A 107137-nucleotide genomic window follows, 5' to 3' on the forward strand; every position below is an offset into this window, starting at 1 on the left:
ACAAGTGAGAATGCCGGTATGAGTAACGAAAAGATCAGTGAGAATCTGATCCGCCGAAAGCCTAAGGGTTCCTGAGGAAGGTTCGTCCGCTCAGGGTAAGTCGGGACCTAAGGCGAGGCCGAAAGGCGTAGTCGAAGGACAACAGGTAGAAATTCCTGTACCACCGTAATCCGTTATGAGCGATGGGGTGACGCAGTAGGGTAGTGACGCGAGCTGATGGATGCTCGTCCAAGCAGTGAGGCTGGTGTGTAGGCAAATCCGCACACCGTAAGGCTAGGCTGTGATGGGGAGGGAAAATTTACAGTACCGAAGGTCATGATCTCACACTGCCAAGAAAAGCCTCTAGCCAGGAGAAGGTGCCCGTACCGCAAACCGACACAGGTAGGCGAGAAGAGAATTCTAAGGCGCGCGGAAGAACTCTCGTTAAGGAACTCGGCAAAATGACCCCGTAACTTCGGGAGAAGGGGTGCCTCGGTAGGGTGAATAGCCCGAGGGGGCCGCAGTGAAAAGGCCCAAGCGACTGTTTAGCAAAAACACAGGTCTGTGCGAAGCCGCAAGGCGAAGTATACGGGCTGACGCCTGCCCGGTGCTGGAAGGTTAAGGGGAGCGGTTAGGGGGAAACCCCGAAGCTGTGAACCGAAGCCCCAGTAAACGGCGGCCGTAACTATAACGGTCCTAAGGTAGCGAAATTCCTTGTCAGGTAAATTCTGACCCGCACGAATGGCGTAACGACTTGGGCGCTGTCTCAACGAGAGATCCGGTGAAATTTTAATACCTGTGAAGATGCAGGTTACCCGCGACAAGACGGAAAGACCCCATGGAGCTTTACTGCAGCTTGATATTGGACTTTGATACGATTTGTACAGGATAGGTGGGAGCCTAGGAAGCCGGAGCGCCAGCTTCGGTGGAGGCGCCGTTGGGATACCACCCTGATCGTATCGGAGTTCTAACCTGGTACCGTGAACCGGTACGGGGACAGTGTCAGGTGGGCAGTTTGACTGGGGCGGTCGCCTCCTAAAGAGTAACGGAGGCGCCCCAAGGTTCCCTCAGAATGGTTGGAAATCATTCGAAGAGTGCAAAGGCAAAAGGGAGCTTGACTGCGAGACTGACAAGTCGAGCAGGGACGAAAGTCGGGCTTAGTGATCCGGTGGTACCGCATGGAAGGGCCATCGCTCAACGGATAAAAGCTACCCTGGGGATAACAGGCTTATCTCCCCCAAGAGTCCACATCGACGGGGAGGTTTGGCACCTCGATGTCGGCTCATCGCATCCTGGGGCTGAAGTAGGTCCCAAGGGTTGGGCTGTTCGCCCATTAAAGCGGTACGCGAGCTGGGTTCAGAACGTCGTGAGACAGTTCGGTCCCTATCTGTCGTGGGCGTAGGAAATTTGAGAGGAGCTGTCCTTAGTACGAGAGGACCGGGATGGACGCACCGCTGGTGCACCAGTTGTTCCGCCAGGAGCACAGCTGGGTAGCTAAGTGCGGACGGGATAAGCGCTGAAAGCATCTAAGCGTGAAGCCCCCCTCAAGATGAGATTTCCCAGTATGTAAGACCCCTTGAAGACGACAAGGTTGATAGGCCTGAGGTGGAAGTGCAGCAATGCATGGAGCTGACAGGTACTAATCGGTCGAGGGCTTATCCAAAAAACTCTAAAATGCAGTTGAGTTTCGTATCCAGTTTTCAGGTGATCAAGCGCCTGAGTGAGAAAGGTTTGATCTTTTCTCGCAGCGTTTTTTAGCTGCATGCCTGTTCTAAGGTATGATCTTTTGCTGAAGCGGAAAGCGTGGAAGTAAAAGCAGCGCAAAAATCATGTTTGGTGGCAATGGCGGAGGGGTTCCACTCGTTCCCATCCCGAACACGACCGTTAAGCCCTCCAGCGCCGATGGTACTTGGACCGAAGGGTCCTGGGAGAGTAGGACGCTGCCAAGCAATGTTCCCCGATAGCTCAGTCGGTAGAGCACTCGACTGTTAATCGAGTTGTCACAGGTTCGAGTCCTGTTCGGGGAGTCTATCCTGGAAGAAAGGTCATATGCTTTGCATATTTCCTTCTCTTCCAGGGAATCCAACTCTTTGGAGAGGTGTCCGAGTTGGCCGAAGGAGCACGATTGGAAATCGTGTAGGCGTCACAAGCGTCTCGAGGGTTCGAATCCCTCTCTCTCCGCCAGCAAGGACTTGAATATGGCCCGTTGGTCAAGGGGTTAAGACACCTCCCTTTCACGGAGGTAACAGGGGTTCGAATCCCCTACGGGTCACCATCTCTTTTTCTTAGTCAACCCAGATTTGGAGGCTTAGCTCAGCTGGGAGAGCATCTGCCTTACAAGCAGAGGGTCGGGGGTTCGATCCCCTCAGCCTCCACCATAACTTCTTTATTACTGACGCGGGGTGGAGCAGCCCGGTAGCTCGTCGGGCTCATAACCCGAAGGCCGCAGGTTCAAATCCTGCCCCCGCAATTATCCTCTTCCAGAGGATGGCATTATTCTCGTGTGGAGCCGTGGTGTAGAGGCCTAACATGCCTGCCTGTCACGCAGGAGATCGCGGGTTCGAATCCCGTCGGCTCCGCCATTTAACTTCTTTGTTTTGTACGAGCCATTAGCTCAGTTGGTAGAGCACCTGACTTTTAATCAGGGTGTCGAAGGTTCGAGTCCTTCATGGCTCACCAGTTTCATATTTGATTATGCGGACGTGGCTCAGCGGTAGAGCATCGCCTTGCCAAGGCGAGGGTCGCGGGTTCGATTCCCGTCGTCCGCTCCATAATCATACGCGCCCTTAGCTCAGCTGGATAGAGCGTTTGACTACGAATCAAAAGGTCAGGAGTTCGAATCTCTTAGGGCGCGTTCCCTTTGCCGGTGTGGCGGAATTGGCAGACGCGCGCGACTCAAAATCGTGAGGGAAACCGTGGGGGTTCGAGTCCCTTCACCGGCATCAAACAAGCAGATTTGTTAAATCACGGATCGTGATTTATTAAATCTGCTTTTTTTTGTTACAACGTGAGATGATCTTAAGTTTAATAATTACAATACCAAATGACACCGAAGAGCTCAGGAGGAAACGATACAAAAGTTACATGGTTAAGCCGTTTACTTTTGAATATACAAATGGAATACAAATGAAAAGAAATTTGGTTTCTTCAGTAATCGGCGGAGATAGCCAGGAACCAGAAGTTGTAGCAGGAAATTATAAATGAGACTATCTTTAGTTTTAAGAAGGAGGGCATGAAAAAGAAGGAATCCAGCGAGTAATAAGAAGGAGTTAGGATTTAAAAGGATATATTTCCTATTGATGTAATAATGCTTGACAAAAAATATTGAAATCAAGTTAAATACACTATATAATATGTATAAAATTACAATATTTACCTTATTGTTAATGGTAATCCCTCCATCATGAGTACCACATTTACTTCTTTTACAATAGTGCAGCCAACCCAGTTACCCCCTCTCTTCTTCGACATTTAATTTGAAGTTTCTGTCTTGCGCCGATGTTGTAAGATGTTAGCTTTAATGTGCCGGCCGGATCAATAATAGGGATGTTTAATGGTGATAACGGGGCAGGCAAATCAACGACATTCAAAGTAATCAAAGTCAAGGAAAGATTGGAGTCGTTTTTGATCCAATGAATCTGCCAGCTCACCTTACAATAAGGCACAGATAAATAACGTTTTTAATTACCTATGAGGAGGATCGCTTGCTCCCCGTAAGCAACGTCATACAGGCGTACGCATTTTTCAAAGGATACGAGATGAACATCCATTTCCAGGCGGACAACGCAGAATTTCCGCTTCAAACAAGCATTGTTTAGAATGAGCGTAGGAAAGGTGCAAGTCGAAGTGTTTATATATTGAATGGTTTGATTAATGAAGCAGATATTGATGTTCAATAATGACTGATTGTATCAAGAATACCAGAAGGGTTGTATCTGATATCTGGTATCTTGCTGCAATAAATAAGAGTCGATTTCCATACTGCTTTTGGAGGAGCGATGGAAATCAACTCTGTACGCTCTTTGCTATGTTCAAAGCAAACAGCCTAGATTATAAGATAAAAAATGTTTTGTACATAGTTGATAGAGTAGGCTTTTAGAGAGGAGGAGGGATTTAGTCTAAATAGATAGATTGAGAATTTCTTGTAGGGTTAGATGTGCTGTTTTTAATTGGAATGAAAAACTTTTAAAGAGGTGAAAAACAGTGATCTCAAAAAAGATGAAAGCATTAACTGTATTTAGTCTTTTGGCATCTTTATTATTACTTAGTCTTAATTCAGGTGTTTATGCAGCGGAAACGAATCTTTCAAAAAGAACATTAGATGAAATTTCTGCTGTTTATGACTCCCTACCAAAGAATTTGAAACAAAAAAAGGCCAATCTTATTGATGAGAACATTATGATTTATGATGAAAGCGGCCGAATTAAAAATGAAATCCATTCTGACGGACGAATTTACGATATTCAATGGGACAATGATAGAATTATTCAAGTTACTGACACAGCAGGGTATAAAACAGTTTACGACTATTCTAAGAATGGACAAGTTGTCGAGAATATTTTTTATAACAATCAACTGCAGACATCTTACTTTCGGGAGAAAGAGCTGTATCAAATAAATCTTGGAAAATTCAGCAATGCAGAAGCAACTTTGAAAGATGAAATAGCTAAACAATATTCCCAAGGGCTAGTTGACAGTTCCACTGTTAATAGGCTTGAGAATAGTTCTGTTACTCCTTTTGCAGTTGTCGATTATTATGTTGCCGGCAAAAGGATGAATTCACTATTATCCTCAAGTGATTTTCTTTATAACAATGACGACGCAATGACTGAAAGTGAAATTCAGAGTTTTCTTACAAGTAAAAATTCTGTTTTGAGGAATAGCATTAAGATTTATGCTATCAATTCTAGTGGTAATGCTTATGATACTGGTAGAACAGTAAAACCTTCAAAGGTTATTAGTGATGCAGCAAAGAATGCGGGTATTAATCCTCGAGTGATACTGGTTACCCTACAGAAAGAAAGCAGTCTAGTTACCAGTACAGATACTAACGTTAATAGAAGAGCATTTCATTACGCTATGGGCTATGGAGCGACGGATAGTGGAGATATTACCACGTACACCGGTTTTGATAAGCAGGTCGAACTTGCCAGTGCGTGGATGTATGATAAGTGGCTGCATGATTCCAAGCTAGATGTGTTTTTGACTGTTAATGGCGGTGTATCAAAAACATCTGGTGGTGTGACTTATGCTGGGAAAATACAGGTGGACACTTTTCCAGCATGGGTATTGTATACGTATACTCCACATGTAATTGACTATTCTTTATTACCGACAATAGGTGGCGGAAACTATTTATTCCTGAAAGTCTTCGAAGGCTGGTGGAATAGTTGGTATGATTGAATATGAATAAAGAAAAAACACATGCGAGAGGATTTTTTATAATAAATGAAAAAAATTTTAATTGTTATTGTAAGTTGTCTGATTTTAATAGGCGTACTTTATTATATCAACTCTGATCAAAAGCGAGGACAAGAAGATCTTCAAGCATTATTCAACAGGTGGGATAGAGGAGAAGTAGAGGATTCAGAGAAAACAAAGATCATGAACACACTAGCCGATAGATTAAGGGAAAATCCACAGTTTTCTATTAAAGAGATAGAAGAAATATCAAAATTTTTTTCATTTTTTGAAGCTGATTCCTTAAAAGTAATTCAGTACATTGAAAATCCGGAGTTTTACGGCTCCAGTGGTAGGGAAAGTTTTCACATTGTGGTCTATAACGATCTGGTCGAGATCATCGACAGTCGAGGGAGTATGCGGATTGAAGATATAAAAAGGCGGGACGAACACCTTTATTATGTTTATGCCACTGATTATAGAATTACGAATATAACAGGTATCCACGTATTTAAGATTGAGATCGAGGATGGACAAACCCTAGACTGGAGTTCTTTGATTAATAAAGAAAGGTTGACTGACAATTTTCAATATGATGAAGCAAGTGAAGTATTATATTGAGTGTTTTGCATAATTCCGTTTCAGAGAAGAAGCGATAGCATATTCACTGTCGTTAAGGGGTAATTTTCGAAAATGGTATTATATGGATGAAGAAAAGGGCAGACTTGCAGAATTTTAGAACAGCTCGTTTTTTAAGCGGCAGCCCGTTTTGAATGATGAGAAACGGCGAGCGCAGATGCAAGCAGAACAATGGCATTCAAATACTGGTGAGTTGTGACTTTCTGAATGCCCCGGACATGTGCGGCGTCTGCCGTCAAATAGGTTTTCAATCGGGAGTTGCAGCGTTCTACGCTGGTTCGTTCATTGTAAAGTTCCTTCCAACGCTTTGTATCCCGATGAGGGATGCTGTATCGCCGGAGATCATCCTTCGCATTTACTTTGACGACCATTCCATAGTTTGAAGACGAGCAGGCAGCCATGCCAAGCGGACAGTCGACTTTACCCGTGGCATGCGGGCAGCGAAATTTATGCATATCGCCGTCAACTCCCCAGTATGTCATCGCATAACCCATGGAACAGCACGGTGTTCCGTTCGAGGTCATGCCAGCAGGCGGTTCCTTCTCCCCCCGAAGATTAAGGGGAATGATGGCTTGTGCCTTGACGTTGCGGGCGGCCTCATAAACTTTCATTTGGTCGTAGCCCGCATCGAGTATGAAAAATCGTGTGCTCGTCCTGGACGCTGTTTTCTCGATCAGGCCCGGCGCCATTTCTCCATCATTGACATGCGCCGGCGTTACTTCCAAGGCGATCGGCAATTCACTTTTCGTATCGACCGCCAGATGAATTTTGTAACCAAACCATGTGATTTTATTGCCGAAGGAATCAATTTTTGCGCCCCAGTTCGCATTACCCGTTTGCTCGCTTTTGCGTTTGGGCTGCTTTTTCTCGTAAGCGCGGAGAGCGGCGCTGTCTATGGCGACGTTACTGCCTTCTATGATACCTTCCTGCTGACAGCGTGTGACCAAATCCTCAAAAAGCCGTTTTGCCAAGTCCTTTCTCGTCAGTTCTGAGAAAACTCGGCTTAATGTGGATATGGAAGGAGCTTCTCGATCCAGCGGAAGACCACACTGATAACGAAACCGGAGATCCGTATCCAAACGCTTATGCAACCCTGAAAAGGTACTTATTCCTTCAAGCGGCGCAGCCAAGAGTGCTCGTAGAATACCTTGTCTGCAGTATCCCTCAGCGCCTCGGGGTGAACGGCTTCTCAGTTCCTTGGCATACGGTCTCAGATCGAGAGAACTGAAGAAGATCGGCAATCTCTCCTTGGGTTGAATTTTTAAAAGTTCTTCGAAGGAAAACAGACATTCTTGGAGAATATACAAAGTGACTTCCTCCATCCTTGAGGTTTTTGGGTTTGGTCACTTGAAAACTTCTCCAAGTTGGGGTGAAGTCCCTTTTTTATGTCCGAAAATCCTTACGGCTCAAGGCCTCAGATTACTGCAAAACGCTCATATTATCACGATGGACACATCTATTATAAAGAAATAAGGGACAATGGGAATGAAGTTTTGATTACAGCAGCTGATACCGACTACTTATTACAATTGGGTGATGATGGTCTTTATTATATACCACCCGAATAACGCTTATAAGGTATCGGTTCCATCCGACTCGCAAGAAGTGACTGTACGTCTGAAGGGGAATAGATAATAACGAATAAAATCGAATATTAATGCTTGACTTGTATGTCGAAGTCGCTATAATAGAAAGAGTGGCCCGATTTTTTAGAAATCGGTAAATCACTTGATAACGGGACGTAGCTCAGCTTGGTAGAGCACCTGGTTTGGGACCAGGGGGTCGCATGTTCGAATCGTGTCGTCCCGATCTATGGAGCAGTCATCTTAACGGATGGCTGCTTTTTTGATGCTTACGAAAGGCAGCCGTTGTTTTTGAGAACTGAATAAAGGCTTCCACTATCGGTCAAAATAGAGACAAAAGTCCGATAGAAGGGGATAACCGTGAATATCTTCCAAATCAAAAAACATCTGAAAAAGCGATGGAGAAGATGGAGACGCGCCATATGGACCGCCAGCGCCTTGGCTCTGATTGCGGTTATGGCCTGGATGGGGCTTCCATTATCCGATCAAATGGAGAAGTTGATGGCTCGTGAACCGATGGCGATCGAAACCCTTGGCATGTGGCAAGAAGCTGCTCCGGATGCCGATAACGAATGGTTATCGGAGCTGGAAGAGGGGAAATCGAGAATCGTCCATCTGACGAAAATATATACCTGTGGAGAAGAAAGCAGTGTTCTCGGCATTATGACCCCAAATGAAATCGCTGAGTTGATGAAGGATCACCCGACATGGAAAGGCAGACTTGGCGCCGGGGGCGACGTATGGATCGAAGAGAGGATCGACGGTCTTTCCGAAGACTGCAAAACGCAAGGATACATCGGCTTGGACAAGGATGGCAACTTGACGTTATTTGACGGTCCACCGAAGAAGGAGAAGGCGGTTCGTACTTTTTTTCAGATTGACGTGGAAATGATGGAGAGCGCCTTGCCGGCAGAAGTCATCCAGCAGCTGCGGCAAGGAATTCGTATTCAGGATGTGGAGGAATACAATAGTGTATTGTCCACCTTCAGCGATTTTGCAATTGAGCCGTCGGAGAGAGTGATGCAGCAGGAGGAACAGCCATAAAGCAGCTCGTTGCACGCTTTCGTTCACCGAAAGATGGATTGGATCAACCAGAAGAGGGAGTTCTCATAAGTTATCGTAGATAACGGAGGGACATCCCTCTTTTTATTTTGCCTGCATGAATTACACTTTTTTCACCTGCAAATAAGTTTTTCCTCAATCTTGACCGATCTTTTGCTATAATAAAGTGAATACATATGTTCGCTTTATGTAGGACAGGGCTCCATCCGAGGATCATGGGGGAGTTATAGCAACGATAGGGAGAGATGAGCCTTGCGGATACTTGGAATTGACCCTGGCATTGCGATTGTCGGGTTCGGATTTATTGATAAACAAGGCAATAAGGTTACGCCGGTGCAGTATGGCTGCATTCAAACTGAAGCCCATACGCCGGAGGAAGAACGGCTTATGCATGTTTATGAGGCGATGGTTCAGTTGATTGACAAATATAAGCCGGATGCGGTGGCGTTCGAGAAGCTGTTTTTCAATCGGAACGTGACGACGGCGATGTCGGTCAGTCAAGCGAGGGGCGTGTTGGTGCTTGCTGCGGCGCAGAAGGGGCTTCCGATTGCGGAATACACCCCGATGCAGGTGAAGCAGGCAGTCGTCGGTTACGGGAAAGCGGAGAAACGCCAGGTGCAGGAGATGACGCGCATGTTCCTGAAGCTCCAGGCGATTCCGAAGCCCGACGACGTGGCGGATGCATTATCCGTGGCAATCTGCCATGCACATTCGTATACTTTAAAATCTAAAATAAACGAGGTATTGCGTTCATGATTGATTTTTTACGGGGCCAGATTGCCCATTTGGAAACAGAGTACGTCGTCTTGGATGTACAAGGGGTAGGGTACCGGGTATTTTGTCCGAATCCTTATGCTTTTGCAGCCAAAGGACAAGAGACGGTGACGATCTACACCCATCACCATGTGCGTGAAGATGCGATTCTGTTGTTTGGATTCCCCACTCGTGAGGAGCAGAAGCTGTTCCGCAAGCTGATTGAGGTATCCGGGATCGGCCCGCGTGTCGCGCTGGGGATTTTGAGCGGTGGAAATCCGGATCATGTTGTGGCGGCAATTCACCAGGAGAACATCTCCTTCTTGACCAAGCTGCCGGGGATTGGGAAGAAGACGGCGCAGCGGATGATTTTGGATCTGAAGGACAAGTTGGAGGGCGTTGGCGGCACGTTGTTTGATCCAGTGCCTGCGGATGCCGGCGAGATCTTGGGAGATGGCGGTAATCCGGGATGGCCGGAGGCCCGCGAAGGCCTAAAAGCGCTGGGGTATACCGAAGCAGAGTTGGACAAGGTATGGCATCGCCTGAAGGACGATGTCGGGCCGGACGAGGCGGTGGATTCCGTCATGAAGAAGGCGCTCAAGCTGCTGTACGCCGGCTGAGGATGAGGACAGGAAGGGGAGCGTAGCGCATGATGGAGGACCGGATCATCTCCGCGAATTTAATGATGGAAGATCAGGCGGTGGAGTTAAGCCTGCGGCCGCGTTATTTGGCGGAGTATATCGGACAGAACCAGATCAAGGAAAACTTAAAAATATACATTGAAGCAGCGAAAATGCGCAAGGAAGCGCTGGATCACGTGCTGCTCTATGGACCGCCGGGGCTCGGCAAAACAACGCTGGCGAATATCATTGCCAACGAGCTAGGTGTGAACCTGCGTACGACCTCTGGGCCTGCGATTGAACGGCCGGGGGATTTGGCTGCGCTGCTGACCAATCTGCAGGAAGGCGACGTCTTGTTTATCGACGAGATTCACCGGCTGCATCGGACGGTGGAGGAAGTGCTGTATCCAGCGATGGAGGATTTTGCGCTGGATATTATGATCGGCAAGGGGCCAAGTGCGCGGTCGGTTCGACTGGACTTGCCGCCCTTTACGCTTGTAGGCGCAACGACGCGGGCAGGGCTCTTGTCGGCGCCGTTGCGCGACCGCTTTGGCGTCGTCAGCCGGCTCGAGTTCTATAACATCGATGAGCTTAGCTATATCGTATCGCGAGGCGCGGATATTTTCGGCATCGAAATGATTGGGGATGCGGCGACGGAAATCGCCCTTCGTTCGCGGGGAACGCCGCGGATTGCAAATCGCTTGTTGAAGCGCGTGCGCGACTATGCGCAGGTGCGGGGCGATGGCATGATTACCACAGAAATTGCCAAAGAAGCGCTGAAAATGCTGCAGGTTGATCCTATGGGGCTGGATTTGATCGACCATAAAATGCTGCGGGCAATGATTACGAGCTTCCGCGGCGGGCCTGTCGGCCTGGACACGATCGCTGCGACCATCGGCGAGGAGAGTCAGACGATCGAGGATGTATATGAGCCTTACCTGCTGCAGATTGGATTTCTGCAGCGGACGCCGCGCGGACGGGTGGTTACGCCGGCAGCGTATCAGCATTTAGGTCTGCCGATGCCGGAGACACCTTAAGACCTCAGTGAATTTGGCTCGAAGGCACCATGAAGGGAGAGAAGCAAGGTTGAAACGTACAACACGAACGAAGCGGTCATTTTCGTTAGCCCGATGGGGAAAAGGCATGATTGCGGGCTTGCTGTTAGCTGGGGCTTATCAGTTGCCGGCAGCAGCTGATGATTCAGATACATCCCTTGTCCGCGTAGCTATGTACCTGGACTTGGGCAGCACCTATAAATCGACTACTCCGGCCGTTACTTTAAAAACGGCAGCTGCGGCAGAGGTCATCCTGGCAGGCAGTACAGGGCCGGAGTCTTGGCTCCAGTTGGGAGCGGGGGCTACAACGAGATTTAGCGTCAGCGGTTATAAGGTCAAAGCGTTGGAATCTGCGGATTGGGCAACGGTTGCTGCTGCGGTTAAGAAGCTGCAGGCTACATCTGATCGGCCGGTGGCTTATGCGGTAAATCAAGCGGGAAGCACAATCTACCGCGTGTATACAGGCCCTTACGTCAGTGCGGCAGAAGCGCAAAAAGCAGCAGATCGGGTCAGCCAAACGTTGTCTGCATCCTTAAAAGGCGCTAAAGCCGAAGCACGCGGCCCGCTGTACGTCTCCGCTGGTTCGTTTGCCAGCCAGGCGGAAGCCGAGAGCCTTCGCCAAACGATTTCCGTTCAGCATGCGGAGGCCGTTGTGGCGATGACCAGCCCGGGACAGTATGCGGTATGGGTTGGCGGCGTGGCAAGTGCCTCTGAGCAGTCCGCACTCCAAACCGAGATGTCCGGACTGTATCCGGGGCTTTCTTTAGCGCCGGTGAATGAGCATGTCCCTGCATTACTCCTGCACCGGGACGTAACGTTGAATTTGGAGGCGCCTGCCAGCGTGGATCATTATGAGTTAAGCGGAGAAGGCGCCATATTGACAGTTCGGGATAACGGCAATTCGCCGATCCAGGTGGTGGAGCGTTCGGGACGCAGCTACCGCGGGGATTTTGAGATTAGTAAAGTGAACGGTCAACTGGCGCTTGTCAACGAGGTGCCGTTAGAGCAATATCTGTATTCCGTTGTCGCCGGGGAAGTACCATCGTCTTGGCCGCAGGAAGCGTTGAAGGCTCAAGCGGTTGCGGCGCGCAGCTATGCGCTGTATAATGCAGGGCTTAATAAGTTTAAAGTAGCTGGACTGGTGGATACGACACTAAGCCAGGTCTACAACGGGACAGAGAAAGAGGTCGCCAGCATCGTTCAAGCAGTAAATGCTACGGCGGGAGAAGTGCTGGTATCGTCAAACGGACAAATTGTCGAAGGCATCTTTGCATCCAACAGCGGCGGGGTGACCGCGGATTCGGTTGAGGTTTGGGGGAATGTGAACCCGATCTACGCCAGCGTACCCAGCGATGGAGATGAATCGGCACAAGCTTCATTAAAATCGTGGTACCATGTGCTCCTGTCGAGCGGGGTCACAGGATATGTCCGTGAAGATAATACCGTCGTCAACGGGTCGAATCCTGCAGGGTTGCAGAAGCTGACGGTGACGACCAGCAATGTACTGGTCCGGAAGCTGCCGCTCATTCAATCGGATGTAGAGCCCTTGGCGAAGCTGAATCCAGGCGACCAGGCTATCGTGTTGGACAAGGTGCCTGAATCCAGCTCCTATGCATGGATTCGCGGACCATATACCTCCGATGAACTGGTGAAGTCTCTAAAGGGGAAAACGACCTCCGACGTCCCTTCCTCGATATCCAATCTGGAGGTCAGCCAGCGGGGCCCATCCGGACGCGTGACCCAAGTTACAGCCAACGGACAGCCATTGAACGTCAAATATGCGGACACGTATCGCTCTGCTCTGAATGGCTTGCCCAGCACCTTGTTTGATATCGTGCAAACGGGACGTTATACTGTACAAGGTGCGGGAGGAACGACAGGTACCGGCACCGCGACGTCCACAACGACGATTCAGTCGGCATCGGGCAAGACGCCAGCCAGCGGCAAGCTGGTGGTGATGAGCGGCGATCGAACCGCCCGTGTGGTGGACACGTCGAATCAATTCGTCTTCGTGGGACGCGGCACTGGCCATGGCTTGGGACTTTCCCAATGGGGAGCCAAAGGATTGGCCGACGCTGGGTATGATTACCGGCAAATCTTGCAACACTACTATCAAAATGTGTCTATCGTTAAGGAATGAGAATATACCGATGAATGTAGATCTATACGACTTCGAGCTTCCAGAGGAGCTCATCGCTCAGACCCCACTAGCTGATCGCACCGCTTCGCGCTTGCTGACGCTAAATAAACAGACCGGTGAAATCCGGCATCACAAGTTTTCCGAAATATTGGATTACTTGCAGCCAGGCGATACGCTGGTGCTGAATGATACGCGGGTGATCCCTGCCCGGTTGTTTGGAACAAAAGAAGGGACTGGTGCCAAAGCCGAAGTGCTGCTGCTCAAAAACTTGGGCGAAGATCGCTGGGAAGCCTTGGTCAAACCCGGCAAGAAATTAAAGACCGGGGCGGTGATCGTGTTCGGGGACGAACTGAGAGCCACCGTTGAGTCCGAGGGAGACATGGGGGAACGCGTGCTTCGGTTCGCCTATGAAGGGATTTTTAACGAAATTTTGGATCGCTTGGGGCAAATGCCGTTACCTCCTTACATTAAGGAGAAGCTGGATGATCGCGAACGTTATCAGACAGTGTATTCCAAGCATGAGGGTTCGGCCGCCGCACCAACGGCGGGCTTGCATTTCACCGAAGAACTGCTGGAGCAGGTGCGGGCAAAAGGGGTGACGATCGCCTTCGTCACTTTGCACGTCGGGCTGGGCACGTTCCGGCCGATGTCGGTGGACCGGGTTGAGGATCATGTCATGCACGAAGAATATTATGTGCTGCCGCAGGAAACGGCTGACATCTTAAATGAAACGAAAGCGAGAGGCGGCAGGGTCATTGCCGTCGGGACCACCTCGGCCCGAACGCTGGAGACGGTAGCGAAGCAATGTGAGGGCGGACCGATCGTCAAGAGCAGCGGCTGGACAGGGATCTTTATTTATCCCGGATACCAGTTTGGACTGGTTGATGCGTTGCTTACGAACTTCCATCTTCCGAAATCGACGCTGGTGATGCTGGTCAGTGCGCTGGCAGGACGCGAGCGGATCCTTAAGGCTTATCAGGAAGCGATCGACTTGAAGTACCGTTTCTTCAGCTTTGGCGACGCCATGTTTATTTACTAAACGTATTTTTATTTGAGTAGAGGACGGTTGATCAGATTGGCAGCAGCAATTACGTATGAACATATCAAAACCTGCAAGCAGTCCGGAGCCCGGTTAGGGCGTGTGCATACCCCGCACGGCTCGTTCGAAACCCCGATCTTTATGCCGGTGGGTACGCAGGCAACGGTAAAAACGATGAGTCCAGAAGAACTGAAGGAGATGGATGCGAAGATCATCTTAAGCAACACGTACCATCTCTTCCTGCGTCCGGGACATGAGATTATTCGTGAGGCAGGCGGACTGCATAAATTTATGAATTGGGACCGTGCGATTTTGACAGACAGCGGCGGGTTTCAAGTGTTCTCGCTGAGTGAAATGCGCAAAATCACGGAGGAAGGCGTGCATTTCCGCTCCCACCTGAATGGTGACAAACTATTCCTGTCTCCGGAAGTTGCTATGGAAATTCAAAACGCACTCGGCTCGGACATTATGATGGCGTTTGATGAATGCCCGCCGTATCCGGCGGATTATGAATATGTGAAAAATTCGCTGGAGCGTACGACCCGCTGGGCAGAACGCTGCTTGAAGAGCCATGCTCGTCCACAGGATCAAGGGCTGTTTGCCATCGTTCAAGGCGGCATGTACGAGGACCTGCGCAAGCAAAGCGCTCGTGATTTGACTTCCCTAGATTTTCCGGGGTATGCTATTGGTGGACTGAGTGTAGGCGAGCCTAAGCCGCTCATGTACGAGGTGCTGGAATATACCGTTCCGCTGCTGCCGGCAGACAAGCCCCGTTATTTGATGGGCGTCGGGTCTCCGGATGCCTTAATTGAAGGAGCGATTCGCGGCATCGACATGTTCGATTGCGTGTTGCCGACACGCATTGCGCGTAACGGAACGACGATGACCAGCCAAGGCCGTTTAGTCGTACGCAATGCTCAGTATGCCAACGATTTCGGACCGCTGGATCCCGAGTGTGACTGCTATACCTGCCGAAATTATTCCAGGGCGTATCTCCGCCACCTGATCAAAGCCGACGAGACGTTTGGGTTGCGATTAACTACATACCATAATCTGCATTTCCTTATCAATTTGATGGGTAAAGTGCGTCAGGCGATTATGGAAGATCGGTTGTTGAGTTTCCGGGATGAATTTTTTGAGCAGTACGGTCTGTTTGGCAATGACAAAGGATTTTAAGCAAAGTTTCAGTTTGATATTGGAAAGGGGGAAATCACATGTTCTTTCAGTATGCCGCGCAACAAACATCTGGAGGTAATCCGCTAATCTCCATGATCATTCCGTTTGTTATTATGATCGCCGTTTTCTACTTTTTATTGATTCGTCCGCAGAAGAAGAAGCAACAGCAACGGAACTCGATGCTGAGCGCTTTGAAGAAAGGCGATAAGATCGTTACGATTGGCGGATTGCATGGAACGATTATGGAGCTGACTGACGATACGGTCGTGCTTCGCGTGAATGACGTCACCAAGCTGACGTTTGATCGCAGCGCGATCAGCCACACCATTAAAGAGTCGGAAGGTTAATCTCATAACAGACAAACACAATAAGAAAGAAGAGCCTGTTTTTTGCAGGCTCTTTTTTTATGGTCGCTAACCGCGGTCAGTGTTACTTGGAATGTACGTCGATAGACGTTTTAGTGATGGACTGATGCGGCTTAAGGTTGCCAAATCGCGTGGAATTCGCTAAACGGTTGCCCCAAACAAGTCCGAGGGTGGAAGCCAAAACAGCCAATACCAGCCCCCCAAGCATATCTGTGAACCAATGAATCCCCATATAAAAGATAGAAAACACGATAATCGAGGAACAAATGGAAGCAAACCAGCCCCAGCGCCGGTTTCCTGAACGAATCGCCAATATTGCCATCGAGACGGAGACCGAGGTGTGCAGGCTAGGAAAGCAGTTATCCAGACCGGACAAGGGGCGATACACCTGTTCGAAGTTGGGGAAAACCTCCAGCATATAAAAATCAGCTCCCGACGGAGGATAAGACCATACTTCATTCACCGGGAACAGTAAATAAAACGGGATCGCTGCCAAATAATTGAGGATCACGGTGCAACAAGTGGCATACAGAAACGGCAGACGATCATCGGACGCATAGATCCCGAGCGATGCAAGAATTAATGCCTGCAGGATGACCAAATAAAAGAAAGCCAAGATTGCAGTTACAGCCGTTGAATGAAACAGACTTTGAAACGTTGAAACGAAATGTCCCTCCATACGGAATACCCACGGCGTGAAATCGTGATGAAAGGGAAGATGATCTTCTAGGATCAGTTCAAACTTATTGATCAGCAATACGCCTACCGTGAGCAGCAGGAGCCAAAGCAAATGTTTGGATTTAATCAATTGTTGGAGAAGAGAAGTAACGGCATGCCATGGCGAGCGAAGCGTGTTTACCCAGACGATGATGATGACGGAAATCCCGGTTAGCCATGAAATGCCGGACATGGAATGATACATCGTGCAAGAACGACCTCCTCATGATGATGTCGATAGACTTAAGTCCAACTTACCATGAATGGAGGCCGCTCGTAAAACTTTAGGTTACTTGCGGCCAAGATTTACGCCAATCATGCCGCCGATAGCACCGATGACAAACCCAGGCAGGATATATGCCCATTCCCGGAGCCCTAGTGATGTATCCAGAGCCAAGAAGCTGATCAACAGCAAGATGAGCACATACAATGCTCCGGTTAGTGCGCCTTGATACCATCCTTTCTGTTTGGCACGTTTGCCGGAGACAATCCCCGCGAACAAGACGGCAACGGCATGCACCAGATACGTGTACATCGACAGTTCCAACTCTTCAACCATTTCACCTTGTAACAATAAAGAGAGAATCAATGCGCCGATCATCATCCATAAAAATCCATACCACAACCCGGCAACGGTGGGCTGGGACATACGCATCCCGAAAATTCGGCGGATCAAATGCATTGTGGTCAGCCTCCTGTTTTTCATGTCTTCGACAGACGTTTTACCACATTTTATGGTCAAGCTAACTCGGATAGACCAACTTGGCCTAATTGAGTGAGGAAGATTCATGTAAACCTCCCGGATTTTAACCGGATCTCTTTCGCATGGAACGGGAGGTCGGCGGTCAGAATACCAATACCATGTTTTGTGCGAACTTGTAACCTGAAGGAGGGATTGGCGTGGTCGAGCATGTGGCAAACCATGTTTTCCGAACCGTCCTGATGTATTTTTTGGTATTCGGAGTCATGCGGATCATGGGAAAAAGAGAAATCGGCGAGCTGTCAATCTTCGATTTGGTCATCTCGATTATGATCGCAGAGATCGCCGTTTTTGCCTTGGAAGATATAGAGCGACCGCTCTATGACGGAGTCATACCGATGTTGACCCTGCTATTAATTCAGATCGTTATCGCCATGCTGTCGCTTCGATTCCGGAAGTTAAGGCTGTGGTTTGACGGCGAACCTAGTGTCATCATTCAAAACGGGCAAATCAACCGAAAAGAAATGAAACGCCAGCGTTACAACTTAGATGACTTAATGATGCAGCTGCGTTCGCAGCAAATCGACAGCGTAGCCGATGTCGAGTTTGCCGTGCTGGAAACGAGCGGGCAGCTGAGTGTGATTCCTAAAGAAAAATCTGGAGGAGGGGGAGGGCAGCCTTCCAAGAAGAAGGATGCTGACCTCTCTGCCAAAATCAAGTATGAAGCTCTTCCGCTGCCGCTCATTATGGATGGCAAGGTGAACGACGAGAACTTGCGTAAAATCGGGAAGACCCGCTTTTGGTTGAAAAATCAGATCCAAATGAAGGGGTTAATGGATTTCAAGCAGGTGTTCTTTTGCAGTATCGATCATAATGGAAAGCTGTATATCAATGCGATGGACGAAAAACCATGACCTCCGTTACTTCCGGAACCATTTACCTAGGATAGGGAGCCGTTTCAGGTCATGGAGATCAAACAATCCCATGATGGCAGCAAGAGCTAAATACAGCAATCCGGATAGAGAGGCTGCCACCAAGAACTGCCAGCCCATTTGCGAGCTTAGGATGAGGTTTTTATATAAATAGTCTGCGGCGGCGGCCATAATGATCATCGCTGCTCCAACCTTGAGGATATCCAGGTAAGGCATCCGATACCGCAGTGATTTAGATACACCAACCGCATGCATAACCGTCACGATAATAAAGTTGATAATAATGGCGATGATGGCCCCGTAGATCCCTAGTGTTGGGTTCGAAGCGAGATAGAAGATTAAGGTGATTTTGATGATGGCCCCAACCAGCGTGTTGATCAGTGCGCGCCCCGGCTTATCCAGCGCTTGCAGCGTGGCCTGCAGCGGCGTTTGGATATACAGCAGGAGGGCGAAGGGGGCCATGATTTTGAGCATGCCTCCGATCGTAGCATCGTTGTACACCAGGCGGCAGATCGGGTCTGCCAACACGAACATAATCGCGGCGAACGGAGCGCCGGTGACCAGCGCCAGCCGTAAGGATTGATGGAGCCGCAGGTGGATCGTCCTCATGTCACCGCGGGCTTGCGCTTCTGCCAGCGAAGGGACAAGCGAGACGGCGAGTGATGAAGTTAACGCTCCTGGCAACAGTAACAGCGGGATGATCATACCTTGCAATGCTCCATATTGGGAGGTTGCGACGCCAACGGCTACGCCGGCGATAGCCAGGCTGCGTGCTGTCGTAATCGACTCCAGCAAGTAGGAGAGCGAACCGACCAGGCGGCTGCCGGTCACCGGAATGGCGATGCGCAGAACTCGGCGCAAGGTGGCGCGGAACGGATAGGCGGAGAAATCAGAGGTGTCCTTGTTCGGGCTCACAGCACTGTCAGGGCTTCCTGCGAGATCACCGGGAGGTGAGCCTCCCTGCCGCTCCCGTCGCTTCAACCGATGATACTGCCAGAGGAGAACCCCCATTCCAACGACCTCGCCGGCAACAACGCCAAGCATGGCTCCTGCAGCCGCATAGGCGATGCCCAGCGGGAGCATGAGATAGGAGAACCAGAGGACGCCTATGATCCGGGCGACCGTTTCCATGATGGACGACACCGCCGAGGGAATCATATCCTGCTTCCCTTGGAAATATCCGCGGAAGACCGAAGAGACCGCGACGATGATGATCATCGGGCTCATCGCGATAAAGGTGTGGTAGACACGGGCGTCGGTCAGAATATAGCGGGTCACCCATGGCGCACCAAACAAGCAGAGGAACGTAAACAGAAAGCCGGCTGCCGTCGTAAATACCAAGCTTGTCCGCAAAATCGACACCGAACGTCCCGGTTGACCCGAGGATTCGGCTTCAGCCACCAGCTTGGCTACAGCAAGCGGTATGCCGCCGGTAATAATTGTTACGATCACGAGAAAAAAAGGATAACCGAGCTGATACAGCCCTACGCCTTCGGCCCCGATCACACGGGGCAACATGATGCGCGGAATGAAGCCCAGGAGGCGGTTTACGATCCCAGCCACAAGCAGGATCATCGTACCTTGGATAAAGGTTTGCTTATTCAATCGAAACTCCACTCCCCCGGCAGCACTTTGGTAACTTCTACATACGCGAAGTCGATAGAAATCCGCTGCCTTATAAACTCGTAAGCGAGGCGTACAACCTCTCACTTCATGGATATGACAGACCTGTCCCGGTTCATGACTTGTCTTTTTCGCAAGATTCGAAAACCGAACAACTCGAGCAAGCAGGATTCGAAGATTTAGGGTAGAATGTAATAAGACGGGTTTTCGAAGGAGGCTGGAAGTATGGCTGAAGAGCAAATGACGGACCAACAATTAAATGAGGCAATCGAAAGCTTGTGCCGCAGCAAGGCCGAGGAGTTCCGGCTGATCGGGTACGAGCATGTGACCGGACCTGACATTTGGGAATGTATCAGCCATAAATACGAGAAGGGGGGAATCCCTCCCTTGTACCAACTGGTGAATGACATTCTTTCTCTGAAAGCAACCCAGTTTATGAACTATATGACGATGTCCGCCTTTCGGGGATCCCGTTTGGATTAAATGGGATCTTTTTTTCGTGCCGGTCGTTTATCGAATTGACAAATTTAGATAAATTGACTGGTTTTTCGGCCATCGCTATAATAGGAATATTGAGAATTTGAAAGGGGAAAGAAGTACGGGATGAAAAGAATTATCGCATTCATAACCGTCGTGGTTGTCTCGTTTGGCATCATGGCTTGGACAACCCCCGACCTATTAAAGAACGTACGTCTCGGCCTTGATCTGAAAGGCGGCTTTGAGATTCTATATGAAGCCAGTCCGCTGGAAGGCGGAGGTCAGGTCACGAAGGAATCCTTAATCCAAACGGCCAAGAGCCTGGAGGACCGGGCGAACAAGCTGGGGACCAGCGAGCCGGAAGTTACGACAGAAGGCACGAACCGGATCCGCTTGAAGGTGGCCGGCGTTACCGATGAAGAAACGGTGCGCAAGACAATGAAGGAGCCTGCTTCGCTGACGTTCCGCAGTAAGGACGGCACGGAAAAGAACGCAGACGAGTACAACAAGATCGAAATGATCGGAACCGATTTCGCGGAAAATGGTGCCAAGCTGGAGTTCACACAGATGAATGAACCCGTTGTCAGCATTAAAGTGAAGAACAAAGAAAAATTTGCTGAAGTCACCAAACGTTTGCTTGGACAACCCCTGGCAATTTACATGAACGATGAGCTGGTCTCAGATCCGATCGTTCAAGCCGTATTGACTGACGGGTCTGCACAAATCAGCGTAGGCGGCGATTTGGAGAAGGCGAAAGAACTGCGCGATAAGATTAATCTTGGCGCGCTTCCGTTGAAGCTGACGGAGAAATATTCGCAAAGCGTTGGGGCAACGCTCGGGAAGCAATCGCTGAATCAGACGATTGAAGCCGGCTTAATTGGCTCTCTCTTCATTCTGCTGTTCATGGTCGGTATGTACCGTGTGCCTGGGCTGATTGCCTCGTTTACTCTGATTGTGCATACCTGGCTGCTCATTCTGGTGTTTGTATGGGCAGATTTTACGTTAACTCTCCCAGGGATTGCGGCAATTATTCTCGGGATTGGGATGGCGGTTGACGCCAACATTATTACCAATGAACGGATTCATGAGGAAATACGGGCCGGCAAGAGTATCATGTCTGCGGTCAAAGCTGGGGACAAGCATTCCCTTCGTACCGTTCTTGATTCGCAGATCACGACGATTATCGTTGCGGCCGTTATGTATGCGTATGGTACGGGGGCCGTTAAAGGCTTCGCCTTGGTGCTCATCGTGGAAATCGTACTGAGTATCGCCACGAATATCTATCTCGCCCGTTTCCTGCTGAACCTGCTGCTCAAGGCCGGCAAGCTGTTGAAACCGAAGTACTTCGGTGTGAAGGAGCGTGACATTCGTGAGCTTTAAGAAGAACTTAGATTATATACACCTGAGTAAATACTTCTACACCCTTTCAATCGTCTTGACGATTGCCGGGCTCATTTGCTTGGCGTTCTTCGGTTTGAACTATAGCGTAGATTTCAAAGCAGGGTCCAATGTGGACATTTCTCTGTCCAAGCCATTGACGGCTGATCAAGTTCGCCCGATCCTGAAAAATATGGGAATCGAAGAGGATGAGGCAACCATCAGTCCAGGACAGGACCGGATGAATATCCGGTTTACGCAAGTATTAAGCGAAGAAAATGATGCGAAGCTGAGAACGGAAATTACGAAATTAGACGACAAGGCTTCGTTTGAAGTGAATACGGTGGATCCGGAAATGGCGAAAGAACTTGCCCGCAATGCAATTTATGCCGTATTGATCTCCTGTATCGGGATTATTATTTACGTTGGCATCCGGTTTGAATGGCGGTTTGCTGTTGCGGCGATCATCGCGTTGCTGCACGATGCATTTATGGTTATTTCCGTCTTCTCGATCTTCCGGCTTGAGGTTGACTTGACCTTTATCGTCGCTGTACTCACGATTATCGGTTATTCGATTAACGATACGATCGTTATCTTTGACCGGATTCGCGAAAATCTGCGATTTGCTAAAACGAAAACTCGTCAGGACCTGATCAATCTGGTGAACCTGAGTGTATCGCAAACGATTATGCGTTCCTTGTATACCGCGTTAACGGTGTTCGTAGCGGCCTTCTTCCTCTTCCTTTTGGGCGGAGAGTCGATTCGGATGTTCTCGCTTGCGATGGTCATCGGCTTGTTGTTCGGGGCATATTCGTCCATCTTTATCGCAAGCCCGCTCTGGTTCCTGCTCAAGAGTAAGCAAAAGCATAAACCGGCTAAAGCTTCCTGAACGGCCGAAATGTCTGATTGAAGCACCCATTCACTTGTTGAATTAAGCTAAAGCCGCGTCTTCTGACGCGGCTTTCGTAACTTGTCCGTTTTTACGTGCATCAGGAGGGGGATTATGACACGAGAACAAGCTGTAGTTCCAGCACCTGCTACATGGCCCGGGATCGCTGGGGATCTTGTCCTGGCCGTGTTTTTGGGGACGGTTGGTCTGCTGTATAGCAGCCTTGCCTTGCTGGCCGGGGCATTATATGCCGCCTACGATGTTGCTGTTGGCGTGGCTGCAAGATTGTCTGTTCCGGGCAAAAGGCGAATACGGCTGGCCGGTTCTTCCGCAAACCTTGCGACGCCTGAGCCGTTGCCGGCGATTTTCTTCTCCGTTTTTTTGCTGATGGGCACCGTGCAACTGTGGATTGCGGCCATCACTGACATGGTTGAAGGCGACGCTACTCCACCGGAGACTTTTGTTTTGGCAGCTGTACTCCTATCGATGGCTTTGCGCGAAACGTTGTTTCAAGTTAAGCTTCGTCTGACTCGTAGGAGGTCTGATCAAGAGTTGCAGCAGATGGTCGAGAAACACCGTCATGCCTTGTTCTCATCTGTAGTTGTTCTCGCGGGTGTGTTTGGAGCGATGGCAGGGCAAGCCTGGGAGGTGCCTGTCCTGGCGTATCTTGATCCAGTTGCTGCAATTCTGGTCGCTCTGCATGTTATGCTTCAAGTCTATCGGCTAGTAAGAAGCTCCATCTATGGACCAGTTCGTACGGAGGTACGCGAAGAGGATGCGTCGACCTTTATCGAGACGGTTCAGCGGGTGCACGGGGTAATTACAGTAGATGATTTGAAAGCGCAGGAGAATGGACATTATGTGACCGTGACCGCCAAGATTAGCGTGAATCCTAAGCTTACGGTGATGGAAGCCAACGATATCGCCAACCGGGCCAAAATGCTGCTGCTCAACCGTTTCTCCCATGTCACTGACGTTCGGATCCAAGTCGGGCCATACGAGGCGGGGTATCCTTATAAGAGCAATACCGATGCTGATAGTGATTTGCCGAACTTGCTGCAGTAAGCTGGCCCTGACCGACAGGAAGAAAGAAGGTGACGTTATTGCTTCATGCCAAATATCGCTGGACACAGCTTCCCCATGACGAAGAGGCGGCCAGTCGACTGGCCGGCCAGTTGAATATTTCCCCTTTGCTGGCGTCGTTGCTGGTAAAGCGGGAGATGGAAAGCCCTGAGAAGGCAGAGCTCTTCTTAAGAGGAACCCTTGCGGATCAACACGATCCCATGCTGCTCAGCGGCATGAAAGATGCCGTTCCGCGTATTCGCCTAGCGGTGGAGAACGGGGAGCGAATTTTGATTTATGGGGATTATGATGCCGATGGGGTGTCATCGACGACGCTAATGATCTACCTGATGAGGCATCTCGGTGCTACATATGACTTCTACATTCCGCATCGAACGAAAGAGGGATATGGACTACATATTCCAGTGCTGGAGCATTACCATAAGAAGGGCTTTACGCTGATCGTAACGGTAGATACGGGGATCAGCGCCGTTGAACAGGTGGCCTATGCCAATTCGGTTGGTATGGACGTCATCGTCACTGACCACCACGAACCGCCGGCTGTTTTACCAGAAGCGTATGCTCTAATTAACCCCAAGCTGCCATACTGCACGTATCCGTTTAAAGGATTGGCCGGGGTAGGGGTGGCGTACAAGCTGGCCCAAGCGCTCTTGGGGAAGGACACCCCTGTTGCATGGACCGAGCTGGCCGCGTTGGGGACGATTGCCGACCTGATGCCTCTGACCGGAGAGAACCGGATGATCGTCAAGTCCGGTCTGGCCTCGATGGAGCGCTCGGCATTTCCAGGCATGACGGCATTGCTCGGAACTTCCGGCTGGTCCAGCGGGGAGGTGACTTCAACGGCGGTGGCCTTCGGACTGGCACCGCGGATTAATGCCAGCGGCCGCATGAGCCACGCCAACCGTGCCGTTGCCTTGTTGACAGCGGAGGACATGGAAGAAGCCGAGGCGATCGCCGAGGAACTGGATGTGCTGAACAAGGAGCGCCAAATGCTGGTGGAGGATATGGTGCAGGAGGCGCTGCAACAGTTGGAAAGCCAGGAGCAGTCAGAAGGGCTGCCTGATGTGATCGTGGTGGCTGGCGAAGGCTGGAATGCCGGCGTTGTAGGGATTGTCGCCTCTAAATTGCTGGAACGGTATTATCGCCCGACGATCGTGCTTGGAATAAATCCGGAGACCGGCGAATGCAAAGGCTCTGCCCGATCGATTCCTGGCTTTGATATTTATGAAGCATTAACCGATTGCGCTGACCTGCTGGACCACTTTGGCGGACACCCATCCGCTGCAGGGATGTCTCTCAGCCGAGAGCGGTTGGAGGAATTTGGCCGGAGGCTGAATGCATTTGCCGCTGGGCGGCTCACGCCGGAGCATTTTGTACCGGTGTTGGAGACCGATTTGAGTTGCTCCTTAAAAGACATTACACTGCAAGCAATCGAGCAACTACAGCAATTGGCTCCATTTGGCATGGCCAACAGCTGTCCCAGGCTGCTGCTTCGCGGCCTGAAGCTGCTGGAATGCCGTCAGATGGGCAAAGATGGCAAGCACTTGAAGCTGATACTTGGCCAAAACGGCAAAACCGTAGAAGCGGTCGCTTTTGGCAAAGGTGAATTGGCCCCGCTGCTGTCAGAGGAAGCGCGTATCGATATCGTTGCGGAAGCCAGTGTTAACGAGTGGAATGGTTCGCGTAAGCCGCAGCTGATGATCCAGGATTTGGCGGTGTCTCATCTGCAGGTGTTTGACTACCGCGGCTCCCGGAATCCTTCACAGCTGCTCGAAGAGCTTCGACGGAAGCTGGATAAGCTGCCCGCCTGCGGTTCAGGAGCGTTGGCAGTTGTCGTAAATGAAGGTTCCGCATTTTTCCATACCCTTGATTTGAAGGAGACCCCGATTTGGGTATATGATAAGAACGTTGGCGTGCGTGCTGGGAACGAACTCGCGCAAACCGCCGGGCTTCACGCTGCGTCGACCTTGTTTGTCCTGGAGCTTCCGGATGCACCGGAGAGCTGGACCGGGATGGTATCCGCTTTTACCGGTTTGGAGCGCATCTATATGCTGCATTCACTGCGTGCTCCTCAAGAGCGCATTGAGCCGCCTTCTCGCGATCATTTCAAGCTCGTGTACAGCTTGATCTATCGGGGAGCTGGCCAAGGGCTTCCTGAGGAAGAACTGGTGGCGGCTTTAGTGAAGCGTACCGGTTGGTCAAAGCGGATGGTTGAGATGGCGCTTGGTGTATTCGAGGAGCTAGGATTTATTATTCGGACATCCGGGATGATTCGGATCCATCCGTCTCCTTCCAAGCAGGCCTTGGAAACGTCAAGCCGTTACCGGGAGCTGGGACTGCTGGCTGAAATCGAACAGATGCTGCAGTACGGCCGGGTGCCGGAAATTACTGAATGGATGCTAACCCATATTCAGGGAGCCTCATAAATGTTTTGATTTGAAACTTAAGAATGATTCGCACGCATTTGAACTAGGAGGAGATTGGTTTGGATTTTAAAGAGTACATCCGGGTGATTCCTGATTTCCCGCAACCTGGCATTAGCTTCAAGGATATTACGACGCTGCTGAATGACGGGAATATGTATCGCAAGGCGATCGACGAACTGAAGCAGCGGGTATCTCATCTGAAGATCGATTTGATTGCCGGCCCTGAAGCCCGCGGTTTCGTTGTAGGTGCGCCGCTGGCTTACGCGCTTGGCGTTGGATTCGTACCGATCCGCAAGAGCGGGAAGCTGCCTTACGAAACGATTGAGGTGGAATACGACCTGGAATACGGCAAAGACCGGTTGGCGATGCACAGCGATGCGGTAAAACCGGGGCAAAACGTGCTGATTGCCGATGACTTGCTGGCGACAGGAGGAACGATCTCGACTTCGGTAGATCTAGTTCGCCAATTAGGAGGAAACGTCGTGGGTACTGCGTTCCTGATTGAGTTAAGTGAATTGGAAGGCCGCAAGAAGCTGCCGGGAATTGAAGTCTTTTCCCTCGTACAATACGAATAAGGATAGATCTCATACAAAAAGGGGCTGCTGCCATGGATCACATGGCAGCAGCCCCTAGTTTGTATAGAAGAGTGAGCTTAATGGGCCGCTTCTTCGTTATCGTTGCTTAATTTCAACACTTGAATGAGCTTGAAGAACAGGCTAAGCAGAATGCCAACAATCGTTGCCAAGGCCATCCCTTTCAGCACAACATTCCCCATGGTCAGTTGGGTGCCGCTCAAGCCGATGACCAGTACAACCGTGGTCAGCAGCATGTTGGTAGGCTTGGAGAAGTCCACTTTCTGCTCGACGAAGATCCGCAACCCCGAGGCAGCGATAACGCCAAACAACAGCAAGGATACACCGCCCATAACCGGATCTGGAATATTCGCGACAATTGCCGAGAACTTCCCGGAGAAGGAGAGCAGAATGGCAAAGATTGCTGCCCCCCCGATGACATATACGGAGAATACGCGGGTTAATGCCATGACACCGATGTTCTCCCCGTAAGTCGTGTTCGGCGTCGAACCTACAAAACCGGAAAGAATCGTGGAGATTCCGTTCCCCATCAGCGACCGGTGCAAGCCCGGATCTTTGGACAAGTCCTTACCCACAATGTTGCTAGTCACCAGCAGGTGGCCGATATGCTCTACGATGACAACCAGCGCAACCGGCACGATCGAGATGATGACGGAGGTATCCCATTGCGGGGTCGTGACCGTCGGCAGGGTAAACCACTTCGCTTGTTCGATCGCTGCGGTGTTGACTACACCCATGCTTAAAGCAAGTACATAACCTACAACGATCCCGATCAGGATATGGATGATTTTTGGAAAACCGCGGAACAGGACAGCACCAAGCAGCGTGACAATTAATGTTACGAGCGACAGGGTGATGGCCGTCCCATTTGGCGTCCAGCCCTCCGATCCATCAGAGATCCATCCAGCCATGCTGGCAGCGACCGGAATCAGCTCCAAACCGATCAGGGCTACGATCGCCCCCATCGCGGCCGGCGGGAATACGACGTCGATCCACTTCGTGCCGGCGTATTTGATCAGCAGCGCAATCAGTACGAAGATCACACCGGTGACGATAAACGCGCCGAGGGCCATCGCATAACCGTTCCCCGGATAATTCAGGATAACCGCCTGAACCGGTGCGATAAAGGCAAAGCTGGAACCCAGATAGGCAGGGATTTTCCCTTTACAGATCAGGATGTACAACAGGGTACCGATGCCGTTCATCAGCAGAATCATGCCGGGGTCTACACCAAACAGGTTTGGCACCAGCACCGTGCTTCCGAACATGGCAAATAAGTGCTGTAGGCTTAACAGCACGCCCGGTCCGAACGGGACTTTCTCATTCACTTGAATTTCACGTTGCAACGCGTTCACTCCTCTATAGATACGTTCATAAAGATAACTATCCCTAATAGGATAATGACATTGGCGACAATTTTCAACAGAAAAATACTTGACATTTGTCTTTCTCCCCCAGATATTCCCTTCATCGACTGGTCGGTATATCCTCCTAAGGCAGGTTCATCCTGCTGAGGTGCTGTCCATGCAGCGAAGACAATACCTGGAGTTGACGTGAGGGAACGCAAGAGGCATAATTATAGGAAATCAAAATGAGGCGAATTATGCTCTTGTATGCGTTTTTTCAGTATATTTTCATATAGAAAGGAATCAACAGGATCTCAATGGGCATAGAGCAATTACTCGAAAAGGCGTCTGCCTATATAAAGGAACCGGATCTGAAGCGGATTCGGGAAGCGTACGAGTTTGCGGATCAAGCCCATCACGGACAGGTTCGCAAATCCGGAGAACCTTATATTCTACATCCTTTGGCCGTAGCGGATATCGTTGTGAGCATGCAAATGGATGCGCTATCGGTCATTGCGGCCCTGCTCCATGATGTGGTGGAAGACACAACAGTGTCCTTAAAGGAGATACAGGAGCATTTCGGCAGTGATTGTGCATTGCTCGTTGACGGCTTAACCAAGCTGGAGCGGATCAAATTCCAATCCAAAGAAGAGCAGCAGAACGAGAACTACCGTAAAATGTTCATTGCGATGGCACAAGATATCCGCGTCATCGTCATCAAATTGGCGGACCGGCTGCATAATATGCGGACGTTGAAATATCAGTCCGAGGAGAGTCAACGCCGGATCGCCTATGAAACGCTGGAAATCTTCTGTCCGATCGCCAATCGGCTCGGGATCTCCGCCATCAAATGGGAAATGGAGGATATTGCCCTGCGGTACTTGAACCCGCAGCAATATTACCGGATCGCCAATTTGATGCGCAAGAAACGGGCAGAGCGCGAGGAATATATCAAGAACGTCATCGCCCGCATCGCCGAGAAGCTGGACGAAATGGGCATCCAAGCGGATTTGTCGGGGCGACCCAAGCATATTTACAGCGTGTATAAGAAAATGACGATGAAGAACAAGCAGTTCAACGAAATTTACGATCTGCTGGCCATCCGTATCATCGTGGACAATATCAAGGATTGTTATGCGACCCTGGGGATTATCCATACGTTATGGAAGCCGATGCCAGGGCGGTTTAAGGACTATATCGCGATGCCGAAGGCGAATATGTACCAGTCGTTGCATACGACGGTTGTCGGGCCGAACGGGGAACCTACAGAGGTTCAAATCCGCACCTGGGAAATGCACCGCACGGCAGAATACGGGATTGCCGCGCACTGGGCTTACAAAGAAGGTGCAGGAACAGGCGGTCTTGAGAACAAAATTACGTTCTTTAACGAAATCCTCGAGCTTCAACATGAAGCCAAGGATGCTTCTGAATTCGTAGAATCGCTGAAAATGGACTTCTTCTCGGACCTGGTGTTTGTGTTCACACCGTCCGGGGAAGTCATAGAGCTGCCGGCCGGCTCCGTGCCGCTGGACTTCGCGTACCGTATCCATACGGAAGTGGGGAATCGGACGATTGGGGCCAAAGTGAACGGTCGGATCGTCCCGTTGGATCATCGGTTGAAGACCGGGGACATCGTGGAGATTTTAACGTCCAAGCACTCGTATGGACCAAGTCAGGATTGGCTCAAAATCGCGCAATCCTCCCATGCTCGCAGCAAGATCAAGCAATGGTTCAAGAAGGAAAAACGCGAAGAGAACGTGGAAAAAGGACGCGAAGCGATCGAACGCGAGCTGAAGCGGGCCGGGCTTGAGCCGTCCTTGTGGATGAGCGACGACAAGCTGTTGGAGGCGGCGAAGAAGTATGCCTTCAACGACATCGACGATATGTTGTCGGCGATTGGGTTCGGCGGGATCACGGCTTCCCAGGTCGTGACGAAGCTAACCGAAAAGCTGCGCAAAGAGCAAGAGGAAGCGGCCGGGAATATTGAATTGACCACTGAGGTCAAAGAAGTGAAAGCGCCTGAAGAACGTCGCCATCGTCCAACGAATGGCGTAGTTGTAAAGGGGATCGACAATCTGCTGGTGCGGTTTGCAAGATGCTGTAACCCTGTGCCCGGCGACGAGATCGTGGGTTACATTACCCGCGGCCGCGGCGTATCCGTGCATCGCAGCGACTGTCCGAATATCCCGAGTGGTGGCGAAGGCGAAGAGGCAGCGCGCGTGATCGACGTGGAATGGGAAGATTCGATCGAGGCGAATTACAGTGTCGATATCGAAATTACCGGTCACGATCGTCGTAACTTCTTAAACGAAGTGCTGCAGGCCGTGTCGGAAAGCAAAACGAATATTTCGGCCGTCTCCGGGCGGTCAGATAAGAACAAGATGGCTTTGGTGCACATGACGATTCTGATTCGGAATACCGATCATCTGCAATCCGTTGTGGAGAAGATCAAACGGGTGAAGGATGTATATACGGTCCACCGGATCATGCAGTAGCAGATAGGAAAGGATTCAAACCAAGATGAGAGTGGTTGTGCAGCGCTGCCGAGAGGCGCGCGTGGTCGTAGCGGGAGAGACGGTCGGGGCGATTGGCCCTGGGCTCATGCTGTTGGTTGGCGTGACGCATGAGGATACCGAGCAGGATGCCGCCTATTTGGCGGAGAAGATCTCCGGCTTACGGATATTTGAAGATGAAGCAGGCAAGATGAACCTGGCGGTTACGGAGATCGGCGGGGCGATTTTGTCGGTCTCCCAGTTTACATTGTATGGGGATTGCCGCAAAGGCAAACGGCCTAACTTCATGGCAGCAGCCCGGCCGGAAACGGCGGAACCGTTGTATGAGCGGTTTAACGAGCTGCTTCGGGCGAAAGGGTTGACGGTCGAAACCGGCGTATTTGGTGCCGATATGGACGTACAATTGACGAATTGGGGTCCGGTGACCTTAATTGTGGACAGCCCTGGTAGCGAGGGGTAACTGCAAGGATTTGAGAGCGGGGCAAGACGTAGCAATTTTGCGTCTTGCCCCTTTTTTGCGTTAACGGAACGGGACGATATGGACAAATTCCCTCCATTTTCACGCAAGATTTCGGGTTCTATAGGATAAGCGGACCGATTTTGGTACAACCTTGTGATAAAGAGCTTGACGACCAAAGGAGGTGCTCACATGCACCAATCCGCGAAATCGAGAGACTGGCAATCCTCTCCGCTCATTACGGCGGGACACCGCAGCGAAGCCCGGATGATGGCCCGGCTGGCCGAACCGGAGCGATTTGAACCGATGATGCAGGAGACCCGGCCCTCTGCTGAATGGCTCCCTCGACCCGGAAGTTGATGCTGAGAATGAAGGAGGAATCGGTTATGGCCAGACATATTCAGGCCTATTTTAATACAGAAGATCAAGTGGAAGGTGCGCGTATCACCCTGCGGGCTTTCAACACGAATGCGGTTGAAGCAGGAAATGTGTCGAATGAATGGGGCGAGGACGATGAGTTTCAAGTTACGTTATTGCCTCTAAATAACGGGGTGATCAGCGCATCAGGTGCAAACAACCCGGGAGTTGTCCCTGTACCCGGTATGTTTCGCGGCGTGCAGAGCGTGCTGCCCGTGGTAGCTTTGGGAGAAGACGGTACCGGCGATACGTTAGATGGTGAACGCAGCCAAGCGATGGGAGACGGAGAGCAACTGATCACATCGAAACCTCCCATCACAACGGGTGACGAGCCGCAGGGTTGGAAATATGTTCTTAGTGCAAAGGTGAAGGACAGCGATTATGAGATGGTCGTGCGAAAATTACGCGAGCATGGGGGCTATGTTGTAACGGAATAACCGGGGATAAGGGTTCTTGTAATATAACTGTAATATTAGCTACATGTTCCCTTAACATTGCTTGTTTATAATAACGGCATGACCCCCTTTTTAATATAATACCTTTTGGACCTGCACCCCGTTGGTGACAGGTTTTTTTCTTTGTGTAGACATTTTTCGCGTCTCGGGCTTGACTTTAGTGCGGTGGTTTCATACAATCTAAAAATAACAGTTGACGTCACGTCTATGGCGTGAATGAAAACGAATAGGTATTCGATGACGGGACAAAGTAGTTTAACCCCACACCCACAGAGAGGAATCCCCGACTTCGTTGCAGCAGACGGATCAATCGTGTTCGTTATGCGTGCGGTGAAGCAGGCTGGAAGGATTCTGATGATGATTAGACGAAAGACTTCCCCGAGAACCGGCGGCGAAATCAAAGGCGGCTAATGGCTTCCCTTCGAGAGTAGACGTGCGGCGTAGGCGGGCGATAACCGCTTGAAGCGAATTGAGATGCTGGGAGGCTGAATAAGAGCGGCTTTGAAGCGTCGACATTCGGAATGTGGGTGGCACCACGGGTGATTGCGTAACGATCTCTCGTCCCTGTTTGAATCAAACAGGAACGGGAGATTTTTTATATTGGCTTACGAGTCTGAGATGGAGGATGAACAATATGGCTTTTCAGAAACCGACGGGCACGCAGGATATTTTGCCAGGAACCGTCGAGAAATGGCAGTTTATTGAGGAGAAGGCCAGAGACTTGTGCCGGCGTTTTAATTACCGGGAAATTCGGACCCCGATCTTTGAACAAACCTCGCTGTTTGAACGGGGCGTTGGGGAGACGACGGATATCGTCGAGAAGGAAATGTATACGTTCCTGGATAAAGGGGATCGCAGCATGACGCTGCGTCCAGAAGGGACGGCTGGGGTTGTTCGTTCCTATGTGGAGAACAAGATGTACGGCGAACCGGACGTCAGCAAGCTGTATTACATCGGGCCGATGTTTCGCTATGAGCGCCCGCAAGCAGGACGTCAACGCCAGTTCCATCAGTTTGGGGTGGAGGCGTTTGGAGCAATCGATCCGGCGATCGATGCCGAGGTTGTGGCACTGGGATATCAGTTTTGCCGGGAGCTGGGTCTTCAAGGGGTGAAGGTGGAGATTAACTCCGTTGGCAATCCGTCCAGCCGCGCGGCTTACCGCGAGAAGCTGCTGGCGTTCCTGCTGCCGATGAAGGACAGCTTGTGCAAAGACTGCCAAGCTCGGATTGAACGTAATCCGCTGCGTGTGTTGGACTGTAAGACGGACCAGGACAAATTTGATGGGGCTCCGTCAATTCTGGATAGTTTGGATGAGGAATGCACTACGCATTTTGCGAAGGTTCAGGAGCTGCTGAGCGCGATGGAGATTGATTATGAAATCAATCCTCGCCTTGTTCGCGGCTTGGACTACTATACGCACACCGCTTTTGAGTATAAAGCCCAAGGCATCGGCGCCATCGACACGATTGGCGGGGGCGGCCGGTATAACGGGCTGGTGGCGGAAGTGGGCGGTCCTGACCAACCGGGCATCGGCTTCGGGATGGGGCTTGAACGGATTGCGCTGATTTTGGAAAAGCAAGAGATCGAGCTCGGCGCCGTCAAGCCGCTGGACGTGTATCTGATCGCCCTTGGCGAAGCAGCGGAGAAGGAGATTACGACTCAGCTGTTTAAGCTGCGGCAAGCAGGATTCTCTGCGGAACGCGATTATCTGGGCCGGAAGATGAAGGCGCAGATGAAGTCCGCCGACCGGATGCAGGCACGCTACACGGCCATTCTCGGTGACGATGAACTGCAGCGCGGGGAAATTGCGCTAAAGTCGATGGACAGCGGTGAGCAGCGCACGGTGAAGTTAAGCGAATTGGTAAATGAGTTGAAATAACCTAAACAAATAAAAAAATAACGCGAAGAAAAGGGGAGTTACGATGAAACGAACGCATCATTGCGGTACGCTGAGCACCGCGAACATCGGAGAAACCGTTACATTAAACGGCTGGGTGCAAACCCGCCGTGACTTGGGGGGCGTGCTGTTCATCGATCTGCGCGACCGCAGCGGCATTGTGCAAATCGTGTTTAACCCGGCTTATTCCGGTGAAGCGCTGAAAATTGCCGACCGCGTGCGCAGCGAATACGTGCTGGCCGTTACCGGGAAAGTGGTAGCCCGTGATCCTGAAACGGTCAATCCGAATTTGCCAACCGGCGATATCGAAGTGCAAATTACTGAAATCGATGTGTTGAACGCAGCGAAGACGCCGCCGTTCTTCATTGAAGACGGCATCGAAGTGGATGAATCGCTGCGCTTGAAATATCGTTACCTCGACCTGCGCCGTCCGGAAATGCAGCAAACGTTGTGGTTGCGCTCTAAAGCGGCGAAGGTATTCCGCGATTTCCTTGACGGTGAAGGTTTTATCGAGGTAGAAACCCCGATCTTGACCAAGAGCTCGCCGGAAGGGGCACGCGATTATCTTGTGCCAAGCCGCGTGCATCCAGGTGAATTTTTCGCACTGCCGCAATCGCCTCAGCTGTACAAGCAGCTGCTCATGGTCAGCGGTATCGAGCGTTACTATCAAATCGCCCGCTGCTTCCGCGATGAGGATTTGCGCGCTGACCGTCAACCGGAGTTTACCCAGGTCGACATCGAGACTTCGTTCCTCTCGCGCGATGAGCTGCTCGAGATGATGGAGAAGCTGATCGTACGCCTGTTCAAAGAAACGAAAGGCATTGACATTCCAACGCCATTCCAACGCATTAGCTATGCTGACGCGATGGATAAGTACGGTTCGGACAAACCGGACCTCCGTTTCGGTTTAGAATTGGTGAACGTCAGTGATCTTGTGGCCAATAGCGGCGTTAAGGTATTTTCTTCTGTCATTGAAAAGGGCGGGGAAGTCAAAGTACTGAACGCTAAAGGCTGCGGGACTTGGAGCCGTAAGGACATCGACGATCTTGGACCGTATGCAGCCCGTTACGGAGCCAAAGGTCTGGCCTGGATTCAAGTGAAGGAAGGCGAGTTCCGCGGTCCGATCGTGAAGTTCTTTACAGAACAAGAGATCGAAGCGATCAAGGAACGCACCGGCGCTGAAGAAGGCGACCTGCTGCTGTTCTCTGCCGATAACAAAAAGGTTGTTGCCGACGTCCTCGGCGCATTGCGTCTGAAAATCGGCCGCGATCTTGGTCTGATCGACGACAGCGTGTATAAATTTGCATGGGTTGTAGACTTCCCGCTGCTTGGCTGGGATGAAGAGCAAAAACGCTATGTCGCTGAGCACCATCCATTCACTCGTCCGCGCGACGAGGATCTGCCGCTGTTTGACACCGATCCGGGTAAAATCCTCGCTCAAGCGTATGATCTCGTGCTGAACGGTTATGAGGTTGGCGGCGGTTCGATGCGGATCTACAAACGCGACGTACAAGAGAAGATGTTCAAGGCGATCGGCTTGTCGCCGGAAGAAGCTCAAGATAAATTCGGCTACCTGATGGATGCGTTCGAATACGGTACGCCTCCTCACGGCGGGATCGCCTTCGGCTTCGACCGTCTGGTTATGCTGCTGGCTGGTCGTTCCAACCTGCGTGAGACCATCGCCTTCCCGAAAACAGCGAGCGCAACGGACTTACTGATGAACTCGCCATCCGAAGTCGACGGATCGCAGCTGGATCAGCTGCACATCAAGCTGGCTCCCAAACTGGCAGAAGTAAAGAAATAATCGGTTAAGATGTCAACCTAACGGAGGTACACTGACCATGCTTCATCAATTTTCGCGAACAGAACTCGCCATCGGGGCAGAGGGTCTGGATATTCTCAAGAACAGCACGGTTGCCGTGCTTGGTGTCGGCGGCGTAGGCGCGATGGCTGTCGAAGGGCTGGCCAGAACCGGAATCGGCCGGATTATTATGATCGACAAGGATGTCGTCGATATCACCAACATTAACCGGCAAATTCATGCGCTGACGACGACGATCGGTCAGAAGAAGGCCGATCTCATGCGCGACCGGATCAAGCTGATTAACCCGGAGTGCGATGCGATCGCGCTGAATATGTTCTACACGGAAGAGACTTACGAAGAACTGTTCAAGTACGATATTGATTATGTACTGGATGCTTCGGATACCATTACGTACAAAATTCACCTGATCAAGCAATGCTTGCAGCGGGGCATCCCGATCTTGTCGAGCATGGGGGCTGCCAACAAAATGGACCCGACGAAATTCCAGGTCACGGATATTTCGAAAACCCATATGGACCCCATGGCTCGCGTCATTCGCACGAAGCTGCGGGAAGACGGGATCAAGAAGGGCGTTAAGGTCGTTTTCTCGACTGAACCGCCTGTCCGCCCGCGCAAGGACGTTACGGAGAAAATTGCGCCTGCTGGCGCTAAAATCCGTAAGGCCAAGCAGCCGCCGGCCAGCAACTCGTTTGTGCCGCCGGTGGTCGGCCTAATTATGGTCAGCGCAGCAGTGCGTGAACTGCTAGAGCGCGGCGGCGTTAGTGTGTAAATTCGGAGCTAAGACGCTGGATGAGACTTGATAAACAAGTCTGCCAGCGTCTTATTTTTTTGAGAAAATTCGCCTTTTCGCCAGAGGTAGTGGTATAATAAAACTCCTTTTGAGTCTGGAGTACACAATAACCTTAGGAGGTAACTGAAATGAATGATTTTCAAAGTGCCTATCAAGAAGAGAAGGCGCGGCTGGACCGCACCTTGGAAGAGATCGATCGGCAGCTGCAACGGTTGCGTTCGATTCCGGTGTACACCGGACATGATTTTACCGAACAGCTTCTCGAGGAGAATCGGGAAACCCAGAGGAAACAACTTGAGCAATCGGTTCGTGAGCCGTATTTTGGACGACTGGATTTTGAGGAGCGCAGAGGAAGAAGAAAGCCGCTATACATCGGCAAGGTCGGTGTAGGCGATCCGGATGGAAGAGACCCGATTGTTATCGATTGGCGTGCTCCGGTCGCTAGTTTGTTCTACTCATTTACCGGCGGGGATGATGCTTCGTATGAAGCGCCTGAAGGCTTGATCGAAGGCTTGGTGTACTTGAAGCGCAACATCGTGATCCGCAAAGGGATTCTCGACCGGGTCGTGGATACGTATAACCACGACAGCGACGGTCCGGCCGTATCGGATGAGTTCCTGGTGTATCGGCTTGGCGAGAACAAGGACAACCGCCTGCGTGACATCGTTTCGACGATTCAGGCCGAACAGGACCGAATTATCCGGGCCGCGAAAAACACGGCGCTGATTATTCAAGGCGTAGCCGGCAGTGGGAAAACGACCGTGGCGCTGCATCGGCTGGCTTTTTTGCTGTATCAATATAAGGAACAGATTAAGGCGGAACGTTTAGTTATTTTTGCGCCTAACCATATGTTTATCGATTATATATCCGAAGTGCTGCCCGAGCTTGGTGTGGGGGATATCCAACAAAGCACGTTCAGCGATTGGGCAGCGAAAGTGCTGGGATTGGACGAGGTCCCAAGCGATGGCTCGGAGGCGTTATCCCGCTGGTTTGACGGCGGAGAGGCAGAGACGGAAACGTGGCAGGATACAGAGCTGCCAGGACGCTTCAAGGGGGCGATGGCGTTTAAAGAGATTATCGATATGTCGGCAAGCACTCTTGAGTCAGCCTGCGTGCCTGAGGGCGATTTCGAACCGTGGGAAGGTGCACGGCTGCCGCGTAAAAAGATCTTGGCCTGGTTCGAAGGCGAATATCGCCACTACCCAGTAGCCCGACGCAAGGAGCGAGTACTGGCGCGGATCCATCGCTGGATCGAGATGGAGCTGAAGAAGGCACCGTCGGCTGCGGTTCTAAAGGAACGAAAGAAAAAAGCCCAGCTGCGGGAAAAAAGCTATGCAAAAAAATGGCCGGAGCTGACGCCGCTTAACCTCTACCGGGAGATGTTTGGCATACGAAAAAGCGGCAGCATGGAAGGCATGGCCGATGTTTCAGACCGGATACCGCCGGGTATCTGGAAGGAGACGCAGGCGCGCTTAAAGAAAAACATCGTCAAGGAAGAGGACTTGGCTGCCCTTTTGTATTTATATACTTTAATCCACGAAATTGACGGCAATCTGACCTTCGACCATGTGGTGATAGACGAGGCGCAGGATTTTACGCCGTTTCAGGTGTATGTGCTGGACCGTTTTGTGAAGGGGCATTCCTTTACGATTCTCGGAGATTTGTCCCAAGGGATCCACTACTACAAAGGTGTGCGCAGTTGGGAAGAGATGCAAGTGCTGTTCCGACCGGAGGAAACCGCTTATTTCGCGTTAACGCGCAGTTACCGGTCCACGATGGAAATTATCCAATTCGCCAACGATATCCTAGAACGCGGCGTAGGTACCGAATTGCTGGCGGTTCCGGTATTCCGCAGCGGGGAGCCGGTGCGGCTGGTCGAATCGGAGGGCGAGCGGCGGCTGCCATTGATTCGCAAGGCATTGGACAAGGTGCTGGGCGGATCGTTCCGCACGGCGGCGGTGTTAACCCGGACGATGCAGGAAGCAGAGGAACTGCATGCTGCATTAAGCCAAGGTGGTCAGGAAGTCAACCTGATCACCGGGGAGCTGACGCAATACGCCGGGGGCATCTCGGTGTTGCCGGTGTACCTGTCGAAGGGTCTGGAGTTTGACGCTGTGATCGTGACGGACGTGGACAAGGCGCATTATAGTTCCAAAGACGCCAAACTGCTGTACGTCGGCTGTACCCGCGCCCTGCACGAACTGTGGCTGCTGCACGGCAAAGAACTGCCGGATTACGTCCCAGGCGATCGTTCAACAGACTATGCCGTCAGGACGAACTTAGAGGCATAAGGGGTACATGTCGAGATATAGTCAATGAGGATTGGGGAGGGGCACGCCCTCCCTTTTTTTGTCCCCTTTTGCATTATTATCCCGTTTGCTCAGGTGGCGGGTGGTGTGGGAGAGTGGTCAAGCGGGTTGGAGGTGGGGGATGGGATTAGTGTGTCATTGACTGTCTTTTGCATCATTATCCCCCTCGCTCAGGTGAACGGTGGTTGGATGGGAGAAGGTTTGTGGATTGGATGAGGTATAGAGGAGGGGCAAGTAGGCAATGTGCTCAACAGGGGGCTTTACTCGGAAATCATCCCTGGTGGCGAAGCGCATAAGTTACGTGGTCAAAAATGTGTTCGATTTTTCATATATAATTTGCCGAAAAAAGCAAAAAAACCGAAATGTACTCGGTTTTTCGCATAGATTTTGGGTAAAACCCTTCAGAAAGCGCGAATATATATGAAATTTCATATACATTAGTTAAAATCGCTCAAGGTCGCCCAAATGTACTTGATTTTTCATATAAAATCACAGAGCGTGGTCACATCATTGTGGATTTCGGCTCTGTTTCGACTATTGACTATTGATGCTCGAAACAAGAACTTACTTTGATTACGCGTCGTCCTGCATGAACTCGTCCAGCCAGCGATCGGCTTTGCTTTGGTTGCACAGATTGCAGGCGCAGACGCAGTTTACTGGTGTTGTGTGACCGCCCTTGGCTCTGGGCAGCAGATGGTCGATCGTATCGCCGTACTCTCCACAGAAGAAGCAGGTGTAATGATCCCGCGTCAAAATATAATGGCGGAACGCTTTGTTCGTGTACAAACGGCGGATGGTGAACGGGTTCACGACGACGGCCATATGCTCACGCACGAGCGTAACCGCCAGGTCATAGTCGATCTCCTGCTGCCAGCGCCGACCTTTATCGGTACGCCCGCGCAGGCGGATCATGCCGTTGCGGTTCGGTCTGAGGGTCCGGATGTCGGGACCCTCGGCTTTTGGCGGCGGGGCGGGCAGCGCCCGCTTGATCCGCCGCTTGGTCGGCGCGGCTTCGCCCCCGTGCCGCCCCGCGGCGCCCGCCGGCGCTGCCGCACTGGCGCTTGCGCCGACCTGAACGGCCGCGATCTGTGCCGCGGCCTTTTTGCTGCGGCGCTTGCGCGCCGCCTTGGCCGTGCCTGCGGCGCCGGCCTCCGCGCCTGGCGGCGCGCTGGGCCCGGCCGCCGCGGCCTCGCTCGCGCGGCCGTCGCCGCTTGGCGCCGCCGGCGCAGGCGCTTTCGCTGGCGCTGCCAGCGCTGCGCCAGCGGGCTCCGCGGCCGCAGCCTGCGGCAACGCGGCCTGAGCCTGGGCAGCCTGCTGCCGCTTGCGCAGCGCGCGGCAACTGCGGCAAGCGCCCCGGCGTGAGCCTTTGCCGGAGCGCTTGCCGGTGCGGCGCAGGAATTCGCCCAGCGGCTTGGCCTCGCCGCAATAGGCGCATATTTTTATCGCATTCGCGGAAGTTGAGTTAGGTTCAGGTTGCTGCTGCGTCAAGGGGGTCACCTCAGTTTGGTATAGGCTCGAAGTAGGATATGACTCCATTATACCTGAATCTATAGAAATAAAGCCAAGACCGGCCGGTCCTGGCTTAGGGTTTAGCATCAGGATTGTGATTTGGATTAGGATGTTGTTCCCCGGGTTGGCGTTACTCGGACACGGTTGCGGGTTGCCTGAGGCTGCGCATTTTGGTTAAAATTTTGCGGATGCTTTCATCGGAGAGGTGAAATCTTTCGGCTAAATCCCGTACCGTGCTCCCGGCGCGGTACAAGCGAAAAATCTCTTCGTTCCGTTTAGCAATCGAGTGGCGGGAACCGCTCAGTTCTCCCCATAACGCCCTTGACCGTTCCGGCTTGGGAATGTAAAGCAGCTCACCCTGAATATACGTTTGGAGCTCCTTCAGCAGCCTAGGGGGAAGAACATCCTTTCCATTTTTGTAATTCACGATCATGTACCTCCTTATTTCGTGCTCCGTCCTTGATTGCTGTTACGATATAAGTCAACATGCTCGCTTCCCCCTTTCCATTTAGTATTGGTACCGCTTGTTCCAACCTTCTTGGTGTAGAACAAACGACTTTGACTTTAAATAAAGACAAAATTTGGTTTTAACTGGATCTATCTTAACACAGGAATCGTCAAACATAAATAAGGGAGGCTGTTCCCAGCCCCCCGTTTATTGTGGTGCCGCGTTACGCGACAGCCACCTCACTCACTGAAATCACTTCGATCAGCCCCCTTTCCCGTGATTCGTCGGCCCGACATCTATATTAACTCATACTTCCGGCTGCAGGAAAAGCGAAAGAACAACTATAAGTGTTTTTTACGTCAGGTGTGCTAGAATAAGTTTGGTATCATTCCATGTATCCGGATTATCATGCTAACGATCAAGGAAGTGACTTGAAGGTGGATTTGTTTTCATTTAATCAAGAGCAAAGTCCGGCGGGGCGGTTGCTGGCGGACCGGATGCGGCCGACCTCGCTGGATGAATATATCGGACAAGAACATATTGTCGGCCCGGGCAAGCTGCTGCGGCGGGCGATTGAAGCGGACCAGGTCTCGTCGATTTTACTGTACGGCCCTCCCGGCTGCGGCAAAACGACGCTTGCTCATATTATCTCCAATCAGACGAAGGCGGAGTTCGTCAAGCTCAACGCGGTGGATGCGTCGGTGAAGGATGTGCGTGAGGTGATTGAAAAAGCCCAGAACGACAAAGCTTTTTACGGCACCAAAACGATTCTGTTCCTAGACGAGGTCCATCGATTTAACAGCTCGAGACAGGACGCATTACTACCGGCGGTGGAAAAAGGCACGATCATCTTTATCGGGGCAACGACGGAAAATCCGTTCCACTACGTTAACGGCGCGTTAATGAGCCGCTCCACGCTGTTCCAGCTGGAGCCGCTGACGAAGGAGCACTCGCTGATCGCGATGCGGCGGGCCTTGGCCGACAAAGAGAAGGGGCTGGGCTTTATGCCGCTGCAGGTTGACGAGGAGGCGCTGCTGCACATCGCTGCGATGGCGAACGGAGATATTCGGCGCGCGCTGAATGCGCTGGAGCTGGCGGCGATGACCACGCCCCCGCAATCGGACGGGACGGTGCACATTACGCTCGAAGTGGCGGAGGAATCGATCCGCCGGCCGCTCGTCAAAGCTGACGAGTCCACGCAATATGACGTGCTGTCCGCGTTTCATAAATCGATTCGCGGCTCCAGCGATGCGGCGGTGTTCTGGTTCCTGTACGCGGTTGAGAAGCTGGGAATGGACCCGATGACATTCATCCGACGGTTGATCGCTGCCAGCAGCGAGGATATTGGTCTGGCCAATCCACAGGCGATGGTACAGGCCGTCAGCGCCTTGGAGGCTTACCGCAACAATGGCTGGCCGGAAGCACGGCTGAATATTGTCCAGGCGATCTTGTTTGCGGTCGAAAGTCCAAAATCCAACGCGGTGGTTGAAGCGATTGGGAACGCCATGGCGGCGATCGAAGAGGTCAAATCTGCCGAAGTGCCGCTCCATTTGCGCGACACGCATTATAAGGGAGCGGTGAAGCTTGGGCATGAAGGCTACAAATATCCGCATGATTATCCCGGGCATTACGTACAGCAGGAGTACCTGCCCAAGCGATTGTCCGGTCGGACGTTCTACCATGCCACGGAGCAAGGGAATGAGGCGAAGATCAAGCATAACCAGGAGCTGCGGCGCAGAAGCGGAAGGTAGAAGGGAAAGTGCGAGGCGAGGGAAGGCAAGAGGATCGCAAGCCAAGTCGCAATAGCCCGGTTATGCATAAAAAAAGGGAGCCCCACGTCATTGAACTGTGACCCGTAAGATGGACACTTTAAGAAAAAGTGCCCCTCTTGCGGGTCATTTGTGTTTTAATCAGAATATCTGATAACGGGAGAGAAGAACATGAGGAAAGTAAGAGGCGAAAACAAGCTGTTTACGGAACAGCAAAGAAAGCAGCTGGAGAGTAATCCTAACGTGCAGCATGTCACAGATCGCACTATCACTTATACGCCCTCTTTTAAGCTAGCAGCAATTAAGGCCTATCAAGAAGGTAAAACACCGATGGAGATCTTTCTGAATGCGGGATTTGACATCGCAGCTATCGGCAACGAAAAGCCCAAGAAGTGCCTAAAGCGTTGGAGAGAGCAGTATCAAAAACTTGGAGAAGCTGGACTGCTTGAGGATCGACGAGGCAAAAACAGTGTTGGAAGACCATCTCAAGGTGAGTTATCGGTTGAGCAGAAGTTGAAACGAGCAGAGGCTCGAATCAAACTACTTGAAGCAGAGAATGAACTGCTAAAAAAGCTCGAAGCGCTCGAAAGACAAAAACAGTTTTAACGTCCGCAGAGCGCTATGCCATAATCAACCATACGATTCGAGCCTACGGTTTTAAAAAGATGACGCAATACTTGTGCATCCTCGCCGGCGTCAGCCGCAGTGGTTACTATCGCTGGCTGGGGGCTGAAGAAAAGCGACAACTACGTAAGCGTTCAGATGAGCAGGATTTAGCGCTCATTAAGGGTCACTATGACCAGTTACGCGGCAAAGCCGGTGCACTGACTATTAAGATGCGTTTAGAAGGGCATAACGGCGTAATCATGAATCACAAGAAGATTCGCCGATTAATGCGAAAGTACAATCTGGTCGCCAGAATACGCCAAGCCAATCCTTATCGTAAAATGGCAAGAGCCACACAGGAACACAAGACATGCCCCAATCTGTTAAACCGTCAGTTTAACCCAGGTGTGCCGGAGAAGGTACTGCTGACAGACATTACGTATCTCCGATATGGTAACGGGCAGTGGGCTTATCTGTCTTGTGTTAAAGACGGCGCTACTCGCCAGATCCTCGCCCACTACGTATCCTCTTCACTAGAGATGTCTCTTGTAGAGCGGACGCTGGACAATTTGATTGAACGACTGGACGGGAACATTCATCCCGAAGCGATCCTTCACTCTGACCAGGGCAGCCATTACACCCATCCTAGGTTCCGTCAACGCGTCGCCAGGATAGGAATTCAACAGTCGATGTCCCGCAAGGGAAACTGCTGGGATAACGCCTCTATGGAGACATTTTTCGGTCACTTAAAGGATGAGCTCGAGTACCGTCGTTGTGAAACATTAGGGGAACTACGCCAGAAGATTGAGGAATATATCCAGTACTACAACGCAGAACGTTACCAATGGACATTAAAAAAGATGACTCCTGATCAATACAGGAGCCATCTATTGTCCGCCTAAACGGGGCTTCTTTCACTGTCCATAAACTGGGTCACAGTTCACATTCACCGACGCGGGGCTCCTCTTTATTGTTAGGCTTGTACAGCCGAAATCTCGGTCCGCAGCTTCACCGGGGCTTCGATCGTGCCGCCGCCGAGGCATTCTTCGCCTTGGTAGAACACGACCGCTTGGCCTGGGGTGATCGCCTTTTGCGGTTCATCAAATGCGACATGCACCGTGCCGTCTGGTTGCTTCGTCAGCGTCACACCTTGATCGGGCTGACGATACCGGAATTTCGCCGTGCACTTGTACGGCCCCTCCGGCATTTTGTCTGCGCCAGCGATCCAGTTAACGCCGGAAGCAATCAGCGACGTCGAGTACAAGCTTGGGTGCTTGTCACCTTGCACAACATACAAAATGTTGCGCTCCAGATCCTTATCAGCCACGAACCAAGGTTCGCCGGTACCGGAGCCGCCGATACCCAAGCCTTGACGTTGACCCAGCGTATAGTACATCAGGCCATCGTGACGGCCCTTAACCTCACCGGTGACGATGTCGATCATATCGCCGGATTGGGCAGGCAAGTAGTTGCTCAGAAACTCTTTGAAATTCCGTTCGCCGATAAAGCAGACGCCGGTGCTGTCCTTCTTCTTCGCGGTATAGAGGCCGGCTTCTTCGGCGATCCGCCGTACCTCCGGCTTCGGCAGGTGGCCGATCGGGAACATCGCTTTGGACAATTGGTCCTGATTCAGGGCGTTGAGGAAATACGTTTGATCCTTATTGCTGTCCACACCGCGCAGCAGCTTGAACGTCCCGTTCTCTTCCACGACCCGGGCATAGTGCCCGGTCGCTACGTAATCTGCGCCGAGGTCCAGCGCTTTGTTCAAAAATTCGCCAAACTTGATCTCCCGGTTACACATCACATCCGGGTTAGGAGTCCGGCCCCGCTTATATTCTTCGAGGAAGTAGGCAAATACTTTATCGTAATATTGCTTCTCGAAGTTCACGGTATAGTAAGGGATATCGATCTGCTCGCAGACGCGGCGAACGTCTTCAGCATCCGCTTCCGCGGTGCAGTAACCGAACTCGTCGGTATCGTCCCAGTTCTTCATAAATATGCCGATGACATCATAGCCCTGCTGCTTCAGCAGAAGTGCCGTCACCGAGGAATCGACGCCGCCAGACATGCCGACGACGACGCGGGTTTCGCTGTTAGGCTTAGCCATCATGATCACTCCTTTGAGCGGCGAGTCGCTCGTCGTTTATTTTACCACAATTGTCGCTTTATTTCCCAAAACACATATGATATGTTACGATAAGCACAGGGTAAAGATAGGAATAGGGAGGAATCCCCGGATTTGGGCGCAATTGTCGCAGAAGAACGCGGCGAATGGCCTGATACTGTTCTTTTAAGGATCAAGGATCAATTATATAAAGTTTATTTGAAAATTGAAAGAGGTGCCTTCTTTGAAGATTTCGACAAAAGGACGCTACGGATTGACGATTATGATGGAGCTGGCCGCTAAATACGGCGAAGGGCCAACTTCTCTGAAAAGCATCGCCGAGAAAAACCAATTATCCGAGCATTATCTGGAGCAATTAATCGCGCCGCTGCGTAACGCAGGTCTGGTGAAGAGCGTACGCGGTGCTTACGGCGGTTATATTCTATCCAAAGAAGCTAGTGAAATTACGGCGGGAGACATCATTCGCGTATTAGAAGGGCCGATTTCTCCGGTGGATTTCACCGAGGAAGACGATCCGGCCAAACGCGATTTGTGGCTGCGGATCCGCGACAGCATCGCTGAAGTGCTGGATTCGACAACGCTGGAGAATCTGGTGAACTTCGAGGAACAAGGAACCAAAGAAAATTACATGTTCTACATTTAATTTGTAAACCGACTTGCCATCAACAATGAGATAAGATACAATCAACGAACAATTCGGTAACCGTCCCGACTCCGGGGCGGTCATTTACGTTTTATCAAAAAAGTTCTGGGACAAGGTGAGAGCCATGAAGCACATTTACATAGATCATGCCGCTTCCACGCCGATCCATCCGGAGGTTGCGGAAACGATGCTGAAGGTGATGCGAGAGCAATTTGGTAACGCCTCCAGCGTTCATTATTACGGTCGGGAGGCCAAACGCTTGGTGAACGGGGCGCGAGATACAGTTGCTAAGCACATCGGCTGCCGTCCGGATGAGCTGGTGTTTACGGGCGGCGGAACGGAGAGCGATAACTTGGCGTTGTTTGGCACGGCGTACGCCCGGAAAGCGGAAGGACGCCATATCATTACGACCTCTATCGAGCATCATGCGGTACTGCACTCCTGCGAGCGCTTGGAGAAGGATGGGTTTGAAGTGACCTATTTGCCTGTGGATCGTTATGGACAGGTGCATCCGGAGCAAGTGCGGGAGGCTATCCGCCCCGATACGATCTTGATTAGTGTGATGTATGGCAATAATGAGGTGGGCACGATTCAGCCGATTGCTGAAATCGGCGAAATTGCACGGGAGCGGGGAATTGTGTTTCATGTCGATGCTGTGCAGGCGCTCGGCGCATTGCCGATCTCCTGTCGGGATCTGCCGGTCGACTTGATGAGCTTCTCGTCGCATAAAATCAATGGACCGCAAGGCGTTGGGGCTTTGTATGTACGGAAGGATCTGGTGCTGGAGCCGATGCAACACGGCGGGTTGCAGGAGCGCAAGCGCCGGGCAGGCACGGAAAATATGGCCGGCATCGCAGGTTTTGCCAAAGCCGTGGAATTGGCTGCGGCGGAGCGGGGGGCGCGCGTCGCTCACGATGAGGAGTTGATCCGAGAGTTGCTGTCCGCACTGGAGCAGCGGATTACTCGCGAGGCGTTCCATGTCAACGGCCATCCGACGCATCGCCTGCCGCATATCATCAACATCAGCTTCCCGGAGGTAGATTCGGAGACGATGCTGATGAATTTGGATATGGAGGGCATTGCCGCCTCCAGCGGTTCCGCATGCACTTCGGGGTCGCTGGAGCCGTCTCATGTGCTGGAAGCGATGCATCTTCCGGAAAGTTTTTTGCGTTCTGCGATTCGATTTAGCGTCGGAATGGGTAATACTAGGGAAGAAATTTACGAAATCGCCGAAAAAATTGGAACCATCCTGGAACGTCTCCGTAGAAGAAAATAATGGGCATATTTTTGGGCTCAATTTAGCTTTTGCGGAGGGGAGGATCGTTTTTTCGGGATTCACATGAGATGCCCAAACAGGGAGTGTCCATTCCAACATGAGAATGCAAGAAATGATCGGCCTGACCGTCTATGATGTGGAGCATGGCAAGAAGGTCGGGAAAGTCGTTGACATCCTCCTGGACCTTAATTGGTCGATCGTCGGCATCCAACTGGAGAATCGATTGTTTTGGAATTCCAGTGTCAAGGCCGTGCGATGGGAGGATATCGTGGCTTACGGTGAAGATGCCGTGATGATCTGCAATCAACAGGCTGTCCGCAAGTGGAGAGCCGAGAATATACAGAATACCTTCTTAACGGGAAATGGAAAATTAAAAGAACTGCCTGTCCTGACTGAAGACGGAATACGTCTAGGCCATGTAACGGATGTTTATTTTGAACACGAATTGGGAAATACAATTACTGGAATTGAAATTAGCGACGGGTTTTTCACCGATCTGATGGAAGGGCGCAAGCTGCTGCCATTTATGCCGGAAATGACCCGAGGGGAAAACGCGATCATGGTGCCCCTGGGCAGCGAACAGCTGCTTGAAAAGCCGTGAATTTTTATGTGGATGGATAGGTGATGGTTCTATGATGAAATGTCCAAATTGCAATTCCAAGGATATTGGGAAGATCGGCTCCCACCAGTTCTATTGCTGGGGTTGCTTTATCGAATTAACGGTAAACGGCGACAAAATGTCCGTATACCAAGTAGAAGAAGACGGAACGCTCAGTTCTCTGGATGATCTGTTCTTCGGCGAGGAAATGGTACAGGATTTCTCGGAAATGCACGCTTCCTCGTAAAAATATATTCCGGTGAGGCTGTAAAGATGCACAAGCTGTCCCTTTTAAGACCGAAGGGGGCAGCTTTTTTATTTTTGGAGGGAATCACTCTTCAAATGTTGACAACAATAATCATGACGAAACCGTGTTTTGATTTGATTGAGTTAGAAAGCGCTTTGAATTAGGATGAGGGTAGAAACACGGTAAGCCAACAAGCAAATTGTTGTTCATCCGTGCATCTTTATAAGGGGGTTACTCTTTATGGCTACAGCACAAACCAAACAGCCGTCTGCAGGAACCGGCGGAGCCCGAGTGAAGGTTCAGCAGTTCGGCCGTGCACTCAGCGGTATGGTAATGCCGAATATCGGCGCGTTTATCGCATGGGGGCTCATTACCGCATTATTTATTCCGACCGGTTGGATTCCGAACGAATATCTCGGCCAACTCGTCGATCCTATGATCAAATATTTGCTGCCACTCCTCATCGGCTACACCGGTGGGCAAATGATCCACGGCAAACGGGGGGCAGTGACGGCAGCGATTGTGACAATGGGCGTTATCGTCGGCAGCGACATTCCGATGTTCCTTGGCGCCATGATCGTTGGCCCATTGTCTGCTTGGGTTATTAAGCAGTTCGACAAACTGGTCGAGGGGAAAATTAAGTCCGGCTTCGAAATGCTGGTCAACAACTTCTCGATTGGGATTCTAGGCGGTGCGATGGCACTCGGGGCATACGCTGGCGTTGGCCCAGTCGTAACCGCCATCAGTAAAGCATTGTCTTCGGGTGTTGACTTCCTGGTGGACGCGAAATTGCTGCCTCTGGTCAACCTAATTATTGAACCAGGTAAAGTCTTGTTCTTGAACAATGCGATCAACCACGGTGTCATTACGCCAATCGCTGCGGAAGAAGCACTTCGAGTAGGCAAATCGATGCTGTTTATGCTCGAATCGAACCCAGGCCCAGGTCTTGGGATCCTGCTGGCTTACTGGATCTTTGGTCGCGGCATGGCGAAACAATCGGCTCCAGGTGCGGTTGTCATTCACTTCCTGGGCGGGATTCATGAGATTTACTTCCCGTATATCTTGATGAAACCGATTCTGGTGTTGGCTGCAATGGCTGGCGGCGTGGCTGGTACGTTTACGTTCCAATTGACCGGTGCAGGTCTTGTAGGTTCTCCTTCTCCGGGTAGTATTTTTGCTTATTTCCTGATGACGCCAAAAGGCGGTTACATCCCAATGTTAAGCGGCGTCATTGTTGCGGCAGTCGTTTCGTTCCTAGTTGCGTCGCTGCTGCTCAAAACGGGTAAACAAACGGATGAGGAAATGGATCTGGCTGAAGCTTCAGCGAAAATGAAAGAAATGAAAGCTGCAGGTGCAAAATCCGACGCGGCAGCTCCTGCTGCAGCTGGCGGCGTGAAGAAGCAAGTGGTGAACAAAATCGTGTTCGCTTGTGATGCCGGTATGGGGTCCAGTGCGATGGGTGCCTCTGTTCTGAGAAAGAAAATGCAGGACGCTGGCGTGAAGGTGACGGTCGTGAACTCGGCAGTCAGCGAAATCCCAAGCGATGCCGACATCGTTATTACGCAAAAAACGCTGACGGATCGCGCAATCGCCAACAAACCGGACGCCGAACATATCTCCATTGATAATTTCCTGAAAAGTCCCAAATACGATGAACTGGTTGAGCGTTTGAAAGGCTAAGCAACGCCAGTTACGATGCGGGGGCAGAACACTGGCGATTTTGTCGCCGGTGTTTTGCGTCTATATTAGGAGAGACTGATATGCGGAAAATGACCGCACGACAAAAGCAAATCCTCGTTCTCCTCCTTGGACGCAAGCACGGGATGACCGCTGCGGAAATCGCTGCGGAAATCAACGTCAGCGTCAGAACGGTTCACCGGGAACTGGACGAGATTGAAAAAATATTAGCCTATTTCGACTTAGTTCTGCACCGGAAATCCGGCACCGGAATCTCGGTTTGGAGCAACCCCGAAGATAGCGAGGAGGGCGAGAAGCTGCAAGAGGCCAAGCGATTGCTGCTGGTTGATAATCCCAGCGACTATTCCATTGAAGAGCGACATCTTTTGCTGATCTGCCGTTTGCTTGAGGAGCAGGAGCCGTGTAAGCTGTTTACGCTGGCCCATGGCTTAAAGGTAACGGTAGCAACGGTCAGCAGCGATTTGGATGAACTGGAGCCCTGGTTCACCCGCTTTGGACTGGAACTGGTTCGGCGCCGCGGTTACGGCGTGGAGTTGCTTGGCGAGGAACAGCAGAAACGCGCGGCATTATGCCAACTGGCAGTCGAGCACTTGGATTACTCTGACTTGATTGGAGGCACGCCGGAAAACCAGGTCTCCTCCGCCACCGCCAGATTGCTTGAGGTCGTTGGAACGGATCACCTCATGACGATCGAAAACACGTTGTGGGCGATGAATTGGAGATGGACGGAGCATTTGTCCGAGAATGCCTATACCCAGCTGCTTATTCGTCTCTCCGTTTCAGTGAATCGGATGAAGGCAGGAAGGTTAGTCCATTGCTCAGGTAAAAATAACAAGCCTGCCGCCGGGGGCGGGGAGCAGGATGAAACCGAAACGGCTCGCTTCGCTTCCCGTTTGGCTGAGAAGCTGGAGCTTACGTTTCCGCCGGAGGAACTGGCTTATATGAATGGCTTGTTCAGCCGGGCGAAAGAAGCTTCCCCCGAGCTCGTCCAAGCGGATATCGAGTTGGTTGAGACGGTATATCGGTTGACTGAGAACGTCGTGAAGCGCACCGGCATTCCGTTTCAGGAAGATCGACTGCTCCGGAACGGTCTGCTGGAGCATATGGGCCCGGCTTTTAAACGCATCCGCGAAGGCTCCCGCATCCGCAACCCATTGCTGGGCGCCATTCGCAAAGATTACGATGAGTTGTTTGGCATCGTACGTGAGGCGATGAACGAAAGTGTGGCTGGCCTGGAGGTTCCGGACGAAGAGATTGGCTTCTTGGTGATGCATTTCGGAGCCTCTATGGAGCGTCTGAATCAGCTTGGTCTTAACATGCGGGCGATTCTCGTCTGCTCCAGCGGGCTAAGCTCCTCCAAGCTGCTGGCCACGCGGCTGGCCAAAGAAATGCCGCAAATCGAAGTGCTGGGCAATGTATCTTGGTACGAGGCGAAGCGGTATCCTGAATCGGATTACGACTTAATCATCTCGACGATTGATTTGCCTCTTCCGGAGGATCGTTACGTAAAGCTAAGTCCGTTATTAACAGATGAGGACACGGAGCGATTGCTCGAATACGTCCAGCGTACCGTATTAAAATCTCGTAAGGTGACACCTGAGTCGGAGTCCACGAAAACCAGGGCATTTGACAAGGTACGGTCTTTGTCGGTATCACTGAACGAGGTTGTCAGTCTTCTGGAGCAATTTGACGTCCGCGATTTAAATAATCGAGGGCTCTCCTTACGGGAGACGGTTTCGACGGCTTTGGAGGAAATGAACCAACGATTCGTCCCGCCGTCCGGTCCCGCTAGTCTTGAGCCGAAGGAGTGGCAGCTGAAGCACGCTATATCCGATGTTCAGGCCGTAACCGACCGTTTGTTGGAACGGGAGAAGATGGCCAGTCAGGTCATTCCGGGCACGTCGCTGGCGCTGTTTCATACACGAACCCGGTTTGTGAATTACCGTTCACTGGCGTTGTTCCGCTTGGAAGAACCTGTGGTGCTTGACGGGGATACAGAAGTTAGCGCATTGCTATTTATGCTCGCGCCGCGAGAGTTGTCTCGCGAGAGCTTGGAAGTGCTCAGCGAAATCAGCGCCTTGCTGCTTAAGCCGGAGTTGGTAGAGCTGCTGGAAACCGGAGAACGTCAGGAGATCCGAAATTTTTTGGCGACCGAGCTGCTGTTTTATTTTGAGAATTTGTAACTAAAAGAAGATAGGATAATCCGTGGAAAGGGAGAGAACAATCATGAAAATACTGTCTAAAGAGAAAATTATTTTGAACGGCAAGGCAAACGATAAATATGAAGCCATTCGTATGGCAGGAAAGCTGCTGGTCGACGCAGGTCACGTGACGGAAGAATATGTGGACAAAATGATCGAGCGCGAAGAGATCGTCTCCACTTATATGGGGGGAGGTCTGGCGATCCCGCACGGGACGAAAGAAGCCAAAGGCATGATTTCCTCGACCGGCCTGTCGGTTGTCCGCTTCCCGGAAGGTGTTGATTTTGGCGGGGATGAGCCAGCCTTTATCGTGATTGGCATCGCCGCAGCCGGCGGGGATCACATGGAGGTTCTGACGAATGTTGCGATGGTGTTCTCAGATGAGTCTAATCTGGAACGAATTATGAATGCGAAGACGGAAGAGGAAATCGCGGAGATCCTTGAGGGGGGCATGGAAGGATGAAGGCGGTCCATTTTGGCGCAGGGAATATCGGCAGAGGATTTATCGGGTTGCTGTTGTCTCGTTCCGGTTACGAGGTATGCTTTGTTGATGTGAACGAGAAGCTTGTTTCGGAGCTGGCCCAGCGTAAGGAATACCCTGTTACCTTGGCCAGCGATCAGCAAGAGACCGTGATTGTCAAAGGCGTAACGGCGATTAACAGCATGAGCGATCCCGCTGCGGCTGCTCAGGCGATTGCGGCGGCTGATTTGGTAACGACGGCGGTTGGTGTAAACATCTTGAAGCATATCGCCGGTACAATTGCCCAAGGGCTCACCCTGCGGAAAGATGGCGCCGCAGCCGCCCCGCTGCATATCATTGCCTGCGAGAACGCCATCGGCGGCAGCTCCCAACTCAAAGAGCATGTTTACGCCAAATTAGATGAAGCTACGCGGCAGTGGGCGGACGATCATGTGGCATTCCCGGATGCGGCGGTTGACCGGATCGTTCCGTTGCAGCAGCATGAGGATCCGCTGCAGGTTGTGGTCGAGCCATTTTATGAATGGGCGGTTGACCAATCGCAAATGTTTGAGGGCTTTCATCGGGTCGAAGGCGTCCACTATGTTGACCGATTGGAGCCGTATATCGAACGCAAGCTGTTTACTGTAAATACCGGCCATTGCTCGGCCGCTTATATGGGATATTTGCAGGGCCATGCGACGATTCAGGAAGCGATGAATGATCAAAAAGTCGTCCAGCATGTGCGCGCCGTCCTCTCGGAGACCGGGGCGGTGCTTGTGGCGAAACATGGATTTTCGCCAGCCGAGCATCAGGCGTATATCGATACGATTCTGGAGCGCTTCGCCAATCCGGCGTTGACGGACGAGGTTTCGCGGGTTGGCCGTTCACCGATCCGCAAGCTGTCCGCCGGCGATCGGCTGGTCTCCCCGGCAACGCAGGCGTATGAACGTGAATTTGGATACGGGTACCTGGCGTTGACGATGGCGATGGCGCTCTGTTTCGATGTTCCGGACGATCCGGAAGCCGCGGAGCTGCAAGCGTCGCTGCGCGAAGTTGGTGCTTCCAAGACCCTGGCCCAATACACCGGCCTCGACGCCGAGCACCCCATCCATCAAGCGGTGCTGGCGCATTATGAGGAGTTGAAGGGCCGCTGAGCGGCGGCAAGGGGATGAGTTTATTCGCTGCAGGCGCATAACGAGCTTGGGCCGTTCTATACTTTAGTCCGCGCTTGACACGGATGAGAGGCTTATAGCTCTTTGTCCGGCTCAGACTAGCAGCCCGGATGCATCTGGTACATCAGATGTATCCGGGCTTTTTGGTTGTGTGAGGCGGCGGAGCCGTGGGGCGGGACAGCGAGTTGCGTTTGCGTCTAGCGGACCCAGGAGACGTTATTCCCCTTTGGGACAGGTGCCGGCGAATATAACGGACTGAGATGACCTTATTTCAGCGAAAATAGCGTTGTTCGGTGCAACTTGAGCAAATAAGCGAAACTGAGTCCGTTACAGCCGGAAATACTTGGGAAATGCCCCAATAACGTCTCTGAGGTCCGTCAGGAGCTACGAACCAGGCCGAACAATCTTGCATTGGGCTTTACCGCAACGTCTACGCTCGTCTCCCCCCACTCATAAATTTACCTTCCCTGACAAATACTGATCTATACGAGTATTTTGCCGTGAAGCAGGGAGGGGTGTGGCATCAATGGGAACCAATGAACAGAAGGAGCAAGCGCATGACCAACGGAAGACAGAGACCCCAGCGCCAATGGGAGCGACAAAGCCAGTAGAGCGTGAAGAGCAGAAAGAGTCAAAAGTGTCAAAAGTATCAAAAGAGCAAAAAGTGCGCAACGAGCACAATCAGCACAGCCAGCATAACGAGCAAAAAGAACCGCTGATCCCGATCACCCAAAGCAAGCTGTTTCGATATGGCGTTTGGCTGTTGTTGGGGCTGGTGATCCTGTTTTTTGTGTGGCAGCTGCGGCCGATGTTTGCCCTTGTCTATCGATTTTTGAAGGCGGTTTTCGCCCCGTTTGTCATCGCCATCATCATTTCTTATGTCTTAAATCCGATCGTTCGGATGCTTAATGGGCGGAAGGTGCCGCGGACGATGGCCGTGCTGCTGATTTATGCGGTATTTCTGACTGGCCTATCCGTGGTGCTGATGAATGTGATTCCGATGTTCGTTGAACAACTGGAGGAGCTGGGCGAGCATTTGCCGGAGCTTACGTTTCATACCCAGCAAATGATGAATCGATGGGACAACGGGATTTTGCCAGGGAGCATCCGCATGGGCATGAACAATTGGTTTTATCAATTTGAAAACCGGTTGGCCAGCGCCATTTCCGGCTTCCTGGACAATATCGGAACAACGATTGGCGTTGTGTTTAATGCGTTTATTATCCCGTTCCTGATCTTCTACATGCTGAAGGATATCGAGCTGATTGAGCGGCTGATTCTGCAGTACTTGCCGCGCTCCCGGCGCAAGTCGATCCTAACGCTGCTTAAGGAAATCGATATGGCCTTAGGGAACTATGTCCGGGGGCAATTGCTCGTATGCGTCATTATCGGTGTGCTCGCCTACATCGGCTATATGCTCATCGGCATGCCGTTTGCGCTGTTGCTGGCAGGAGTGGTTGCTCTGTGCAACATCATCCCTTACCTGGGGCCATTTCTCGGGGCGGCTCCGGCCTTGGTTATGGCGACGACGATTTCTTGGAAAATGGTCCTGCTGGTCCTGCTCGTCAACATGCTGTGCCAAACGATTGAAAGCAACGTCATTTCCCCGCAGGTGGTGGGACGGAGTTTACATATGCACCCCATGCTGATCATTTTGGCGCTTCTTATTGGCGGGGAGTTGGCAGGGGTGCCCGGGCTGATATTGGCGGTTCCGTTTTTTGCCGTGGTAAAGGTGGTTATTCAGCATTTCTATGCCTACTATGTTCGCCGCAAAGCGATGTGATTCAGGCGGACAAGTTGCATTGACACGGCGCTGCCCGCCTTATATACTTAAAATGTTATGTGAAAATTTTCAAAACGTTGATGAAATCCAGTACGTTCGGCAAGCGGATTTGCCAGAGAAGGGTTCCGCTGCAGTTGGCGTCCCGCATGGGGGCCGAGGCGGCGGCTGAGAGAACCTGAAATCTCGCGCGAACGGAAAGCTAATTTCGGAGTGTGGACTACAAATTCACCGGCAGGTCCCCGTTATCGGACCAACGAGGCGATCGCTTTAGAATCCGGCGGACAACGGTCCAGCCGCAATCGGAAGCGATAACCAGGGTGGTACCGCGATTTGAATCGTCCCTGATTTTCAGGGGCGTTTTTATTTTTAGAGTAACAATTAGGAGGTCAAGAGACGATGAAAGCAAGTGAAATCCGTTCCAAATGGCTGGAGTTCTTCGCCAGCAAAGGCCATAAAATCGAACCCAGCGCTTCCCTCGTTCCGCATAACGATCCTTCGCTCCTGTGGATCAATGCTGGGATGGCGCCGCTGAAGCCGTATTTCGACGGGAGGGTCAAGCCGGAAAATCCGCGCCTTGCCAACTCGCAAAAGTGTATTCGCACGAACGATATCGAAAATGTCGGGAAGACACGTCGGCACCATACGTTTTTTGAGATGCTGGGGAACTTTTCGATTGGGGACTATTTTAAGGAAGAAGCGATTACTTGGGCTTGGGAATTCCTGACGGATAAGAAATGGATCGGTTTTGATCCAGATCGCCTGTCGGTTACCGTATATCCTGAGGATGAAGAAGCATTTAAACTGTGGAATGAAAAAATTGGCATTCCTGCAGAACGCATCATTAAGCTGGAGGATAACTTCTGGGATATCGGGGAAGGGCCTTGCGGACCTTGTACGGAAATTTTCTATGACCGCGGCGACGCTTACGGCGATCTATCGGATCCGGAATGTTATCCAGGCGGGGAGAATGAACGGTTCCTGGAAGTGTGGAACCTGGTGTTCTCACAATTCAACCACAACAAGGACGGCAGCTACACGCCGCTTCCGAATAAAAACATCGATACCGGGGCCGGACTTGAGCGGTTTGCGTCGATTTTGCAGGACGTGAACTCCAACTTCGATACCGACTTGTTCCAACCGATTATCCAAAAGACCGCCAGCTTGGCTGGGGTAGCTTACGGCGCTGCTGAGGACAGTGACGTGGCACTTAAGGTAATTGCTGACCATATCCGTACGGTGACCTTTGCGGTAGCTGACGGCGTTCTGCCTTCGAACGAAGGCCGCGGTTATGTCATCCGCCGCCTGCTGCGCCGGGCGGTACGTTATGGCAAGCTGATCGGACTGGACAAACCTTTTATGTTCAGCTTGGTAGAGACGGTTGGCGACATCATGGGCACCTACTATCCGGATGTAGTTACCAAACGCGAGTTTATCGAGAAAGTCATCCGCACGGAAGAGGAACGCTTCCATGAAACATTGAGCGATGGCTTGGCGATTCTGGCCGATATCAGTGCTGAAGCGAAAGCGCAAGGCCGCACGCAGATCAGCGGGGCTGATGCGTTTAAGCTGTATGATACTTACGGCTTTCCGCTGGATTTGACCGAGGATTTCGCAGCGGAGCAGGGGCTTGGCGTAGATCGCGAAGGCTTTGAAGCCGCCATGGAAGAACAGCGTGAACGCGCCCGGGCAGCCCGCCACGATAGCGGCAGCATGAAGGTGCAGGGCGGCGTTTTGGCGGATTTTACGACTAAAACCGAATTCGTTGGATATAATGAGCTTGAAGTTACCACTAGCATTGTAGCGATTGTGGTTGATGACGCTTTTGTGGATTCCTTGAGCGAGGGCCAATCGGGTCAAGTGATTCTGGCTTCTACGCCGTTCTATGCGGAAAGCGGCGGCCAGGTCAGCGACCAAGGGACGATTCATAACGACTCCGCTAGCGCCGATGTGGAGGGCTTGTTTAAAGCTCCTCATGGGCAGCATGTGCATCAAGTCACGGTGAAGACCGGCGAACTGCGGGTTGGCGCCGAAGTTACCGCTTCCGTAGACCGTGAACAACGCAGCCACACAGTGAAGAACCATACGGCAACTCACCTGTTGCATAAGGCGTTGAAGGAGACGCTTGGCGAACACGTGAACCAAGCTGGTTCCCTCGTTGAACCACAGCGCCTGCGCTTCGACTACTCCCACCTCGGCAGCATCTCGCCGGAGGAACTCTCGGAAATCGAACGCCGCGTCAATGAACAGATTTGGAATGCTCTGCCTGTAACTACCTCGCTGAAGCCAATCGATGAAGCGAAAGCGATGGGGGCGATGGCGCTGTTCGGTGAGAAGTACGGGGACATCGTTCGCGTTGTCAAGGTTGGCGACTACAGCTTGGAGCTTTGCGGCGGCTGTCACGTGAACAATTCGGCGGAGATCGGCTTGTTCAAAATCGTCAGCGAAAGCGGCATCGGTTCCGGGGTGCGCCGGATCGAAGCTGTGACCGGACGCGGCGCATATCTGTTTATGGATGGACAGCTGGACCTGTTGAAGCAAGCAGCTGGTCTACTGAAAGCCAACGTCAACGATGTGCCGAAACGGGTGGAAGGATTGTTCCAGCAGCTTAAGGAACTGAGCCGTGAGAACGAATCGCTGCAAAGCAAGCTGAGCGTGATCGAAGCTGGTGAATTGACGAGCCAAGTGGTGAGCGTTGGTCAAACCAAGCTGTTGGCTGCGCGCGTGCAGGCCGGAAGCATGGATGCGCTGCGCACGCTGGCTGACGAGCTGAAGGTGAAATTGCCGGATGCTGTGCTGGTGTTGGGCGCGCCAAACGAAGACAAAGTGAATTTTGTCGTCGTAGTTCCGAAGGAAGAGGTGGCTCGCGGATTGCATGCCGGCAAGCTCGTTAAGGAAGTTGCAGCGGTATGCGGCGGCGGAGGCGGCGGTCGTCCGGATATGGCCCAGGCCGGAGGCAAGGATGCCAGCAAGCTGGACGAAGCATTAAAAGTAGCAGCGGAGTGGATTGCTTCCCAAGCCTGAGAAGGTGGTGGAATTTGACGGGGCAGATCACTGAAAATTTCCTTATGGAACCCATGATATGGTATAGTATGATTAGGCTAAGAGGAAAATAGCTGCGATCATAAAGGCGTATGTCGAAGAAGCGAGGTGTCATCATGGACTCCATGGATAAAACCGTCAAATTTAACGTCAAAGGCGATGAACTAGAAGCGTCGGCGCAGGAGATTCTTCTTACGGTTTATCAGGCTTTACAGGAGAAGGAGTATAATCCGGTAAACCAGATCGTCGGATATCTGTTATCGGGGGACCCGGCCTATATCCCGCGTCATAACAATGCGAGAAGCTTGGTTCGCAAGAAGGAACGCGACGAGCTGATCGAAGAGTTGGTGCGCTTTTACATGGCGAATCACCGTTGATGGCAGCGAACCTTCTCAAGAACGGATAAGCGGTGAATCCGCATTTTAAAGGAGCAATACATGAAAATCATGGGCCTAGACTACGGGGATCGGCGGATCGGAGTGGCTGTGAGCGACAGCTTAGGCTGGACCGCCCAAGGGCTCGAAACCATCGAGCGTCGCAAGGAAGGCAGCGAATTTGAGCGCATTGCCGAGCTTGTGAAGCAGCACGAGGTGGAAGAAATCGTTGTGGGGCTGCCCAAGAATATGAACGGTACGATTGGTCCCCGTGGAGAAATATGCATGGCGTTTGCCGAGGATCTTCGGGCGAAGCTGAATCTGCCCGTGCATCTCTGGGATGAACGGCTGACTACCGTGTCTGCGCAGCGTACGTTGCTGGATGCGGATGTCAGCCGGAAGAAACGCAAGGATGTCGTCGACAAGATGGCTGCCAGCTTGATTTTGCAAAATTATTTGGACTCTAAGAGTATAAAGTGAGGGTGATCGCGTATGTCTAAAGATCGTATCGGAAATGAAGAAGAACCGGAAATTATTTATATCCCCGATGATGAGGGCAATGAAGAAGAGTTCGAAGTGATTATGAAATTCGAAGTCGACGGTTCGGACGCCAAGTATATGATGGTCGTTCCTTTGGATTCCGATGGGAATGAAGATGAAGAGAGCGAAGAGGTATACGCGTTCCGTTACGAGGAAGACGGCGATGACCTGAAGCTGTACACGATTGAAAGCGACGAAGAATGGGAAATCGTCGAGGAGACCTTTAATACGTTGATCGACGAGTTTGATGGAGAAGATGGGCAATGACTGAATTTACAGCAGACCAAGCAGTCATGACGTCGCGGGTTCGCGACACATTTGGCCCAGTCGTAGAACTTGAGGACGAATCGGGCAACGTCTCCTATTATCAAGTCGTTGAGGAATTTGACGTCGCCGGAGCGGCCTATGCGGTATTATTGCCGGAGGACGCGTCCAAGGATGAAGAGCCGGAGATTTTCAAAATCGTGACGAACGGTGATGAGCTGGAACTGGTGACGATTGATGACGACGAGGAATGGGAGAACGTCTCCGAGCTGTACGATGAATTGACCTTTCCGGAGTAACGGGAAGGGCGTCGCAAGAGCACGATAGATCAGTCCGGGAAGAGCGGGAGATTTCCGCTCTTTTTGGCTGTTAAGGGGGAAGGCGGTTTGAGGAAAGCGCTGAAATGGCTGGCTGTTCTGCTGCTGATCGTGATGATCGGGGCAGGGGCGGCCGGATTTTATGTGTACACCAGCATGCTCCCGGTTGAAGCGAAGGAACAGCCGGTCAAGATTACGATCGAACCGGGAACGGGAACGGCGCATATCGCGAAGTTGCTGGAAAACCAGGGACTAATTAAAAATTCCATTTTGTTCGTTTCCTATTTAAAATGGAAGTCGGAAGGAAGCCGGTTTCAGGCTGGAACCTATGAAATGCAGCCAGGCATCACATATGACGAGATTATCGCTAAGCTGAACAGCGGCGACGTCGTGAAGGCCGAGATGATTCGGTTTACGATTCCTGAAGGCTTCACCGTTAAACAAATGGCTGACAAGCTGGCGGAGGAAGGCTTAGTGGATCAGGCCACATTTTTGAAGCTGGCGAAGGATGCCGCAGGTCTGAACGATGAGCTGTTATCGCAAATCCCGACGGACGAGCGGTTGACCTATCGGCTGGAAGGGTATTTGTTCCCGGAAACTTATGAATTGAAGAAAGGCAGCAACGAGCAGGACATCATTGCCCGAATGCTGCAGGAAACCCGTACCCGGCTTGACAAAATCCCTGATTTGGATCAAAAGCTGCAGGCTCGCAGCCTTACGTTCAATGAGCTGATGACGATTGCTTCACTGGTTGAGCGGGAAGTGGTTGTGGATCGTGAACGGCCGCTCGTGGCCGGTGTCATCTATAATCGGCTTAAGGACGGCATGAAGCTGGAAATCGACGCTACGGTGCAATATGTGCTGGATAAACCAAAGGAACGCTTGCTCAATTCGGATTTGCGAAGCGTGGACAGCCCTTATAATACTTATTTGTATAAAGGACTGCCTCCGGGACCTATCGCGGCGCCAAGCCTCAAATCGATCGAAGCAGCGCTTGAGCCGAAAGCCTCGGACTATCTTTTCTATGTGACGAAAAAAGACGGCAGCGGGGAGCACCTGTTCGCCAAAACCTATAAGGAACACTTAAAGAACATCGAAACAAGCAAGGCGATGGCCAATCAATGAATAAGGTGGAAGTTCAAAATGTAGATCATGTTTTGAACAACCTTTTAAAGGTGGTAGTATCAACATGAGTAAAAAACCGGAACTGTTGGTTCCTGCCGGCTCGCTGGACGAACTGAAGCGCTACTTTGCGGCGGGGGCTGACGCGGCGCTGGTTGGCGAAGCTCGCTATGGGATGCGCCTCCCTGGCGATATGACGCCCCAAGACATCGCGGAAGCGGTGAAGGTAGCGCGTGAGTACGGAGCTAAAATTTATGTTAGCCTGAATAACTTGATGACAAATGACATGCTCGAAGGGTTACCTGGATATGTGAAACAGTTAGCGGAATGCGGCGTCGATGCCGTTGAATTCGGCGATCCGGCGGTGCTTCAAACGGTGCTTACAGTGGCGCCTCAATTGAAGCTGCATTGGAATGCGGAGATGACCTCCACCAACTATGCCACTGCGAACTATTGGGGAACGAAGGGAGCTTCCCGAGTTGTGCTGGCTCGGGAGCTGAACATGGACGAGATCACCGCGATGCCTTCAAAGCTGAACATCGAAGCGGAAGTTCAGGTGCACGGAATGACCAATATTTATCACTCGAAACGGCGCTTGGTGCATAGCTACATGGTATCTCAAGGACGGCCGGTTGATCCGGACAGCAACCTGGGGATGAGCCGCGGGCTGTTCCTGATCGAGGCTGAGCGGCCGGATGAGAAGTTTCCCATCTTCGAGGATGTGAACGGAACGCATATTATGAGTTCAGACGATATTTGCATCTTGGAGGATTTGCACCTGCTAATGGCGGCTGGCGTCGACAGCTTCAAAATTGAGACGCTGCTGAAGCCGGTATCCTATAACGAAGTGGTCATTGCTTCATATCGTAACGCGATCGAAGCCTATTTCCGCGATCCGGATGGCTATGAGCTTGATGAGAGCTGGCTTGAGGCGATTCGCGAGGTCCAAGACCCGGAGCGCGAACTGTCGTTTGGCTTCTTTTATAAGGAACAAGTTTATTAAGAGAGATGGCGTTGTGGAGTTTTCTATTTGACCTATATTTTAAATTTAAATACTCAAAAAATGATGAGAGGTGAACGAAGATGCAAACTGCGGAGAAGCATATCCCGAAATATACGGGAAAACGTCATCGGCTGACGAAACCTGAGCTGCTTGCCCCGGCAGGCAATCTGGAGAAGCTGAAATTCGCTATCCATTATGGCGCCGATGCCGTGTATATCGGGGGACAACAATATGGCCTTCGTTCCAATGCGGATAATTTCAGCTTTGAAGAAATGCGGGAAGGCGTGGAATTTGCCAAGAAATATGGCGCTAAGGTGTTTGTCGCTACGAATATCTATGCTCATAATGAGGATTTGGACGGCATCGAGGAGTATTTGCGGAACCTTTACGAGGTTGGCATCGCTGCTATCATCGTCGCTGACCCGGTGATTATCGAGACGGCGAAACGGGTTGTTCCCGAGCTGGAGGTTCATCTGAGCACCCAGCAATCTACTGTGAACTGGCAGGCTGTGCAATTCTGGAAAGAGCAAGGCTTGCCGCGGGTCGTTCTGGGACGGGAAACCAGCCTTGAGGAAATCGAGGAAATTAAACGACATGTCGACATCGAGATCGAGGCGTTTATTCATGGAGCGATGTGCTCTTCGTTCTCGGGACGCTGCGTGCTGTCCAACCACTTTACCGACCGTGACTCTAACCGCGGGGGATGCTGCCAATCCTGCCGTTGGAAATACGATCTATTCACGGACGCCCGTTCAGGTAGTGAATGGATTTCTGAGGAAGAAGCCCGCGATAGCAGAGTACTGGAGAAGTTCCGTTTGGGCGTAACTCAGCTGCCGATGTTTGAGGAGAACGATCATGCCTTCACGATGGGGTCGAAGGACTTGTGCATGATAGAGCATATTCCCGATCTTATTGACGTTGGAGTCGACAGTTTCAAAATCGAAGGTCGGATGAAATCCATCCACTATGTGGCGACGGTCGTCAATGTGTATCGCCAAGCGATTGATGCCTACATGGCGGATCCGGACAATTACGTCTTGAAGCCGGAATGGATCGAAGAAATCAACAAAGCTGCGAATCGGCCGCTGAATACCGGATTTTTCTACGATACTCCAGATCATGAGGATCATATTTACGAGCCGGAAGAGAAGGCAGCACCTTATGATTTTGCTGGATTGGTGATGGCTTATGATGAATCCACAGGAATGGCAACGATCCAGCAACGCAACCACTTCAAACCGGGACAAGAAGTCGAATTCTTTGGTCCAAACGGGACGTTCTTTAAGCAGAAGGTGGGGACCATCTACGACGAAGAAGGCAATGAATTGGATGCCGCCCGCCACCCGTTGCAGCGGGTCCAAATGAAGGTGGATCAACCGGTTTCCTATTTCGATATGATGCGTAAAAGAAAGTAATCAAAAAATCAATATGCTTTGGGGCCTGTTCGTTTCTAGGACGAAAGGCCCTTTTTTGTGACTTTTGTTAATATTATTTAAAATCCACCACATATTGAACCGATATTATAGAGGAGAACGTCAGGAATTGTCGAATATTTCGAGTAGCTGACGAGAAATGTGAACAACCAACAGCATTATGTACGACCTCAAGCCTAAAAATTGAGGTCTGCAACTATTATGAGTGGTGGGTGATCAACATGAGTCTGGTTCCGAAGAACGAGGACCAAGAAACCAACAGCAAGAAGAAGGATAAGAAACAAAAGGGAGAGCGGAAATCCAAGTCGGTTCAGCCAGGAGGAAAATCAAAGGGAGATACCAAAGCTGTATGGGCTAATTTCCTGGACAAGCTGCCGAAACAATTGAACCCTGCGAAAGCAGTAGGGGTACGGTTGTTCCTAATCTTCTTTGTCGCAATCATGTTCTTCGTCCTAACGATCGGGATTATGTCGTCCCAAATGGCGAAGGGAACCATTCAAGACAATGCAGAACAAGCAAACCTGCAGACCATCGTACAAACCTCGCAGAAGCTGGATATCGTCATGCAGAAGTATGAGGAAAACCTGCAGCAAATGTTCCTAGACGATGAAATGCAAAATGCTATTATGGATGCTTCGTTGGCGAACATTTCGGATTATGACAAGTTTACGGCAACCAACAAAATGAGAACACGTCTGAATACGTTGACCTTCTCCACGAAGGGGGTTTCCGCCGTTTACATGTTGTCGGCTGACAACATTGTGGACGACGTCACTTCGGGCAGTGCCGATGTCACGTTCTTGGATACCGTGCGCGAAGAAGCCTGGTTTAAAGATCTGACCAGCGCCACTAAAACTTTATGGATGCAAGTGCCATCGAAAGGTAAGGGCACGGAAGTCTTCCGTTTAGCTCGCTCGGTACAGAGCGTTAACAGCATGAAACGCTTTATTCTGATTGCTGATATCAACCTGGAAATCCTAGACGGCTATTTGAAAGAGGTTAAGCTGGGGAATAACTCCAAGCTGCAAATGGTTACCCAGGATAACGTTGTTGTAGGTTCTTCCTTTGAAGGGGATCAAGGGAACCCAACCGAATTTGATTTGGCCAAAGCCACCGAGGCTTCGGGTTCTTTCGTAACGAAGGATGCCAACGGCAACTCTGTCCTCGCTTCCTATAGCACCCAGTATTCAGGCTGGAAGCTGATCGGTACGGTGGATACAGCAGAATTAACGAAGAGCGCAAACCGCATTCTGATGTTTACGATCTTCTCGCTGATCGTTGTTGCGATCATTGCCGTTCTGATTGGGGTATGGATGGTTCGGATGATCGCTTATCCGCTGGGCAAGCTGAGAAACCTGATGGAAGAAGGCTCCAAAGGGAATCTGAACGTCCGGATGAACATGAAATCGAAAGATGAAATTGGTCAATTGGCAGTAAGCTTTAACGAGATGATGGAGAACATTACAGCCCTCGTGAAGCAAACCAATAACTCCGCACAGGATGTATTGGAGACTGCGGCTGAGTTGACGCAAGCTTCGAACAAAACGGCATTGTCTGCGAAAGAGATCGCTGTGGCGACCGAAGAAATTGCTAACGGGGCAACCAGCCTGGCGAACGAAGCGGAACGCGGTAATGAGCTGACCGAGAATATTTCCCGGCAAATGGAACGCGTTGTTCAATCGAACAAAGAGATGGAGATGTCGGCTCGTCAAGTAGAGAAGTCCAGTCAGCAAGGGACTCAGTATTTGAACGGATTGATGGAGAAAACCAATATGACGGTCGAAATGATCAACGCTTTGACCGCCAAGGTCGATTCGCTCAAAGCAAGTACTGGCTCTGTCTTGAAAGTGCTTGATGTCATGCAGAACATTACGCAGCAAACGAACATCCTGTCGCTGAATGCGACGATTGAAGCAGCTCGGGCAGGTGCTGCCGGCCGTGGATTTATGGTCGTTGCCGATGAAATTCGCCAATTGGCGGATCAATCACGTCAGTCGATCACTATGGTTGGTGAAATTACAGATAACATTCAAAAAGAGATGAACGAAACGGTGAAGGCCTTGTCCGAGGCGAGCCCGATCTTCCAGGAGCAAATCGCATCGGTACAGGAAACCAACCAAATTTTCGTATCTGTACAACAACAAATGGAAGGGTTCGTACGCCATCTGGATTCCGTAACGGCCTCCATCGACCAGTTAAACGAATCGCAAACGGTCTTGTCGGAAGCGATGAGCAATGTCAGTGCCGTCGCTCAGCAATCGTCTGCCACGTCCGAAGAGGTTGCTTCGCTCTCCAGCGAACAACAAACGGTCGGCGATCAATTGGTACAGCTGTCGAACAAACTGGAGAATGTGTCGGCCGGCTTGAAAGAGTCGTTGTCGAAATTCACCGTGTAGAAGGCAGGCTTAGCGCCTGAAAATAAGATTGTCCCGATTTCCCGAGGGTTCAGGGAGACGGGTAAAAGCCCGGCCAATCTGCGATTGCAGGTTTGGCCGGGCTTTTGCTGTAAGCTGGTGCGCTAACGGACCTAGGAGGCCTTATAGACCTGGAGGTCAGACCTAGAGAGATGTAACGGACCGAGAAGCCCTTATTTGGGCGAAATCGACACCAGTGACTCCATTTAGTCTGTACTAACGTCCGCTGTGTCCGTTACGTTGGGAAATCTGCGGGAAATGAGCCAATAGCGTCTCTCAGGTCCGTTAGGTTTCTGTTGGCCGCAACAGCCTATCAAGTTTAGCCCGACTTTTCCCAGGAAATAATGGGAACAGAATGGAGGGCGAACGATGTCGTTATTGCGCAAAAAACGGATCTTTTATCTATTACTGTCTTTTGCGGCAGTGTTGGCCCTATTTGCGCTGCGAATCGCTTGGATTCAAGTGGCTTCAGCGTTTAAGGCAGTGACCGTAAGCGGTAAGACGATCAACGAACTCGCTGTCCGGCAGCGCGAAGAAGGTATTGAGTTGGATCCGGGGCGTGGTCATATTTTTGATCGCAACGGAAAGATGTTGACGGGGGAAATGGGGTGGACTCCGATATTGTTCCCCATACGCCAGTTACCCGCAGCAGATCAGCTTACTGCTCTCGCTGCCGCGTTGGGAACAACGATTCCCGAACTCCAAAAAAAGTGGGAACAGCTGGAGCGGCCCTACGTTTGGCCCAAACCTGGGGGTGAGCCTGGAGAACCGCTTCGGCTCAATGAAGAAACAGCCCGGACTTTGCCTCGTCTCGAAGGGCTAGAGGTGCTGCCGTATATGACGCGCTACGGGCCGGGGGAACGAGGGAATCAGTGGCTTGGCTTCGTGACGCAACGGCCGGATGTGATTCGTAAGCTGCGAGAAGATAAGCACCAACCGAACTTCGCGTTAACGCTGCAGGTTGGAGCTTCGGGGTTAGAGAAGACGCTGGACAACTTGCTTCGTGGAATTGGCGGTGTCAGAGCGGCCTACACGGTTGATGGCCGAAAAGATCCCTTGGCAGGGATGGGGACGCGGGTAAATGCGGAGTCTAGCCGGTATTATCCGCTGCAAATCCAAACGACAGTGGATGACACCCTCCAACAAAAAATTGAGCGGCTAGCGAAGGAGATGAAAGTGACGGATGGAGCAGTGGTCGTGCTGGATGCCAGAACCGCTGATATCGTCTCGATGGTATCCCTGCCTTTCTACGATCCGCACCACGTGAATCCGTCAGCTGAGAACTGGAGTAATAAGGCGGTTAAGGCCAGTGTGCCGGGTTCGATTTTTAAGACGGTCATTGCGGCGGCTGTGCTGGAAGAAAAAGTGACGGTACCTGGGGAGGTGTTCCACTGCAGCGGGCATTACGGGAAATACGGCTTGTCATGCTGGAAGGAAGGCGGACATGGAAATCTTACGTTGGAAGAGGGCTTTGCCCACTCGTGTAACGTGGTGTTCGCCACCCTGGGCGAACGGCTGAGCGCGGAAGCAATCGCCCGGACAGCTGCGAAGCTTGGGCTAGGGCGTTCCGTGGGCTGGCATGACCCGTCCTTCCTTGGCGGAGATTCTTTGCGACCGCTGGATCAGGAAGAAGCCGGTGCGGTGTTTAGCGATCTGGCTATGGCGGATGGCGGGGTGCGGGCGCAGACTGCGATTGGCCAACGGGACGTACTGGTATCCCCGTTGCAAGCAGCCAATTTGGTGGTTACATTGCTCCACGGCGGGCAGGTGATGGCGCCCCGCTTAGTCAGCGAGATTCGTTATAAGGACGGCTCGCTGCTCTCCGCATTACCGGTACAAGCTTCGCCCTCCTCTGCTGGACAAATTACGCCGCAAACAGCTCAACGACTATTGTCCATGATGAGGTTGGTAGTCACAGACGGCACAGGGCGAACCATGCAGCAAGCCAAATGGCCGCTGGCTGGAAAATCTGGAACTGCCGAGGTTGTGAAGAATCAGAAGCAGTTGAATCATCAATGGTTTATCGGTTACGGACCGATCCATCAACCCAAGTATGCCGTCGCCGTCCTCGTTCAAAACCGGCCCGAAGGATCCAAGAATCTGGCCGCCGAAATGTTCCGGCGAACGATGGATATTCTGGCTGCGGAGGGTTGACCGATTTCCTATGCTTTCCCCAAAAAAATGCGCCTAATCTGAAGATGTCTGTGATAAAATAGTGTAGATGCTATGCTTTTCACGGAGCATGCCAAAGTCATTGATCATAGAAAAGTGGGGAAAGCATATGGAGACTTTGCTGCTATGGTTACTTTATATCTCTACGCTGTACGCTTTTATACCCGGATTGATCACTCGGATTTTCGGTTTTCGCGTATTCAAGCGCGGGATCAGCGAGAAGGCGTTTGCGCTGACATTCGACGATGGTCCCGATCCGAAATATACTCCACAGTTGCTTGATTTGCTCAAGCGCCACGGAGCGAAAGCAACGTTTTTCCTCGTTGGTTCCAATGCGGAGAAACACCCCGAATTGATTAAACGGATGTACGAGGAAGGTCATTTGATCGGGTCGCACAATTATGTGCACAAGACCAATTGGCTTATGGGGCCGTCGGCTGTTAAGAAGCAGATTCAGAAGACGAATCAGATTATCTATGACGTGACGGGCTTCAATTCTCATTACTATCGTCCGCCGTGGGGCATTGTCAACTTGTTTGATTTTGCGAACCGCGGCAAAACGCAGATCGTGTTGTGGTCGGCGATGTTCGGCGATTGGCGGGTTAAGGTCGGCGCTGACCGATTAACGGAGCGGATGTTGAAGAAGCTGCGAGGCGGCGAGGTCTTTCTCCTGCACGACTGTGGTGCTACCCTAGGAGCGAACACCGGAGCGCCGGCGGAAATGCTGATCGCGCTCGAGCGGGTGTTGAAGGAAGCGGATCGCCGCGGATTGCGAAGCATCCGCATTGATGAACTGATTCAGGTGACGGAAGAGGCCAAGCTTCAAGGCAAACAGGAAACGGCAACGCCGAAGGGGAGAACGCCAGTGAAGATTACCTGGTTGAAGCGATGTATCGTAGCCATATGGCTCGTATGGGAGAAGATCTTCCACATCCTTTTTCAATTGAAAACTCCCGAACCGGAGGATCCATTCCTTCATTTTCGAGTTCGATCCTATCACGGAGAGCCGGTGGAAATGAACAATGGGAAGACCTTACAATCCGGGGATCAGGTGATGGAGCTTCATTTTGACAACAAAAAATTGTTCGAGTATGGAACTCGTGCCAGAACAAGCGTGCATTTGGCGATTCAAATGATTCGTAAAGTGGAGAAGACGTTACCCCTCTTTGCAAAATATGTGATTGAGCATCCTGAGCTAAAAGAAGTTAAGGCGCTATATGGGGTCAGCATGATTAACCGGGGACCGGAGCAATTTGGGTTTATCATTACAGATTTGCCGAAGGGCTGGTTTGCCAGCTCGACGAAGATCTATTTGAAATTATTAATGAGTGTTATTCACCCTGCCGGTACCTCGAGATTAAAAGAGCAACCTCAAGAGCTGGTACCGAAGATGATCGTGATGCCGATGGATGTGCTGTTGGAACGGTTCGCCGAGAACGGCTCGCATCGCAGCAATCCTACGGTTGATGAGAAGCCGGAAGCCGTGGAAGAGGAGTCTTTGCTTAGCGTATCCTTGCCTACGCGTTAATCGTTCTGATCAATTATTTAGTAAGAAAAAAGGCCGTATCCGAATCGAATATGATTCGGGTACGGCCTTTTGAGTTAGGCTCGTTAAATTTTCATTACGCCGCCGGAGCTGGCGTTGGTGACTAGTTTGGAGTAACGGGCCAAATAACCGGTTTTCACCTTTGGCTCAAAGCCTTTCCAATTTGCTTTGCGACGTGCAAGCTCTTCATCGCTGACATGCAGCTCGATTTTGCGGTTATTCAAGTCAAGCTCGATGATGTCGCCGTCTTCCACGAAAGCGATTGGACCGCCTTCAGCAGCCTCTGGTGAGATATGACCGATACTGATCCCGCGGGAAGCGCCGGAGAAGCGTCCGTCGGTAATCAGACCAACCTTCGCGCCCAGACCCATGCCGACGATCTGCGATGTTGGAGCCAGCATTTCCGGCATACCTGGACCACCCTTAGGTCCTTCATAACGGATGACGACAACGCAACCTTCTTTGACTTTGCCGTTTGCGATCCCTTCGAGCGCTTCTTCCTGCGAGTCGAAACAGATGGCCGGACCTTTATGGTATCCGCCAACCGAAGGGTCAACAGCACCTACCTTGATCACCGAGCCCTCCGGCGCCAGGTTACCATATAGAATAGCCAGACCGCCTTTCTCGGAATGCGGATTGTCGATCGGACGGATGACGTTATGGTCGAGGATTTCGCATCCGGCAACGTTCTCTGCCAGCGTCTTGCCGGTTACGGTGATTTGATCACCGAAGATCGCTCCCGGCTTCTTCAACAGCTCGTTGAGCACAGCGCTGACGCCGCCAGCCCGATGTACGTCCTCGATGAAGATATCGGAGGCCGGAGCCAGCTTCGCAATATGAGGCACGCGGTTTGCCACTTCATTAATCCGTTCCAACGGGTAATCGATCCCTGCTTCTTGGGCCAAAGCCAGCGTATGGAGAACGGTGTTCGTGGAGCCGCCCATCGCCATATCGAGCGCAAAGGCGTTGTCGATCGATTCTTTTGTTACGATGTCACGTGGTTTCAGATCCATTTCGATCAGCTTCATCAACTGTTGTGCCGACTTCCGGACGAAATCCCGGCGTTCTTCGGCTACAGCAAGGATGGTGCCGTTCCCTGGCAATGCCAAGCCCAGCGCTTCGGCCAGACAGTTCATCGAGTTGGCCGTGAACATGCCGGAACACGAACCGCAGGTCGGACAGCCGTATTGTTCCAGTTCGAGCAAGTCCTTGTCGCTGATTTGTCCAGCTTGGTGGGCACCCACGCCTTCAAAGACGGAAGTCAAGGACAATCTGCGTCCTTTGCTGTCGACGCCGGCTTTCATTGGGCCGCCGCTGACGAAGACCGTCGGGATATTCACACGCAAAGCACCCATCATCATCCCTGGCGTAATTTTGTCGCAGTTCGGAATGCAGACCATTCCATCGAACCAGTGAGCCGAAACCACGGTTTCAAGCGAGTCGGCGATGATTTCCCGGCTTGGCAGGGAATAACGCATCCCGATGTGCCCCATCGCGATCCCGTCGTCTACGCCAATGGTATTGAATTCAAACGGAACGCCGCCCGCTTCGCGGATTGCCTCCTTCACGATTTTACCAAACTCTTGTAAGTGCACGTGCCCAGGCACGATATCGATATAAGAGTTGCAGACCGCGATAAACGGTTTGCCGAAATCTTCTTCCTTCACGCCTGCAGCACGCAGCAAGCTGCGGTGCGGCGCACGGTCGAAGCCTTTTTTGATCATATCAGAACGCATTTTCTTGGCTGGCATGATCTCCGATCCCCCCATAATTCATTATAGTTTTGGAGCTTTACACCGCTAAAGGTTTTCTCTAAAGTCTATCACAAGTGGTTATGATTTTCTAGTTATCGATCACAGGAAAAAGCAAGGGGACAGGAGCGGATCGGTTCTATGAAAACAAAGAGAATCTCCGGGGGTTCCGGAGATTTCTTATGACTTACGCTTGAATTCCAGGTTTGCTGCGGGCGATCCCGCCTTTACGGCCGATTTCCCGGTAAAAGCCTTTATCGTGCTTCTGGGATGTCGCCTCGCCGCCCTTTTGACCGATTTCCTGATAAAATTCGCGGTTGTGGGTTTTCGAGGTCGCTTCGCCGCCTTTTTGCCCGATTTGCTTATAAAAGGCTTTGCCGTGGTTTTTGGCCGTGGCCAGTCCTCCCAGACGTCCGGCTTCTTCCCGGGTCATTTTGCTTTGGCTTCGTGCCATCGAATCCCTCCTTGGATTTTATTTTGGAGTACGTATGTTTTATTTACCACGGATTCCCATGTTGAAACGGATTTATCTAAAATTTTAAGAAAACGCCAAAAGATCCCTATTAATCATAGGAATGAAAGAGATGTATTTTTAGAGTCGACGCAGCCCACATCTGTGAAAATGGTATAATAAGGACAATGTTGCGGAAGGGGGAGCGAGGATGGCCACGATTGAAGTACGCGGGCAACAAGCAGCTTGCAAGGCCATTTTGTTCGATAAAGATGGAACGTTGTTGAATTTTATGGGGCTATGGGGCAGCTGGGCCGCGGTGTTAACCGATCTGATGGAGCGGAAGCTGGCCGAGTTGGGCTCTCAGGGCGGGTTCAACAAATCCACGCTGCTTGGCCTTCAAACGGATGAGCGGAACCGGGTGATCGGTTACGACAAAACCGGTCCGGTTGCCATGGGGACGGAAGAAGAGATTATCGCGCTGCTGGCCTCGACGTTGTATGCCGCAGGCCTGCCCTGGAATGAAGCGATCACGGCGGTTCGCGAATTAAATAGTGCGGCCATGGCGGAGCTTAAGCGGCGGCGGGAAGCGGTGCCGTTGCCCGGGCTGCGCGACTTTGTCCAGAGTTGCCGAGAGGCGGGAGTCAAGCTGGCAGTGGTCACCTCCGACTCGACCTCGGAGGCGCTGGAGCATCTGAAATGGCTTGGCATCCGAGATGCCTTTACCAGTGTGGTCGGCCGAGATCGCGTCGCCCGAGGCAAGCCTGGGCCGGACATGGCGCTGCTCGCCTGCCGTGAGCTGGGGCTTTCGCCCGGTGAAGCGGTGGTTATTGGCGACAGTAACGCCGATATGCAAATGGGGAAGCGTGCGGGCGTCGTGATGAATATCGGCGTGGCGGAGGAGTATGGCGAAAAAGCCCAGGATGCAGTGGTTTATTTACGGGACGCGGACGTCATAATATCCAATTATCGTGAGTTGACGATACATCCATAGGAGGTTCAAAGCGGATGAGCAAAGAGATCGACACGTTGGCAGCATGGATGGAGGAGAGTTCAAACATCGTCTTCTTCGGAGGGGCTGGAGTATCCACCGAAAGCGGAATTCCTGACTTTCGTTCGGCAGCCGGCATTTATCAGATGGAGAATGCGTCGCCTTATCCACCGGAGGAGATTTTGAGCCGGAGGTTCTTCGATCGGCATCCGGACGTATTTTTCGATTTCTATAAGACGAAAATGCTCCATCCGGAAGCTCAGCCCAACGCCGCACACCGCTGCTTGGCGGAGCTGGAGCGAGCAGGGAAGCTAAGCGCCGTGGTGACGCAAAATATCGACGGGCTCCATCAGCAGGCGGGCAGCCGACGCGTACTGGAGCTGCACGGATCGGTGCACCGCAATACCTGCATGGAGTGCGGTCGTACCTATATGTTAAAGGATGTCATGGACAGCGAAGACGTCGTGCCGTACTGCAACTGCGGCGGTATCATCAAGCCGGATGTGGTGCTGTATGGAGAGAGCCTGGATGATCAGGTCATCCAGGACACAGTAACGGCGATTGCCCGTGCCGATTTGCTGGTGATCGGCGGGACCTCGCTGACCGTGCAGCCCGCAGCGCATTTGGTCACCTATTTCCGCGGCGAACGGACGGTGCTGATTAACGCCTCGTCCACTGCGTATGATAACCGGGCTGACCTCTTGATCACCGAGCCGATTGGCGAGGTGCTGGGGGCCGTTGCCCGGAAGCTGGGCCTATCGGAGTGAGACAGGACTCGCGAGTTAAGCGACGAGCCCTCACTCCTTCGCGGGATTCCGCGTAACCGCACGGCGATACTCGCTTGGCGATTCGTTATGGAACCGGCGGAACTGCCGTGAGAAGTAGAGCGGATCGGTAAGGCCGACCGAAGCGGCAATCTGTTCGATCGACAGCTCGGGACGTTCGCGCAGCAGCTGGCGGGACTTATCAATTCTCAGCTTCAACAGGTAGGTGACGGGGGTGAAGCCCGTTTCTTTTTTGAATATCCGTGATAGATAAGCTCGATTATAGCCCAAGGATGCGCACATCTGCTCGATGGAGACCGGATGCGCGTATTGGCTGGCCATATAATGAATCATTTGCTTCACGATTCGCTGAACACCCGATTCACCTGACGGCAGCGCCGAGGCCATGCCAAGCGTCTCTTGGGCTTCGGCCATAATTTGGTGCAGCAGCCCCAGCGATAGCAGATGGGAGCTGTTTTTTTTCGCTTGGAAAGCTTGTAACACGCTGCTGAGCAAGGCAGGGATCGGGCTGTCCCCGTCTTGCCGGAACACTGGCTGCTGCGGTGTGAAGCCAGCTCGTTTCACGAGTTCGGCCGCCTTCACACCGGTGAAGGCGATCCAACGGTAACGCCAAGGCTCGGTCACATCGGAAGCATAACTGACGAGCTGATCGGGGAGAATCAGGAAGCCATTCCCTTTACTCAGCTCATAGGAAGCGGATTCGGTTCGGAACGTGCCCTTGCCTTGCTCTACGAAGTGCAGGAGGTAATAATCATAAATTTTCGGGCCCAATCGGTGATCGGGGAGAGTTTGACTTTCGCCGGCGAACAGAACATGCAGCTCATCGGTCTCGATCAAATCCGGGTTGGCGGCCGCGCTGTAAGTTTCTTTAAGCATGGGAGGGTCTCCTTTGGATAAAGGGACGGGTAACGCCCCATAAGACTTCGCTCCCATTTTACTCTGAAAAGTCACATTTATCTATATTGTTCTCGCAAAGTTGCATTATCAACGCAAAGCGATTTCATTATACTGGATACAAGGATTAAAGATTCCATGACGATGGGGTGTACGTTGATGAAAAAGCAGGAAATGGAACAATTGTTTATATCCAAATACGGGGAAAGCGCTGAGCCGATTCGCGTATTTAACGCCCCGGGACGGGTGAACTTGATCGGTGAGCATATTGACTACAACGGGGGGTATGTCTTCCCGGCTGCATTAGAATTTGGGACGACGCTGGCGGTCCGCAAGCGCTCCGACGGCAAAGTCGCTTTTGCTTCCAGTAACCTTCCGTACACGGCAGAGCTGGCATTGGAAGAGCTGGGCACAAGCAAAACCGGAGAATGGATCGACTATCCGATCGGCGTTTACGTGGAGCTGAAAAAGCTGGGGATCTCGCTTACCAGCGGGTATGATCTCTTGTTCCACGGCGAAATTCCGAACGGTTCGGGCCTGTCCTCCTCCGCCTCGATTGAAGTGGTTACGGCTTTGGCACTCGTGAGCATGGAAGGGAAAGAGCTCGATAAGGTGGAAATCGCTCGGTTGTCGCAGCGGGCTGAGAATCAATACGTCGGCGTAAACAGCGGCATTATGGACCAATTTGCAGTGGCGAACGGGGCGAAGGACCATGCGATCCTGCTGATGTGTGACACTTTGGAATACAAGCTGGTTCCGTTCCGGACAGGTGCGTATAAGCTGGTCATCGGCAATACGAAGAAACGCCGCGGGCTGGTTGACTCGAAATACAATGAACGGCGGTCGGAATGCGATGCAGCGCTGGAGATTTTGCAGAAGCGTGAGCCGGGCTTGCAGTTCCTGGCTCATCTGAAACCGGAGCAGTTGGAGCAGTGGCGGGGAGATTTTACGAACGAAGTGCTGTACAAACGGGCCAAACACGTAGTGGAAGAGAACGCGCGCGTGTTGAAATCGGTGGATGCGCTGAGCGCCAACGATCTGAAGGCTTTTGGCGAGCTGATGAATGCCTCGCATGATTCGCTGCGGGATTTGTACGAGGTGAGCTGCCTGGAGCTGGACGTGATGGTAGAGGAAGCCCGTAAGATTGAAGGCACCTTGGGTGCTCGGATGACCGGTGCCGGATTTGGCGGCTGCACGGTATCGCTGGTACATGAAGATTCGGTAGAAAAGTTCGTGTCCGAGGTTGGCCGGGCTTATCAAGAGCGGACCGGGCTGGAAGGCGAATTTTACGTGTGCGGCGTAGGCGACGGCGTGCATGAGATGAAAGGGGAGTAATCCGCATGGCGATATTGGTAACGGGAGGAGCCGGTTATATCGGTTCGCATACGGTAGCAGCGTTGCTGGAGCAAGGTAGAGAGGTTGTCGTGATCGACAACCTGCAGACTGGACATCGCGAGGCGTTGCTCGGCGGTAAGCTGTACGAAGGGGATCTGCGTGATAAGCCGCTGCTGGCCAAGTTGTTCGCCGAGAACGAGATTGAAGCGGTTATTCATTTTGCCGCGAACTCTCTGGTTGGGGAGAGTATGAAGGATCCGGTGAAATATTTTGACAATAACGTGTACGGGACGCTTTGTTTGCTGGATGCGATGGATCAGGCGAATGTACGAAAAATCGTGTTCTCTTCCACGGCGGCAACCTATGGTGAACCGGAAAAAGTGCCAATTGAAGAGAGTGATCCAACCCGGCCAACGAATGTCTATGGGGAAACCAAGCTGACGATGGAACGGATGATGGCCTGGTTCGATCAGGTGCTGGGGATCAAATACGTGTCCTTGCGTTACTTCAACGCAGCCGGTGCCCATGAGAGCGGCAAAATCGGTGAGGACCATCGCCCGGAAAGCCATCTGATCCCGTTGATCATTCAAGCGGCATTGGGACAACGTCCATCCATTCAGGTGTTTGGTGATGATTACAACACGGGGGACGGTACCTGCATCCGTGACTATATCCACGTCAGCGACTTGGCCGATGCCCATCTGCGCGCGGTGGATCATTTGCTTAGCGGCGGGGAGAGCGATGTATTTAACCTTGGCAACGGGCAAGGTTTCTCGGTGAAGGAAGTTATCGAAACCGTGAAGCAGGTCACCGGCCGTGACTTCCCGGTTGTCATCAGTCCGCGCCGTGCCGGCGATCCGGCGGTGCTCATTGCTTCCTCGGACAAAGCCCGCCGCGTGCTGGGCTGGAATCCGACCCGCAACAAGTTGTCCAGCATCATTGAAAGTGCATGGCAATGGCATAACAGCCATCCGAACGGCTATAACGACTAAGGGGTGTTATGGATGGGAGTCGAAGAGAAAAGTCGTCAAGACGCGCTTCATGCGATTGAACGGCTGGTGAATTATGCGCTCGAACAAGGCTTGATCGATTGGTGGGACGTGGACTATTCGCGTAATCGTCTCCTAGAGTTGTTCGCCTTTGATGAGCCGTACGCCGGTGAAGTGGCGACAGAGGCGCTGACTGGACCACAGGAACCGCTTGAGATTCTAATCGATTACGGGCTTGCCATCGGTTTGATACCGGAAAACACCGCTACGTACCGCGATTTGCTGGATGCAAAAATCATGGGCCTGCTCATGCCGCGCCCGTCGGAAACGATCGCTGCCTTCCGCAAAACGGAAAGTGAGCAGGGAATTGCCGCCGCGACCGACGCCTTCTACAAACTGTCGGTAGCCAGCAATTACATTCGGATGGACCGGGTGCGCCAGAACATCTATTGGGAGCAGCCCACACCGTTTGGAGACATGGAAATCACGATCAATCTGTCCAAACCGGAGAAAAATCCGAAGGAAATCGCGATGGCTAAGCTGCTGCCCCCTCCGGTATATCCAAAATGTCAGCTGTGCCGCGAGAACGTGGGGTATGCTGGACGGTTGAATCATCCCGCCCGCCAGAACTTGCGAGTCATTCCGCTGACGTTGAATGGAGAGCCGTGGTTTTTCCAATACTCGCCTTACGTCTATTACAATGAGCATTGTATCGTGTTCCACCACGATCATGTTCCGATGAAGCTGACCCGCGATACGTTTAAGCGGCTGCTGGAATTCACGACGTTGTTCCCGCATTACTTCATCGGTTCCAACGCGGATCTGCCGATCGTCGGCGGGTCGATTCTGACGCATGATCATTTCCAAGGGGGACGCCACACATTCCCATTGGAAAAAGCACCAGTCGAAGCCGTCTATGCGCATCCGGACTTCGCCGGTGTTACCGTCGGCAGGGTGAAGTGGCCAATGTCGGTGCTGCGAGTAAACGGTCAGAACCGGGAAGCCGTGTTGGAAGCGGTAGATCATCTGTATGAGAAATGGAAGCACTACAGCGACCCGTCGGTTGGCGTCTTCGCCTTCTCCAAGCAGGAGGGGGAATCCGTGCCGCATAACACGGTGACGCCGATTGTCCGCCGCAGCGCGGACGGCGGGTATGAAGCAGACATCGTCCTGCGCAATAACCGGACGGATGAGCAGCATCCCGAAGGAATCTTCCATCCGCACCGCGAGATGCATCATATCAAGAAGGAGAACATCGGCCTGATTGAAGTCATGGGCGTTGCCATCCTGCCGGGCCGGTTGAAGGAAGAGCTGGCGGCGGTTGCTGACATTCTGAGCGGTGATCAGGCGCTGTATCAGCAAACCGTATCGGAACCGAATGCCCGCTTGGCCGTGCATGCGGACTGGGTGAAGGAACTGGTGGCACGCGTGGGCATGTCGCTGGGGCGTAAAGAGGCCGAAGCGCTGCTGCGTGATGAGGTGGGCAAGAAGTTTGCGGAGATTCTTGGACATGCCGGCGTATTCAAAGCGACGCCGGAAGGACATGAGGCGTTCGAACGCTTTGTGGAATCGATCGGGTACCGCAAACGTTAAGGCATGGATCGGAACAAAGGAGAAGGGTCATTCCAAGCTGTGAAGGTTTGGGTGATCCTTTCTTTTTCTGTTTGGCTTGTTGTTACAGTTAGAAGTATAATAGTTTGGGAGTTCCAAGAGGTTAGTAATAACACTATTGCTTAGTAGAAACACTACAATGATATAACCTAAATTTAAGGAGGAGTTACAGGATGGACAATTTCGTATTTCATAATCCAACGAAGCTGATCTTCGGTAAAGGCCAGCTGGAGGCGCTTCGGAACGAGGTGCCGGCTTACGGCAAAAAAGTGCTGCTAGTCTACGGCGGCGGCAGTATTAAACGCAGCGGGCTGTATGATCAAGTAACGTCCATTCTGCGCGAAATTGGCGCCGAAGTGACGGAGCTTGCAGGCGTTGAACCGAACCCGCGTCTGTCGACGGTGCATCGCGGGGTTGAGCTGTGCAAATCCAACGGCATCGAGCTGATTCTTGCCGTTGGTGGCGGCAGCGTTCTGGACTGCGCGAAGGCAATTGCCGTCGGGGCGAAATACGACGGGGATATGTGGGACTTCGCAGAGCGCAAAGCTGTGCCGAAGGACGCTCTGCCGCTTGGTACGGTGCTGACCATGGCTGCAACCGGCTCCGAAATGAACGGGAACTCCGTGATCTCCAACGAAGTGACCAAGGAAAAGCTGGGCTGGGGCAGCAAGCTGGCTTATCCGGCATTCTCCATCCTTGATCCGCAGTTTACGGTGACGTTGCCGAAAGATCAAACGGTATATGGCATGGTGGATATCATGTCTCATGTATTCGAGCATTACTTCCATCCGACGCCAAACACGTTGCTGCAGGATGAGTTCTGTGAAGGGCTGCTGCGGACCGTGATTGAAACGGCACCGAAGCTGGTACAGGATTTGGAAAACTACGACCTTCGGGAGACGATCCTGCTGTGCGGTACGCTTGCGCTGAACGGCGTGCTGAACATGGGTTTGTCGGGAGATTGGGCGACTCACAACATTGAGCATGCCGTGTCGGCGGTTTACGATATTCCGCATGGCGGCGGTCTGGCGATCCTGTTCCCGAACTGGATGAAATATAACTTAAAGCACGATGTTACCCGCTTTAAGCGTCTGGCGGTCAACGTCTTCCATGTTGACCCTGCGGGCAAGAGTGATGAGGCAGTGGCGCTTGAGGGGATTGAAGCGTTGCGTTCCTTTTGGAACTCCATTGGCGCACCAAGCCGCTTGGCGGATTACGACATTGACGACAGCCAGTTGGAAGTGATGGCCGATAAGGCGGTCCGCTTTGGTCCATTTGGTAACTTTGCCGTGCTGGATAAACAGGACGTGCTCGAAATTTATCGGATGTCGCTGTAATCGCCTTTTCCGAAATAGTTACTCCACATAACCGGTCTTCCGATTTGCGTCGTGGGCCGGTTTTTCTTTTTTTGAAACATAATTCACCAATTTACGTATTTAATTGTAGAGTTCAACAATATTTTGGGTAAAGGGAGGAACGGGATGGAAGCGCTGTTTTGGGGTTGTTTTATCGGCGGTGCTTTGTTTGCCGTTATCAGCGCTGTGCTTGGTGACTTGATTGGAAGCTGGCTGGATGGCATCTTTGATTTCTTGTCCGCCGATTTTCTCAAGCCGATCATCACGGCCTCGGCGATCACGTCCTTTGGCGGAGCCGGCATTTTGCTGGACCGATATTCCGGGCTTGGCACAGCTGCTGTAGTGATGTTAGCCATTGTGATTGCCGTCCTGCTGTCTGTTCTCGTCTATTTCGTCTATGTGAAGCCGATGGAGAACAGCGAGAATTCCACGGGATTCTCCGAATCGGAGCTGCCCGGTAAAATTGGTGAAGTCACGGTGCCTATTCCAGCACAAGGATTTGGCGAAGTGATGGTGAAACAGGCAGGCGGCAATTCGCTGCATATCGCTTCCAGCTGGGATCGGAAGGAGATTCCCGCCGGAACCGCCGTTGTCGTGATCGAGACGGCGAAGGACGGGACCGTCCAGGTTTCCGAGCTTTACCCCCACCCGATGTAGTACCAATTAAAGAAGAGGGAGCTGATGTCATTGTTCGAAGGTGTTGCTGATTTCCTACTCATCCCTGGGATCGTGATTGCAGTCATCATCGTGCTTGGGCTGGCATTTTGGGCAAGATACAAAACGGTGGGTCCCGATGAAGCAATGATCGTGACGGGGTCTTTTCTAGGGAACAAAAACATTTCCGACGACCAATCCGGCCGCAAAATCAAGATTGTGCGCGGCGGCGGGGCGTTTATCTGGCCGATCTTTCAGAAAGCCGAGTTTCTATCGTTGCTGTCTCATAAGCTTGACGTGATGACACCGGAGGTCTACACCGAGCAGGGGGTCCCGGTATCTGCGGACGGCGTGGCCATTATTAAGGTAGGCAGCTCGGTTGAAGACGTCGCAACAGCAGCGGAACAATTTATGGGCAAGCCGATTGAGTCGCTGAAGGGCGAGGCACAGGAAGTGCTGGAAGGTCATTTACGCTCCATCTTGGGTTCGATGACCGTTGAGGAAGTGTATCGTAACCGCGATAAGTTCGCTCAGGAAGTGCAAAGCGTTGCAGCCCGTGATCTGAAGAAAATGGGGCTGCAGATCGTCTCGTTCACGATCAAGGACGTTCGAGATAAGCACGGTTACCTGGAGGCGCTGGGGAAACCGCGGATCGCTGCAGTTAAGCGGGATGCCGACATTGCCGAGGCCGAAGCTCAACGGGATGCACGAATCCAGAAGGCGTTGGCGGAGGAAGCTGGGCAGAAGGCTGAACTGGTCCGCGATACGAACATTGCCGAGGCAGAGAAGGAGAAGGAGCTGAAGGTGGCGTCCTTTAAGAAAGAGCAGGATACCGCCAAAGCCGAAGCCGACCAAGCTTATAACATTCAGGAAGCTCGGGCGAAGCAAGTGATGGTCGAAGAGCAGATGAAGGTTGAGCTGGTACGGAAGGAACGGGAAATCGATCTGCAGGAGAAAGAAATCATCGTCCGTCAGAAGCAACTTGAAGCCGAAGTTAAGAAAAAGGCTGAGGCGGACCGCTATGCCGTCGAGCAAGCAGCAGAAGCAGAAAAAGCCCGGAAGATGCGGGAAGCCGATGCGTTGCAATACTCGATTGAAAAGCAAGCTAAAGCATCTGCTGAACAGAAGCGGTTAGAAGGTCTGGCGATTGCGGATGCCGAACGGGCGAAAGGGACGGCAGAGGCCGAAATCATTCGTCTGCGCGGCTTGGCAGAGGCCGAAGCGAAGGAGAAGCTGGCCGAAGCGTTCCAGAAATTCGGCGAGGCGGCAATTCTCGATATCGTCACGAAAATGCTGCCGGAGCTGGCAAGCAAGATCGCTGCACCACTGTCCTCCATCGACAAGCTGACCGTGGTCGATACGGGCAAGGGCGAGGGAGCTGCTCGCGTCAGCAATTACGTGACCGAGCTGATGGCTACAGCGCCTGATATGCTGAAGAGCGTCTCCGGAATCGAGCTCGATCGGTTAATCCAAAGTCTGACCAAAGGCAAAGTTGTCGCTGCAAAACCGGAGCTCGAGACGGCTTCCGTCAAGTCTGCAGCAGGCGCAAAAGTTCCAGATTCGGTTGTACTGGAAACTGCGGCCTCAAAGGCGGCGGACCCAGACCAAAAGTAGGGCCTAAGTTGGCTTGACAACTGCCCTCCATCCGTGTATCTTGTCCTAGGATATGAAGAAACTCGGCGTCCCGCTCCTCATGAGAGTGAGGACGCCTTTGAAATGCCTGGGAATCGGCTGACGGCGCCCTAAAAATCCATTATAATGGGCTTAACCGTTTTCGGAATATAGGAAAAGAGGTGCTACTGTTGTGAACAGCCTGCGCGTGGCCAAAGTGTTGAATAACAATGTCATCATCGCGAATCATCCGGAGCATGGCGAGGTCGTTGTCATCGGCAAAGGCATCGGATTTAACCGAAAAACGGGAGATTCCATTTCGCTGGAAGCCGTCGAGAAGATGTTCATCCTTACGAACCAGCAAGAGCAGGAGCAATACAAGCAACTCGTGCACCAAGTGGATGAGCAACTGATCGAGATCATCGGCGAAATTATTATGTATATTTCCTCAAAAACCCAAACCGAACTGAATGAGCATATTCATATCGCGCTGACAGATCACTTGGCGTTTGCGATTAAGCGGGCGGAGCAGGACATCGCGTTTCATAATCCATTTTTGTTCGAAACAAAGGAAATTTATCCATTGGAATATGAATTAGCGGAATACGCCATACGTTTGATTAAGGACAGGCTGGGGATTGATCTTGGTGAAGACGAAATCGGCTTTGTGGCGCTTCATATTAACAGCGCCATCACCAACCGTCATATCAGCGAGGTCCGAGGACATGCCCAGTTGATCGCCGATTTGGTAGGCATCATTGAGAAGGAGCTTCGCTTCTCCATCCTTCGCAACTCGCTGGACTATTCGCGTCTGCTCACCCATTTGCGATTTGCGATCGAACGGATACGGCGGGGCGAACAAGTGGGGGAAGTCCACAAGCTGGAACGGCTACTGAAAGAGGAATATCCTGTTTTGTATTCGCTTGCCTATAAATTGACAAAAGTTATGGAACAGCGCCTGAAACAGCCGGTTTATAAGGCAGAGGTTAGTTATTTAACCATGCATTTACACCGGGTGGCGCCGGCAAATCTTCAATAGCTTGCTTGCGCGAAAAAAGAAGGTCTGCTATAATTCCTAGTGCATTAAAACAACAACTTCATAATCACAATGTGTGACTGATTCGATCAGGCATGAGTTGATAGAGGTTTTTTTGGATTGTATTGGACGGTTACGGGGCATTATATCCGTAAGCGATCACGGTACAACACCAAAGACCTATATTGGCTCATGCCTGTTTTTGTTAGTCCACCATAGTAATTACAGGAGGGTATTTATGTTTAAGCGTTTGTTTGGGGTATTACAACGGGTAGGTAAAGCGCTGATGCTTCCGGTAGCTCTTCTTCCGGCGGCAGGCTTGCTGCTCGGGATCGGCAATATGCTGGTCAGCCCCGAGTTCTTAAACTTGGTTCCAGCTTTGGATAACCATGGAGTTCATGCTGTAGCTACAGTCATGATGAACGCCGGCCAAATCGTCTTTACGAACCTGGCCTTGCTGTTTGCAGTAGGCGTCGCCGTGGGTCTGGCTGGCGGCGAGGGGGTTGCCGGTCTGGCGGCCATTATCGGGTACCTCGTCATGAACGTGACGATGGGAACGGTTATTGGAGTAGTACCGTCGATGATCGGAACCGATCCAGCCTATGCCAATGTACTGGGGATCCCAACGTTGGCAACGGGGGTATTCGGCGGTATTATCGTGGGTATCCTAGCTGCCGCAATGTATAACCGGTTCTTCCGGATCGAGCTTCCGTCTTACCTTGGCTTCTTCGCGGGGAAACGGTTTGTGCCGATTATGACAGCGGCTACTTCGGTTCTGCTTGGGTTGCTGATGGTTATCATTTGGCCGCCGATTCAAACCGGATTGAACACGGCTTCCCACTTTATGCTGGAGCAAAACCGGACGTTGTCCGCGTTTATCTTCGGGGTAGTCGAACGGGCGTTAATTCCGTTTGGTCTGCACCATATCTTCTATTCGCCGTTCTGGTTCGAATTTGGCGAATACATCAATAGCGCAGGTCAGCTTGTGCGCGGGGACCAATCGATCTTCATGGCACAACTGCGCGATGGCGTACCGTTTACAGCCGGTACATTTATGACCGGTAAATTCCCGTTCATGATGTTTGGTTTGCCTGCCGCTGCGCTGGCAATTTATCACGAAGCTCGTCCAGAGCATAAGAAATATGTGGCCGGGATTATGGGCTCGGCAGCATTAACTTCCTTCTTGACGGGGATTACGGAACCGCTGGAGTTCTCGTTCCTGTTCGTTGCACCGGCGTTGTTTGCCGTTCATACGATCTTTGCAGGTTTGTCTTTTATGACGATGCATATCCTGGGGACGAAGATCGGGATGACCTTCTCCGGCGGTTTGATCGACTTCCTGATTTTCGGGGTGATTCCAAACCGGACGCCTTGGTGGAACGTCATCATCGTTGGTCTGATTCTGGCGGTCATTTACTACTTCGGTTTCCGTTATGTGATTCGCAAGTTTAACTTGAAAACGCCGGGCCGCGAAGATCAAGTTACCGATGAGGAAGGCGCGGGAGCTGGTGGAGCAACTTCGCAAGACGATTTACCGCATAACATCTTGTCCGCGCTGGGCGGTCAAGAGAACATCGTTCACTTGGATGCCTGCATCACTCGGCTGCGGGTGGAAGTGAAGGATAAAGCAAATGTCAGCAAGGATCAGCTCAAGAAACTAGGCGCATCGGGTGTGCTTGAAGTAGGTAACAATATCCAAGCGATCTTCGGGACACGTTCCGACACGATCAAGTCGCAAATTGCCGATATTATGAGCGGCAAGACGCCGCGGCCTGCGGCGAAATCGGAAGCGGTCAAGACTGAAGAGGTTAAACCTGCTGAAGTGGAACAACAAGCAGCCCAAGACGGCGATGCGATTATCAACGAAGACATCGTCATGCCGGTAAATGGTGAGCTGATGGATATTTCCAATGTACCGGATCCCGTGTTCTCCGAAAGAATGACCGGAGACGGATTCGCCGTGCTTCCGCACGACGGCGTGATTGGTTCCCCAGTTTTTGGGAAAGTGTTTAACGTCTTCCCAAGCAAGCATGCCATCGGCATCATGTCGGACGGCGGGAAAGAAGTGCTGGTTCACATCGGCGTAAATACCGTTAAACTGAAGGGTCAAGGCTTCAATGTACTGGTGAAGGAAGGGGATCTGGTCGCTGCTGGACAACCGATCCTGGAAGTCGATCTGGATTATGTGAAAGAGCATGCTCCATCCATTATTTCGCCAATCGTCTTCTCGAACTTGCCGGAAGGCGCGTCCGTGAAGCTGAACAAAACCGGCAAGCTGTCCAAAGGCGAAGCCGACATCGTCACTATTAAGTAAAGCTCCAATGCGCTGTCGTTTGATCGCGGCGGTGCATTTGGCATTGGTTCTCACGTTCCCTTACAATAGGGTAAGGAGCGTATTATATATTTTTTCTAAAATTATAATTCAGAAAGCGAGAGGATTAATCATGGAAAGAATGTTCAAAATTACGGATGAAGACGGAATTCATGCACGCCCGGCAACGGCTCTGGTGAACACTGCTAACAAATTCAAGGGGGCCGAATCCTTCGCTGAAGCCGGCGGCAAGAAAGTAACGCTGAAATCGATCCTCGGCGTACTGTCCTTGGGTCTGGAACAAGGCGATTCGCTCAAGCTGATCGTTGAAGGCGAAGAAGCAGAAGCAGCACTTCAAGCGCTCACCGAAGTGATGGTTAACGAAGGGCTTGGAGAAGTGAATGCTTAAGATTGAAGGCATTGCCGCTTCGGCTGGCGTGGCCATCGCCAAAGCTTTCAAGTTGGAACATCCCGACTATACGATTCATCGTCGGGATGCTTCCGATTCCGCTGCGGAATTGGCGCGCCTGGACGAAGCTCTGGCCAAATCTCAACAGGAGCTCGAAGCGATCAAAGAGCGCACGCTTCAAGAGCTTGGTGAGAAGAAAGCGGAGATTTTTGAATCCCATTTGTTGATTTTGAACGACCCTGAGCTGTTGACGCCGGTTCGCGATAAAATCACTGCTGAGAACGTGAGTGCGGAGTATGCTCTGAATGAAACCGCTAATGAATTCATCTCGATGTTTGAAAATATGAAAAGCGCCTACCTCAAGGAACGCGCAGCAGATATGCGAGACGTTACCAAGCGTGTGCTTACGCATTTGCTCGGACTGAACTACGTCAACCCGGCTGACATCAACGAGGAAGTCATCGTGATTGCGGAAGACTTGACGCCGTCGGATACGGCACAGTTGAATCGCAATTACGTTAAAGGCTTTACAACGAATATTGGCGGACGGACGTCGCACTCGGCAATCATGGCCCGCTCGCTGGAAATCCCGGCGGTTGTTGGTACCAAAGAGGTGCTGGATAAGGTAAACAGCGGCGATCTGGTGATCGTGGACGGATTGGACGGCAGTGTCATTATCAATCCGACCGAGGATGTTCTGAACGAGTACAAAGCCAAACGCGATAAGTACCTGGTGCAGATTGAAGAATGGAAGAAGCTGCGCGAGGTGCAGACGACGTCGAAGGACGGCGTTCACGTGGAATTGGCTGCGAACATCGGTACGCCTAACGACGTGACGGGCGTGCTGGAGAACGGCGGTGAAGGAGTGGGCTTGTACCGGACAGAATTCCTGTACATGGGACGCACAGAGCTGCCTTCGGAGGATGTTCAATTCAACGCCTACAAGACCGTGCTGGAAAAAATGGAAGGAAAACCGGTCGTTGTCCGCACGTTGGATATCGGCGGCGACAAAGAACTGCCTTATTTGAATCTGCCGAAGGAAATGAACCCGTTCCTGGGCTTCCGTGCGATTCGCCTGTGTCTGGAGCAGAAGGATTTGTTCCGCACGCAGCTGCGCGCTTTGCTTCGCGCCAGCGTATACGGTACCCTGCGCATCATGTTCCCAATGATCGCAACGTTGGATGAGTTCCGCGCGGCGAAGGCGCTGCTCCTGGAAGAGAAGGAGAAGCTGCAAGCCGAAGGCGTTCAAGTCTCCGACGAGATTCAACTCGGCATTATGGTGGAGATTCCTTCGACTGCGGTCTTGGCCGATCAGTTCGCCAAAGAAGTGGACTTCTTCAGTATTGGTACCAACGACCTTATTCAATATACGATGGCAGCCGATCGCATGAACGAACGTGTATCTTACTTGTATCAGCCATATAACCCATCGATTTTACGCTTGGTCAAAATGGTCATCGATGCAGCGCACAAAGAAGGCAAATGGGCTGGAATGTGCGGCGAGATGGCTGGCGATGCAACGGCAATTCCGTTGTTGCTGGGGCTTGGACTGGATGAATTCAGCATGAGCGCAACTTCGATCCTGCCGGCTCGTTCGCAAATCTCCAAGCTGTCCAAAGCAGATATGGAGCAGCTGGCAGCGAAGGCACTGCAAATGCAGACGGCTGAACAGGTCGTAGAGCTGGTTCGCTCGATCGAAGCATAATCTTTTCCAATTGATAAATAATAGGGTTTCCTCTTGAACCGGTGCCGTTAAGGCGCCGGTTTTTTCCTTTGGCGAGGCGATTCATGTGATGTTCCTTTGAGGACTGTTGGGGGTGTCTGGCCCTCTTTTAGATGATTATCCCGTTGCATCAGGGGGGTGGGGAACACCGCATAGCTCGGAACTAGGGGGATCAGCCTTTGATCGAACTCTATTTCTGAAGCAAAGGGATAACGGTGCAAAAGAGGCCAGAAGAGCATAGAACATTGAGAAGTTTAGTGGTGGTAAAAATGGGCAATATACGTTTATGGAGCTTATGCCATGGCAATCATGTCAGTGACGCAATAGGCACAATTTCAAGGAGGTTGTTGCAAGATGAGTACGAACCATCACACGTTTCAACTGAATGCTACGCCAAGAACGGATTTCCATCGTTCCACGCTGCGCAAGCTGAGACAACATGGACGTGTTCCTGCAGTTGTGTATGGAGCGGAAACCGAGAACCTCGCAGTTCATGTGGATGAGAAGGAGCTGTTGAAGGTTGTACGGACGGGAAGATCAGAATTTTTTGCTCTGAATGTCGAAGGGGGGCCAACCGTCCCAGCGCTGATCAAAGATGTTCAGCAACAGCAAGGGAAGATTTTGCATGTCGATTTTCAACAAGTGTCCAAAAACAAACCGATTCGCGTAAAAATTCCGCTGCATTATACAGGTACGGCTGCGGGAGCGAAGGTTGGCGGTGTATTGCAGATTCAGGAAACGGAGCTCGAAGTGGAGGGTTTACCGGATATTTTGCCGGCATCCTTGGAGGTCGATATTTCTTCGCTGGATGCAGGGGACAAGCTGATGGCTGGAGATGTGAAGCTGCCGGAAGGCGTGACGATGCATGCTCAGCCAGAGGAGTTGCTAGCTTCCATCGTGCTGCCACGGGTGGCTGATGCGGATTTGGCGAAGGAAGCCTCGGCTGACGGCGAACCTGAAGGAACGGTAGGCGCGGACGAAGCGAAGGAATAATCTAAGACGATCGCTGGATAGGAGTTTCTTTGAAGGGCTGCTTCTAATGCCTTGGGCGTTAGGGCAGCTTTTTTTAATGGGAATGCTCCAGCGAAGTTCTAGGCTCAACTTGACGAATCTTGCTTTTGTAACTAGAATGGTTGCAGGATAAAACGTATATTGAAAATGAACTATTATATGGAAAGAAGGGATCGCATGCCGCCGAAAACAACAAAGAACGCTTTGGCCAAGCGCAAAGCCGAACAACAAAAGCAGCAACAGCAATTAAAGAGGAGACGTCTGATCTGGTTTTCGACCGTGGGGTTGCTTCTGATTCTGATCATCGTTGTCTTGACGATTCAGCCGAAACCGAAGCCCGTCGAATTTGATTATGCTGCGCTGCCTGTGTTGGGACAAGCTGATGCCCCTGTTAAGATTGTGGAGTTTGGGGATTATCAATGTCCGTCTTGTAAACATGTTAATGAACTGATTAAGCCAGAGTTGGCGAAGGATTATATAGATCAAGGTAAAGTTGCTTTTTATTTCATGAATTTGCCGTTTATCGGTTCCGATTCGTTTACGGCCGCGCTGGCCGCTCAATCGGTGTATCATCAAAGCAATGAGGCATTCTGGACATATTTCGATGCGATTTTTGAACGCCAGGGGGAGGAGAACAGCGGTTGGGCTTCGCCTGAATTTTTGGTCAACCTGGCTAAGGAGCTGGAGTTACCCATCGATTACGACCTGTTGCAGAAAGATATCGCAGAGGCCACGTATCAGGACGAGGTGTCAGCGCATTTGGCTCGAGGAGACAAGCTGGGTGTAGACAGCACACCGACGTTCTTCATCAATGGGATCGAGTATGCCGGCAACCTTGGCGATTATGAGACGCTGAAGAAGACCATCGACAACGAACTGGCCGGAGAGTAAGACCTTCTAGTCAACCGAGGTTGAAAAAGGAGTAAAGAGGAGGAATGAGGACGATGCGGGGGTTTTTGAGGGACTACGGCATCTACCTCGCCTGGCTGGTTGCGATGGTCGCGACGGCGGGCAGCTTGTATCTAAGCGAAGTGCTGCATTATGAGCCGTGCCGGCTGTGCTGGTTCCAGCGGATCTTCATGTACCCGCAGGTCATTTTGCTGGGGATTGCTGCGTATAAGAACGATCGGCACATCATTCCGTATGTGCTCCCGCTCAGCATCATTGGCGGCATGATCTCCATTTATCATTACAGCGAGCAAAAAATCCCGGCGTTAGCCAAGCTGCTTCCCTGCAAAATTGGCGTTCCTTGCAACGTCGATTATCTTGGGCAAGGCTGGCTCGGATTTATTACGATTCCGTTCATGGCGCTGGTTGCCTTCGTGCTGATCGTCCTGTTCTTATTGGCCGCTCGCGAGGGCAAAGAAGTTGAGGAACAGTAAGGAATTAGGAAGAGGCAAGCTCTCCGTCTTAAGGAGGCTGCCTCTTTTTTGCGCTTTTGCGAAGCGTTCGCGTAAATTGCTTTGCGATGGCAACCTTTTAAAGAGTTAAGCCGTCTGTGTATGTGGGGGTGCTTATCATGACAAACATGAGTTTAAAGAAACATAGATGGAAGAAGACCGCCGGCTGGCTGGGAATGATCCTGCTTGTGATTTCGTTGACCGCTTGTGCCGGGAACAGTGCTGAGCCTGGAATGAATGCTGGCGGTGAAACGAATGAGAACCAGACGGAGACAGGCAACAACTCACCCGATGACGTCGCAGCCGAAACGAAGCAGGGGACGGGAACGTTTGTTGGTTTGATTGACAACCACTCTGCGGAGATTGAGGTGGAGGGGACGCCAACGGCTTTTCAAATGGATGAAACTATAAGCGCGGCGGCTCAGAGTCTGGAGCGAGGCACGCCGGTGTCATTCGAGTATGTGGAGCGGGCAGTGGAAGGCGATGCTGCGCTGAAGCAACTCGTCTTAACGAAGCTGGAAGCGTCTCCTGTCAAAGAGGCTACGGACTCCGGTGCAGCATCGGATCTGCCGGCGGAGAAATCGATTGAGCTTGAGCTGGAAGGCATGAAAGAGACGAAAACGGCCACTTTGCAGCGGGGCGACGGCTACGCAATTTATATGTTCGACATCTTCTCCTTTGATGCCAAAACCAACAAGCTCATGATGAATTACGACCCGGATTATCATGTGATCATTTCCAAGCTGCCTGCCGATTACAACATCGAGGAGCTGGCCAAAGCAGCCAAGAGTGAGATGTCGAAAATCGGTGACGTGGAGCAGCGCAGCGGCGATCAGCTCTACGAAACGATGCGTGATGCGGAGCTGTTCCTGATCGCCCAAGGCAAGGGGCTGACCCAGCAGTATATCGTCAAGAACATCGGCGGGCAGGGATTTGCCTTTCTGCTGAATCAACCGGTTGGCGAGGCATCGGAAGGCTTTGGTCCGCATGCGTTCGCATCGATCAACGCCGTTGTGGCAACAAATTAATTATGAATGAAACCGTCCGCGCTGGGCTTTATGCAATGGGCGGTTTTTTTGCTTTTTTAAGATATCAGAAAGAATGACGTTTTCTTAAGACATATATCGCTTGCGGAACTCGCGGGGAGAGCAGCCGTTTTTGAACGCAAACCGGTTCGAGAAGTAGGGCGTGCTGTTGAAGCCAACGTAAGAAGCAATGTCCGCAATCGGCCACTCTGTGGTCAGCAGCAGCAGCTTGGCTTGCTCTAGCCGGTAATGCAGCAAGTAATCGTTGGGCGTCATGCCATATACCTGCTTCATGCAGCGCGTGATGTAGTTATAGTGGTAATGCAAGGCATCGGCCATCTGCCCGCTGTTAAGCTCCGAACGGAAGTTGCTCTTGATGTAGGCCTCGGCCTTCTCCGCAACGGTTACTACCGGCGAGGCATGCGATTCCAACTGCCGGAGGTCCATTGAGCGAAGCAATTCCTCGAACCGCTGCTGCCGGTTCCAAAACACCCGGGATTGACGTTCCCCGAGGCTCCCCAACAGCTGTCGGAACAAGCGGAACGTCTGGTCCGGTGAAGGAAGGTCCCACGCTTTCGGCAGATGCAGAGAGTACGGTGCAGCCAGGAAACGGCTGTAATGCTCATCCGCGTCCGGATAACGATGATCCGCTTCCTCTGCCGGGAGCTGCTGCCAAGCACAGACCGTATGAAAATGCAGCCAATAAAACGATGTTATCTCCTCGCAGGGCTTCACCGCGTAATGATGCCGATCGGGCAACAGCAGCAGCGATTGGCCGGCCCCTAAGCTCCAGGATTGCCCCGACTCCCCGAGGTATAACGTGCCGGATTCCACGACGATCCAATCAAAGATCCCGATATTCCGTCGGTTGGGATGCTCGTCTCCAGGCTGATAGACGGTATGTCCACATTCCAAAAAATAAGGCAAAGGCGGCGCCGTCAGCTGTACCAGGTCCGTTGGTTTCGGCAAGGAACTCTCCTCCATTTTGAGTGTGAAATATTATAACTTTGAGGTTGATAGGATTCGTATTTCGTTCTAAATATATGAGATAAAATGAGATTTGTCAGTATGATTTTTTGAAAAAAAGGAGGAGGCCTTGCGATGAAGTTAGCCGGGCAAATGCCGCGTTCCGAGCGGGTTGCGCTGAATCGGGTGAACATTCGAGACGAATTTTGGAGTTACTATATCCGTTTGGTGAAGGATGTGGTTGTTCCTTATCAATGGGAAGCATTAAATGATCGGGTGGAAGGTGCTGAACCTAGCGGCGCTGTACGCAATTTCCAAATTGCCGCAGGGCAGGCTCAGGGAGAATATTACGGGCTGGTATTCCAGGACAGCGATTTGGCGAAATGGCTGGAAGCTGCAGCTTATATTTTGGAAGCGGATCCAAATCCGGAGCTGGCAGCGATCGCCGACGGGTTAATTGACACGATGGCCTTGGCGCAGCGGGAAGACGGGTATTTGAACACGTATTATATCCTGAAGGAGCCGGACAAGCGCTGGACGAATCTGACGGAATGCCATGAGCTGTATTGCGCAGGACATTTGATTGAAGCGGGAGTCGCCTATTATCGGGCCACGGGCAAAAGAAACCTGCTCGACATCGTCATCAAGTTCGCGGATTATATCGACAGCGTGTTTGGTGCGGAACCCGGCAAGCTGCCCGGGTACGACGGCCATCAGGAAATCGAGTTGGCGCTCGTTAAGCTGTACGAGGTGACCGGAGAAGAGCGATATTTGCGTCTAAGCCAATTTTTCCTGGAGCAACGGGGACAGAAGCCTTTCTTCTTCGAGGAGGAGCTCAAGCGGCGGCGTGGTCAAACGCACTGGGCGGGACATGCCGATCATGTGGATCTCGCTTACCATCAGGCACATCTGCCGATACGAGAGCAGGAGACTGCGGTGGGGCATGCGGTTCGGCTGCTGTATATGTTGACTGGGATGGCCGACGTTGCAGCGCTGACCGGTGACGAGTCGATGCTCGCTGCCTGCCGCAAGCTGTGGGACAACATCGTCGACAAACAGATGTATATTACCGGCGGGGTAGGCTCCATGCCGCAGGGCGAAGCATTTTCATTTGATTACGACCTGCCGAATGACACGGTATATTCGGAGACTTGCGCTTCTATCGGGCTGATCTTCTTCGCCCAGCGGATGCTGCGGATTTCGCCGGATTCGAGATATGCCAATGTGATGGAGCGGGCTTTATACAATACGGTTGTCGCTGGAATGGCAAGGGACGGCAAGCATTTCTTCTATGTGAATCCGCTGGAGGTTGATCCGAAGGCTTGCGGAGGCGCGAACCATAAGTTTGACCATATCAAAACGGTTCGTCAGGAATGGTTCGGCTGCGCTTGCTGTCCGCCAAACATCGCCCGGCTGCTAGCCTCACTTGGCGAATACATCTATACAGTGCAAGGCGATACGGTATATGCGCATCTCTATATCGGCGGGGAAGCTGAATTGCCAACGAGCGGCGGCAAGGTGAAGCTGAAGCAAACGACCGATTATCCTTGGGATGGAAAGGTGCGGTTTGAGGTGCAGCCAGAGGGAGAAGGCCGTTTTACACTGGCGTTACGGCTGCCGGATTGGTGCCCAGAAGCGAGCCTTCACGTGAATGGAGTAGAAGTGAAACTGGAGGGAGCTGTGCTTCAGGACGGCTACATTCGGCTGGCACGGCAATGGTGTGCAGGGGATGTGGTGGAGCTGAAGCTGGCGATGCCGGTGACGCGGATGTACAGCCATCCTCTCGTACGCGGCAACGCCGGCAAGGTGGCGCTGCAGCGCGGTCCGCTCGTCTATTGCCTGGAGCAGGCTGACAACGGGGCGAACCTGCATGAGCTGGTGTTGCCGCGGGAGGCCGAACTTCACGCGGCATACGAAGCCGATCTTCTGGGCGGCATCGTTACCGTGCAGACGGAGGCGGTTCGCATCACCGGGTCGGACTGGGACGGCGGATTGTACAGCGCGTCGCCGCGTCTGGCAGAGCAACCGGCAACGCTGAAGTTTATCCCGTATTATGCCTGGGCGAACCGCGGCGAAGGGGAAATGATGGTGTGGGTGCGCGAGCGCTAAATCGTCTACTGAACGTTCCACAACCGGGTTCGCACATAAAAGACCAGGACGGTCAAATTCCATATCGCGCAGGCGATAAAGATAACGCTTGTACCCCACCAGGCGATAACCCAACCAGAGGCGTAGACGGCGATAGGCATGCCGATCCGGAAGCAGGTCCCGGTAATTCCGGCGATCCGTCCCATCAGCGGGGCCGGCGTCTGCTCTTGGCGGAAGGCGTACACCGACACGCTGTACAGGGTTGCGGCAAATCCGGATAAGAAAAGAGCAACGGCGAACATCACGAGGCCTTCGGTGATAAATAGAAGGAGATAAGCGATAACATTCAGCAAGATGGATGCAGCAAACACTTTGCCCAGCCCCCAGGATTGTCTTAACCGGCTGAGCAGCAAGCTTCCGGCAAGACCTCCGGCCCCTGACGCCGAGAGTACTACGGCCAGCAGGGACGACGATAACCCCAAATCATCCTTGGCATAGTAGATCGATGTCGTACTAATCACGGTGTGCGTACAGTTTAGAAAGACGACGAACACGGTCATCAAGACAAGCGGCTTGTTCGCGCAAAAAGCGCGCCAGCCTTCCAGAAACTCCGCGGTGAATCGGGATTGCCGCGGGGTTTCTTTTTGCTCCGCCAATCTTAGTCTAGTAAATAACCCCATACATATCAGGTAACAGAACGACGTGATAAGCAAGCCATCAGAAATGTCGGATAACATCAGGATCAGACCGGACAACGCCGGCCCCATAATGCCAACAAACGTTTCGGCGAAGCTCAGCTTGGCATTGGCGCTTGTCAGTTCCCGGGCCGGGACACTCAGTTTGATCAGGCTGACTTCGGCATTAAAATATCCATAGTTCAGCGTCATCAACAGGAAGCCGATGGCGTAATAGACCGGCAGCAGATGGATCCCGCTTCGGAATAAAACGGCAAAGGCAAGCAGCAAAATCGCTTGCAGTCCAATCATCCAGAGGACCCAGCGCTTTTTGTTGACGCGGTCAACCAAGACGCCGATGAAGATGGCGAAGAAGAAGTTGGGCAACAGCTCTGCGGTTTTCATACTGCTCATCGCCACAGAGGAATGAGTGATGTCATACATCATCAGCGGCAGGATGATTTCATAGAGCTTCCCGCCGAAGCTTAACAGCACAACGCTGGTCAAAATAATTGCAAACGAGCGGCGATACCCGAGATTGGGTGCAGTCGCGGGACTATCCGTCGATCGGGCGCTGGCGTCAGGCTCATTCGACGTGCCTGCGGCAGCCGGGGTGAGGTTGACGGATGCTTTTTGAGCGGTGTTTATGGCGAGATCGGTTTTCATGTCTAGTTGCCTCCAGGACTTAGGCTTTAGGGTGTTCCGTGAACTTCAGCGAACTTCGGCGTGTTTCGACGTGCGTTCCGAGGTTTGTCGCGTAAGGATATTGTAACGTGCGGCCGTTCTGCTAAAAACGGTAGAAAACGAGGAAACCATTTCATCTTTTTCAGGAGGCGGCATGCGGCGGCATCAGGCCGAAAAGCTGTGACAAGAGCCTAAACCCCCGCATATGATACCAAAGATTATTATTTTGGCAAAGGAGAGGGCGGCTCTTGAAGAGACATAAATCATCAAAATCAAGCAGATCAAAGAAATCGCTCTATTACGTAGATAACCCGAATATCAACGAGCTTAAGCTGCTTGAGGAACGAAAGGCATCGTTGCGATCCCGAGACAAGAAGGTTGAGCTTCATGAAAGCCCAGCTCCCGTACTGCCCGCGCTGCCGGAACAAGAGAAAGAGGCGAACACGCCAGCATCAGCTGCGATAGAGTCTGCGGCAGTTACGGAACATGGAAGCAGCGATAGCGGGAACCAGGCGCTGCAGGAACTGCTCAGTGAAAAAGCAGCCCCGCATCAAGAGCAAGGGATTATTTATACCGACGATATCATCGATGAGGCTGTTACTGGGGAGAAAATTGCGCCGTATACGATCGATGCATCACGGATCATGCGAGGAACGATTGATACCGCTTGGATCGCCGATTATGCCGTGGAGACCATTAAGCTGGCGGATCGGGCGGTCACTTCTTCGAAAATCGCTCCTTCTTCTGTGAACGGCAGCCATCTGGTGGATGGTTCGATCGAAGGCCGAGCGATCCGGGATCACTCGATCAGCGGGGAGAAGCTGGTTGATGGCAGCATCACCCCAGAGAAGCTGGCGGATCGGGTGATCACCGGAGAGAAGCTGGCCGAAGGGGCAGTGGAGAGCCGGCATCTGGCGGAATGGATCGTAACGTCCGAACTTTTGCAGGACCAATCTGTTACGGGAGATAAAATCCGCAGCGGTGCTGTAAATGCGCAGCATTTGGCGAACGGAGCAGTCGACACCTCTAAACTGGGAGAGGCCGCTGTGACAACGTCGAAGCTGCGCGACCACTCCGTAACGGGGGAGAAGCTGGCGGAAGGGGCGGTGGAGAGCCGTCATCTGGCTGATCACAGCATAACTTCGCGGCATTTGGCTCCCGGGATGATCGATCGGGAACTGCTGGCTTGGTCGAGTGTCGGCGCGGAGCAGCTCCAGGAAGGGAGCGTGACTTCAGCTCATTTAGGTGAAATGGTGATTGAATCCCACCATCTTGCGTCAGGAGCGGTGGGCAGCGAGCATGTACAGCCGGGTAGTATCGGTCAGGAGCATCTCGCTGACCAAGTGATCGAGGCGCGGCATCTCGCCGATAAGTCGATTCCCTCCACGAAGCTGGCCGACCAGTCTGTGGGCACTTCCCATATCATCGAGCAGGCGGTGACTTCGTCCAAGATCGCCGATCAAAGTGTGTTGCCGGGAAAAATCGCGGACGAAGCCGTATTGACCCGGCACTTAGCCAAAGGGGCCGTGCAATCGCAGCAGCTTGCTCGGGGAGCAATTACGAGCCAGCACCTGACAGAAGGGGCGGTGCAAAGCGATCACCTGGGCTCGGAAGCGGTGCAGGAATGGCATTTGGCCGATGCGGCGGTCACGCGGCAGAAGCTGGCATCCGCCGAGGTGACCTCGGAGCATCTGGCGGATGAAGCGGTGGCGACGAATCACTTGCAATCCGGCAGCGTAACGGCTGACAAACTGGCAAAAGACAGTGTGACGAGCCGGGTGATCGCTCCGGGCGCGGTGACGGAATCCGCTATCGGTGCGCAGCAAATCACAGCTGACCATTTGGGATCGGGCATTGTGCAGACCCGGCATTTGGCAACAGGCTCCATCACCCGCAGTCAGATCGCACCCGGTGCGATTCGGGAAGAGCACCTGGGGGTTGGCGTCATTTTCTCACCGCATCTTCAGGATCATGCGGTCACCAGCCTGAAGCTCTCACCGGAAAGTGTGACCACAGATAAGTTGGGAGATCTGGCAGTCACGGCGGCGAAGCTGGCGAACGGCAGTGTTACCGGCCCAAAACTGGCGGCGCAAGCCGTGGACGCCGGGCATCTAGCCCCCGGGGCCGTCGGATCGGAGGCGCTGTCCGCAGGCGCGGTAGGTACAGATCACTTGGCCGCTGGGGTGGTACAGAGCAAGCATTTGGCAGAAAACAGTGTGTCGGGACGCCACATAAGTGACGCAGCCGTGGGCTCCCGCCATCTTGCCGCCGAAGCCATCGAAGCCGGTCATCTGTCTGCCGAGTTGCGGCAGAGCGGATTGCTTCCCGAGGCGGGTATCCGCGGCAAGGATTTGCAGGCGGGATCCATCACCAGCTTGCACCTGCAAGCCGGTGCGGTGGATACGGATGCGCTGGGTGAGCAGGCGGTTGGCAGCGCACACCTACAGGAAGGTGCGGTGCAAAGCGGTCACCTGGCGGAAGCGTCTGTTCACAGCCGGCATTTGGCTGAAGGGGCGATCCAAAGCGAGCATTTGGCCAAAGGCAGTGTAACGGATCGCCACCTCGGCATCTCGGTGATTGGATCTTACCACATCGCTCCGGAATCGATCAGCGCTGCCCATATGACCCCTGCCTTGCGTCAAAGCGGGCTGCTGCCTGTCGCCGGGATCGATGGGGAGGCGCTGCAGCCAGGAGCGATTACCAGCCAGCATCTGCAGGCGGGTGCGGTGGGCTCCGAAGCGCTGGGTGAGCAAGCGGTTGGCAGCTCGCATCTGCAGGAGGGAGCGGTGCAAAGCAGCCATCTGGCGGAGGCGTCCGTTCAAAGTGAACATTTGGCTGAAGGCGCGGTGCAAGGCGAGCATTTAGCCGAGGGCAGCGTGGAGTCTCGGCACCTTGGGGAGGCCGTGGTGGAAGGCGCTCATCTCGCCCTAGAAGCCGTGAATTACGAGCATTTATCCGCAGAGCTGCAACTGCAAGGTCTGCTGCCGCCCGAAGGGATTAACGGGGATGACTTGCAGGCCGGGGCAATTACGAGCCGTCATCTGCAAGCCGGTGCGGTGAATGCCACAGCTCTCGGTGAGCAGGCGGTGAACAGCGGTCACTTGCAGAGCGGCGCCGTGTTGAATCGCCATCTGGCAGAGGCGTCGGTGCAAAGCCGGAACCTGACTGCAGGTGCGGTGCAAAGCGAGCATTTGGCTGAAGGCAGCGTGGAGTCCCAACACCTTGGGGAAGCGGTGGTGGAAAGCTTGCATCTCGCTCCCGAAGCCGTGAATTACGGGCACTTGTCTGCCGAACTGCAGCAACAGGGGCTGTTGCCGGCAGGGGGAATCAGCGGCGAGGACTTACAGGCCGCATCGATTACGAGCCGACATCTGCAAGCGGGTGCGGTGAATGCCATCGCCTTGGGCGAGCAGTCGGTGGGCAGCGGACATCTGAAGGCAGGTGCCGTGTTGAACCATCATCTGGCAGATGGGGCCATCCAAAGCCGGAACCTTGCTGAAGGCGCAGTGCAAGGCGGGCATTTGGCTGAAGGCAGCGTGGAGTCTCGACACCTTGGAGAAGCTGTGGTCGACAGCACGCATCTTGCTCCTGAAGCTGTAAGTATCTCGCATTTATCGACGGAGCTGCAGAGGCACGGTCTCTTGCCCGCGGAAGGCATCGGCGGGAAGGACCTGCAGCCGTCGTCGATTACCAGCGCTCATTTGCAACCCGGAGCGGTTGGCCCTGGTGCGTTGGGCGTGCAAGCGGTGCGCAGCGATCATCTGCAAGCCGGTGCGGTGCAAAGTGTACACTTGGCCGAAGGAACGGTTCAAAGTCGTCACTTGGCTCATGGCGCAGTGCAAGGCGAGCATTTAGCAGCTGGGGTTGTGTCGGAGCACCATCTGGGCGAAGCCGTTGTCGGGGCACGCCATCTGCAGGAAGGTGCGGTGCAGAGCGATCAACTGGCGGAGGCGTCCGTCCAAAGCTATCACCTGACCGAGGACGCCGTGCAAAGTGTGAATCTGGCTGCGGAAAGCGTGGAATCCCGGCATTTAAGCGATGCGTCAGTAAATGCCCACCATATCGCGCTCGAAGCCGTCAATATATGGCATCTGTCCACCGAAATTCAGCAACACGGTTTGCTGCCTGAGGAAGGGATCAGCGGTGAAGACATCCAGCCTTCTTCCATCGGTCGTGAACATCTGCAATCGGGGGCTGTGGATGCCGGGGCTTTGGCTGCAGGCGCGGTTGGAGCCGAACATTTGCTGCCAGCGTCCGTTGAAAACGTCCATTTGGCGGCAAATGCGGTCAACAGCGCCAACTTAGCGGATGAGGCGGTGGGGACTCGCCACTTGCAGCCAGGTTCCGTTGGAGTGAAGCAGCTTGGGTTTGCTCCGGTAACGTCGCTGGCAGGCCAGCCGGCGGAGCTGCAATTTGGCATGGTTCCGTTCCTGCTGAAGCCTCAAGAGGAAGAGGCAACGGTGACAATCAACTTTGAATCGCCGTTTGGTTCATCGAATTACGTTGTCGTTGCGATGACCAATCACCCTGCGTACTATGCTTCGCTGAAAGAGCAAACGCCGGGCTCGGCAACCATCTCGATATCCAAGCTGAAGGACACCAGCGTCAACTACGGAATCATGACGTGGATGGCGATTGGTAACACGCAGTAACGTCTTCCAAACACTTGCGGTATGGCAGCCGTCGGGAATCTCCCGGCGGCTGTTTTCATCAGTTTAGCCGTAACAAAGTGACATATCTTTCAGGCTATGTGATTTTGTGTACAGCGTTTTTGCGTCAAATTACCTAGTATTTAATGGGAACCGCTCCAGCAAATTTTTTTCACAGGTTATGTGAATTTCTTCACATTAATTCAAAGGCCGGTCGGTTCAAAGGATAGACATCGTGCAAGAGGGAGGGGCGCGATTGCTTAGAGCACGTTGATCGTGTTCGTGATCTAAGCACAGTCGAAATTCAAAACGAACATGCCATGAAAGGCGAGCAGGTTATGTAGCATTACGTAACTCGGTGAAAATCACAAGGGAGAGGATTGCATTTGAAAAAGCTGATTAGCCTTACAGTAAGCGCGACGTTGGTGTTATCGTCTTTGTCGCTTATGGTTGGTACCTCTGGTTTCAAGCTGACCAGCATTGACGTGGTGTCTGCTGCATCGGAATCGGAAACCCCTGCCAAAGAATCAACACCTAGCAAAACCACAACACCAAGTAAGACAACGACACCAAGCAAGACGACAACGCCAAGTAAGTCGACAACACCAAGCAAGACAACAACGCCAAGCAAATCGACAACGCCAAGTAAGTCGACGACAACCAAAACAACCACGAAAACAACTACAAAAACGACAACAACTCCTGCAAAGACAACAACGAAACAGACAACTCCGGCCAAAACAACAACTCCGTCTGTCAAACCTGCGGAAAGTAAGTATGTTGACGGCGTATATGTAGCCTACGGCAACGCTTATTCCAAAGGGACCGAAGGGGCCAAAGTCACGATCAAGGACGGAAAAATCGCTGCGGTTGAGCTGCTCAGAACCAGCCCTAAGCTGATTGACCGAGACGTTCGCAACAACTACAGCGGTCTCTGGAACGCTTACGAAACGATGAAAGCGGATCTGCTTGGCAAAACGCAAGAGCAGGCTGCTAAAGTGGACATTGTGTCCGGAGCGACCCGTTCGAGTGAGGGCTGGAAGCTGTCCGTTGAGCGTGCCTTCCAAAGAGCCTTGAAGGAGAAGCCAAAGGATGTCACTTATTTTGCCGGCGAGCATATGGGTGTCGATCCGGAAGGCAAATACATGGTATTTGTAACCTTCGACGCAACGAAACGTACAGCGGTGAAAGTGTATCCGCTTGACGCGAGCGGCAGTGCCATCGAAGAAGCGAATATGACCAGCGAACAAGCGACATTGGTGAAAGCGATCGCAGCGGAGCTGCTGGCGAAAGGGACCAGTGCCGTGGGTGCAAAAGGTCAGGAAGCTGACTTCAAAGCCGCGGTAAAAGCGTATTGGGATGCGGAGCAAAATGCCAAAGTCAACAATGATTCGAAATACATCGATGGTTTCTACTCCGCCTATGGTTCTGCCCGTGATAAAGGGGTGGAGAGAGCGGACATTTACATCCGCAACGGCAAGCTGGTGGATGTGAAGCTGTACAGATTGGGCTCCAACCTGATCGACCGCGGCGACACAGCCTATGCTGAAGTAGTCAAAGCGAATGCACCGATGACGGCAAAATTGCTCGCGAACGGCTCGTACATCGAGAACTACAAGGATGACGTTGATGCGATTGCCGGCGCCACCGAGAGCAGCCATAGCTGGAACCTTGCTGTAGAACGTGCTTTTGAGAAAGCGTTGAAGGTTCCGGGGAAAGCGAAATATTTTGAAGGAACGTTTGCCGGTGTAGATAACCAGTCGAGAATGCTGGTTCTGGCGGACATCAAGGCGGATCAAATTTCGAACGTAAAAGTGTTCCTGTTTGGCGAAGACGGTAAATTGATCGCCTCCGATAAGCTGACGGATGAGCAACAAACCGTTGTCGCTCAGTTAACCGAAGGCTTGACGCAAAAAGGCGCGAACATGACGCCAATCGTAGGGGAAGAAAACTTGTCCCTCGCGGCCAGAGCAGCGTTCGCTGACCTGTTGAATAACGCGTCGAAAACGCAAGGCAACTACAAAGACGGCACATACACGACCTACGGCGACGCTTACGACAAAGGAACGAACCGTGCCGATGTCACGCTGCGCAATGGCGTGATCGTTGGCCTGAAGCTGTATCGTGTGGGCGTGAACATGGTGGACCGCGGCGCTTCGGCTTACGCTGAAGTCGTTAGAGCGATCCCGATCCTGACCCGCGATCTGTTGTATGCCGGAACGAGAGAGCAAGCAGCTCAAGTGGATGCTGTCACTGGGGCTACCAGCAGCAGTAACGCACTGAAAGCAGCCGTTGAAAATGCCTATAAGAAAGCGGAAATCAGCGAGACTTACAAAACAGCTTATATCAACGGGATTTTTGCCGGGATTAACAAGGACAAGTCCGTTTACGTGATGGTGACGGTACAAAATAACATTCCGTTCAAAATGGAAGTTTTCTATTTGGATGAGAACGCCAAAATCAAGACCGAAGACCAATTAACCGCCGACGAGAAAGCTGTCAAGGCAGAAATCGAGACGCCAACCGCCGCAGGTTCCCTGCATAAATACGGGTATCGCCCGGCAGCGTTTGGCGAAACCGAAGGCGTAAAAGCCGTATCGGCACAAGTGATTGAGGCCGTCAAGGACGCGCTGGAGAACGCCGGAAGATAATTTGTTGAATTGAAAAAGGACGCTGGCTCCGTGAGATTCACGGGGAGGCGTTCTTTTTTTATCTATAGAAGGACGGACAGGCGAGCATGAAAATGCGCTGAGGTTTTGGCTGTCCCATAGTATAATGGGTCTATCATGGGTTTGGAGGAATTATGGGTGACGCAAATTAATCAATTACGAAACCAGGATGAATTCATTGGCTTTTATTTGCTGAAGGAGCTGGAGATCAAGCAGACGAACGCGAATCCGCCCAAAGATTATTTAGATATCGTGTTGTGTGATTCGACCGGGGAAATCCCGGCAAAATTATGGGATGCCTCGTCAACGGACAAGGAGACATTTTTCCCAATGGGGCTGGTCAAGGTACGGGGAATCGTGCAAACTTACCGGGAGAAGCTGCAGGTGAAAATCGTCCAGATGCGATTGGCCAAGCCGGAGGATGGGGTGAGCCTTACCGATTTTATCCGCTCTGCGCCAATTTCGTCGGAAGCGCTGATTCATACGATTCAGGCCGTCATTCACGATATTGCCGATCCGGATATTCAGGCGATCGTCCGCTTTTGTGTCGGCAAGGTGGAGGAGAAGCTGGCCCATTATCCTGCGGCCAAAACACATCATCACGCGTATTTCGGCGGCTTGGCCTACCATATGGTACGGATGTTGGAAATCGGCGATTTCCTATGCGCGCAGCGCGCGTTCTTGAACCCGGATCTGCTGAAGGCGGGGATCATTTTGCACGATATCGCCAAGCCGGAGGAGATGGTAGCTGAACTCGGGATCGTGTCCGAGTATAGTACACCGGGCAAGCTGCTGGGACATATTTCGATGGCGTCGCAGTGGGTGACCGAAGCGGCCATTCGCCTGGGCATCGCGCTGGATTCGCCGAAGGTACTTGCCCTCCAGCATTTGGTGTTGTCCCACCACAACTTGGGGGAATGGGGCAGCCCGGTTCAGCCGCAGACGCCGGAGGCGGTTGCCCTCCACCATATCGATGCGCTGGATGCCAAGCTGCAGATGGTAGAGGACGCGCTGGCTACGACCCCGGAATCCGAAGCGTGGACCCCGTTGATCCGGGGCTTGGAGAACAAGGGGATTTATCGGTTGAAGTGGTAGGCTAACCAAACGCCTTAAGGTCTATTCCACGTCAAAATCAAAATAGGTCGAGGGGTAAGGTTCATCTTTTAGCGTATAGTGCCACCATTCTTTCGAATAGGGCTGGAAGCCTTGCTTCACCATGGCGGTCTTGAGATTATAGCGGGCTGCGCGCTGGGCTTTGGTTAACCCTTTCGCGCCATGCGCGGAAATCGGGCCCAGAAAATCAACCCGGCTGCCCATATCCACCTCTTCGCCAGTCTTTTTGTAGACCATGGTCAGGTCCACGGTGCTGCCGCGGGAATGGCCGGATTTGGAGGACAAGTAGCCTTGCTTAAATAGGTTTTTCTTATCTACGTCGGGATAGAAATGTTCCTTCATCCTGGTATCCTGCGGGTCCTTGGACCAACGGGCGAAGTGGTTCACTGCCTTCTGCGGCCGATAGGCATCGATGATTTTCAGACGGTAGCCCTGGCTTTCTAAGTCGTCGTTGACTTTTTTTAAAGCGCGGGCTGCCCGCAGGGTTATAATGGCAAACGGGCCGTTGTACCCGTCAATTCGCTCCCCGATAAAGTTATCGCCGGTATAATAGCGGAGATCGTATACGGCATTTGGAATCACTTCGTCGAGGTACACGAAGCCTTTCCCCTTCGGGAGTTGATACTTCTTGGTGACTTCCGCATTTTTGGTGTTGTTCGCAGTTTGGAAGGGAACCGACGATGAATCGGTAGGCTTGGTTGGTTGGGATGCCGCAGCGGTAGGCTTTGCGCCGGCCCCATTCACGCAGGTGATTAGCAGCAGAACGGTCAGGGTACATAAGCCGATTTTCCGATTTGTACGGCACAGATACTTCCTGGGTGCTGCAGGAGAGCTGTGCATGGATTTGTTTTGAAGGAAAGGTAACATGATCATGCTCCTTCACCAGTAAAATGATTCCAAGAATACAGCTGTTTAGTGAATGAATTTCTATGATTATAGCATATTCCGATCATAACAAAGGAGGAGATTTGATGCGTATCGGAGCGATTGAGGCCGGAGGAACGAAGTTTGTTTGCGGTGTCGGAAATGAGCACGGAGCCATCGAGGACGAGGTCAGCTTCCCAACCGAGCTGCCGGAGCCAACGTTAGAACGGGTGATTGCTTATTTTCGCGATAAACATGTTGAAGCGATTGGCGTCGGCTCGTTTGGTCCGCTGGATTTGAATCCACACAGCGCCACTTACGGGCATGTCACGACAACGCCGAAGCCGGGATGGAACGGATATGATGTGCTTGGCAAGTTAAAAGCGGCTTTTGATGTTCCCTATGGTTGGGATACGGACGTAAACGCTGCCGCGTTGGGCGAGGCGAAATGGGGGGCTGCTCAGGGCTTGGACAGCTGTGTGTATTATACGGTGGGGACCGGGATCGGTGTTGGAGTCCTGACCGAAGGCAAGCTTGTCCATGGACTGATTCATCCGGAAGGCGGACATGTTCTGCCGCGGCGGCATCCGGAGGACGATTTCCCCGGTCTATGTCCATATCACGGGGACTGTCTGGAAGGTATGGCTGCGGGGCCTAGTCTTGAAGCGCGCTGGAAGGTCAAAGGGCAAGAGCTGACACCGGACCATCCTGCCTGGGCGATCGAAGCCTACTATTTAGCGCAGGCGGTGACCGGGTCCATCCTCATGCTCTCGCCGCAGAAGATCATCATGGGCGGCGGCGTCATGCAGCAATCGCAGCTGTTCCCGTTAATCCGCAAAGAAGTTCAGAAGAACCTGGCCGGATATGTGAACGCACCAGCCATTTTGGACGGGATGGATGAGTATATTGTCCCGCCGGGATTAGGGAATCGAGCTGGGCTTTGCGGCGCTCTCGCGCTGGGCTTGGAGGCCTTGGCTCGCTCTTAGCTGAAGCTTGGGCGGAGGGGCGGTTGCAAACTTTTTCAAACATAGTTCGACATTAGCTATATATCATGATATATTATAATATATATCATGTCCTTGTGTGAGGGAACGTGGGAGGAACGTCATGAGTGAAACCACCTCGTCAAAGCCGATGTACGAGAAGATTTTTGATGATGTCAAACAGAAAATTCTGGATCAGAGCTATAAACCGGGAGACCGGATTCCATCGGAGAAGGAGCTGGCTGAGGAATATCAAGTCAGCCGGATTACGAGCAAGCGAGCTTTAGAAATGCTGGCTGCCGAGGGAATTATCGTGCGGAAGCCGGGACGCGGCTCGTTCGTGACGGACCCCGAAGCTGAGGGCGCAGGCGCGGAAGAACAGGTACAAGGCCGAATGGACGGAATCTATAGCGGGAACAGAACGGACAGGGAGGCTGCCGGGAAGCTGATCGGCGTGGTACTGACGGATTTTGCCGGCAGCTACGGCACGCGGTTGATCTATGGGATGGAGGATGCTGCGCGGGAGCAGGATTGTTTTCTCGTTCTGAAGCGGACGTTTGGAGTTCAGGAGAACGAGGAAGCAACGATCCGCAAGCTGCTGCAGCTTGGCGTCGACGGATTGATCGTCTTTCCGGCACAGGGGGAGTATTTCAACGCGGAGATTCTCAAGCTGGTGATCGAACGCTTCCCGCTGGTACTGATCGACCGGGAGCTGAAGGGCGTAGCGGCGGCTTCTATTATTACCGACAATGTGAAAGCGGCGCAGGAAGCGACGGAGCACCTGTTTGACCTCGGGCACGCCCGCATTTCGCTGTTATCCCCGCCGCCGATCGATACGTCGGCCGTCGAGGAACGGATCGAAGGGTTCGTGCAGGCGCATGCCGGCCGCGGGATCGCTGTTGAGCGGGAGCTCTGGATCAGCGATTTGACGTCGACGTTGCCGGACTCTTTTTACGATGACAACATTGAACGGGACATTCAAAAAATTATGCGCCATCTCGAGGCCCATCCTTCGATTACGGCCTTCTTCGCCATCGAGTACAACATCGCGCTGCTTGCGAAAGCCGCAGTGACCCGGCTCGGCCTGCGCATTCCTGAGGACGTGTCGATCATCTGCTTCGACAGTCCGCAGTTCCGCATTGGGGAAGGCTACGCCTTCACCCATATGCGGCAGAGCGAAGAAGATATGGGCAAGCTGGCCGTGGAGAACGTGCTGGCCCTGATGGAGAACCGCCCGGCAGCCAACAAAATCAAGCTGCCCGCCGTGCTCGTCCCAGGAGAGTCCACCGGCCCCGCAAGGACGGCGCAGGAGCATAAGTAGCTGAGGACGGCTGCCTCACGCTGCTCACGTATATGCCGAATATGCCGAAGACGAACTGCAAAAGTGCAGTTCAGCTTCGGCATTTTTCTATTTTTACCGGCCTTGGAGTGTAAAAGTGCAGTTAGTGTTGGGTGATTTGGCGGAAAACGGGGAAAGGGGCGGGAATGAACTGTACTTTCCCTAAGGCCCCCTAAATAAACTGGAGTCCTCCCCTACAAGGATTTACAATGGAAATAAGGGAGAGGATTCAGTTATGGGAAAAGCCAAAGATGAATTTCGTTTAAAGGTAGTAAGAGAAGCTCTGTCCGGGATTAAGGTGGGGGTGCTTGCCCGGTCGTATGACCTGCACCCAGAAACCATTCGAACCTGGATTCGAGCATACCGAGAT

83 protein-coding genes, 11 tRNA genes, 1 rRNA gene, 2 pseudogenes and 2 other annotated features are annotated in these 107137 nt (G+C 52.2%); of the genes and pseudogenes, 83 read left to right on the plus strand and 14 right to left on the minus strand.

Going from position 1 to position 107137, the window contains the following annotated elements; genetic code table 11:
- The first annotated feature begins 18 nt into the window (after nt 1–18).
- Nucleotides 19–768, plus strand: a sequence feature (23S ribosomal RNA rRNA prediction is too short).
- A gap of 1 nt (nt 769) precedes the next feature.
- Nucleotides 770–1630 (plus strand) — a sequence feature (23S ribosomal RNA rRNA prediction is too short).
- A gap of 181 nt (nt 1631–1811) precedes the next feature.
- The 14 genes and pseudogenes from rrf (at nt 1812) to C812_RS02700 (ending at nt 6000) form a co-directional block, all read left to right on the plus strand.
- Nucleotides 1812–1928, plus strand: a 5S ribosomal RNA gene (gene rrf / locus C812_RS02640).
- Between the two features lie 5 nt (nt 1929–1933).
- Nucleotides 1934–2006, plus strand: a tRNA-Asn gene (locus C812_RS02645).
- Between the two features lie 65 nt (nt 2007–2071).
- A tRNA-Ser gene (locus C812_RS02650) sits at nt 2072–2163 on the plus strand.
- A gap of 16 nt (nt 2164–2179) precedes the next feature.
- Nucleotides 2180–2254: transfer RNA gene (locus tag C812_RS02655), tRNA-Glu, on the plus strand.
- A 27-nt stretch (nt 2255–2281) separates the two neighbouring features.
- Nucleotides 2282–2357: transfer RNA gene (locus C812_RS02660), tRNA-Val, on the plus strand.
- Nucleotides 2358–2375: 18 nt separating this feature from the next.
- A tRNA-Met gene (locus C812_RS02665) sits at nt 2376–2449 on the plus strand.
- A 35-nt stretch (nt 2450–2484) separates the two neighbouring features.
- Nucleotides 2485–2561 (plus strand) — tRNA-Asp (locus tag C812_RS02670).
- Nucleotides 2562–2582: 21 nt separating this feature from the next.
- Nucleotides 2583–2658: transfer RNA gene (locus C812_RS02675), tRNA-Lys, on the plus strand.
- 17 nt (nt 2659–2675) lie between these two features.
- Nucleotides 2676–2750, plus strand: a tRNA-Gly gene (locus C812_RS02680).
- 9 nt (nt 2751–2759) lie between these two features.
- Nucleotides 2760–2833, plus strand: a tRNA-Arg gene (locus tag C812_RS02685).
- Between the two features lie 8 nt (nt 2834–2841).
- Nucleotides 2842–2921: transfer RNA gene (locus C812_RS02690), tRNA-Leu, on the plus strand.
- Nucleotides 2922–3486: 565 nt separating this feature from the next.
- Nucleotides 3487–3661, plus strand: a pseudogene (locus C812_RS22180) (ATP-binding cassette domain-containing protein); the annotation flags it as partial.
- Nucleotides 3662–4197: 536 nt separating this feature from the next.
- Nucleotides 4198–5382, plus strand: a complete 1185-nt coding sequence (locus C812_RS02695) for a hypothetical protein (protein ID WP_167669292.1) — start codon at nt 4198–4200, stop codon at nt 5380–5382.
- Nucleotides 5383–5427: 45 nt separating this feature from the next.
- On the plus strand, nt 5428–6000 hold the full coding sequence (locus tag C812_RS02700) for a hypothetical protein (protein ID WP_016311142.1): 573 nt from the start codon (nt 5428–5430) through the stop codon (nt 5998–6000).
- Nucleotides 6001–6131: 131 nt separating this feature from the next.
- Here C812_RS02700 and C812_RS02705 read toward each other — a convergent pair whose 3' ends face one another.
- Entirely contained in the window at nt 6132–7325 is a 1194-nt protein-coding gene (locus C812_RS02705; RefSeq protein WP_016311143.1) for a transposase, read from the minus strand.
- A 428-nt stretch (nt 7326–7753) separates the two neighbouring features.
- On the opposite strand from C812_RS02705, the gene C812_RS02710 reads away from it, so the two are divergent.
- From C812_RS02710 to yajC, 9 genes are all read left to right on the plus strand, one after another.
- A tRNA-Pro gene (locus tag C812_RS02710) sits at nt 7754–7827 on the plus strand.
- 134 nt (nt 7828–7961) lie between these two features.
- Nucleotides 7962–8645, plus strand: coding sequence for a BofC C-terminal domain-containing protein (locus C812_RS02715; protein WP_016311144.1), 684 nt, complete (start codon nt 7962–7964; stop codon nt 8643–8645).
- Nucleotides 8646–8915: 270 nt separating this feature from the next.
- Entirely contained in the window at nt 8916–9419 is a 504-nt protein-coding gene (gene ruvC / locus C812_RS02720; protein WP_016311145.1) for a crossover junction endodeoxyribonuclease RuvC, read from the plus strand.
- Nucleotides 9416–10036, plus strand: a complete 621-nt coding sequence (gene ruvA / locus C812_RS02725) for a Holliday junction branch migration protein RuvA (RefSeq protein ID WP_016311146.1) — start codon at nt 9416–9418, stop codon at nt 10034–10036. Before ruvC ends, ruvA begins: the two co-directional genes overlap by 4 nt.
- Nucleotides 10037–10068: 32 nt before the next feature.
- Nucleotides 10069–11073, plus strand: coding sequence for a Holliday junction branch migration DNA helicase RuvB (gene ruvB / locus C812_RS02730; protein WP_028539729.1), 1005 nt, complete (start codon nt 10069–10071; stop codon nt 11071–11073).
- A gap of 106 nt (nt 11074–11179) precedes the next feature.
- Nucleotides 11180–13231, plus strand: a complete 2052-nt coding sequence (locus C812_RS02735) for a SpoIID/LytB domain-containing protein (RefSeq protein WP_051134894.1) — start codon at nt 11180–11182, stop codon at nt 13229–13231.
- A gap of 10 nt (nt 13232–13241) precedes the next feature.
- Nucleotides 13242–14270, plus strand: a complete 1029-nt coding sequence (queA, locus tag C812_RS02740) for a tRNA preQ1(34) S-adenosylmethionine ribosyltransferase-isomerase QueA (RefSeq protein WP_016311149.1) — start codon at nt 13242–13244, stop codon at nt 14268–14270.
- Between the two features lie 36 nt (nt 14271–14306).
- Complete coding sequence (tgt, locus tag C812_RS02745; RefSeq protein ID WP_016311150.1) at nt 14307–15446, plus strand: tRNA guanosine(34) transglycosylase Tgt; 1140 nt, start codon at nt 14307–14309, stop codon at nt 15444–15446.
- 38 nt (nt 15447–15484) lie between these two features.
- Complete coding sequence (gene yajC, locus C812_RS02750) at nt 15485–15793, plus strand: preprotein translocase subunit YajC (RefSeq protein WP_016311151.1); 309 nt, start codon at nt 15485–15487, stop codon at nt 15791–15793.
- A gap of 82 nt (nt 15794–15875) precedes the next feature.
- Here yajC and C812_RS02755 read toward each other — a convergent pair whose 3' ends face one another.
- On the minus strand, nt 15876–16733 hold the full coding sequence (locus tag C812_RS02755) for a phosphatase PAP2 family protein (RefSeq protein ID WP_016311152.1): 858 nt from the start codon (nt 16731–16733) through the stop codon (nt 15876–15878).
- 84 nt (nt 16734–16817) lie between these two features.
- Complete coding sequence (locus C812_RS02760; RefSeq protein WP_016311153.1) at nt 16818–17210, minus strand: TIGR04086 family membrane protein; 393 nt, start codon at nt 17208–17210, stop codon at nt 16818–16820.
- Between the two features lie 260 nt (nt 17211–17470).
- Here C812_RS02760 and C812_RS02765 point away from each other — a divergent pair, with 260 nt between their 5' ends.
- Nucleotides 17471–18142 carry a DUF421 domain-containing protein gene (locus C812_RS02765; protein ID WP_051134918.1) on the plus strand — a complete coding sequence of 224 codons (672 nt, stop codon included), beginning with the start codon at nt 17471–17473 and terminating at the stop codon, nt 18140–18142.
- A gap of 6 nt (nt 18143–18148) precedes the next feature.
- On the opposite strand, the gene C812_RS02770 is transcribed toward C812_RS02765, so the two are convergent.
- On the minus strand, nt 18149–19765 hold the full coding sequence (locus C812_RS02770; RefSeq protein ID WP_016311155.1) for a putative polysaccharide biosynthesis protein: 1617 nt from the start codon (nt 19763–19765) through the stop codon (nt 18149–18151).
- Nucleotides 19766–20008: 243 nt separating this feature from the next.
- Here C812_RS02770 and C812_RS02775 point away from each other — a divergent pair, with 243 nt between their 5' ends.
- The 6 genes from C812_RS02775 to C812_RS02800 all read left to right on the plus strand — a co-directional run bounded on the left by C812_RS02775 (nt 20009) and on the right by C812_RS02800 (nt 26610).
- On the plus strand, nt 20009–20266 hold the full coding sequence (locus C812_RS02775; RefSeq protein WP_016311156.1) for a post-transcriptional regulator: 258 nt from the start codon (nt 20009–20011) through the stop codon (nt 20264–20266).
- A gap of 120 nt (nt 20267–20386) precedes the next feature.
- On the plus strand, nt 20387–21640 hold the full coding sequence (gene secD / locus C812_RS02780; RefSeq protein ID WP_016311157.1) for a protein translocase subunit SecD: 1254 nt from the start codon (nt 20387–20389) through the stop codon (nt 21638–21640).
- Complete coding sequence (gene secF / locus C812_RS02785) at nt 21630–22526, plus strand: protein translocase subunit SecF (protein ID WP_016311158.1); 897 nt, start codon at nt 21630–21632, stop codon at nt 22524–22526. Before secD ends, secF begins: the two co-directional genes overlap by 11 nt.
- Before the next feature lie 114 nt (nt 22527–22640).
- Nucleotides 22641–23591 carry a cation diffusion facilitator family transporter gene (locus C812_RS02790; RefSeq protein WP_016311159.1) on the plus strand — a complete coding sequence of 317 codons (951 nt, stop codon included), beginning with the start codon at nt 22641–22643 and terminating at the stop codon, nt 23589–23591.
- Between the two features lie 38 nt (nt 23592–23629).
- On the plus strand, nt 23630–26035 hold the full coding sequence (gene recJ / locus C812_RS02795; protein ID WP_016311160.1) for a single-stranded-DNA-specific exonuclease RecJ: 2406 nt from the start codon (nt 23630–23632) through the stop codon (nt 26033–26035).
- Between the two features lie 59 nt (nt 26036–26094).
- Nucleotides 26095–26610 (plus strand): adenine phosphoribosyltransferase, encoded by a 516-nt coding sequence (locus C812_RS02800; RefSeq protein ID WP_016311161.1) that lies wholly within the window; start codon nt 26095–26097, stop codon nt 26608–26610.
- 77 nt (nt 26611–26687) lie between these two features.
- Here the strand turns inward: C812_RS02800 and uraA are convergent, their stop codons facing one another.
- Entirely contained in the window at nt 26688–27974 is a 1287-nt protein-coding gene (gene uraA / locus C812_RS02805; protein WP_016311162.1) for a uracil permease, read from the minus strand.
- A gap of 317 nt (nt 27975–28291) precedes the next feature.
- Here uraA and C812_RS02810 point away from each other — a divergent pair, with 317 nt between their 5' ends.
- From C812_RS02810 to C812_RS02840, 8 genes are all read left to right on the plus strand, one after another.
- A complete protein-coding gene (locus C812_RS02810) occupies nt 28292–30469 on the plus strand; it encodes a RelA/SpoT family protein (RefSeq protein WP_016311164.1) in 2178 nt (725 codons plus the stop codon).
- 25 nt (nt 30470–30494) lie between these two features.
- Nucleotides 30495–30947: a D-aminoacyl-tRNA deacylase gene (gene dtd / locus C812_RS02815; RefSeq protein ID WP_016311165.1), complete on the plus strand. Its 453-nt coding sequence runs from the start codon at nt 30495–30497 to the stop codon at nt 30945–30947.
- Nucleotides 30948–31136: 189 nt separating this feature from the next.
- The gene (locus tag C812_RS22475) at nt 31137–31304 is read left to right on the plus strand and encodes a hypothetical protein (RefSeq protein WP_016311166.1); all 168 of its coding nucleotides are present in this window, start codon (nt 31137–31139) and stop codon (nt 31302–31304) included.
- A gap of 26 nt (nt 31305–31330) precedes the next feature.
- A complete protein-coding gene (locus tag C812_RS02820) occupies nt 31331–31798 on the plus strand; it encodes a hypothetical protein (protein ID WP_016311167.1) in 468 nt (155 codons plus the stop codon).
- A 652-nt stretch (nt 31799–32450) separates the two neighbouring features.
- Entirely contained in the window at nt 32451–33695 is a 1245-nt protein-coding gene (gene hisS, locus C812_RS02825; RefSeq protein WP_016311168.1) for a histidine--tRNA ligase, read from the plus strand.
- 43 nt (nt 33696–33738) lie between these two features.
- Entirely contained in the window at nt 33739–35517 is a 1779-nt protein-coding gene (gene aspS / locus C812_RS02830; protein ID WP_016311169.1) for an aspartate--tRNA ligase, read from the plus strand.
- 37 nt (nt 35518–35554) lie between these two features.
- Nucleotides 35555–36307: a tRNA threonylcarbamoyladenosine dehydratase gene (locus C812_RS02835; RefSeq protein WP_016311170.1), complete on the plus strand. Its 753-nt coding sequence runs from the start codon at nt 35555–35557 to the stop codon at nt 36305–36307.
- A 149-nt stretch (nt 36308–36456) separates the two neighbouring features.
- Nucleotides 36457–38619 (plus strand): HelD family protein, encoded by a 2163-nt coding sequence (locus C812_RS02840; protein WP_016311171.1) that lies wholly within the window; start codon nt 36457–36459, stop codon nt 38617–38619.
- A gap of 591 nt (nt 38620–39210) precedes the next feature.
- Here C812_RS02840 and C812_RS22745 read toward each other — a convergent pair.
- Nucleotides 39211–40080, minus strand: coding sequence for an HNH endonuclease (locus C812_RS22745; protein ID WP_425270073.1), 870 nt, complete (start codon nt 40078–40080; stop codon nt 39211–39213).
- 196 nt (nt 40081–40276) lie between these two features.
- On the minus strand, nt 40277–40579 hold the full coding sequence (locus tag C812_RS02855; RefSeq protein WP_371859555.1) for a CD3324 family protein: 303 nt from the start codon (nt 40577–40579) through the stop codon (nt 40277–40279).
- A gap of 452 nt (nt 40580–41031) precedes the next feature.
- Here C812_RS02855 and C812_RS02860 point away from each other — a divergent pair, with 452 nt between their 5' ends.
- Together C812_RS02860 and C812_RS21760 are read left to right on the plus strand one after the other, a co-directional pair.
- On the plus strand, nt 41032–42345 hold the full coding sequence (locus C812_RS02860) for a replication-associated recombination protein A (protein ID WP_036624573.1): 1314 nt from the start codon (nt 41032–41034) through the stop codon (nt 42343–42345).
- A 189-nt stretch (nt 42346–42534) separates the two neighbouring features.
- A pseudogene (locus C812_RS21760) lies at nt 42535–43871 on the plus strand (IS3 family transposase).
- Between the two features lie 71 nt (nt 43872–43942).
- Here C812_RS21760 and mnmA read toward each other — a convergent pair.
- Entirely contained in the window at nt 43943–45076 is a 1134-nt protein-coding gene (mnmA, locus tag C812_RS02875; RefSeq protein WP_036624271.1) for a tRNA 2-thiouridine(34) synthase MnmA, read from the minus strand.
- A gap of 241 nt (nt 45077–45317) precedes the next feature.
- Between mnmA and cymR the strand changes: the two genes are divergently transcribed.
- The 20 genes from cymR to C812_RS02975 all read left to right on the plus strand — a co-directional run bounded on the left by cymR (nt 45318) and on the right by C812_RS02975 (nt 69378).
- Nucleotides 45318–45737, plus strand: a complete 420-nt coding sequence (gene cymR, locus C812_RS02880) for a cysteine metabolism transcriptional regulator CymR (RefSeq protein ID WP_016311180.1) — start codon at nt 45318–45320, stop codon at nt 45735–45737.
- A 124-nt stretch (nt 45738–45861) separates the two neighbouring features.
- Nucleotides 45862–47013, plus strand: a complete 1152-nt coding sequence (locus tag C812_RS02885; RefSeq protein WP_016311181.1) for a cysteine desulfurase family protein — start codon at nt 45862–45864, stop codon at nt 47011–47013.
- A gap of 97 nt (nt 47014–47110) precedes the next feature.
- On the plus strand, nt 47111–47614 hold the full coding sequence (locus tag C812_RS02890; RefSeq protein ID WP_028539914.1) for a PRC-barrel domain-containing protein: 504 nt from the start codon (nt 47111–47113) through the stop codon (nt 47612–47614).
- 34 nt (nt 47615–47648) lie between these two features.
- A complete protein-coding gene (locus C812_RS02895) occupies nt 47649–47858 on the plus strand; it encodes a hypothetical protein (RefSeq protein ID WP_028539913.1) in 210 nt (69 codons plus the stop codon).
- Nucleotides 47859–48098: 240 nt separating this feature from the next.
- Nucleotides 48099–49538 (plus strand): PTS mannitol transporter subunit IIBC, encoded by a 1440-nt coding sequence (locus tag C812_RS02900; protein WP_016311185.1) that lies wholly within the window; start codon nt 48099–48101, stop codon nt 49536–49538.
- Between the two features lie 80 nt (nt 49539–49618).
- On the plus strand, nt 49619–51739 hold the full coding sequence (locus C812_RS02905) for a BglG family transcription antiterminator (RefSeq protein WP_016311186.1): 2121 nt from the start codon (nt 49619–49621) through the stop codon (nt 51737–51739).
- A gap of 43 nt (nt 51740–51782) precedes the next feature.
- The gene (locus tag C812_RS02910; protein WP_016311187.1) at nt 51783–52220 is read left to right on the plus strand and encodes a PTS mannitol transporter subunit IIA; all 438 of its coding nucleotides are present in this window, start codon (nt 51783–51785) and stop codon (nt 52218–52220) included.
- On the plus strand, nt 52217–53371 hold the full coding sequence (locus C812_RS02915; protein WP_016311188.1) for a mannitol-1-phosphate 5-dehydrogenase: 1155 nt from the start codon (nt 52217–52219) through the stop codon (nt 53369–53371). Before C812_RS02910 ends, C812_RS02915 begins: the two co-directional genes overlap by 4 nt.
- A gap of 544 nt (nt 53372–53915) precedes the next feature.
- A complete protein-coding gene (locus tag C812_RS02920) occupies nt 53916–55172 on the plus strand; it encodes an AI-2E family transporter (protein ID WP_016311189.1) in 1257 nt (418 codons plus the stop codon).
- Nucleotides 55173–55568: 396 nt separating this feature from the next.
- Nucleotides 55569–58193 (plus strand): alanine--tRNA ligase, encoded by a 2625-nt coding sequence (gene alaS, locus C812_RS02925; RefSeq protein WP_016311190.1) that lies wholly within the window; start codon nt 55569–55571, stop codon nt 58191–58193.
- A gap of 134 nt (nt 58194–58327) precedes the next feature.
- Entirely contained in the window at nt 58328–58588 is a 261-nt protein-coding gene (locus tag C812_RS02930; RefSeq protein ID WP_016311191.1) for an IreB family regulatory phosphoprotein, read from the plus strand.
- Between the two features lie 60 nt (nt 58589–58648).
- A complete protein-coding gene (gene ruvX, locus C812_RS02935; RefSeq protein WP_016311192.1) occupies nt 58649–59065 on the plus strand; it encodes a Holliday junction resolvase RuvX in 417 nt (138 codons plus the stop codon).
- A 12-nt stretch (nt 59066–59077) separates the two neighbouring features.
- Nucleotides 59078–59392: a DUF1292 domain-containing protein gene (locus C812_RS02940; protein WP_016311193.1), complete on the plus strand. Its 315-nt coding sequence runs from the start codon at nt 59078–59080 to the stop codon at nt 59390–59392.
- The gene (locus C812_RS02945) at nt 59389–59688 is read left to right on the plus strand and encodes a DUF1292 domain-containing protein (RefSeq protein ID WP_016311194.1); all 300 of its coding nucleotides are present in this window, start codon (nt 59389–59391) and stop codon (nt 59686–59688) included. Before C812_RS02940 ends, C812_RS02945 begins: the two co-directional genes overlap by 4 nt.
- An 87-nt stretch (nt 59689–59775) precedes the next feature.
- On the plus strand, nt 59776–60831 hold the full coding sequence (gene mltG, locus C812_RS02950) for an endolytic transglycosylase MltG (RefSeq protein ID WP_016311195.1): 1056 nt from the start codon (nt 59776–59778) through the stop codon (nt 60829–60831).
- Between the two features lie 64 nt (nt 60832–60895).
- Nucleotides 60896–61831, plus strand: a complete 936-nt coding sequence (locus tag C812_RS02955; protein WP_016311196.1) for a peptidase U32 family protein — start codon at nt 60896–60898, stop codon at nt 61829–61831.
- Nucleotides 61832–61911: 80 nt separating this feature from the next.
- The gene (locus tag C812_RS02960) at nt 61912–63246 is read left to right on the plus strand and encodes a peptidase U32 family protein (protein WP_016311197.1); all 1335 of its coding nucleotides are present in this window, start codon (nt 61912–61914) and stop codon (nt 63244–63246) included.
- 239 nt (nt 63247–63485) lie between these two features.
- Nucleotides 63486–65660, plus strand: coding sequence for a methyl-accepting chemotaxis protein (locus C812_RS02965; protein ID WP_016311198.1), 2175 nt, complete (start codon nt 63486–63488; stop codon nt 65658–65660).
- Between the two features lie 387 nt (nt 65661–66047).
- Nucleotides 66048–67832 carry a peptidoglycan D,D-transpeptidase FtsI family protein gene (locus C812_RS02970; RefSeq protein ID WP_016311199.1) on the plus strand — a complete coding sequence of 595 codons (1785 nt, stop codon included), beginning with the start codon at nt 66048–66050 and terminating at the stop codon, nt 67830–67832.
- A 127-nt stretch (nt 67833–67959) separates the two neighbouring features.
- Nucleotides 67960–69378 carry a polysaccharide deacetylase family protein gene (locus C812_RS02975; RefSeq protein WP_016311200.1) on the plus strand — a complete coding sequence of 473 codons (1419 nt, stop codon included), beginning with the start codon at nt 67960–67962 and terminating at the stop codon, nt 69376–69378.
- Nucleotides 69379–69461: 83 nt separating this feature from the next.
- Here C812_RS02975 and ilvD read toward each other — a convergent pair whose 3' ends face one another.
- Both ilvD and C812_RS02985 read right to left on the minus strand, forming a co-directional pair.
- The gene (ilvD, locus tag C812_RS02980) at nt 69462–71147 is read right to left on the minus strand and encodes a dihydroxy-acid dehydratase (protein WP_016311201.1); all 1686 of its coding nucleotides are present in this window, start codon (nt 71145–71147) and stop codon (nt 69462–69464) included.
- A gap of 187 nt (nt 71148–71334) precedes the next feature.
- Nucleotides 71335–71601, minus strand: a complete 267-nt coding sequence (locus C812_RS02985) for a KGG domain-containing protein (protein WP_016311202.1) — start codon at nt 71599–71601, stop codon at nt 71335–71337.
- A 208-nt stretch (nt 71602–71809) separates the two neighbouring features.
- Here C812_RS02985 and C812_RS02990 point away from each other — a divergent pair, with 208 nt between their 5' ends.
- Nucleotides 71810–72592 carry an HAD family hydrolase gene (locus tag C812_RS02990; RefSeq protein WP_016311203.1) on the plus strand — a complete coding sequence of 261 codons (783 nt, stop codon included), beginning with the start codon at nt 71810–71812 and terminating at the stop codon, nt 72590–72592.
- Nucleotides 72593–72606: 14 nt separating this feature from the next.
- Nucleotides 72607–73356 carry an NAD-dependent protein deacylase gene (locus tag C812_RS02995; RefSeq protein ID WP_016311204.1) on the plus strand — a complete coding sequence of 250 codons (750 nt, stop codon included), beginning with the start codon at nt 72607–72609 and terminating at the stop codon, nt 73354–73356.
- A 30-nt stretch (nt 73357–73386) separates the two neighbouring features.
- Here C812_RS02995 and C812_RS03000 read toward each other — a convergent pair whose 3' ends face one another.
- Nucleotides 73387–74250 (minus strand): AraC family transcriptional regulator, encoded by an 864-nt coding sequence (locus tag C812_RS03000; protein WP_016311205.1) that lies wholly within the window; start codon nt 74248–74250, stop codon nt 73387–73389.
- Between the two features lie 177 nt (nt 74251–74427).
- Here C812_RS03000 and C812_RS03005 point away from each other — a divergent pair, with 177 nt between their 5' ends.
- From C812_RS03005 to C812_RS03070, 14 genes are all read left to right on the plus strand, one after another.
- The gene (locus C812_RS03005) at nt 74428–75603 is read left to right on the plus strand and encodes a galactokinase (RefSeq protein ID WP_036624274.1); all 1176 of its coding nucleotides are present in this window, start codon (nt 74428–74430) and stop codon (nt 75601–75603) included.
- Between the two features lie 5 nt (nt 75604–75608).
- Nucleotides 75609–76595, plus strand: a complete 987-nt coding sequence (gene galE, locus C812_RS03010; RefSeq protein WP_016311207.1) for a UDP-glucose 4-epimerase GalE — start codon at nt 75609–75611, stop codon at nt 76593–76595.
- 12 nt (nt 76596–76607) lie between these two features.
- The gene (locus C812_RS03015) at nt 76608–78185 is read left to right on the plus strand and encodes a UDP-glucose--hexose-1-phosphate uridylyltransferase (RefSeq protein WP_016311208.1); all 1578 of its coding nucleotides are present in this window, start codon (nt 76608–76610) and stop codon (nt 78183–78185) included.
- Between the two features lie 191 nt (nt 78186–78376).
- Nucleotides 78377–79540: an iron-containing alcohol dehydrogenase gene (locus C812_RS03020; RefSeq protein WP_016311209.1), complete on the plus strand. Its 1164-nt coding sequence runs from the start codon at nt 78377–78379 to the stop codon at nt 79538–79540.
- A gap of 144 nt (nt 79541–79684) precedes the next feature.
- Nucleotides 79685–80215 (plus strand): NfeD family protein, encoded by a 531-nt coding sequence (locus C812_RS03025; protein ID WP_016311210.1) that lies wholly within the window; start codon nt 79685–79687, stop codon nt 80213–80215.
- A gap of 24 nt (nt 80216–80239) precedes the next feature.
- On the plus strand, nt 80240–81826 hold the full coding sequence (locus C812_RS03030) for a flotillin family protein (protein ID WP_016311211.1): 1587 nt from the start codon (nt 80240–80242) through the stop codon (nt 81824–81826).
- A 190-nt stretch (nt 81827–82016) separates the two neighbouring features.
- Nucleotides 82017–82862 carry a glucose PTS transporter transcription antiterminator GlcT gene (glcT, locus tag C812_RS03035; RefSeq protein ID WP_016311212.1) on the plus strand — a complete coding sequence of 282 codons (846 nt, stop codon included), beginning with the start codon at nt 82017–82019 and terminating at the stop codon, nt 82860–82862.
- A gap of 235 nt (nt 82863–83097) precedes the next feature.
- Entirely contained in the window at nt 83098–85173 is a 2076-nt protein-coding gene (ptsG, locus tag C812_RS03040; protein WP_016311213.1) for a glucose-specific PTS transporter subunit IIBC, read from the plus strand.
- A gap of 130 nt (nt 85174–85303) precedes the next feature.
- Nucleotides 85304–85579, plus strand: a complete 276-nt coding sequence (locus C812_RS03045) for an HPr family phosphocarrier protein (protein ID WP_009224359.1) — start codon at nt 85304–85306, stop codon at nt 85577–85579.
- Nucleotides 85572–87284, plus strand: coding sequence for a phosphoenolpyruvate--protein phosphotransferase (gene ptsP / locus C812_RS03050; protein ID WP_016311214.1), 1713 nt, complete (start codon nt 85572–85574; stop codon nt 87282–87284). The genes C812_RS03045 and ptsP overlap by 8 nt, the downstream gene beginning before the upstream one ends.
- A gap of 372 nt (nt 87285–87656) precedes the next feature.
- Nucleotides 87657–88295 carry a 50S ribosomal protein L25 gene (locus C812_RS03055; RefSeq protein WP_016311215.1) on the plus strand — a complete coding sequence of 213 codons (639 nt, stop codon included), beginning with the start codon at nt 87657–87659 and terminating at the stop codon, nt 88293–88295.
- A 177-nt stretch (nt 88296–88472) separates the two neighbouring features.
- Nucleotides 88473–89204 carry a DsbA family protein gene (locus C812_RS03060; protein WP_244268269.1) on the plus strand — a complete coding sequence of 244 codons (732 nt, stop codon included), beginning with the start codon at nt 88473–88475 and terminating at the stop codon, nt 89202–89204.
- Nucleotides 89205–89248: 44 nt separating this feature from the next.
- A complete protein-coding gene (locus C812_RS03065) occupies nt 89249–89695 on the plus strand; it encodes a disulfide oxidoreductase (protein WP_028538902.1) in 447 nt (148 codons plus the stop codon).
- 137 nt (nt 89696–89832) lie between these two features.
- On the plus strand, nt 89833–90741 hold the full coding sequence (locus tag C812_RS03070) for a hypothetical protein (protein WP_016311218.1): 909 nt from the start codon (nt 89833–89835) through the stop codon (nt 90739–90741).
- 84 nt (nt 90742–90825) lie between these two features.
- Here C812_RS03070 and C812_RS03075 read toward each other — a convergent pair whose 3' ends face one another.
- Nucleotides 90826–91707, minus strand: a complete 882-nt coding sequence (locus tag C812_RS03075; RefSeq protein WP_016311219.1) for an AraC family transcriptional regulator — start codon at nt 91705–91707, stop codon at nt 90826–90828.
- Nucleotides 91708–91839: 132 nt separating this feature from the next.
- Between C812_RS03075 and C812_RS03080 the strand changes: the two genes are divergently transcribed.
- The gene (locus C812_RS03080; protein ID WP_016311220.1) at nt 91840–93813 is read left to right on the plus strand and encodes a glycoside hydrolase family 127 protein; all 1974 of its coding nucleotides are present in this window, start codon (nt 91840–91842) and stop codon (nt 93811–93813) included.
- Nucleotides 93814–93818: 5 nt separating this feature from the next.
- On the opposite strand, the gene C812_RS03085 is transcribed toward C812_RS03080, so the two are convergent.
- Nucleotides 93819–95132 carry an MFS transporter gene (locus tag C812_RS03085; protein WP_016311221.1) on the minus strand — a complete coding sequence of 438 codons (1314 nt, stop codon included), beginning with the start codon at nt 95130–95132 and terminating at the stop codon, nt 93819–93821.
- Nucleotides 95133–95398: 266 nt separating this feature from the next.
- Here C812_RS03085 and C812_RS21445 point away from each other — a divergent pair, with 266 nt between their 5' ends.
- The 3 genes from C812_RS21445 (at nt 95399) to C812_RS03100 (ending at nt 103563) form a co-directional block, all read left to right on the plus strand.
- Complete coding sequence (locus C812_RS21445; protein ID WP_016311222.1) at nt 95399–99802, plus strand: WIAG-tail domain; 4404 nt, start codon at nt 95399–95401, stop codon at nt 99800–99802.
- A 383-nt stretch (nt 99803–100185) separates the two neighbouring features.
- A complete protein-coding gene (locus C812_RS03095) occupies nt 100186–102450 on the plus strand; it encodes an FMN-binding protein (RefSeq protein ID WP_016311223.1) in 2265 nt (754 codons plus the stop codon).
- Between the two features lie 156 nt (nt 102451–102606).
- Complete coding sequence (locus C812_RS03100) at nt 102607–103563, plus strand: 3'-5' exoribonuclease YhaM family protein (protein WP_016311224.1); 957 nt, start codon at nt 102607–102609, stop codon at nt 103561–103563.
- A gap of 21 nt (nt 103564–103584) precedes the next feature.
- Here C812_RS03100 and C812_RS03105 read toward each other — a convergent pair whose 3' ends face one another.
- Nucleotides 103585–104448: a M15 family metallopeptidase gene (locus C812_RS03105; protein WP_016311225.1), complete on the minus strand. Its 864-nt coding sequence runs from the start codon at nt 104446–104448 to the stop codon at nt 103585–103587.
- 104 nt (nt 104449–104552) lie between these two features.
- Between C812_RS03105 and C812_RS03110 the strand changes: the two genes are divergently transcribed.
- The 3 genes from C812_RS03110 to C812_RS23050 all read left to right on the plus strand — a co-directional run.
- Complete coding sequence (locus C812_RS03110) at nt 104553–105431, plus strand: ROK family protein (RefSeq protein ID WP_016311226.1); 879 nt, start codon at nt 104553–104555, stop codon at nt 105429–105431.
- A 121-nt stretch (nt 105432–105552) separates the two neighbouring features.
- Nucleotides 105553–106749 carry a GntR family transcriptional regulator gene (locus C812_RS03115; protein ID WP_016311227.1) on the plus strand — a complete coding sequence of 399 codons (1197 nt, stop codon included), beginning with the start codon at nt 105553–105555 and terminating at the stop codon, nt 106747–106749.
- 253 nt (nt 106750–107002) lie between these two features.
- Nucleotides 107003–107137: helix-turn-helix domain-containing protein (locus tag C812_RS23050; protein ID WP_016311228.1), on the plus strand; the 135-nt coding region annotated here is incomplete at its 3' end.

Origin of the sequence: Paenibacillus barengoltzii G22 (assembly GCF_000403375.2) — a bacterium.
GTDB lineage: Bacteria > Bacillota > Bacilli > Paenibacillales > Paenibacillaceae > Fontibacillus > Fontibacillus barengoltzii.

Coding starts and splice junctions, on each gene's coding strand:
- C812_RS02695 (WP_167669292.1), top strand. CDS start 4,198: ATGAAAGCATTAACTGTATTTAGTCTTTTGGCATCTTTATTATTACTT.
- C812_RS02700 (WP_016311142.1), top strand. CDS start 5,428: ATGAAAAAAATTTTAATTGTTATTGTAAGTTGTCTGATTTTAATAGGC.
- ruvA (WP_016311146.1), top strand. CDS start 9,416: ATGATTGATTTTTTACGGGGCCAGATTGCCCATTTGGAAACAGAGTAC.
- ruvB (WP_028539729.1), top strand. CDS start 10,069: ATGGAGGACCGGATCATCTCCGCGAATTTAATGATGGAAGATCAGGCG.
- C812_RS02735 (WP_051134894.1), top strand. CDS start 11,180: ATGATTGCGGGCTTGCTGTTAGCTGGGGCTTATCAGTTGCCGGCAGCA.
- queA (WP_016311149.1), top strand. CDS start 13,242: ATGAATGTAGATCTATACGACTTCGAGCTTCCAGAGGAGCTCATCGCT.
- yajC (WP_016311151.1), top strand. CDS start 15,485: ATGTTCTTTCAGTATGCCGCGCAACAAACATCTGGAGGTAATCCGCTA.
- C812_RS02755 (WP_016311152.1), bottom strand. CDS start 16,733: ATGTATCATTCCATGTCCGGCATTTCATGGCTAACCGGGATTTCCGTC.
- C812_RS02760 (WP_016311153.1), bottom strand. CDS start 17,210: ATGCATTTGATCCGCCGAATTTTCGGGATGCGTATGTCCCAGCCCACC.
- C812_RS02765 (WP_051134918.1), top strand. CDS start 17,471: ATGTATTTTTTGGTATTCGGAGTCATGCGGATCATGGGAAAAAGAGAA.
- C812_RS02775 (WP_016311156.1), top strand. CDS start 20,009: ATGGCTGAAGAGCAAATGACGGACCAACAATTAAATGAGGCAATCGAA.
- secD (WP_016311157.1), top strand. CDS start 20,387: ATGAAAAGAATTATCGCATTCATAACCGTCGTGGTTGTCTCGTTTGGC.
- C812_RS02790 (WP_016311159.1), top strand. CDS start 22,641: ATGACACGAGAACAAGCTGTAGTTCCAGCACCTGCTACATGGCCCGGG.
- C812_RS02810 (WP_016311164.1), top strand. CDS start 28,292: ATGGGCATAGAGCAATTACTCGAAAAGGCGTCTGCCTATATAAAGGAA.
- dtd (WP_016311165.1), top strand. CDS start 30,495: ATGAGAGTGGTTGTGCAGCGCTGCCGAGAGGCGCGCGTGGTCGTAGCG.
- C812_RS22475 (WP_016311166.1), top strand. CDS start 31,137: ATGCACCAATCCGCGAAATCGAGAGACTGGCAATCCTCTCCGCTCATT.
- C812_RS02820 (WP_016311167.1), top strand. CDS start 31,331: ATGGCCAGACATATTCAGGCCTATTTTAATACAGAAGATCAAGTGGAA.
- hisS (WP_016311168.1), top strand. CDS start 32,451: ATGGCTTTTCAGAAACCGACGGGCACGCAGGATATTTTGCCAGGAACC.
- aspS (WP_016311169.1), top strand. CDS start 33,739: ATGAAACGAACGCATCATTGCGGTACGCTGAGCACCGCGAACATCGGA.
- C812_RS02835 (WP_016311170.1), top strand. CDS start 35,555: ATGCTTCATCAATTTTCGCGAACAGAACTCGCCATCGGGGCAGAGGGT.
- C812_RS02840 (WP_016311171.1), top strand. CDS start 36,457: ATGAATGATTTTCAAAGTGCCTATCAAGAAGAGAAGGCGCGGCTGGAC.
- C812_RS02855 (WP_371859555.1), bottom strand. CDS start 40,579: ATGATCGTGAATTACAAAAATGGAAAGGATGTTCTTCCCCCTAGGCTG.
- mnmA (WP_036624271.1), bottom strand. CDS start 45,076: ATGGCTAAGCCTAACAGCGAAACCCGCGTCGTCGTCGGCATGTCTGGC.
- C812_RS02885 (WP_016311181.1), top strand. CDS start 45,862: ATGAAGCACATTTACATAGATCATGCCGCTTCCACGCCGATCCATCCG.
- C812_RS02890 (WP_028539914.1), top strand. CDS start 47,111: ATGAGAATGCAAGAAATGATCGGCCTGACCGTCTATGATGTGGAGCAT.
- C812_RS02895 (WP_028539913.1), top strand. CDS start 47,649: ATGAAATGTCCAAATTGCAATTCCAAGGATATTGGGAAGATCGGCTCC.
- C812_RS02900 (WP_016311185.1), top strand. CDS start 48,099: ATGGCTACAGCACAAACCAAACAGCCGTCTGCAGGAACCGGCGGAGCC.
- C812_RS02905 (WP_016311186.1), top strand. CDS start 49,619: ATGCGGAAAATGACCGCACGACAAAAGCAAATCCTCGTTCTCCTCCTT.
- C812_RS02910 (WP_016311187.1), top strand. CDS start 51,783: ATGAAAATACTGTCTAAAGAGAAAATTATTTTGAACGGCAAGGCAAAC.
- C812_RS02915 (WP_016311188.1), top strand. CDS start 52,217: ATGAAGGCGGTCCATTTTGGCGCAGGGAATATCGGCAGAGGATTTATC.
- C812_RS02920 (WP_016311189.1), top strand. CDS start 53,916: ATGGGAACCAATGAACAGAAGGAGCAAGCGCATGACCAACGGAAGACA.
- alaS (WP_016311190.1), top strand. CDS start 55,569: ATGAAAGCAAGTGAAATCCGTTCCAAATGGCTGGAGTTCTTCGCCAGC.
- C812_RS02930 (WP_016311191.1), top strand. CDS start 58,328: ATGGACTCCATGGATAAAACCGTCAAATTTAACGTCAAAGGCGATGAA.
- ruvX (WP_016311192.1), top strand. CDS start 58,649: ATGAAAATCATGGGCCTAGACTACGGGGATCGGCGGATCGGAGTGGCT.
- C812_RS02940 (WP_016311193.1), top strand. CDS start 59,078: ATGTCTAAAGATCGTATCGGAAATGAAGAAGAACCGGAAATTATTTAT.
- C812_RS02945 (WP_016311194.1), top strand. CDS start 59,389: ATGACTGAATTTACAGCAGACCAAGCAGTCATGACGTCGCGGGTTCGC.
- C812_RS02955 (WP_016311196.1), top strand. CDS start 60,896: ATGAGTAAAAAACCGGAACTGTTGGTTCCTGCCGGCTCGCTGGACGAA.
- C812_RS02960 (WP_016311197.1), top strand. CDS start 61,912: ATGCAAACTGCGGAGAAGCATATCCCGAAATATACGGGAAAACGTCAT.
- C812_RS02965 (WP_016311198.1), top strand. CDS start 63,486: ATGAGTCTGGTTCCGAAGAACGAGGACCAAGAAACCAACAGCAAGAAG.
- C812_RS02970 (WP_016311199.1), top strand. CDS start 66,048: ATGTCGTTATTGCGCAAAAAACGGATCTTTTATCTATTACTGTCTTTT.
- C812_RS02975 (WP_016311200.1), top strand. CDS start 67,960: ATGGAGACTTTGCTGCTATGGTTACTTTATATCTCTACGCTGTACGCT.
- ilvD (WP_016311201.1), bottom strand. CDS start 71,147: ATGCCAGCCAAGAAAATGCGTTCTGATATGATCAAAAAAGGCTTCGAC.
- C812_RS02985 (WP_016311202.1), bottom strand. CDS start 71,601: ATGGCACGAAGCCAAAGCAAAATGACCCGGGAAGAAGCCGGACGTCTG.
- C812_RS02990 (WP_016311203.1), top strand. CDS start 71,810: ATGGCCACGATTGAAGTACGCGGGCAACAAGCAGCTTGCAAGGCCATT.
- C812_RS02995 (WP_016311204.1), top strand. CDS start 72,607: ATGAGCAAAGAGATCGACACGTTGGCAGCATGGATGGAGGAGAGTTCA.
- C812_RS03000 (WP_016311205.1), bottom strand. CDS start 74,250: ATGCTTAAAGAAACTTACAGCGCGGCCGCCAACCCGGATTTGATCGAG.
- C812_RS03005 (WP_036624274.1), top strand. CDS start 74,428: ATGAAAAAGCAGGAAATGGAACAATTGTTTATATCCAAATACGGGGAA.
- galE (WP_016311207.1), top strand. CDS start 75,609: ATGGCGATATTGGTAACGGGAGGAGCCGGTTATATCGGTTCGCATACG.
- C812_RS03015 (WP_016311208.1), top strand. CDS start 76,608: ATGGGAGTCGAAGAGAAAAGTCGTCAAGACGCGCTTCATGCGATTGAA.
- C812_RS03020 (WP_016311209.1), top strand. CDS start 78,377: ATGGACAATTTCGTATTTCATAATCCAACGAAGCTGATCTTCGGTAAA.
- C812_RS03025 (WP_016311210.1), top strand. CDS start 79,685: ATGGAAGCGCTGTTTTGGGGTTGTTTTATCGGCGGTGCTTTGTTTGCC.
- C812_RS03030 (WP_016311211.1), top strand. CDS start 80,240: ATGTCATTGTTCGAAGGTGTTGCTGATTTCCTACTCATCCCTGGGATC.
- ptsG (WP_016311213.1), top strand. CDS start 83,098: ATGTTTAAGCGTTTGTTTGGGGTATTACAACGGGTAGGTAAAGCGCTG.
- C812_RS03045 (WP_009224359.1), top strand. CDS start 85,304: ATGGAAAGAATGTTCAAAATTACGGATGAAGACGGAATTCATGCACGC.
- ptsP (WP_016311214.1), top strand. CDS start 85,572: ATGCTTAAGATTGAAGGCATTGCCGCTTCGGCTGGCGTGGCCATCGCC.
- C812_RS03055 (WP_016311215.1), top strand. CDS start 87,657: ATGAGTACGAACCATCACACGTTTCAACTGAATGCTACGCCAAGAACG.
- C812_RS03060 (WP_244268269.1), top strand. CDS start 88,473: ATGGAAAGAAGGGATCGCATGCCGCCGAAAACAACAAAGAACGCTTTG.
- C812_RS03065 (WP_028538902.1), top strand. CDS start 89,249: ATGAGGACGATGCGGGGGTTTTTGAGGGACTACGGCATCTACCTCGCC.
- C812_RS03070 (WP_016311218.1), top strand. CDS start 89,833: ATGACAAACATGAGTTTAAAGAAACATAGATGGAAGAAGACCGCCGGC.
- C812_RS03080 (WP_016311220.1), top strand. CDS start 91,840: ATGAAGTTAGCCGGGCAAATGCCGCGTTCCGAGCGGGTTGCGCTGAAT.
- C812_RS03085 (WP_016311221.1), bottom strand. CDS start 95,132: ATGAAAACCGATCTCGCCATAAACACCGCTCAAAAAGCATCCGTCAAC.
- C812_RS03105 (WP_016311225.1), bottom strand. CDS start 104,448: ATGTTACCTTTCCTTCAAAACAAATCCATGCACAGCTCTCCTGCAGCA.
- C812_RS03110 (WP_016311226.1), top strand. CDS start 104,553: ATGCGTATCGGAGCGATTGAGGCCGGAGGAACGAAGTTTGTTTGCGGT.
- C812_RS03115 (WP_016311227.1), top strand. CDS start 105,553: ATGAGTGAAACCACCTCGTCAAAGCCGATGTACGAGAAGATTTTTGAT.